Annotated in this window: 97 protein-coding genes and 4 pseudogenes; 41 read left to right on the top strand and 60 right to left on the bottom strand. The window is 37.3% G+C overall.

All coding sequences use genetic code 11. The features are described 5' to 3' along the window. Positions 1 to 95 precede the first annotated feature (95 nt). Positions 96 to 1,235 (top strand): helix-turn-helix domain-containing protein, encoded by a 1,140-nt coding sequence (locus tag HMPREF0014_RS11625; RefSeq protein ID WP_004887341.1) that lies wholly within the window; start codon positions 96 to 98, stop codon positions 1,233 to 1,235. Positions 1,236 to 1,282: 47 nt separating this feature from the next. Here HMPREF0014_RS11625 and HMPREF0014_RS11620 read toward each other — a convergent pair whose 3' ends face one another. Continuing rightward, positions 1,283 to 2,035 (bottom strand): iron-containing redox enzyme family protein, encoded by a 753-nt coding sequence (locus tag HMPREF0014_RS11620; protein ID WP_004887343.1) that lies wholly within the window; start codon positions 2,033 to 2,035, stop codon positions 1,283 to 1,285. A 320-nt stretch (positions 2,036 to 2,355) separates the two neighbouring features. Between HMPREF0014_RS11620 and HMPREF0014_RS11615 the strand changes: the two genes are divergently transcribed. After that, positions 2,356 to 3,585: a GGDEF domain-containing protein gene (locus HMPREF0014_RS11615; protein ID WP_004887345.1), complete on the top strand. Its 1,230-nt coding sequence runs from the start codon at positions 2,356 to 2,358 to the stop codon at positions 3,583 to 3,585. Positions 3,586 to 3,681: 96 nt separating this feature from the next. On the opposite strand, the gene aroC is transcribed toward HMPREF0014_RS11615, so the two are convergent. The 7 genes from aroC to HMPREF0014_RS11580 form a co-directional block, all read right to left on the bottom strand. Further along, positions 3,682 to 4,773, bottom strand: coding sequence for a chorismate synthase (gene aroC, locus HMPREF0014_RS11610; RefSeq protein ID WP_004887346.1), 1,092 nt, complete (start codon positions 4,771 to 4,773; stop codon positions 3,682 to 3,684). Positions 4,774 to 4,785: 12 nt separating this feature from the next. After that, the gene (gene prmB / locus HMPREF0014_RS11605; protein WP_004887348.1) at positions 4,786 to 5,790 is read right to left on the bottom strand and encodes a 50S ribosomal protein L3 N(5)-glutamine methyltransferase; all 1,005 of its coding nucleotides are present in this window, start codon (positions 5,788 to 5,790) and stop codon (positions 4,786 to 4,788) included. Between the two features lie 237 nt (positions 5,791 to 6,027). Next, positions 6,028 to 7,233, bottom strand: coding sequence for a tryptophan synthase subunit beta (gene trpB, locus HMPREF0014_RS11600; RefSeq protein WP_004887349.1), 1,206 nt, complete (start codon positions 7,231 to 7,233; stop codon positions 6,028 to 6,030). Between the two features lie 36 nt (positions 7,234 to 7,269). Next, positions 7,270 to 8,457, bottom strand: a complete 1,188-nt coding sequence (locus HMPREF0014_RS11595; protein WP_000498059.1) for a VWA domain-containing protein — start codon at positions 8,455 to 8,457, stop codon at positions 7,270 to 7,272. A gap of 15 nt (positions 8,458 to 8,472) precedes the next feature. Continuing rightward, positions 8,473 to 9,324 (bottom strand): MoxR family ATPase, encoded by an 852-nt coding sequence (locus HMPREF0014_RS11590; RefSeq protein ID WP_002049937.1) that lies wholly within the window; start codon positions 9,322 to 9,324, stop codon positions 8,473 to 8,475. Between the two features lie 29 nt (positions 9,325 to 9,353). Further along, complete coding sequence (locus tag HMPREF0014_RS11585; RefSeq protein WP_002050047.1) at positions 9,354 to 9,740, bottom strand: hypothetical protein; 387 nt, start codon at positions 9,738 to 9,740, stop codon at positions 9,354 to 9,356. After that, positions 9,733 to 10,038 carry a YcgL domain-containing protein gene (locus tag HMPREF0014_RS11580; RefSeq protein WP_002049830.1) on the bottom strand — a complete coding sequence of 102 codons (306 nt, stop codon included), beginning with the start codon at positions 10,036 to 10,038 and terminating at the stop codon, positions 9,733 to 9,735. Before HMPREF0014_RS11580 ends, HMPREF0014_RS11585 begins: the two co-directional genes overlap by 8 nt. 441 nt (positions 10,039 to 10,479) lie before the next feature. Here HMPREF0014_RS11580 and HMPREF0014_RS11575 point away from each other — a divergent pair, with 441 nt between their 5' ends. Then, positions 10,480 to 10,644 (top strand): hypothetical protein, encoded by a 165-nt coding sequence (locus HMPREF0014_RS11575; RefSeq protein WP_000086293.1) that lies wholly within the window; start codon positions 10,480 to 10,482, stop codon positions 10,642 to 10,644. A gap of 73 nt (positions 10,645 to 10,717) precedes the next feature. On the opposite strand, the gene HMPREF0014_RS11570 is transcribed toward HMPREF0014_RS11575, so the two are convergent. The 6 genes from HMPREF0014_RS11570 to HMPREF0014_RS11545 form a co-directional block, all read right to left on the bottom strand. After that, positions 10,718 to 11,059: a hypothetical protein gene (locus HMPREF0014_RS11570; RefSeq protein ID WP_004887353.1), complete on the bottom strand. Its 342-nt coding sequence runs from the start codon at positions 11,057 to 11,059 to the stop codon at positions 10,718 to 10,720. Positions 11,060 to 11,188: 129 nt separating this feature from the next. After that, positions 11,189 to 11,455, bottom strand: a complete 267-nt coding sequence (locus tag HMPREF0014_RS11565; protein WP_004887355.1) for a hypothetical protein — start codon at positions 11,453 to 11,455, stop codon at positions 11,189 to 11,191. A 496-nt stretch (positions 11,456 to 11,951) separates the two neighbouring features. Continuing rightward, complete coding sequence (locus HMPREF0014_RS11560; protein ID WP_004887357.1) at positions 11,952 to 13,076, bottom strand: HRDC domain-containing protein; 1,125 nt, start codon at positions 13,074 to 13,076, stop codon at positions 11,952 to 11,954. Between the two features lie 308 nt (positions 13,077 to 13,384). Next, the gene (gene recR / locus HMPREF0014_RS11555) at positions 13,385 to 13,981 is read right to left on the bottom strand and encodes a recombination mediator RecR (RefSeq protein ID WP_000490551.1); all 597 of its coding nucleotides are present in this window, start codon (positions 13,979 to 13,981) and stop codon (positions 13,385 to 13,387) included. A 9-nt stretch (positions 13,982 to 13,990) separates the two neighbouring features. Next, on the bottom strand, positions 13,991 to 14,320 hold the full coding sequence (locus HMPREF0014_RS11550) for a YbaB/EbfC family nucleoid-associated protein (protein ID WP_004887360.1): 330 nt from the start codon (positions 14,318 to 14,320) through the stop codon (positions 13,991 to 13,993). 256 nt (positions 14,321 to 14,576) lie between these two features. Beyond that, a complete protein-coding gene (locus HMPREF0014_RS11545) occupies positions 14,577 to 14,813 on the bottom strand; it encodes a hypothetical protein (protein WP_004887361.1) in 237 nt (78 codons plus the stop codon). 188 nt (positions 14,814 to 15,001) lie between these two features. On the opposite strand from HMPREF0014_RS11545, the gene HMPREF0014_RS11540 reads away from it, so the two are divergent. From HMPREF0014_RS11540 to HMPREF0014_RS11530, 3 genes are all read left to right on the top strand, one after another. Beyond that, positions 15,002 to 15,430 (top strand): transposase, encoded by a 429-nt coding sequence (locus HMPREF0014_RS11540; protein WP_000364662.1) that lies wholly within the window; start codon positions 15,002 to 15,004, stop codon positions 15,428 to 15,430. Continuing rightward, positions 15,427 to 15,762 (top strand): IS66 family insertion sequence element accessory protein TnpB, encoded by a 336-nt coding sequence (tnpB, locus tag HMPREF0014_RS11535; RefSeq protein WP_000618084.1) that lies wholly within the window; start codon positions 15,427 to 15,429, stop codon positions 15,760 to 15,762. The genes HMPREF0014_RS11540 and tnpB overlap by 4 nt, the downstream gene beginning before the upstream one ends. 74 nt (positions 15,763 to 15,836) lie before the next feature. After that, a complete protein-coding gene (locus HMPREF0014_RS11530) occupies positions 15,837 to 17,483 on the top strand; it encodes an IS66-like element ISAba17 family transposase (protein WP_001094416.1) in 1,647 nt (548 codons plus the stop codon). A gap of 109 nt (positions 17,484 to 17,592) precedes the next feature. Here HMPREF0014_RS11530 and HMPREF0014_RS11525 read toward each other — a convergent pair whose 3' ends face one another. Then, on the bottom strand, positions 17,593 to 18,780 hold the full coding sequence (locus tag HMPREF0014_RS11525; protein ID WP_004887364.1) for an O-succinylhomoserine sulfhydrylase: 1,188 nt from the start codon (positions 18,778 to 18,780) through the stop codon (positions 17,593 to 17,595). A 134-nt stretch (positions 18,781 to 18,914) separates the two neighbouring features. Here HMPREF0014_RS11525 and HMPREF0014_RS11520 point away from each other — a divergent pair, with 134 nt between their 5' ends. Beyond that, a complete protein-coding gene (locus tag HMPREF0014_RS11520; RefSeq protein ID WP_004887366.1) occupies positions 18,915 to 20,000 on the top strand; it encodes an alpha/beta fold hydrolase in 1,086 nt (361 codons plus the stop codon). A gap of 121 nt (positions 20,001 to 20,121) precedes the next feature. Here HMPREF0014_RS11520 and HMPREF0014_RS11515 read toward each other — a convergent pair whose 3' ends face one another. The 5 genes and pseudogenes from HMPREF0014_RS11515 to HMPREF0014_RS26460 form a co-directional block, all read right to left on the bottom strand. Next, positions 20,122 to 20,889: a class I SAM-dependent methyltransferase gene (locus tag HMPREF0014_RS11515; RefSeq protein ID WP_006581560.1), complete on the bottom strand. Its 768-nt coding sequence runs from the start codon at positions 20,887 to 20,889 to the stop codon at positions 20,122 to 20,124. A gap of 241 nt (positions 20,890 to 21,130) precedes the next feature. Further along, entirely contained in the window at positions 21,131 to 21,505 is a 375-nt protein-coding gene (locus tag HMPREF0014_RS11510) for a cell envelope integrity protein TolA (protein WP_004887370.1), read from the bottom strand. A gap of 176 nt (positions 21,506 to 21,681) precedes the next feature. Then, on the bottom strand, positions 21,682 to 21,906 hold the full coding sequence (locus tag HMPREF0014_RS11505; protein WP_004887371.1) for a hypothetical protein: 225 nt from the start codon (positions 21,904 to 21,906) through the stop codon (positions 21,682 to 21,684). Between the two features lie 501 nt (positions 21,907 to 22,407). Continuing rightward, positions 22,408 to 22,608 carry a hypothetical protein gene (locus tag HMPREF0014_RS11500; RefSeq protein ID WP_002049802.1) on the bottom strand — a complete coding sequence of 67 codons (201 nt, stop codon included), beginning with the start codon at positions 22,606 to 22,608 and terminating at the stop codon, positions 22,408 to 22,410. Between the two features lie 127 nt (positions 22,609 to 22,735). Continuing rightward, a pseudogene (locus HMPREF0014_RS26460) lies at positions 22,736 to 22,923 on the bottom strand (hypothetical protein). 317 nt (positions 22,924 to 23,240) lie between these two features. Between HMPREF0014_RS26460 and HMPREF0014_RS11495 the strand changes: the two are divergent. The 3 genes from HMPREF0014_RS11495 to HMPREF0014_RS11485 all read left to right on the top strand — a co-directional run bounded on the left by HMPREF0014_RS11495 (position 23,241) and on the right by HMPREF0014_RS11485 (position 25,258). Next, positions 23,241 to 23,510 carry a YARHG domain-containing protein gene (locus HMPREF0014_RS11495; RefSeq protein ID WP_004701840.1) on the top strand — a complete coding sequence of 90 codons (270 nt, stop codon included), beginning with the start codon at positions 23,241 to 23,243 and terminating at the stop codon, positions 23,508 to 23,510. A gap of 18 nt (positions 23,511 to 23,528) precedes the next feature. Beyond that, positions 23,529 to 23,942: an HIT family protein gene (locus HMPREF0014_RS11490; RefSeq protein WP_000312749.1), complete on the top strand. Its 414-nt coding sequence runs from the start codon at positions 23,529 to 23,531 to the stop codon at positions 23,940 to 23,942. 254 nt (positions 23,943 to 24,196) lie between these two features. After that, entirely contained in the window at positions 24,197 to 25,258 is a 1,062-nt protein-coding gene (locus HMPREF0014_RS11485) for a porin (RefSeq protein ID WP_004701846.1), read from the top strand. Between the two features lie 104 nt (positions 25,259 to 25,362). Here the strand turns inward: HMPREF0014_RS11485 and HMPREF0014_RS11480 are convergent, their stop codons facing one another. Continuing rightward, positions 25,363 to 25,953, bottom strand: coding sequence for a YidB family protein (locus HMPREF0014_RS11480; RefSeq protein WP_006581558.1), 591 nt, complete (start codon positions 25,951 to 25,953; stop codon positions 25,363 to 25,365). Between the two features lie 99 nt (positions 25,954 to 26,052). Then, the gene (locus tag HMPREF0014_RS11475; protein ID WP_002049924.1) at positions 26,053 to 26,514 is read right to left on the bottom strand and encodes a DUF6231 family protein; all 462 of its coding nucleotides are present in this window, start codon (positions 26,512 to 26,514) and stop codon (positions 26,053 to 26,055) included. A 39-nt stretch (positions 26,515 to 26,553) separates the two neighbouring features. On the opposite strand from HMPREF0014_RS11475, the gene HMPREF0014_RS11470 reads away from it, so the two are divergent. Next, complete coding sequence (locus HMPREF0014_RS11470) at positions 26,554 to 27,423, top strand: DUF2797 domain-containing protein (RefSeq protein ID WP_004887374.1); 870 nt, start codon at positions 26,554 to 26,556, stop codon at positions 27,421 to 27,423. A gap of 44 nt (positions 27,424 to 27,467) precedes the next feature. Here the strand turns inward: HMPREF0014_RS11470 and HMPREF0014_RS11465 are convergent, their stop codons facing one another. From HMPREF0014_RS11465 to HMPREF0014_RS11450, 4 genes are read right to left on the bottom strand one after another with little or no spacing between them, the layout of a single operon-like run. Then, on the bottom strand, positions 27,468 to 28,586 hold the full coding sequence (locus HMPREF0014_RS11465; protein WP_004887375.1) for an ABC transporter permease: 1,119 nt from the start codon (positions 28,584 to 28,586) through the stop codon (positions 27,468 to 27,470). Positions 28,587 to 28,590: 4 nt separating this feature from the next. After that, the gene (locus HMPREF0014_RS11460) at positions 28,591 to 29,715 is read right to left on the bottom strand and encodes an ABC transporter permease (RefSeq protein WP_004887376.1); all 1,125 of its coding nucleotides are present in this window, start codon (positions 29,713 to 29,715) and stop codon (positions 28,591 to 28,593) included. A 10-nt stretch (positions 29,716 to 29,725) separates the two neighbouring features. Continuing rightward, positions 29,726 to 31,489 carry an ATP-binding cassette domain-containing protein gene (locus HMPREF0014_RS11455; protein ID WP_004887377.1) on the bottom strand — a complete coding sequence of 588 codons (1,764 nt, stop codon included), beginning with the start codon at positions 31,487 to 31,489 and terminating at the stop codon, positions 29,726 to 29,728. Continuing rightward, positions 31,482 to 32,501, bottom strand: coding sequence for an HlyD family efflux transporter periplasmic adaptor subunit (locus HMPREF0014_RS11450; RefSeq protein WP_004887380.1), 1,020 nt, complete (start codon positions 32,499 to 32,501; stop codon positions 31,482 to 31,484). Before HMPREF0014_RS11450 ends, HMPREF0014_RS11455 begins: the two co-directional genes overlap by 8 nt. A 116-nt stretch (positions 32,502 to 32,617) precedes the next feature. Here HMPREF0014_RS11450 and HMPREF0014_RS11445 point away from each other — a divergent pair, with 116 nt between their 5' ends. Then, complete coding sequence (locus tag HMPREF0014_RS11445; protein ID WP_004887381.1) at positions 32,618 to 33,259, top strand: CerR family C-terminal domain-containing protein; 642 nt, start codon at positions 32,618 to 32,620, stop codon at positions 33,257 to 33,259. Between the two features lie 3 nt (positions 33,260 to 33,262). Here the strand turns inward: HMPREF0014_RS11445 and lpxB are convergent, their stop codons facing one another. Next, entirely contained in the window at positions 33,263 to 34,438 is a 1,176-nt protein-coding gene (gene lpxB / locus HMPREF0014_RS11440) for a lipid-A-disaccharide synthase (RefSeq protein WP_006581555.1), read from the bottom strand. Positions 34,439 to 34,658: 220 nt separating this feature from the next. Between lpxB and HMPREF0014_RS11435 the strand changes: the two genes are divergently transcribed. From HMPREF0014_RS11435 to HMPREF0014_RS11400, 8 genes are all read left to right on the top strand, one after another. Beyond that, the gene (locus HMPREF0014_RS11435; protein WP_006581554.1) at positions 34,659 to 36,794 is read left to right on the top strand and encodes a TonB-dependent siderophore receptor; all 2,136 of its coding nucleotides are present in this window, start codon (positions 34,659 to 34,661) and stop codon (positions 36,792 to 36,794) included. Between the two features lie 60 nt (positions 36,795 to 36,854). Beyond that, on the top strand, positions 36,855 to 37,154 hold the full coding sequence (locus HMPREF0014_RS11430; RefSeq protein ID WP_004709000.1) for a hypothetical protein: 300 nt from the start codon (positions 36,855 to 36,857) through the stop codon (positions 37,152 to 37,154). Beyond that, positions 37,147 to 38,703, top strand: coding sequence for a PepSY-associated TM helix domain-containing protein (locus HMPREF0014_RS11425; RefSeq protein ID WP_004887388.1), 1,557 nt, complete (start codon positions 37,147 to 37,149; stop codon positions 38,701 to 38,703). The genes HMPREF0014_RS11430 and HMPREF0014_RS11425 overlap by 8 nt, the downstream gene beginning before the upstream one ends. Then, the gene (locus HMPREF0014_RS11420) at positions 38,700 to 38,996 is read left to right on the top strand and encodes a hypothetical protein (RefSeq protein WP_004887390.1); all 297 of its coding nucleotides are present in this window, start codon (positions 38,700 to 38,702) and stop codon (positions 38,994 to 38,996) included. The genes HMPREF0014_RS11425 and HMPREF0014_RS11420 overlap by 4 nt, the downstream gene beginning before the upstream one ends. A 138-nt stretch (positions 38,997 to 39,134) precedes the next feature. Beyond that, complete coding sequence (locus tag HMPREF0014_RS11415) at positions 39,135 to 40,019, top strand: sulfite exporter TauE/SafE family protein (RefSeq protein WP_002049910.1); 885 nt, start codon at positions 39,135 to 39,137, stop codon at positions 40,017 to 40,019. A gap of 96 nt (positions 40,020 to 40,115) precedes the next feature. Then, positions 40,116 to 41,225 (top strand): 3-deoxy-7-phosphoheptulonate synthase, encoded by a 1,110-nt coding sequence (locus tag HMPREF0014_RS11410; RefSeq protein ID WP_009504867.1) that lies wholly within the window; start codon positions 40,116 to 40,118, stop codon positions 41,223 to 41,225. A gap of 138 nt (positions 41,226 to 41,363) precedes the next feature. Then, entirely contained in the window at positions 41,364 to 41,855 is a 492-nt protein-coding gene (locus tag HMPREF0014_RS11405) for a hypothetical protein (protein WP_004887396.1), read from the top strand. A 66-nt stretch (positions 41,856 to 41,921) separates the two neighbouring features. Further along, a complete protein-coding gene (locus HMPREF0014_RS11400; protein ID WP_004887398.1) occupies positions 41,922 to 44,042 on the top strand; it encodes a TonB-dependent receptor in 2,121 nt (706 codons plus the stop codon). A gap of 47 nt (positions 44,043 to 44,089) precedes the next feature. Here HMPREF0014_RS11400 and HMPREF0014_RS11395 read toward each other — a convergent pair whose 3' ends face one another. The 8 genes from HMPREF0014_RS11395 to ybaK form a co-directional block, all read right to left on the bottom strand. Next, complete coding sequence (locus HMPREF0014_RS11395) at positions 44,090 to 44,830, bottom strand: adenosylcobinamide-GDP ribazoletransferase (protein WP_004887400.1); 741 nt, start codon at positions 44,828 to 44,830, stop codon at positions 44,090 to 44,092. 108 nt (positions 44,831 to 44,938) lie between these two features. Continuing rightward, positions 44,939 to 46,507, bottom strand: coding sequence for a histidine-type phosphatase (locus HMPREF0014_RS11390; RefSeq protein WP_004887401.1), 1,569 nt, complete (start codon positions 46,505 to 46,507; stop codon positions 44,939 to 44,941). A gap of 127 nt (positions 46,508 to 46,634) precedes the next feature. After that, positions 46,635 to 47,234: a histidine phosphatase family protein gene (locus tag HMPREF0014_RS11385; protein ID WP_006581552.1), complete on the bottom strand. Its 600-nt coding sequence runs from the start codon at positions 47,232 to 47,234 to the stop codon at positions 46,635 to 46,637. Beyond that, complete coding sequence (cobT, locus tag HMPREF0014_RS11380; RefSeq protein ID WP_004709021.1) at positions 47,227 to 48,282, bottom strand: nicotinate-nucleotide--dimethylbenzimidazole phosphoribosyltransferase; 1,056 nt, start codon at positions 48,280 to 48,282, stop codon at positions 47,227 to 47,229. The genes HMPREF0014_RS11385 and cobT overlap by 8 nt, the downstream gene beginning before the upstream one ends. Before the next feature lie 2 nt (positions 48,283 to 48,284). Continuing rightward, positions 48,285 to 48,803 carry a bifunctional adenosylcobinamide kinase/adenosylcobinamide-phosphate guanylyltransferase gene (gene cobU / locus HMPREF0014_RS11375; RefSeq protein ID WP_004709022.1) on the bottom strand — a complete coding sequence of 173 codons (519 nt, stop codon included), beginning with the start codon at positions 48,801 to 48,803 and terminating at the stop codon, positions 48,285 to 48,287. Next, positions 48,791 to 49,414: a 2'-5' RNA ligase family protein gene (locus HMPREF0014_RS11370; protein ID WP_004887405.1), complete on the bottom strand. Its 624-nt coding sequence runs from the start codon at positions 49,412 to 49,414 to the stop codon at positions 48,791 to 48,793. The genes cobU and HMPREF0014_RS11370 overlap by 13 nt, the downstream gene beginning before the upstream one ends. Before the next feature lie 113 nt (positions 49,415 to 49,527). Further along, a complete protein-coding gene (locus HMPREF0014_RS11365; protein WP_004887408.1) occupies positions 49,528 to 51,666 on the bottom strand; it encodes an HAD family hydrolase in 2,139 nt (712 codons plus the stop codon). 426 nt (positions 51,667 to 52,092) lie between these two features. Beyond that, positions 52,093 to 52,557, bottom strand: a complete 465-nt coding sequence (gene ybaK, locus HMPREF0014_RS11360; RefSeq protein WP_004887410.1) for a Cys-tRNA(Pro) deacylase — start codon at positions 52,555 to 52,557, stop codon at positions 52,093 to 52,095. 190 nt (positions 52,558 to 52,747) lie between these two features. Here ybaK and HMPREF0014_RS11355 point away from each other — a divergent pair, with 190 nt between their 5' ends. From HMPREF0014_RS11355 to HMPREF0014_RS11340, 4 genes are all read left to right on the top strand, one after another. Next, complete coding sequence (locus tag HMPREF0014_RS11355; RefSeq protein ID WP_004709029.1) at positions 52,748 to 53,050, top strand: hypothetical protein; 303 nt, start codon at positions 52,748 to 52,750, stop codon at positions 53,048 to 53,050. Between the two features lie 237 nt (positions 53,051 to 53,287). Then, complete coding sequence (locus HMPREF0014_RS11350) at positions 53,288 to 54,661, top strand: AarF/ABC1/UbiB kinase family protein (RefSeq protein ID WP_004887411.1); 1,374 nt, start codon at positions 53,288 to 53,290, stop codon at positions 54,659 to 54,661. Positions 54,662 to 54,890: 229 nt separating this feature from the next. Beyond that, a complete protein-coding gene (locus HMPREF0014_RS11345) occupies positions 54,891 to 56,174 on the top strand; it encodes an acyl-CoA dehydrogenase family protein (RefSeq protein WP_171062028.1) in 1,284 nt (427 codons plus the stop codon). Between the two features lie 21 nt (positions 56,175 to 56,195). Continuing rightward, positions 56,196 to 57,401, top strand: coding sequence for an acyl-CoA dehydrogenase family protein (locus HMPREF0014_RS11340; protein ID WP_004887415.1), 1,206 nt, complete (start codon positions 56,196 to 56,198; stop codon positions 57,399 to 57,401). Between the two features lie 118 nt (positions 57,402 to 57,519). Here HMPREF0014_RS11340 and HMPREF0014_RS11335 read toward each other — a convergent pair whose 3' ends face one another. Continuing rightward, positions 57,520 to 58,743, bottom strand: coding sequence for an alkane 1-monooxygenase (locus HMPREF0014_RS11335; RefSeq protein ID WP_004887416.1), 1,224 nt, complete (start codon positions 58,741 to 58,743; stop codon positions 57,520 to 57,522). A gap of 171 nt (positions 58,744 to 58,914) precedes the next feature. Here HMPREF0014_RS11335 and HMPREF0014_RS11330 point away from each other — a divergent pair, with 171 nt between their 5' ends. Beyond that, a complete protein-coding gene (locus HMPREF0014_RS11330) occupies positions 58,915 to 59,877 on the top strand; it encodes an AraC family transcriptional regulator (RefSeq protein ID WP_079377018.1) in 963 nt (320 codons plus the stop codon). Positions 59,878 to 59,916: 39 nt separating this feature from the next. On the opposite strand, the gene HMPREF0014_RS11325 is transcribed toward HMPREF0014_RS11330, so the two are convergent. From HMPREF0014_RS11325 to HMPREF0014_RS11315, 3 genes are all read right to left on the bottom strand, one after another. Continuing rightward, on the bottom strand, positions 59,917 to 61,782 hold the full coding sequence (locus HMPREF0014_RS11325; protein ID WP_004887420.1) for a SurA N-terminal domain-containing protein: 1,866 nt from the start codon (positions 61,780 to 61,782) through the stop codon (positions 59,917 to 59,919). Between the two features lie 131 nt (positions 61,783 to 61,913). Further along, positions 61,914 to 62,186: an HU family DNA-binding protein gene (locus tag HMPREF0014_RS11320; RefSeq protein ID WP_001043034.1), complete on the bottom strand. Its 273-nt coding sequence runs from the start codon at positions 62,184 to 62,186 to the stop codon at positions 61,914 to 61,916. A 169-nt stretch (positions 62,187 to 62,355) separates the two neighbouring features. Next, the gene (locus HMPREF0014_RS11315; RefSeq protein WP_002049921.1) at positions 62,356 to 62,811 is read right to left on the bottom strand and encodes a phasin family protein; all 456 of its coding nucleotides are present in this window, start codon (positions 62,809 to 62,811) and stop codon (positions 62,356 to 62,358) included. Between the two features lie 210 nt (positions 62,812 to 63,021). On the opposite strand from HMPREF0014_RS11315, the gene HMPREF0014_RS11310 reads away from it, so the two are divergent. The 8 genes from HMPREF0014_RS11310 to fdx all read left to right on the top strand — a co-directional run bounded on the left by HMPREF0014_RS11310 (position 63,022) and on the right by fdx (position 69,135). Continuing rightward, positions 63,022 to 63,669 (top strand): hypothetical protein, encoded by a 648-nt coding sequence (locus tag HMPREF0014_RS11310; protein WP_002050024.1) that lies wholly within the window; start codon positions 63,022 to 63,024, stop codon positions 63,667 to 63,669. A gap of 110 nt (positions 63,670 to 63,779) precedes the next feature. Then, positions 63,780 to 64,253 (top strand): Rrf2 family transcriptional regulator, encoded by a 474-nt coding sequence (locus tag HMPREF0014_RS11305; RefSeq protein ID WP_002050146.1) that lies wholly within the window; start codon positions 63,780 to 63,782, stop codon positions 64,251 to 64,253. A gap of 1 nt (position 64,254) precedes the next feature. Then, a complete protein-coding gene (locus HMPREF0014_RS11300) occupies positions 64,255 to 65,472 on the top strand; it encodes an IscS subfamily cysteine desulfurase (RefSeq protein WP_006580800.1) in 1,218 nt (405 codons plus the stop codon). A 66-nt stretch (positions 65,473 to 65,538) separates the two neighbouring features. Beyond that, positions 65,539 to 65,925, top strand: a complete 387-nt coding sequence (gene iscU / locus HMPREF0014_RS11295; protein ID WP_002049835.1) for a Fe-S cluster assembly scaffold IscU — start codon at positions 65,539 to 65,541, stop codon at positions 65,923 to 65,925. 30 nt (positions 65,926 to 65,955) lie between these two features. Beyond that, entirely contained in the window at positions 65,956 to 66,276 is a 321-nt protein-coding gene (iscA, locus tag HMPREF0014_RS11290; protein ID WP_002050042.1) for an iron-sulfur cluster assembly protein IscA, read from the top strand. A gap of 85 nt (positions 66,277 to 66,361) precedes the next feature. Then, entirely contained in the window at positions 66,362 to 66,880 is a 519-nt protein-coding gene (gene hscB, locus HMPREF0014_RS11285; protein WP_004887424.1) for a Fe-S protein assembly co-chaperone HscB, read from the top strand. 38 nt (positions 66,881 to 66,918) lie between these two features. Beyond that, positions 66,919 to 68,778, top strand: coding sequence for a Fe-S protein assembly chaperone HscA (hscA, locus tag HMPREF0014_RS11280; protein ID WP_004709050.1), 1,860 nt, complete (start codon positions 66,919 to 66,921; stop codon positions 68,776 to 68,778). 18 nt (positions 68,779 to 68,796) lie between these two features. Beyond that, entirely contained in the window at positions 68,797 to 69,135 is a 339-nt protein-coding gene (gene fdx / locus HMPREF0014_RS11275) for an ISC system 2Fe-2S type ferredoxin (RefSeq protein ID WP_004887426.1), read from the top strand. Between the two features lie 48 nt (positions 69,136 to 69,183). On the opposite strand, the gene HMPREF0014_RS11270 is transcribed toward fdx, so the two are convergent. From HMPREF0014_RS11270 to HMPREF0014_RS11235, 8 genes and pseudogenes are all read right to left on the bottom strand, one after another. After that, positions 69,184 to 70,653: an adenylate/guanylate cyclase domain-containing protein gene (locus tag HMPREF0014_RS11270; protein WP_020992224.1), complete on the bottom strand. Its 1,470-nt coding sequence runs from the start codon at positions 70,651 to 70,653 to the stop codon at positions 69,184 to 69,186. Between the two features lie 52 nt (positions 70,654 to 70,705). Then, on the bottom strand, positions 70,706 to 71,140 hold the full coding sequence (locus HMPREF0014_RS11265) for an HIT domain-containing protein (RefSeq protein ID WP_000492048.1): 435 nt from the start codon (positions 71,138 to 71,140) through the stop codon (positions 70,706 to 70,708). 201 nt (positions 71,141 to 71,341) lie between these two features. Beyond that, positions 71,342 to 74,803 carry a transcription-repair coupling factor gene (mfd, locus tag HMPREF0014_RS11260; protein WP_004887428.1) on the bottom strand — a complete coding sequence of 1,154 codons (3,462 nt, stop codon included), beginning with the start codon at positions 74,801 to 74,803 and terminating at the stop codon, positions 71,342 to 71,344. Between the two features lie 134 nt (positions 74,804 to 74,937). Further along, positions 74,938 to 75,294 (bottom strand): hypothetical protein, encoded by a 357-nt coding sequence (locus HMPREF0014_RS11255; RefSeq protein WP_004887430.1) that lies wholly within the window; start codon positions 75,292 to 75,294, stop codon positions 74,938 to 74,940. Between the two features lie 80 nt (positions 75,295 to 75,374). After that, positions 75,375 to 76,307: a Dyp-type peroxidase gene (locus HMPREF0014_RS11250; RefSeq protein WP_009504897.1), complete on the bottom strand. Its 933-nt coding sequence runs from the start codon at positions 76,305 to 76,307 to the stop codon at positions 75,375 to 75,377. A gap of 145 nt (positions 76,308 to 76,452) precedes the next feature. Then, positions 76,453 to 77,231, bottom strand: a pseudogene (locus HMPREF0014_RS11245) (glutathione S-transferase N-terminal domain-containing protein). A gap of 24 nt (positions 77,232 to 77,255) precedes the next feature. After that, the gene (gene rraA / locus HMPREF0014_RS11240; protein WP_004887438.1) at positions 77,256 to 77,762 is read right to left on the bottom strand and encodes a ribonuclease E activity regulator RraA; all 507 of its coding nucleotides are present in this window, start codon (positions 77,760 to 77,762) and stop codon (positions 77,256 to 77,258) included. Positions 77,763 to 77,773: 11 nt separating this feature from the next. Next, the gene (locus HMPREF0014_RS11235; protein WP_004709063.1) at positions 77,774 to 78,439 is read right to left on the bottom strand and encodes an NAD(P)H-binding protein; all 666 of its coding nucleotides are present in this window, start codon (positions 78,437 to 78,439) and stop codon (positions 77,774 to 77,776) included. Between the two features lie 212 nt (positions 78,440 to 78,651). Between HMPREF0014_RS11235 and rpsT the strand changes: the two genes are divergently transcribed. Further along, positions 78,652 to 78,918: a 30S ribosomal protein S20 gene (gene rpsT, locus HMPREF0014_RS11230; RefSeq protein ID WP_000013652.1), complete on the top strand. Its 267-nt coding sequence runs from the start codon at positions 78,652 to 78,654 to the stop codon at positions 78,916 to 78,918. A 56-nt stretch (positions 78,919 to 78,974) separates the two neighbouring features. On the opposite strand, the gene HMPREF0014_RS11225 is transcribed toward rpsT, so the two are convergent. Together HMPREF0014_RS11225 and HMPREF0014_RS11220 are read right to left on the bottom strand one after the other, a co-directional pair. Further along, positions 78,975 to 79,709: a phosphoglycerate mutase family protein gene (locus HMPREF0014_RS11225; RefSeq protein WP_004709064.1), complete on the bottom strand. Its 735-nt coding sequence runs from the start codon at positions 79,707 to 79,709 to the stop codon at positions 78,975 to 78,977. Between the two features lie 57 nt (positions 79,710 to 79,766). Continuing rightward, positions 79,767 to 80,624, bottom strand: a complete 858-nt coding sequence (locus HMPREF0014_RS11220) for a 3'(2'),5'-bisphosphate nucleotidase CysQ (protein ID WP_004887439.1) — start codon at positions 80,622 to 80,624, stop codon at positions 79,767 to 79,769. Positions 80,625 to 80,933: 309 nt separating this feature from the next. On the opposite strand from HMPREF0014_RS11220, the gene HMPREF0014_RS11215 reads away from it, so the two are divergent. Further along, on the top strand, positions 80,934 to 81,302 hold the full coding sequence (locus HMPREF0014_RS11215) for a hypothetical protein (RefSeq protein WP_002049893.1): 369 nt from the start codon (positions 80,934 to 80,936) through the stop codon (positions 81,300 to 81,302). Between the two features lie 53 nt (positions 81,303 to 81,355). Here the strand turns inward: HMPREF0014_RS11215 and HMPREF0014_RS11210 are convergent, their stop codons facing one another. From HMPREF0014_RS11210 to HMPREF0014_RS11180, 7 genes are all read right to left on the bottom strand, one after another. Further along, positions 81,356 to 82,015, bottom strand: a complete 660-nt coding sequence (locus HMPREF0014_RS11210) for an SOS response-associated peptidase family protein (protein ID WP_031944263.1) — start codon at positions 82,013 to 82,015, stop codon at positions 81,356 to 81,358. Between the two features lie 107 nt (positions 82,016 to 82,122). Beyond that, the gene (locus tag HMPREF0014_RS11205; RefSeq protein WP_004887441.1) at positions 82,123 to 83,853 is read right to left on the bottom strand and encodes an ABC transporter ATP-binding protein; all 1,731 of its coding nucleotides are present in this window, start codon (positions 83,851 to 83,853) and stop codon (positions 82,123 to 82,125) included. A gap of 12 nt (positions 83,854 to 83,865) precedes the next feature. Continuing rightward, complete coding sequence (locus HMPREF0014_RS11200; RefSeq protein ID WP_004887442.1) at positions 83,866 to 85,008, bottom strand: ABC transporter permease; 1,143 nt, start codon at positions 85,006 to 85,008, stop codon at positions 83,866 to 83,868. 7 nt (positions 85,009 to 85,015) lie between these two features. Further along, the gene (locus HMPREF0014_RS11195; RefSeq protein WP_004709076.1) at positions 85,016 to 85,954 is read right to left on the bottom strand and encodes an ABC transporter permease; all 939 of its coding nucleotides are present in this window, start codon (positions 85,952 to 85,954) and stop codon (positions 85,016 to 85,018) included. Positions 85,955 to 85,966: 12 nt separating this feature from the next. After that, on the bottom strand, positions 85,967 to 88,000 hold the full coding sequence (locus HMPREF0014_RS11190) for a M3 family metallopeptidase (protein WP_006580797.1): 2,034 nt from the start codon (positions 87,998 to 88,000) through the stop codon (positions 85,967 to 85,969). Beyond that, on the bottom strand, positions 88,001 to 89,824 hold the full coding sequence (locus HMPREF0014_RS11185; RefSeq protein ID WP_079377017.1) for an ABC transporter substrate-binding protein: 1,824 nt from the start codon (positions 89,822 to 89,824) through the stop codon (positions 88,001 to 88,003). Between the two features lie 15 nt (positions 89,825 to 89,839). Further along, positions 89,840 to 91,630 (bottom strand): ABC transporter substrate-binding protein, encoded by a 1,791-nt coding sequence (locus HMPREF0014_RS11180; protein ID WP_006580795.1) that lies wholly within the window; start codon positions 91,628 to 91,630, stop codon positions 89,840 to 89,842. A gap of 142 nt (positions 91,631 to 91,772) precedes the next feature. Here HMPREF0014_RS11180 and HMPREF0014_RS25915 point away from each other — a divergent pair, with 142 nt between their 5' ends. The 6 genes from HMPREF0014_RS25915 (at position 91,773) to HMPREF0014_RS11155 (ending at position 97,699) form a co-directional block, all read left to right on the top strand. Next, entirely contained in the window at positions 91,773 to 91,886 is a 114-nt protein-coding gene (locus tag HMPREF0014_RS25915; RefSeq protein WP_102990548.1) for a hypothetical protein, read from the top strand. Between the two features lie 520 nt (positions 91,887 to 92,406). Further along, positions 92,407 to 95,079 (top strand): TonB-dependent receptor, encoded by a 2,673-nt coding sequence (locus HMPREF0014_RS11175; RefSeq protein ID WP_004887451.1) that lies wholly within the window; start codon positions 92,407 to 92,409, stop codon positions 95,077 to 95,079. A gap of 110 nt (positions 95,080 to 95,189) precedes the next feature. Next, entirely contained in the window at positions 95,190 to 95,906 is a 717-nt protein-coding gene (locus HMPREF0014_RS11170) for an energy transducer TonB (RefSeq protein ID WP_004887453.1), read from the top strand. A 43-nt stretch (positions 95,907 to 95,949) separates the two neighbouring features. Then, the gene (locus HMPREF0014_RS11165) at positions 95,950 to 96,828 is read left to right on the top strand and encodes a MotA/TolQ/ExbB proton channel family protein (RefSeq protein WP_004887455.1); all 879 of its coding nucleotides are present in this window, start codon (positions 95,950 to 95,952) and stop codon (positions 96,826 to 96,828) included. A 15-nt stretch (positions 96,829 to 96,843) separates the two neighbouring features. Then, positions 96,844 to 97,266 carry a biopolymer transporter ExbD gene (locus HMPREF0014_RS11160; RefSeq protein ID WP_002050154.1) on the top strand — a complete coding sequence of 141 codons (423 nt, stop codon included), beginning with the start codon at positions 96,844 to 96,846 and terminating at the stop codon, positions 97,264 to 97,266. A gap of 19 nt (positions 97,267 to 97,285) precedes the next feature. Further along, positions 97,286 to 97,699, top strand: a complete 414-nt coding sequence (locus HMPREF0014_RS11155) for a biopolymer transporter ExbD (protein WP_004709090.1) — start codon at positions 97,286 to 97,288, stop codon at positions 97,697 to 97,699. A 73-nt stretch (positions 97,700 to 97,772) separates the two neighbouring features. On the opposite strand, the pseudogene HMPREF0014_RS0206265 reads toward HMPREF0014_RS11155, so the two are convergent. The 4 genes and pseudogenes from HMPREF0014_RS0206265 to HMPREF0014_RS11140 form a co-directional block, all read right to left on the bottom strand. Next, positions 97,773 to 97,898: pseudogene (locus HMPREF0014_RS0206265) on the bottom strand (GNAT family N-acetyltransferase); the annotation flags it as partial. A gap of 103 nt (positions 97,899 to 98,001) precedes the next feature. Then, on the bottom strand, positions 98,002 to 100,167 hold the full coding sequence (locus tag HMPREF0014_RS11150; RefSeq protein ID WP_004887457.1) for a malate synthase G: 2,166 nt from the start codon (positions 100,165 to 100,167) through the stop codon (positions 98,002 to 98,004). Positions 100,168 to 100,537: 370 nt separating this feature from the next. After that, positions 100,538 to 101,680: a cell division protein ZapE gene (zapE, locus tag HMPREF0014_RS11145; RefSeq protein WP_002050256.1), complete on the bottom strand. Its 1,143-nt coding sequence runs from the start codon at positions 101,678 to 101,680 to the stop codon at positions 100,538 to 100,540. Between the two features lie 83 nt (positions 101,681 to 101,763). Further along, positions 101,764 to 102,219: pseudogene (locus HMPREF0014_RS11140) on the bottom strand (helix-turn-helix transcriptional regulator); the annotation flags it as partial. Between the last annotated feature and the right edge of the window lie 93 nt (positions 102,220 to 102,312).

Below are 102,312 nucleotides of genomic sequence, written 5' to 3'. Positions count from 1 at the left end.
AATTGGTTGTACGATAGATTTTAGGTGTAGGCTTCTTCATCTGGAAATTATATTACTGAAGAAGCCTTCAAGAATAGCTTTGTGCAACAAAGCCTATGGATATGTCAAAACAATTATTATTGCCTTCTACAGATAACCTTCCGTCTTTCTTTAGACCGGAAACAATCTCGGAAACACCTTGTTTAGGAAAAAAGCCGTCACTCGATCTAGATGCGGCTCCTATATTTGATCTAGATCAGGAATGGCAACATTCCTTATTTGGTCGTTCAATCCAAGAGTGCCATAGAAATTTGATGCATATTGCTGAAGATGCAGATATGGCAATTGGGGTGACTGACCCTCATGGTACTTTACTCTGGACATGGAGTAGTATACCTATGCGTTCATCTGCTGAACAAGTTCATTTTGTTGAAGGTGGACAATGGTCAACTCAAGCAGTTGGTCAAAATGCAATTGGTCTTGCCCTGAATACACATTCAGCAAGCTGTGTTTATTCACATGAAAACCAGATGAACAGCGTTAGAGATTGGGTATGTTATGCAGCGCCTATCACCGATGCAAACACAGGTCAGTTTTATGGCATTATGAACTTATCAACTAAATACCAAAAGCATAACTCACTTGGAATTTTAGCGGTTGAGCGCTGTGCAGATATTGTAAAACAAGCCATTCAACTTCATCAAAAGAACATTTTATATATTAAAGCGCTAGGCACACCTAAAGTTCAATACAATCAACATGGCTTAACACTCACGCAGCGCCAAATCGAAATTTTATGTCTTCTTGCTTTATGCCCGGAAGGCATAAACCTAGAAGAGCTTCACTATGCCTTATATGGCGATCGGCCAGTGAGTACCACTACACTAAAAGCCGAGCTTTCACAGCTTCGAAACCTGATTCCCGATGTGATCGAGTCACGACCATATAGACTTAACTGTGAAATTCAATGTGACTTTCTTATGGCTGAGCAAGCACTAAACTTAGGTTTTACTGCCACCACTTTGACACTGTATAGAGGTAGTTTTTTAGCCAAATCAGAAAGCCCATTTTTGTGTGCTTGGAGAGATTGCTTTGATGCCCGCTTGAGTCATGTTATCTATCAAATTGATGATGTAGACCAACTATTACGTGTGGTTAGCCGCGTTCCTGACCGTGTTGATGCCGTTGAACGCTTACTTGAGCTTCTGCCTGAAGAAACGCCTTATCGGGCAAAGCTCTTAAAATTGCTTGAATAAAATAAAAGGGAGAATATCTAACAATATTCTCCCTCTTTTAAATGAAATTAAGCGGAGGCTTGAAGCTGTACCCTATAGCAATCATCTAAAGCTAGTTCATAATAACGTAACCCTTCTTCAGCAGCATGAAATGCTTTTTGCTGCCAATCAGGTCGGTCATTCGACAACCGCTTAATCAACTCCATGGCTTCATAAGGATGTAAATCATCATAATGAGCATGAGCACGCAACCATGCTAAAGAGCGTTTATCAATAGTGACCTCAGGATGATCTGTATAAGCGTGGATACCTTTATAAACTTGAATAGACCAATCACCTGTCGCCCATTCAATTGCCAAATTGGTCGCAGCCAAACATTCAGCCAAGTTACCGCGATGACTCATATTCCATAAAAAGTGATTCACAGCATTCATTGCAGCTGGGGGGCGCACGCTATCAAGCTGTTCTACAGTTAATCCAAAACCTTTAGCCCAATCACGATACCACTGTAAATGGCGCTCTTCGACCTTAATATTTTGAATTAACCAGTCTCGTGTTTCTGTTACACCTGGTTCTGCAAAAGCAGTCGCCTTAGCTAATGCACCAGCCATATATGACGGGAAATGTGCAACCAGTGGATAGAAATTAAGTAAAGCATAACGGAAACTTTCTAGGCTCAATCCCCCATTGGCCATTTCAGTAAAAAACGGATGTTTACTCACCCGCTCCTTAACCGGTAAAAGATCATCCCAAAACCGCTGAGACCATTCATTATGCGCTGTAATTTCTAAACTCATTCCATATTGATTTAAAGCAGTCATTGCTAATTTTCCTATTTATATGACAGCAATCATCTGTACTTCACGGCTATAAGTCTATCCGAAAATGATAAAGATACAATCTTTAATCGACCATTAGTAATTTTTTCTCAAAGGTTTTGAATCTTTAGATAATTGTGACGCTAATCATTGAAATGTCGTGATTTTTATCACAATAAGGACCTATAAAAATCATTACTTTTTTAAAAAATCTGTATTATTATTTTGAATAAACCACACAATATATAACCAATATTTTTAGATGGAACTTTAATAAAACAAGTCGCATTTTATGCCAACTTCCAATATAGAGAGCATTAATTATGAAGTTGCAAGGTTCCAATATATTGGGACAGGAACAAATAGATTTATTAACCACACGCGGATTAAATTTCGTATGGTTTCCAAAGCAACTTGAAACGATCTATCGTTTTCAATATCAAAATGGTGCGGCCTATGAGTTTCGCTATAGAGCACCTATTATTTTAATATTATATTTATTTTTAAGCTTTGGTATATACCAAGTCTTACCAACCGACCAAGTTTTATCCTGGTTAAGCTATTATTCTTGGGTAGGTATAATTGTTTTAATTGCATGGATTTTATCGTTTATTAAAAAATTAAATCAGTGGTTTGATTATTATGTCGGAATTGGCTCTGCTTCCGCTGTCGCTATCACCTTTATTTTAATTAACGTTTTAGAAAATGGCCAAGATAATGTACTTTTTCATGCAGCAATGATGTATGCGATTGTGATTATCTACGGTGCGGTAGGTATGCGCTTTTATACTGCAATCATTGCAGGATGGGTCGGCGGTTTGGTTGGTATTTTAGTCAGTACTTATGTGAAAGGTGACATAGATTGGACCTTTTTGAACCGCACATATACGTTTAGTAGTTTCTTAGGAATGACACTTGCGTATGCTACAGACCGTCAGCACCGAGAAAACTATTTACAAAACTGTATGATTGAACTCAACCGTATTGAACTCATGCAACAAGCGCAGCAGTTGTCTTTACTTTCACAGCAAGATGCTTTAACTGGACTTGCTAACCGACGTTATCTCGATGAAACACTAGACAATGAATGGCGCCGTGCGCTGCGTCATGAAACACCACTTACTATTATGATGGTGGATATCGACTTCTTTAAACCCTATAACGATACCTTAGGACATCTTAAAGGCGATCAGTGCTTAAAAGATATTGCGACTGCAATTTCTTCAATTGCTGCTCGTAGTGGAGATTTAGTTGCCCGTTATGGTGGTGAAGAATTTTTACTTCTCTTCCCTATGACCAATGCACAACAAGCTCAAATTCAAGTCGAAAGATTAATGAACGCAATTAAAAAAATTGCCATTGTTCATCCATGTAGTAGCGTTTCACCATATGTAACCATTAGTGTGGGTGTGGCAACCACAATTCCACGTTTAAATGATTCAATTTCTGCCTTTGTTAGCCGCGCAGACCATGCACTATATCAAGCAAAAACAAATGGTCGTAATCAGTATCAAATTGCTGTAAATCAAGAACAAATTGTAGATTTAACTTAATTATTAATAGGTCTTTTAATTAAAAAAATTGCGCTCAATAACAATAAAAAAGCCACATACTTTGAGTTATGTGGCTTTTTTACATCAACCAAGTATCTATGATTCAATTGGCGCAAATGGCGGAACAACATCTGCATTTTGAGCACGATTTCGTAAGAAATGGTCCATTAAAACAATTGCTAACATTGCTTCAGCAATTGGAGTTGCTCGAACACCTACGCACGGGTCATGACGGCCTTTAGTTAATACATCAGTATCTTCACGATTTAAGTTAATCGTTTTACCTGGAGTAGTAATACTTGCTGTTGGTTTTAGTGCAATCGCCACACGAATGGTTTGACCACTTGAGATACCGCCCAAAATACCACCAGCATGATTTGCCAAGAAGCCATGACTCGTCAATTCATCACGTGTTTCATGACCAAACTGACCTGCTACAGCAAAACCATCACCGATTTCAACGCCTTTAACCGCATTAATACTCATCATGGCATGTGCAATATCAGCATCTAAACGGTCAAAAACAGGCTCGCCCCAACCAACAGGAACTTTCTCGGCTAAGATTTCTAGCTTAGCACCACAGCTTGTACCTTGTTCACGTAAAGACGTAACCAATGCTTCAAAACGAGGAACAGCATCTACATCGCCACAGAAAAACGGATTATTTGGAACTTCATTCCAATCTAGTTTTTCAGCAACTTCGTTACCAATTTGAGTGACATGACCACGAATCAAGACACCAAATTTTTCTGCTAAATATTTCTTCGCAATAGCACCAGCTGCAACACGCATAGCAGTTTCACGAGCACTTGAACGACCACCACCACGATAATCACGGAAACCATACTTTTGTGTATAAGTATAATCCGCGTGACCCGGTCTAAAGGTTTGCGCAATATTCCCGTAATCTTTCGATTTTTGGTCAGTATTACGAATGAGTAAACCAATTGGTGTACCTGTGGTTTTACCTTCAAATACCCCTGAAATGATTTCAACTTGATCAGGTTCTTTACGCTGGGTAGCAAATTTCGATGTACCAGGCTTACGGCGATCCAAATCTATTTGCAGATCTTCTTCAGTCAATGCAAGACCTGGTGGCACTCCATCAACAATTGCCATTAAACCAACACCATGCGATTCACCGCATGTGGTTACACGAAAGAGTTGTCCAATAGTGTTCCCTGCCATACGTACAACTCCTTAAGCTTGTTCTGCAAATAATTTTCTATAACGACGACATTGCTCAGCAGTTAAAGCAAAAATACCTGAACCACCTTTTTGGAAAGTAAGCCAGTTAAACTCAACAGTATTGAAGTTCTGACGCATAGCCCATTCAGAGTTACCGACTTCAATTACGATTAAACCATCTTCTGTTAAATAATCTGCTGCTTGAGCAAGCATTTTACGAACTAAATCTAAACCATCTTGTCCTGCTGCTAATGCAAGTTCAGGCTCATGCAAAAACTCTTCTGGTAAGTCAGCCATATCTTCGGCATCAACGTACGGCGGGTTACTTACGATTAAATCGTACTGATTTTCAGCTGGAATCTTGGCAAACAAGTCAGATTCAAGTAACGCAACTTGATATTGCTTATTGTGATGTTCAACATTAATCGAAGCTACTTCTAAAGCTTCTTTAGAAATGTCTGTTGCATCTACTTCTGCATCTGGATAAGCATAAGCTAAAGCTACTGCAATACAGCCAGAACCTGTACACATATCTAAAATACGTTGCGGTGTCTTAGGCTTGGTATTTTCTGGTAAGTTGTTAAGTGCTTCACGCATTTGACCATTTTCATCTAAGCAATATGGTGCAAAACGTTGCTCAATTAATTCTGCAATTGGTGAACGAGGAATAAGCACACGCTCATCCACATAAAATGGCTTATTGAAGAAGTAAGCTAAATTTAATAAATAAGAAGTTGGAATACGCTCATTAATACGACGCTCCAACAAGCTTAAGAATTCTGCTTTTTCACTTGGTAAAAGTTTAGCATCTAAAATCTCTGAGTCTGCTGACCATTCAAGAGATAAGGTTTGTAAAACTAATGCAGAGCTTTCTGCAAAATAATCTTCAGTGCCTTGTCCTAAATGTGCATCATGTTGACGTAATGCTGATACCCCAAAACGAATAAAATCTCGAATTGTTGATAAATTTTCAGCAGCTTCCTGTAAATGTTCAGGGCTAATCGTCGGTCGCTCCACTTAGGCGTCTCCAAAGGCAAATTTTGCAAAGTGACTATTCTACTGAGTGAGACAAAGCAACGCAACGCTTTGCCTTGTGAAGCAGTGTTTTACATATCAATCTATGACAATCACACGTTAAAATCAGAATACTTTGTTTTAATTAAGAAATAATGAACTTTATAAGTAACGCTAAAGATAGTCTTTGAAACAAAAAAGCGGCCTTTAAATACTGACCGCTTATTATCTCTAGTTGTCTTAAAGCTTAAGCTTTTCTGCAACATAGTCAGAATCTTTATCTCCACGACCCGACAGATTCACCACAATCATGGTTTCTTTCGGTAGCTTTGGTGCTTCGCGAATTGCCCAAGCCACAGCGTGTGAGCTTTCAAGCGCAGGAACAATCCCCTCAACACGCGATAATGTCATAAAAGCATTTAAACATTCTTGATCAGTTGCAGTGCTATATTCCACACGTCCTAAATCTTTTAAGAAACTATGCTGTGGACCAACACCTGGATAGTCCAATCCTGAAGCAATAGAATGTACAGGTAAAGGTTCACCAGCTTCATTTTCAAGTACATAACACGCCATGCCATGAATTTGGCTTGGTTTACCTAATGTTAGGGTTGCTGAGTGCATATTGGTATCTAACCCATGTCCAGCGGGTTCAACTCCAACAAGTTTTACATCTGGATCATTTAAAAATGCCGTAAAGGCACCAATCGCATTTGAACCACCACCAATACATGCCACCACATAATCTGGATTTTTTCCAAAGCGCTGGTGTGTTTGATCTTTAATTTCATTGCCAATAATTGATTGGAAATCTCGAACCATTTTCGGAAATGGATGTGGCCCAACCACAGAACCAATCGCATAAATAAAGTTTTTAGGGTCTTTTAAATATTCTTCAAACGCACTATCTACAGCATCCTTTAAGGTTGCTGTACCGCGAGTGACCGATACCAAATGAGCACCTAAAATTTTCATTTTGACGACATTTGGATGTTCTTTTTCAATATCAACTTGACCCATGTGAATTTCGCACGGAATACCCACTAAAGCACACGCTGTTGCCAAAGCAACGCCATGTTGACCCGCACCTGTTTCAGCAATGACTTTCTTTTTGCCCATATATTTAGCAAGTAAAGCTTCGCCTAAGCAGTGATTAATTTTATGAGCACCCGTATGGTTTAAGTCTTCACGCTTTAAATAAATTTGTGCACCACCTAACTGTTCTGAAAGGCGTTTTGCATGAAATAAAGGACTTGGACGACCTACATAATTTGCAAAGAGATCTGATAATTCATTTTGAAACTCTGGTGTATGGCGGATTTCTTCATAAGCAACATTAATTTCATCCATTGCTTCTTTTAAATGTGGAGGAATAAATTGCCCTCCATACTCACCAAAAAATCCTTGCTCATTTGGTAAAGCAATACCATTAATTTGATGTTGCATATCATCCCTCTTTTTAAATTATTAAAGTTATCAAGTTTATCGAGAAAGGTAACGCGTTAAATCTTCAATGCCTTTTAGAGTCATTGGGTACATGTGGTTTTCAAAAATCTCTTTAATCCAACCAATTGTTTGGGTGTAATGCCAATACCCTTCTGTTTCAGGGTTTAACCATGCTGTTTTATCAAAATGCTGACGCAGACGACGTAACCAAACTTCACCTGCTTCATCATTCATATACTCAACCGAGCCACCTACCGATTTCAGCTCATACGGTGCCATACTGGCATCACCTACTACAATTACACGATAGTCACGTCCATAGGTATGAAACAAGTCCCATGTGTTCATGCGAGTCGCTGTTCTTCGATAGTTATCTTTCCAAACATAGTCATAAAGACAGTTATGGAAATAAAAGTATTCAAGTGTTTTAAATTCAGTTTTAGCCGCGCTAAACAACTTTTCACATTGAGCAATATGAGCATCCATTGAACCGCCCACATCAAATAACATGAGTACTTTAATTCGATTACGACGCTCTGGCACCATTTGAACATCAAGAATACCTTGCTTGGCTGTTTCTCGAATAGTTCCGTCAACGTCTAGCTCTTCGGCAGCGCCTTGCCGGGCAAATTTGCGTAAACGCCGTAAAGCAATTTGCATTTGGCGGGTACCAAGAACTTGGTCATCATCTAGATTTTGGTATTTACGCTGTTCCCAAACTTTAACCGCCGAACGTTTACGGCCCGGCCCACCAATTCTGACGCCTTCCGGATGGTCACCAAAAGCACCAAAAGGTGAAGTTCCACCTGTGCCAACCATACGGTTACCACCTTGGTGTTTTTTATGCTGTTCACGTAAACGCTCTTCTAGCATTTTCATCAGTTCTTCTAAAGAACCTGCTTTTTGAAGCTCAGCTCTTTGCTCTGGTGTTAAATGCTTTTCTAAAAGCTCTAAATCGAACCAGTCTTTTGGTAGTTTATGGACTTGCTTGAGTAATTCATCGATATCGAAGGTTTCTATGCCATCAAAGTAATCTTTCATGGCACGATCGAACTTATCAAAAAAGCGTTCATCTTTAACTAAAATTGTTTTAGCAAGTTGATAGAACTCTTCTTGATCGGCAAAAACTAAACCTTCACTCACCGCACGATTTAAGTCAATCAATTCACGGGTCGTGACTGGAACACCATATTTTCGTAAGGTGTAAAATAACCGCACAAACATGGGTTATTCTCTCCTTTAACGTCGCGACATGAAAGCCAAACGTTCAAGCAGTTGCACATCTTGTTCGTTTTTAATGAGTGCGCCATACAAAGGTGGAATAGCTTTTGATGTATCTCGATTACGTAGTACATCTTCTGGCATATCATCTGCCATAAGCAGACTCAACCAATCGATCAGTTCAGATGTAGATGGGGGTTTCTTCAAGTTAGGAATTTCGCGGAGTTTGAAGAAAACTTGCAGAGCTTCATTTACCAAAGTCGCAGAGATATTTGGGAAATGTACCGAGATAATTTCACGCATCGTTGCTTCATCTGGAAACTCAATATAGTGGAAGAAGCAGCGACGCAAAAACGCATCTGGTAATTCTTTTTCGTTATTTGAAGTAATAATTACGATTGGACGTTGAGTAGCAGTAATCGTTTCGCCTGTTTCATAAACATAAAAAGACATCTTATCAAGTTCATGTAACAAGTCATTTGGAAACTCAATATCTGCCTTATCAATTTCATCAATTAAAAGCACACAGCGCTCTTCACTGGTGAAAGCTTCCCACAGTTTACCGGGCTTAATATAGTTCTTAATATCGTAAACACGATCATCACCCAGTTGACTATCACGCAAACGAGACACAGCATCGTATTCGTATAAGCCTTGCTGTGCCTTAGTTGTTGACTTGATATGCCAAGTAATGAGTTTTAAACCAAGGCTTTGTGCCACTTGCTCAGCAAGTAAAGTTTTACCTGTACCCGGCTCACCTTTAACCAATAAAGGCTTTTGCAAAGCGCGGGCTGCTTTTACAGCAAGTTTAAGACTATCAGTCGCGATATATTGATCTGTACCGGTAAAATGTTGGGTATCAGCAGACATGTAGAGACCTTATTTTTCTATTTCAATGGTTAGATGGAACGCATGCTTTTGTTTGTTGTATATTTTGACCAACAATAGCCAATAAGCAAACCTAGACCGATTACAAACAGAATTAAGGATAAATTTGACCAGATTAAAGGACTGTCTTTAGTTAACACACCAAACAATAGCCCAAAAATAGCTGGAGCTACAGATGCATTAGGACCTTCCGAAACGGTTGGTGTCACCAAAATGGCAAAAACAACTAACCAGCTTATTGCGCCAAAAGTAGCAGGTAGGCGGCGCATTAAACGCCACCAACACCACAAAGCAATAATAGCGCCAACGCCATAAGCTGTTAAAGCAATGATCTCCTCAGGAACTGCATCGAGAGAAGAAAGTAATTGATTTAGAACTCCAGCTTGATCTTCACGCACCACGTAAGCCCTCTGGTTCAACTGCATTTGGGTTAATTAACCCTTCTGGCGGCATCTGAATAAAGAAACCTTTTGTTTGTAATGAGTCTAGAACATGTAAAACATTTACACGCGCTAATTTACGTGTTGGAGCCAATTCTAAATGCATGACAAACGTTGCACGACCAAATGCTTGTAAAACAGCTTCTGGAACTTTTTCAAACGGATCAGCTTGCTCCGCATCATCAGGATAGTTTGGACGAGCAATATAAATGTACATTTCATCTTTTTTGCTCGATCTATAAATATCACAGTGCATTTCAAATCAACTCTTGAACTAAGGACAGCATACATGAAAAAAAACAACAGACACACGCAGGTTTGTTTACGCATCAGTCGTTTTTTCTTTTCTCGCGAAATATTAACCCACAACAATCATTAAGGTCGATAAATAACTTTTAATTTTCTAAAGTTTTAAATTATCCAACCTCTATTAACGTATTAATTTTACATAAAAAAGCTTTTTATCAACTTTTATAAAATGAAAAAATTACATTTTGAAAACAATAAACTTACTCTCAAATAAATTAAATTTATCTTAACACATTGAAAATAATAAATTTAATTTAAATAAAAGTTAAAATAAGAATTAAAGAAGATTCAACTTATGTATACAGGATAAGACATTATTTAACCGATTTTAAATTCGGATGTGTTTCAATAATAAAAGATCTTAAAAGAAAATATGGAGGTCTTTACTATGTCTCGTGGCGACAAATCATCTTACACAGCAAAACAAAAGCGTCAGGCTAAACATATTGTTGAGAGTGAAGTAGATAGAGGTCATTCTCAAGAAGAAGCTGAACGTATCGCATGGTCTACCGTCAATAAACAAGATGGTGGCGGCAAGAAAAAATCACATTAAAATTATTACCGGATACTTCTTTAGTTAAGTTAAGGACTAAAGAAGTATCTTATCAATAAGTTAATCAAAAGTTTTAAAAGACTCTTGAGCCCTGCATATAGTCATTACTCACCTGATTTAAGGCACTCAAAATTGTGCTGTGGTTTTCAGTAAGTAACGCTTCATTTAAATGATTCATGTAATTCATTAATGTTTCTTTAGAAGCTTGTGCAAACTCGGTAGTTACCGCTTCATCTTCATATAAAATGACATAACTACGAGCAAACCCATAAATAAGATAAGCTGCGGCTTTTTCATTGAAATTTGAAGATTGCTTAAGATACTGCTCACACGCATTTTTTAAGTTTTTAAATGCATCTGTACCAGTCGATTGATTTTTGAAAGATGAAAGTATTGTTTGGAAGTTCATATCCATATTCCACTCAAAAAGTAAAGCTACAGAAGAAGCATAAACCTGTCAAACAATATATTGATTTTTATAAATTTAGATTGTAAAAAATTATAAGAAACGCCCTAATCTATGGGCGTTTGAATAGATTAAAGCTTAGAAACTGACTTCAATATTGACGGTTGTACCAGACTGATCAATATTGGTTGAAACGTTGAAACCTCGTGTCTTTAGCTCTTCCTCTACTTGCGTAATATGTTCAGGGTGCAAAGCATCTATTGGAAATTGAAACACTGCTCGACGTTTACCTTCTTTCGAGATTTCCTCAGTTCCAGTTAAGATTTTTTCCAACAATATTGCTTGATCTATTTTGACATCTTTAGCATTTTTTCTTGCCTGTTCAGCATTAAAATTATTAGCCATGTTTATCTCTCTAGTTATTAGTAACTTTCATTTATAGCATAAAAAATTAATCTCAATATTAACTTATTATTGATTTTAAAAACTTTTTAAGAATTTATATATAAAATTAGAGGCCTCCTCTCCCCGAGAAGGCCTCTATATTTCTGCACCGAAACAAACTTATAGTTATATATTGTTTATTTTGAAATTGTTTTTCTTGTTGCTAAGAATATACAGACCTGTATATATACGCAATTGAATTTTTCTCATGCATAAAGTTAATTTAATTCAGCATAATCATATAAAATTAAGATGAACTCATATTTATAGTATTTAAAGTTCAAAACAACCTAAAGATATAAAGTATAACTAAACAAAAATTTAAGTTTATAAAGATAGCCTTATAAAAAGGCTTATTTTTAAAGCAAGATTAAATACAAGAAGTTGAATAAATATTAATCAAATAAAATATTTTCTAAATACAAAGCGTATTTAAACTAAAAACACCTATTTAAATTTAAAATAAGAGACTTGCTTTCTCTTCTGTAAATAGCTCAATAAGAGGTTTAGTGAGTAATTCATAGCGCCAACCTAACAAATAGTCAGGTAAGTCTTGTTCATCACCTTTAGAAAGTACATGTTGATGAATTGCATTTAACCATTTCTTACGAAGTAAAACTTCTTTCGGAATGGAAGTCTGCTCTATTGCGTTTGCAATTAATGCATCCATTTTATCTAAAGTTTCTTTTGATGTAATTTTAAAAGGTTTAGCAATTTTAGCTGGCCATTGCCCTTCTACTGGTAAATCCTTCAAAAGATCCAGAATAATTTTGCCATATTCACGAACAACATTCGGACGTATATCTCTTACCTGTGATAACTGGAAATTATTACGTGGATTTTTTTCAACCAAATCAATCATTGTAGAATTTCTAAGGATAAAACTACGTGGTTGATTGGTTGCTTTAACTATATGTTCACGCCATTCACTTAAATTTTGCAATTGCATTAATTGACGGCGTGAATGTCGATAGTTGCCTACATCTGTATAGAGTAATGACGTTGGTGTTTCACTAATAATTTCTTTGGTTAAACTGCGGCAGTCTTCAAGAACACACTCATAAAGACCTTTTTGCTTAAGCTGGTCCTTAATATGGTTAGCCAACTGCATAAGGTATAAAACATCATTTGCTGCGTAGCATAACTGTTGAGGAGACAAAGGTCTTGCTAACCAGTCAGATCGAGTTTGGTCTTTTTCAATGTCAATCTCTAAACAAAGCTTTAAAGCACCTTGATAGCTTACTTGTAAACCATGTCCTAAAAAGGAAAGTCCAACTTGGGTATCAAAAACATTTAATAGGTTTTGTTCATCAGCATAGTGATAGATTAAATCGATATCTTCACCACACGCGTGAAAAATATTTTGTTGAGCAACAAAGATTTTTTTCCAAAACTCACTTAAGTCTAGCGACACGCCATCCAGCAAATATACATTTCCGTTGACATTGACTTGACATACTCCAAGTTTAGGCCAAAGGGTATCAACCTTAATAAATTCTGTATCAAGTCCGTATGTTGAACATTGATCCATTTGTTGAAGGACATCAACCAATTCGGTTTGCTGTTGGATAAACTGAAACATGCTTTCTCAAGTAACTGCAAAGAGTGCTTTAAACTCTGGTATATATAACATAGCAATAGAAAAATGCTACTGAATCCATGATGAATAATCTATTTTTGAACAATTTTCCAAAAAAGAGATAATTTTTTGATCATTATTTTAAATCTTTCAATTTAAGATCCTTATAAAAATTTATTTTTTACAAACAGCTTTTTTAATTTATATATTCATTAAGTCATTTTTAAAAATATATTTTTGTCTTTTAAAAAGATTTTTTTAATAATAAAACTTATATTTTAAAAAAATCTTTGAAATAAGCACCGAAGTACTTATTTCATACGCATACGGTTATGCACCGCTTGACTTAATGTATGACTATCAACATATTCAAGCTCACCCCCTTGAGGTACACCTTGAGCAATACGTGTCATGTGAATAGGTAAATGTTTCGTCGCTTCAACCAAATAGTGCGCTGTCGCCTGACCTTCTACAGTGGCGTTAGTCGCCAAAATGACTTCTTCGATAGTGCCTTGGCTTAAGCGTTGAATTAGGTAAGGAATACCTATTTCCTCTGGCCCAATCCCATCTAATGGAGAAAGATGCCCACCCAATACATGGTATTTACCACGGAAACTACCACTTTGTTCAATTGCCATCACATCTGCCGGAGATTCAACCACACATAGCAGTTGATCATCTCTTTCTGTTGAAGCGCAAATATCACAAATTTCGTGCTCAGTTAAAGAGTGGCAAACACTACATTCATGAATATAACTTGATGCTTCATGTAGAGCATGCGCTAAAGCAAATGCACCTTCACGATTTTTCATCAAAAGATGTAAAGCCATACGTTGAGCCGACTTCGGTCCAACGCTAGGCAAAATACGTAAAGCTTGAACGAGTTGTTCAAATCTATCACTAAACACTGAATTTCCTTAGAACATGCCCGCTAAACCAGGAGGTAAACCCATACCAGAGTTAGCTTTTTGCATTTTTTCTTCAGAAACTACTTCGGCTTGACGCACAGCATCATTCACCGCAGCTGCGATTAAGTCTTCAATCATATCTGGTTCATCTTGAAGTAATTCTGGATTAATTTCGATACGTTTTACGATATAACGACCAGTCATGGTTACTTTAACCAAACCACCACCCGCTTCAGCGTTTACTTCAGTTTGAGCAAGCTCTTCTTTGGCCTTTTTTATATTTGATTCCATATCTTTTTGCATGCGCTGCGCTTGCTGCATGAGCATATTGATATTCATAAACCTAACTCCGTATCTCTATCAAATATAATTGATAGTCACATAACACTTCAGAACTTAAACTCTTTTAGTCACTCAACTCATCACAAAGATCATTGAGGTCATTACGTTTAAATCAAAATTAATCTGTAATTCTGACACAATAAATTAATGTTTTCTATTGCTATCTATGAAACTATTTTCGCTAACTCATGAGTTTAAAGCTTTCTGTGTAAAACTTTTTACGCTTAGAGCCAGTTCTAAAATTTAAGTGAAACTATTGTGAAGCTTGAAGGTTTTTATTGTCCGGTTTGTATTCATTTAAAGGCATTTTTTGAAAAGAGGCATTTGCCTTTTCTATGGAATGATCTGCATCTTCAACTGATTTGTTCGCATCGTTAATTAACAATACAGTTTCGCTAATCTGAGTCGGTTCGTCCTTTTGGGCAAATACTCTGTATCCAACCAAACCAATTGCCCCTATAGCGACTAATATAATTATAGGTTTAAGCATGGTTAAAAACTCACTTTGTTATTTTTATTAAATTTAGAACTTTTATACGTTGTGATTTTAGAGTCATTTATAACAAAATGTAGTCTTTTTATTTCATTCGTTGTATGGTAAGCGTCCGCTGAACCCCACTTTTTCTAACTCATTAATACCGCGATAGTGTCCACTTAAATTTAAGTGGACACCTATTTATGGATTTAAAGACAGTTATAGACAGTGCACCAACGCTAAAAAAGCCCCGTCGAACCTTCACAGCTGAATTTAAACATCAACTTATTCAGCAATGCCAGCAGCCAGATACATCAGTGGCCAAGGTAGCAATGCAACATCAGATCAATGCCAATCTGCTACATAAATGGATTCGTCAGTCCAGATCAATGCCCCCTGCATTAAAAACCCCATCCATTCCACAGACTGACTTTCTTCCGGTCATTCTTCACCCGACTCCAGTCAAACAAGAAGCACCTCTACCACCTGTGCCAGAGAAGAAAGCTGTCGCTCATATCAGGATTCCATTACATGAGGCACCAAGTTCCGCAAGGGATCAGATGATCGAGATCGACTGGCCGGTGGAGTCAGTAACTGAATTACTGTTGCTGATCCAGGGTTTGACTCAATGATTCGTATTGATGAGATCTGGTTGTCTCCCCAGCCGATGGACATGCGTGCAGGGATGGATACAGCCATGGCTCAGGTGCTGAGAGCCTTTGGCTACATCAAACCGCATTGCGCTTACCTGTTCTGTAATAAGCGTGGCCATCGTATGAAAGTGCTGGTGCATGATGGACTGGGTATCTGGCTGTGTGCCCGGCGGCTGGAACAGGGGAAATTCCACTGGGCTAAAGTTCACCAGGGTGAAAGTATGGCGATCAGCCCGGAGCAGTTACAGGCACTGATCCAGGGTTTGCCCTGGCAAAGAATCGGACTGCAGCAAGTGGTAACAATGCTCTAAACCAGGCTCATCCATTCTGCTATTCTCCAAACGTTCTATTTCCTCTGCATCATGACCTCAGGCATACTGCGGTCATGAATACGCTGCCTGATTTAAGCCAACTGACCCATGAACAACTGCTGGAATTTACCAGACAGTTGGCGATGCAGCATCAGTCTCTGGCACAATCTAAACAACAACTGGAACAATCAAATCAGCAATTAGATGCCAGAGTTCAACATCTTGAAGTCACCAATCAGCAATTAGATTCTAAAGTTCAACATCTTTCTATTCTCAATCAAAAATACGAGCATGAGCTTGCACTATTTAAACAGCATAAATTCGGCAGTAAAAATGAACATCTAACCGCAAAACAAATCCATCTCTGGGATGAAGCGGTTGAAGAAGATATTGCAGCGGTTGATCTGGAACTGGAACGACTGAATGCAGATAAAACCAATGCAGCTGCACAGAAAGCCCCAGTCAACAAACCTAAACGTCGGCTGTTGCCAGATCATCTACACACCCTCCGTATTGAGCATGAACCTGAATCAACACAATGCAGTTGTGGCTGTACCTTGCGTCGTATCGGTGAAGATGTCAGTGAAAAACTGAATTTCAGACCGGCACAGTTCTATAAGGAACAGCATGTGCGTGGTAAATGGGTCTGTGATCAGTGTGACACTCTGACTCAGCAAGCGATGCCAGCCTATGTGATTGATAAAGGCATTGCTTCACCTGAATTGCTTAGCCATGTGCTGGTGTCAAAGTATGCCGATCATTTGCCTTTGTACCGTCAACGTCAAATCTTTCTACGCGCAGGTGTTGATCTGTCTAGATCAACGTTATCTGACTGGATTGGCCGCTGTGGGGTGGAACTGGAACCTCTGGCCAATGCCTTAAAACAGGTGGTACTGCAACAGCAGGTGATCCATGCAGATGAAACACCGGTGACGGTCATGCAGATGGGTGAAAATGAGAAAAAGCCCAAAAAAGGTTATGTCTGGGCCTATGCCAGCACACAGTACAATCCAGTTCAGGCAGTGATCTATGACTTTCAAGATAGCCGTTCTGGCCAGCATGCTGAAGACTTCCTGAAAGGCTGGCAGGGTCATTTGGTCTGTGATGATTACAGTGGTTATAAAGCACGCTTTAGATCAGGTCAGGTCATTGAGGTGGGCTGCATGGCACATGCACGTCGTAAATTCCATGAACTACATGTGACCAAGAAAAGTCAGGTCGCTGAACAGGCATTAGTGCTGATTCAGAAATTATATGCGATAGAAGCAGAATTAAGAAAAAAGACGGATGGTACAGCGGAAGACCGCTGCGAATACCGACAACAGCATAGTCAACCGGTCATGCAACAACTATATGAATGGCTCAACCAACATCAACTGACGGTGCCATCGAGTTCTCCAACCGCCCGGGCGATCAATTACAGCCTAAAACGTTGGACTGCTTTAAGCCGCTATCTGGATGATGGCAATCTACCCATTGACAATAATTGGATAGAGAACCAAATGCGTCCCTGGGCCTTGGGGCGTAAGAACTGGCTATTTGCAGGTTCGCTGCGCAGTGGTCAACGAGCTGCCAATATCATGACTTTAATCCAGTCAGCAAAGCTGAATGGCTTGGATCCGTATGCCTATTTAAGTGATGTGCTGAAAAGGTTGCCAACACATAAAGTGCCTCAAATAGAAGAATTACTACCTCACCGCTGGAAACCTGAACCCCGTTAAAACTTGGCGATGGCGTTCAGCGGATGCTTACGTTGTATGTAAGTAACAACGCTATAAATAAAAAGCCACACTAAAATAAGTGTGGCTTAGTCTTAAATATATAAATTAATTAGATTAAATCTAATCCACGTGAGATATCACCAATAATATCGTTAATATCTTCTAAACCAACCGAAACACGGATTAGACCTTCTTGAATACCTGCTGCTTGTTTTGCTTCAGCAGAAAGTTTGCCGTGCGTTGTGGTCGCAGGATGGGTAATCGTTGATTTCACATCACCTAAATTACCGGTAATAGAAATAAATTTGGTGTTATCAATTACTTTCCAAGCACCTTCACGCTCACCTTTAACTACAAAAGAAACAATTCCTCCAAAACCTTTTTGCTGTTTTGCAGCAAGTTCATGTCCTTCATGAGCTGAAAGGCCTGCGTAGTAAACTTTTTCTATTTTTTCATGAGTAGATAACCATTCTGCAAGAATTTGAGCACTCTCACAGTGTGCTTTCATACGTAAGCGTAAAGTTTCTAGACCTTTTAAGAAAACCCATGCATTAAACGGGCTCATTGATGGCCCAAGTGTACGGACGACACCAAAAACTTCTTCTAACAACTGATGATTCCCGACAACAGCACCGCCTAATGCGCGCCCTTGCCCATCTAAATATTTAGTTGCCGAGTAAATTACAAGGTCTGCCCCAAATTTTAATGGTTGCTGTAAAACCGGCGTACAAAAACTATTATCAACTGCAAGTAAGGCACCATGCGCATGGGCAATATCTGCAAGTGCTTGAATATCCGCAATCTCAGCTAATGGATTCGATGGTGACTCAACAAATAAAAGTTTAGTTTCTGGACGTACTGCATTTTTCCATGCATCCAAATCACATAAATCAACAAATGTAATATCTACACCAAACTTGGCAATATATTTTTCAAACAAGGCAACGACTGAACCAAATACTGCTCTTGAGCAAATAACATGATCACCCGCTTTTAAATATGCCATTGCAACTGACAAAATTGCGCCCATTCCAGAACTTGTTGCAACCGCTCGCTCAGCCCCGTCTAAAGCTGCTAGGCGTTTTTCAAACATTGATACAGTCGGATTGGTAAAACGAGAATAGATATTTCCTTGAACTTGACCAGAAAATTTTGCAGCTGCTTCAGCAGCGTTTTCATATACAAAAGATGAAGTCAAAAAAATTGGTTCGCCATGCTCACCTTCAAAACTACGAGTATGTCCGGTACGAATGGCTAAAGTATCAAGTTGGTATTCTAAATCATCAGACTGGTTCATTAAATGTGCGCCTTTACTGGTCATGTACTAAAAAACTATAATCATTTTGAGTGTCTAAGGTATTTAAGGTCAAGGTAAACCTGAAAATTTTCGCTTAGACTTCAATCAATCTTTAGTATAGTTGGTAAAACAAGATGAAACGCTTAAAGTCCCTTGTCCCAGAACAAAGTCAAATCAAGCACCTCTCTACCCGACTATTTCGTCCTCAAACATTAGTATTGTCACAAAGCACTCCGTTTGAAGTAATTGGTGAATTCAATCAAACCCGTGTTCGTTACTATGCGGCTACCCAGAAGCGTTTTAAAGAACCATTAGTATTTGTTGCTCCGCTAGCAATTAATATGGCGATCTATGATTTATATCCTTATCGTTCGCTTGTAAAATATTTTCAAAATGCAGGTTTTGACGTATATCTAGTCGATTGGGGACGTTTGGGCTTTAAAGATAGACATCTTAACTTTTTATCATTTATAGAAGATTTTATTCCTAAAGCTATAGAACTTGTTCGCACCCATTCAGGCAGTGACCAAATTTCTCTACACGGATGGAGTATGGCAGGTATATTCGTTACTTTATATACAGCACATAATCAACCAAATTATGTCAAAAACCTTATAGTATTAGGTAGCCCAATTGATAGTTATGCTTCTGGTTATATTGGAAAACTCTACCGAACTATAAATAACACTATTGCTCGCAATAAGAAGCTACAGGAACGTATCTACTCAGGTTTACCGAAGCGTTTGATTCATACACCTGGTATTTTAAATTCTCTAGGATTTAAAATTCTTGACCCTAAAGGTTGGCTCGATGGCCATGTTCAATTACTGAAAAACCTTGATGACCTTCAGTTTGTACAAGAACATGCCACTTTAAGTAGTTTCTTAAATAATATGATTGATTATCCAGGAGGGATTAATCAGGACATGTTATTCAATGTTTGGCTACAAAATCCGTTGAAGCAAGGTTCTATTTTATTAAAAGATAAAAAAATTGAGTTAAAAAATATCGAGTGTTCTCTCTTGGTTGGTGCAGGTCGTAGCGATCAATTGGTTACGGCGGATGCAGCTCAACCATTAAGCCATTTAACCAGTAGCCAAGATGTTACATTTACTCTTATTCCAGGTGGTCATTTGGGACTAATTTCCAGTCAAGCAAGTTCTCAAGAGTTTTGGCCAAAGTTAGAAGCATGGCTAAGTGAACGTTCAACAAAAATTTGAGCTTTAAAAAGGAAAAAGCCCTTATATAAAGGGCTTTTTTATACTTAGTTTTAAAATATAAATAAGATTTTGATTAGTTTTGAAGATTTGTAATGTTTTAAACATTGACCCTAAAAGCAGACTAGAAAGATATTTTTTTAAATACGAAGTATCCTACTTTGCTTTCAAAACTCCCGTCTTTTTGAATATTAAAATATTTTTTGACCACATCTGATGCATTCTCTTGTAGATACTTAAGTGTTTTTATTTGGTCTTCAGGAGTTTTCATACGCTGCACCCAGCTATCAAAATCTAGCATGAGTGACTGTTTATCTAAGGTAGTTAACTCAAAACCAGCATCTTCTATAAAGTAAACCCATTCTTTAATACTATAGTTTCTTACATGACTTGGATCTCGAATAACCTCTATAGTCTGTAAAAACGTATCTAAAATGGGAAAACTTGAGCTGATAATATCAACAAAAATAACGGTACCATTAGGTTTTAAAACACGATTTATTTCTTTCATCGCCGTTGGTACATGTTGCCAGTGATGGGCAGAATAGCGGCTAATCACTACATCAAACTGTTCATCAGTAAACGGCATATCTTCGGCTATACCTTGTTGTACAAAAATATTTTTTATTTTTCGATCATTGGCAGCTTTTGAGACAGTATCAAGCATTTCATGAGATAAGTCGTAAGCAAAAACTAAATCGGCATGATTAGCAACGTTATAAGCCACATGGCCACCACCACAACCTAAATCTAAAACGACAGCATTTGAATATTTCTCAATCTCTTTAATAAACTTATCAAACTCAATCCCTTCAGAGTGAGCTGTGCTGTTCAAATAACTTAAAGATTTATTTTGATACTGTTTTAAATTTATCTCATGTTGATTCAACATGGCTCATTCCTCTTCTTTGATGAATTAACCATAAAAGAAAAAGTGGATAAAAAATAATGATTAGTTTTTAAATAATTAATAAAATAAAGTTATAAATTTATCTTTTAAAGAATATGAGGATACAGTAATTAAAGTGAGATTGGTTAATAGTTATCTTGTTTATAATTTTACATCCCAAATATAGAAAACCACCAATTAGTGGTTTTCTATAAATAAAAAGTCAAATTTGTGTTTTTAAAATTTACTTTGCCACAAACTTGATGTTGAACTTTCTTACCTGTTTTCTTACCTCAGGATTAGAAGGCAAAACAAATGGACTTGCACGCCATATTGCCTTTTCAATACTTGATTTGAACTTTGGATCTTCTTTATCTAGAAAAATAATTTGCTCAATCTCACCACTATCACTTAAAAACACTTTAACGCTAGCGCTCATACCTATAGAAGATGGTGGGACATCCCAAATTTTAAATATCTTTTTTTGATATTGTTGCTTATATTTTTCAGCCTCTACAATAGTTTTATCATCACCGCTTTTCACTGGCGATAATGATTTAGAGTTAATAGCACACCCAGTTAATAACAATATTGAAGTTAAAATAATGATATTTTTCATTTATAAAACCAATTTTTTCAATGATTAAAATTTAACATTTTATCTTTTTAAAAACTACCAAGCTGATAGTTTATATTGAATAGTCATTATTAAATACAATCTTAGTAAACTTTATATTTCAGCTAATTTACTCGATTGTTTAGCCTAACTATTCAATTTTATTTTTAAGTAGTGACTTAAAATGATATTTTGTAACGTGAATTGATATTTGAATGCTCAGGCATATCAGCAATATCCTGCTCAGTAAAAATTCCATGCTCAAGTACTTTTGTCCCATTAAATGCAGTATTAACCGGCGTAATGGGAGACTTGGTAATATAATTTTCATCAGCTTTTTCCGTCAGTGACGCACAACCTTCTAGCCCAAATCCAGCAATAAGGACAAATAAAAATTTCTTCATCTGGCTCACCTGTTATAATAAAAATCAAACAATCTAACAAATTATCTATCAATTGTCACATTTTCAAAACGATTAAGTCTCAATCAAAGCTTTAACAAAACTTAATGAAATGTAAACTAATTTGCATAAAATGTTAAATTGTGTAAAATACCTAAATAATTTAACGATATGTTTCAACTCATGATCTTTCTACTTTTTTTATTTTTATTATTTACGTTTGTGCTTCTTTTAAATGTTCATTACAAACAATAGGAGCATTGATTAGTCATTCATCAAAGATATCTAAATATTTTTTAAAATAATAAGCTTTTACAGCACCCATAGATCAAGTTTAGTCCTCTAAAATTTTATAAAAATAAAAAAGCCCGCTTTGTAAGCAGGCTTTACCCTTGTGATTTTTTGCGCTGATCATTCAGGACTTTTTTGCTGTTTGTGACAGCGCTCGGATATTACCCTTATACTTAAAGATTAAAAAGACTAATCTTTTTTAAACTGATGCACTTATTCATCAAGTTCTATCGGATCACCATCTTCTGGACGAATATGTCGTGTGCCATCATCAGCAGGATCAACACTAGATCCATCCTTAGTGATCGAGTTATACATTTCATCCTCTTTTTTATCATCTGTGAATTCTTCATCTTCAAAATCAAGAGGCTCGTCATCATCTTCAAAATTTAAAGGCTTTTCTTCATCTATCATGTGATTCATCCTTTTTAAGTTATATCACTTCATGCTTAATTAAATGACAGATATATTCAACAGTGAACACACAGCATTTATGTAAAGAACACTTAATAAGTATTAAAGATATAAAAACTAAAGGCTGTTATTCAAAGTATTTTAAGAACTCTTCAAGAACAGGTAAATGGACAAAACTTTCATGAGCGTTCGCTAACCTCCCCATTCATGTTTTGACTTTATACAAAAAGCTTTCTTCGACCAAAGTCCCGCATTCGCTCCCGTACCCGTTTGTTTTCGCCATAAACTGCAATGACAGTAATAAATAGTTTTCAATTAAGAAATATAGAAATTTTCTTGATTACATAAACAAGAACCGATGTTACTCATATAGCGTATTTAATTCATCACTATGAAATTTTAATAATCGTTTTAAATATTTATTATGTATATATTTTTATTATTTAATCTAAAATAAAATATAACCAATTGATTTAATTTAAATTTTAAAAAAGATATTGATATGTAAAGCTTTTTTGTATTATAAGATAAAACATGATTTTTAATAACACTTGAGTAATTAATAGTCATTGAAATATTGGGAATAAACCTTATATTGAGTACAGGTTCATACCTTAACTGAGGAAAAGCTCATGAATAAATTATTGGTTGCAGTATTCACTGGAATGGTATCTCTTGCCGGCTTCAGTGCTCAAGCTGCAACACCTGAGCAAGAATGTCAAAAATTGCAAGATGATTACAATTTGATTTATGCATCAAAAGGCTTTTGCTTTAAAGACCAAGATGCTAAAGAAAAATATGGTAATGAAAACTGTCATACGACTAAGCCAAAATTCTCTGATAAAGAGCAGCAACGTCTAGACGCAATTAAAGAACGTCAAAAAGAATTGAAGTGTAAATAGTACTTAAAGGAATAATTCATGGCATATGATGATCAAAATATCTTCGCAAAAATTTTACGTGGTGAACTTCCAGCGATAAAACTCTATGAAGATGATCAAGTTCTAGCTTTTATGGATATTATGCCCCAAGCCGATGGTCATGCATTAGTTATTCCAAAAACTCCTGCAGTAACTTTACTTGATTTACCCCCTGAGGCAGCAGCTTACACCATCCAGATTGTGCAAAAGATTGCGAAAGCAATGGAAACAGCACTAAACCTAGATGGTATTGTTCTCATGCAATTATCTGGGGCCGCTGCTGGACAAACTGTGCCTCACGTTCACTTTCACCTAATTCCAACAAATGTTCACCAGCTTGGTAAACATGCTGCGCAATTAGGAGATCAAGATAAAATCAAGGCCTTAGCCGAAAAAATTAAAGCAGCTCTTTGATTTAAAGAGTTAAAAGCGGAGCTTAGGCTCCGCTTTTTTTATTTAAAAAGTGTAATAAAATCAAAATAAAATAAAGTATTTCTAATTCTTATTTGTCATAAAACTGTCATTTCTTCTTCACTCCACTGTCACAAAGTTTACAGATACTTCTTAGCAAGTTGGTGAGCTTCTGTAACTTTTTGTACATAAGCCAACTACAAAATAAAAGTTAGCTAGGCATACGCCATTTAAAAATACCTTTTGGAGAAATCTCAATGAAGAAATTGCTTCTCGCTGCCGCAGTTGCAACTCTAAGCGTAAACGCGGTGCAAGCAGCGCCAACTTTGTACGGTAAACTCAATGTTACCATTGACCAAGTTGACAACAAAAATTTCGATGGTAAAAGTGACGTTACCGAAGTTAACTCTAACGCGTCTCGTATTGGGGTAAAAGGCGAAGAGAAATTGACTGATAACTTGTCAGCAGTTTATTTAGCCGAATGGCAAATTAATGCTGATGGTGATGGTACAGATCTTGGTCAACGTAACCGTTATATCGGTATCAAATCAAATAATGTTGGTACATTGAAAGTTGGTAAATTTGACTCTTACTTCAAAAATGCCGCTGGTAACTACCAAGACATCTATAACGACCACACTATTTTAGATATTACCAACACAATGTATGGTGAAGAACGTCTAAATAACGTTATTGGTTTTGAATCTGATCCTAAACTTCTTGCTGGTGTAACATTCAACGTAATGTTCCAACAAGGTGAAACGCCTGCTGATCCAACTCCAGGCGCATCTGGTAACGATGACAAACGTAATGGTTTTGGTGACTCAGTTTCAGGCTCTCTCGGCTACGAAAATAAAGACATTGGTTTAGCATTGGCTGCTGCTGCTAACTACAGCGTACAAGGTAAATACAATGCCTATGGCCTTAGCAATATTTTCTCTGATGCTTACCGTGTAACTGGCTCTTACGATTTTAGCAAGCTTGGTGCAACTGGTCTTGTGTTGGGTGGTTTATGGCAACATGCTGAACCAACTGATGAGTTGACTAAATATAAAGGCTTACAAGAAGATGCATGGGTTGGTGCTATAACTTACAAAATTGGTGAAACACCTTTTGTTGTAAAAGGACAATACCAATCCTCTAAAGCTTCTGTAGATGGTCAGCAAGATCGTAAAATTGATCAATACGGCGTAGGCTTAGACTACAAAATCAATAAACAAGCACGTTTCTACGGTATTGTTGCTCAACAAAAACGTGACTGGCTTGCTCAAGACGATAAACGTACTGTTGTAGGTGCTGGTATGGAATATAACTTCTAAGTTATTAACCATCTTGCATAAAATAAAAGGGCTTATGCCCTTTTATTTTATTGTACCAACAAAAAAGCCGATAATTTTTATATCGGCTTTTTTTAATCTCAATCTTATTTTAAGAAACTGCTCACAAGATTCATCACGTTTTGAATGTCTTGATTCGCTTCTTGATGATCTGTACTTTCACCCTGTGATGTTAAAGAATCAATAACCTGAGGTAACACAGACGCGATCGCCCCGTAAACTTGCTCTTTTGGCGCTTGAGTCTGTTGGGCAACTTGTTCAACATCTGCAGGGTTAAATAAGCTTTGCAGTTGCTGAGTTGGAACTTCACTATTACTTTGATTTGGATCAACCCAACTTTGAACTTGACTACCTAAACCTGCACCTTTTAACTTTTCTAAAGCAGCCTGTAAACCACCTTGTTGTTGAACCCAGCCTAAGATTAAAGGTACTACAGCAATTAATAAACTTTGTACACCGCCACCAGCTTGAGGTGTATTGTTATTTCCAGTCACTTGGCCTAATACCGAACCTAATACTCCACCTAGACCACCTTGAGTACCAGAAGAAGTATTACCACCCATTTGTCCCAATACAGAACCTAAAATTCCACCTAAACCACCTTGGTTTGATGCTTGCTGGTTCCCGCCTAAAGCTTGCTGAGCCAAAACTTCTACAATGTTGCTTAAATTTGTCATGAGTAACTCTTATGTATGGTTTATACAGGAGCATACGCGTTTTTTTGTTAAGACAGCAAAAGCGAAATTGTTAAATTTTGAAAGAGATTAAATAGCCTTTTACCAGCGGAATTTATTCCAATTTTCCGGGTTTGCCCAAAATTTTGAATTAAACCAGTCTGGAACATGTTTATAGGTCAAGATATTAAATTGCCATAAAGCGAAATCACTATCATGTGAAGTTTTATCGATGAGTTGCGTGAACCCCAAAGAACGTAATAGCTGTTCATCACTGCGTTTGCTTACCACAACAATTCGTTTTGCTAATAAATCTCTTAACTTCACTAATAATTGTGATTTATGTACATCGCTAACGCTTTGCATTTCATCTGTATCAAACAATACAAAACCTAAATCATAACGCTGAGTAAAAGGCAGACTTAAAAGCTCAGTTACGGTAAAATAGTGCCATTGAATTGCGTTATTCTGGTCAATTTTCTGGCCAATACAAAGTGCAGTATGAATGGGCTGTTCGTTTGATAAATCGTCTAGCATAGAAGTGATGACATTTTGTTCAGCCATAACTGCAACCCTTAATTGAAAGATGTGAGTTTAAACTTTATGGAACTACAAGGCATTTGCCATAAAATGCATGCAGGCCTAAAAGATGCTAGTGTAACTGATCAACAGACAACCAAGGCAAATGTTGAATACAAATTTGTATTAGACCGTTCAGAAATTGATCTTCCTTTTAATTTAGGACAAGAACTAGAAATCGAATGGACAGGTAATATTTATTGCACATCTTGTGGCGCCAAAACACCGAAGTCCTATTCTCAAGGTCACTGTTTTAAATGTTTTAAAACGAAAGCTGAGTGTGATCTTTGCATTATGAAACCTGAAACATGTCACTATCATTTAGGTACATGTCGTGAAGATGACTTTGCCCACAGTGTATGCTTCCAACCACATATTGTGTATTTGGCAAATTCAAGTGCTTTAAAAGTAGGAATTACCCGTGTTAGCCATATGCCAGGTCGCTGGCTAGATCAGGGAGCAACTCAGGCTTTACCTATTTTAAAAGTTGGATCACGTCGTTTATCTGGTCAACTTGAAACCATGTTTAGTTCCCTAATTGCTGATAAAACTGACTGGCGTAAACTTCTTAAGGGTGAAGCTGAACCTCTAAATATGGTTGAACAACGTGATCAATTAATTGAAGAGTTTGCACCTAAAATTCAAACTATACGTGAAGAGTTTAGCCAAAATCTTGAATTTAACGAGACAGTTGAATTACTAGAAAATGAGTTACCGCGTGAGTTTGTTTATCCTGTTGAACAATATCCTGAAAAAATTAAGTCTCTAAACTTAGATAAAACACCAAAAATTCGTGGTTTATTACAAGGTATCAAAGGCCAATATTTAATTTTTGATATTGGTGTTATCAACATTCGTAAATATACGGGTTACGAACTGATCGTACGTGCATAAGTAAATTTAAAAAGCCCCTAAAATGGGGCTTTTCATTAATACGATTAAGATAATCTATTCCTAAATAGCCAAGCTGCTAAAGGTAAAGTGATCAGTCCAAGTATAATCATTGGAATAAAATTAAATTGAACTTGTGTAAAGTTTGCTCCTTCCAAATACACCCGTTGTACCAAATTAATTCCAAACCTTAAAGGATTTGCGTAAGTTGCTATTTCAAGTGCTTTTGGCATATTTTCTACAGGTGTCAGTAAGCCTGAAAGCAACATCAAAGGCATAATTAGTAGAAACGTAAATAGCATGGCTTGTTGCATATTTAATGATAATGCAGAAATTGATAAGCCCACTCCAACTATAGCCACGTTAAAACTCAATAACCCAAAATAAAGCAGCCCAATAGAGCCATTCATGGGAATTTTAAACCAGAACAAAATAATCAATAAAATAATAGTTGACTGCATCAGTCCTACAAAAATTGGCGGCAAAGCTTTACCAATCATAATTTGTAATGGCGTATACGGTGTTACTAATAACTGATCAAATGTTCCCTGCTCACGTTCACGTGCGACTGACAAAGCAGATAAAAGTAGTGTCTGCATCATACTTAATGCCGCAATTAATGAAGGCATTAAGCTCCATCGAGACTCTTGATTTGGGTTATACCATGTTCTTGTTTCAAGGCTAATAGGTAAAGCTGAATTAAATTTTTGCTGATTAAACTGTCCAACTATTTTGTTTAGATATGAACCTGCTACGACTGCGGTTGATGAATTCCTGCCGTCAACAATCACCTGTATAGGAGAGTTTTGGTTATTATTTAATTTACTCTCGAAGTCTGACGGAATCGTGATTACAAGCAATACCTGACGGCTATCAATCACCTGTTTGATTTGTTCGGTATAATGAAGTGTTGCAACACGCTTAAAAATACCAGAGCCATCTAATTTTGAGATGAGTTCATGTGAGACTTGGCCATTGCTCTGATCTAGAATTGCATAATCCACACGGTTAACATCATAAGTTGCAGCGTAACCAAACAAAAGTGCTTGCATCAGTGCTGGTACAAATAGAATGACTCTATTTGCAGGGTCACTAAAAATAGTTAAGAATTCTTTTTTGACTAAAAAACTTAAATGCTTCAGCCACGTGATTAATTTTTGCCACATAACTTTATCTCAACCGTTTTTTTAGTGAAAAGTTCACGGCACATATCAAAACAATAATATATCCCAGTAAAAAACCGCATTCTTTAAGCCATAACTTCCAGTCATCACCTCCCATAAATAAGGTTTTAATTAAAATCATAAAATGTGTAGCTGGCAGTAACTGGCTAATAATTTGCACCACTAAAGGTAAGTTACGTGTATCGAAAACAAATCCTGAAAGCATCTGTGCGGGCATAAAACTTGCCAATAAAGCAATTTGACTTGCCTGAAACTGACTTTGAGCAAAACCCGATATGGTTAAACCAAGTAATAAAGAAACAACTAAATAGAGAAATGAAGCCGATAAAACTGAGAATAATGAACCGCGCATGGGTACTTCAAAAATAAAATAGGCAGCAATAATACAGATTACGATATCAATCATGCCGACAACAACATAAGGAATGAGCTTTGCTAATACAATTTCAAATGGTCTTACAGGTGTGACAAATAAGGCCTCTAGTGTTCCCCGCTCCCTTTCACGAGCAATAAGTAAACCAGTTAAAAATGCACCGATTAAAGTTAAAATTAATACCATTAAGCCAGGGACTAAAAACCAAGTACTATTAGCAGATTCGTTAAACCATATTCGTTGTTCAATATTAACGGCGCTTGACGTTGCTAATATTTGCCCACGGTCAACTTGTATAGACGGCGCGGTAGTCAAAGCCCCTGTAATATAGCCTTCCAAAGCTGTTGCTATGGTGGTGGATGTACCATTTAATAGTAGTTGAGCCTTTGCATTACCTTGTTGTGTCTGACTCGTAAAATCTGAAGGAAAGTGCAAAATGGCATCAATTTCTCCATCTCGAATGGCCTGTTCTGCTTTAGGTAAACTAGGAAACTCTTGACTTGCTAAATATCGCGAACCCTTTAAACCCGCTAAAATCTGATTAATCTGTGGTGAGGACTGATCAACTACGACACCAACTCGTGCCTGATTTAAGTCAAAGGAAAGTCCATAACCAAACAATAAAATTAAAATAACAGGCAAAACCAGACCAATCCCGAGGCTGCTTTTGTCACGAATGAGCTGCTTAGTTTCTTTCCTTACTAACGCTGTCAATCGATTCCAAAATCCAAAGCTCATTGTAGACCTCCTAAACAGCATGCCTTAAAGCACGGGCTTGCTCTACAATTGCTATAAAAGCCTCATTCATATCACCAATATACTTATCTCGACTGGCTAAATCGCGTACTTGTTGGGGTGAGCCTAAGGCCAATAATTTTCCAGCATCTTGTATGGCGATGCGGTCACAATATTCCGCCTCCTCCATAAAATGAGTCGTAATAATGATGGTAATTCCCTGATTTGCTAGCTCGCCAATGCTGTACCAAAATGAACGCCGTGTAAGAGGATCTATCCCGCTCGTAGGTTCATCTAAAAATAAAATTTCTGGTTCATGCAACAGTGCTGCAGCCATAGATAGTCGTTGTTTATAACCACCGGGTAAATCACCACTTTTAATATGAGGTTTTAAATCGTATTGCTCTAATGCATTATCAATTTGTTGATTTAGTTTTTTGCCTGTTAGACCATAGGCCCCACCAAAAAACTTCAAATTTTCTAAAACAGTTAAATTGCTATACAGTGCAAATTTCTGAGAGACATACCCCACTTTGCCCCGTGCCTCAGCACGAGCTGTGCGTAAGTTTTTACCAGCAACTTCTAGATAGCCACTACTTGCTGGTAACAATCCACATAACATCCGAAATGTTGTGGTTTTACCCGCACCATTTGGGCCAAGTAATCCAAATATTTCGCCTCGCTTTACATCAAATGATGTATTGGCAACGGCAGTAAAATCGCCAAAGTTTCTGACTAGATCTTTAACAACAATGACGGGTTGTTGTGATTTCAAATTATTGTTTTGTTCTAATTGAAAATTCTGCTCAGGAACAGATACTAGTTTTCGTTGCTTTTGAGTCTGCTGCAACAACATCATAAACGTATCTTCAAGTTCAGCTGATCGCCTATGAGCGACTAGCCCCTGAAGTAAAATATCTGTTGATAATTCTTTTTGGCGACTGATAAAGTTTACCTGTTCACCCTTTGGAACAGCATCAATAATGTCAACAGAATTTCCAAGCAATTGGGCTTGTAAAGTCCGTGCCTTAATTTGCTCTGAAAGTTTTACTTTCCATGTTTGTCCATGTGCTATTTCTTTTAATTGCTCAGGTGAGCCTTGCTTTAAAATTTTGCCCTCATACATGATATATACATAGTCACACTTTTCTGCTTCATCCATATAAGCAGTACTTATAATAACGCTTAAATTTTCTTCTTGAACAAGCTGTTCAATAATAGTCCATAAATCTCTTCTTGATAAAGGATCTACTCCAACACTAGGCTCATCAAGCAATAGTAATTCTGGGGAACGAACTAACGTACATGCCAGTCCTAGCTTTTGTTTCATTCCACCAGAAAGTTTCCCCGCTGGGCGTTGAATGAATTGAGTAAGATCCGTTATTTCTAATAACCGTTTAAATCTTTGACTGCGTACATCTTTGGGAACGCCATGTAAATCGGCATATAAATTTAAATTTTCTTGTACACTTAAGTCTTCATACAGACCGAAACGTTGTGGCATATAACTAATACGGTCTTGCACAGCTTGAGGATTTTTATCGATATCAAACCCAAGCACATTCAGAGAACCTGAAGTAGCTTTATATAGTCCAGCAACTAATCTTAATAAAGTTGTTTTTCCTGCGCCATCTGGGCCAACTAAAGCAGTAAGTTCTCCTTTATTGATTTGCATATCCAAATCATCAATTGCCTTAGTATCTGCTAACTTTTTATTTTCACCTTTAAAAATCATCGATAAATGATGGGCTTGAACCACTACATTATTATCAGTCATGAGCTTTCTCACCTGAAACAAGTGGTACTTTTACAGTCACTGGTTGACCCATTTTCAATTGATCATTCGGGTCATTTACGTAAACTCGAACTTCATAAACTAGAGTTGTTCTTATCTCATCAGTCTGTACAGTTTTAGGCGTGAACTCAGCCACAGAAGATATATAGCCAATTTTTCCATTGATAGGTTGATTCGGATCAGCATCTCGAATGACCTGTGCCGTACCACCCATATGAATGGAACTCAAATCTTTTTCATTTGCATATAAACGAACCCATTTTGGATCGGTCAAGGCCAATGTATAAACTGCCTTTTGCGCAGTGGTCATATCTCCAACTTCTTGTAGTCGCGCTCTCACCACTGCATTTACAGGAGACTTTAGTACAGCTTGAGTAAGGTTATAGTTGATTAGATCTAAATTCGCTTTGGTTGCGTCATATTGTGCTTTGGTTGCTTCTCGATCCTCTTGTCTAGCGCCTTTAATGACCAATTCTAAATTAGCTTGTCTTTCACGGACCGCTGCTTCAGCACTATGTTGATTACTTTTGGCATAGTCGAGTTCTTGTTGGCTAATTGCCCGACCATCCGTACTAATCACCAATATTTGTAACCTTTGCAAGTTTTTACTGGCTTTATCTAAATCAGCTTGAGCAGAAGCGAGTTGTGCTCTTGCTTGACTAATTTCTTCTGGCCGAGCTCCGACTTGTTGTTTAACGATAGCTTCTTGTTGAGCTTTGAGTTGTGCTTGGGCTTGCTTTGCCTGAATTTGTAATGCATTAGTATTCAGAGTTGCTAATACTTGACCGGCTTTAACTTTATCACCCTCTTGAACTAAGAGTTTTTCAATACGGCCCGGCTGTTCAAATGCAAGTGAAACTTGGCGGATATCCACGTTTCCATATAGAGTCAAATTACTATCTTCTTGATTTTTTGTCTTATATCCCCACACCCAAAAACCGATGACAACCAGAGCTATAATAACTAGGACTATGGCAATCACTTTTTTATTCATCTTATTATCCTTTATTAAATTCAAATTTTCTTAGTTTAAATTCAATTTAAATTTAAATTACTCCAATCTTTGAATAAAAGATATACTTTTATGGTGAATGAAAATTAGGTTTAAACATGTCCAGATCTAGACGAAGTGATGGTGACTTAACAAAGACTAAAATTATTGAGGCAGCAGGACCATTAATTGCCCAGTATGGTTTTGCAAAAACAGCGAACAAAACAATTGCTAACGCTGCTAATGTCGATTTAGCTGCAATTAACTATCACTTTGATGGTCGAGATGGTTTATATCAAGCAGTTTTGGTGGAAGCACATGCCCACTATCTAGATGAAAAATATTTATTAGAACTTGTCGAAAGCACTTACTCTCCTGAAGAAAAATTGAGTTTACTACTTGAAACTTTACTGCATAAATTGACAGAAAAAGATGTCTGGCATGGCAAAGTTTTTATTCGTGAACTGTTTTCACCTTCTGAGCATTTATTAAGTTTTATTGAACTTACAGGTATGAGAAAATTTTTTCTTATTCGTAAGTTAATTAGTCAAGTTGCAGGTTTAGAGGAAAATGATCCAGCGGTTTTACCATGTATTTTAAGCGTGATGACACCTTGTATGATGCTCATTATTGCTGGACCAAATACTCAAGCACCTGAGCCTCTTAAAAATATTGCTCAGATGCCATTGCATGATTTAATTGAACATTTCAAAAAATTTTCATTAGCAGGATTAAAAGCAATTAGCCAATCAAAATCCTAAAGGTTAGCTATTCAGACATTTCAAAATAGCCTGAACAGGATCTTCCGTATTTCCAGAAATAAGTTGTTTATGCATGGTTAAATGTTGCATTACTTGAATTTGCGCCGTTTCAACATTCATTAGTTTTTCTATTTCAGCTGCTAAATTTTCTGGCGTAGCATCTGCCTGAATCAGCTCTTCAATAACTTTTTTACCCGCAATAATATTCGGTAAAGAATAATAAGGAATTTTGACCAAAAGCTTAGCAATTATATAGGTCAGCCAATGCAATTTATAGAAAGTGACCATCGGTCTATGCATTAACATTGCTTCTAATGTCGCAGTCCCAGAAGCTAAAGCAATAATATCACTTGCATTCATGACCATACGGCCAATTTTCGATTCGCTATCTGTATTTTCTAAAATATTAATGCAAGCCTTTAAATGAGGTGCTAGTTGTTGAACACCCTGCTCAATCTGTTGCTTACGGGCATCATTAATGGCCGGAATCAAGAATTGGATATCTGGATATTTGGTATGCAAAATATTAGCAGCACCCAGTAACATAGGAAGAAGTCGCTCTACTTCACCTTTTCGGCTACCTGGTAATAAAGCAATATACTTCTGATTTTCATTAAGACCCAATTGCTGTTTAGCAATTTGAATTGGATTTTCGAGTGGTAATTGTTTTGCTAGCGGATGACCTACAAAGGCCGCTGGAACTTCATAGCGCTCATAAAAGACTTTTTCAAACGGAAATAAACAAAGTACTAAATCTATACTCTGTTTAATGCCATGTACACGCCCTTGGCGCCACGCCCAAACAGATGGACTCACGTATTGAACTGTTTTTATTGGAAGACTCTTTTCTTTAATACTTTTAGAAAGTCTGAGGTTAAAATCGGGTGCATCAATACCAATAAAAATATCAACCGGTTGCTGAGTCCATTGGTTAATTAAACCATCTCGCACGGCAAATAGTTTTTTTAAATCTTTTAATACCTCAACAATCCCCATTACAGATAAAGTTTCCATTGGATAATAACTGTTAAAACCCTCAGCAATCATTTGGGGTCCACCGATTCCTTCAAACTCAGCATCGATTCCTTGTTCACGGAAACTACGCATAAGTTTCACACCCAGTGTATCTCCAGAAACTTCCCCAACTACAATGCCTATTTTAAGTTTTCGATTTGCCAAGGCGATTTACCCAAAAATTTGAAATAATGCATTCTAGCATAGAGGCTTATTAATCTTGAACTTGGTAAATATATATGGCTAAAGCCAGCAGAAGCACACCACAATCTAAAATTACACTCATGCACTATCTTTTAATCAAAATTAACAATGCGATTTGAATTGTAGCTTACATTTACAAACAATAAAATAAATGAGAATTATTTACATTATCTTTACTATTATGACCATCCCACCTCGACCATTTAAACTTTCTGTAATCGCCTGCGCGATTTGTTATGCAAATCTCACTTATGCTCAAGATGCAGATATACAAGCTTTGCAGACGATTCAAGTTAAAGCTACAAGTACAGAGCAGTCTTCTGAACAAACCAAAGCCTATAATGTTAAGAACTCTAGCAGTGCAACTAAGCTTAACATTGAGGCTAAAGAAACGCCTCAAACTATTAATGTCGTTACTCGTCAACAAATTGAAGATTTTGGGCTTACTAGCACCCGAGATGTTCTAAACAATACACCTGGGGTCACAGTAACCAATCAGGAAACCGAGCGAACTACTTATATGGCTCGTGGTTTTGAAATTTCAAATATTTTAACTGACGGCGTAGGTTTTCCCCTCTCAGGTTATAACTATAACAATACTAATCCTGATACTTATTTTTATGATCGTGTAGAAGTCGTTAAAGGTGCTGACTCTTTAACGAATGCATTTGGTGACCCAAGTGCAACCATCAATAATATTCGAAAACGCCCAACCCAAGAATTTCAAGCAAGCGGCGGTATAAGTTACGGGTCTTGGGATACTCAGCGTTATGAGGCTGACGTATCTGGCTCAATTCTACCAAGTGGAAAAGTCCGTGGTCGCATTATGGGCTATGAGCAAACTGGTGACTCATACCTTGACCGATATTCTTCAGAAAAAAATGGTTTCGCTGGTATTGTTGAAGCTGATTTAACAGATACAACATTACTTACCCTAGGTTATAGCCAAGAAAAAAATAAACCGAATGCAAACAACTGGGGTGCTCTACCCTTGCTTGATGCCAACGGCAAACAAATTTCTTATGATCGCTCCTATAACCCAAACCCTGACTGGGCACATTGGGATAATGAAACACAGAATGCTTTTGTTGAATTAAAACAGAAAATTAATGATCAATGGGCAGCTAAGCTGACTTATAACTATCTTGATAGTAAGCATAACAGTCGCCTCCTTTACTATTATGGTTACCCAAAAGCTGATGGTTCAGGAGTGTCTTTGACACCATGGGGTGGCCAAGAGCATCAAGAACAACATGCTGTAGATTTTAATCTTGAGGGAACTTATAAACTCTTTAACCAAGAGCATGAAGCAACGTTAGGTTATAACTATGTACGTAGTCGTCAACATGATAAACAATCTACGGGAACAATTAACGATAGTAATGTTATCAATTCGACCACCACAAACTGGGCAAGTTGGACACCTCAATCTATAACGTGGTCAGATTTCTCTGAAGCAGCGAACTATACGCAAAATATAGATTCAATTTATGCTGCTACCCGCTTACATCTCAACGAAGATTTAAAACTGTTGCTTGGCGCAAACTATGTGAAAGCCGAGAGTAAAGGCGAAAGCTATGGTTCGCCTATGGAATATAGTGAAAGTAAAGTTTCACCGTATGCGGGCTTAACTTATAACTTTACACCTGAATATACAGGTTATATGAGCTATACCTCAATTTTCCGTCCACAAACTGGTATTGATCAAGATACCAATCAAGCTTTAAAACCAATTGAAGGTAAAAGCTATGAAATGGGTGTAAAAAGCTCATGGCTAGATGACCGTTTAACTGGGACGCTTTCAGTATTCAAAACCGAACAAAACAATTACCCACTACGTAACTCGGACGGAAATCCACTTAATCGAAAAGTGCCAACCAGTGATTTAGAATCACAAGGTGTCGAAGTCGGGTTATCTGGTCAAATCACTGATAACGTCAATCTTGCTTTTGGCTATGCTCAATTTAGTATTAAAGATATAAAAAATGGTGGCGAAGCGAGAACGTATAATCCAAACCAAACCCTTAATTTGCTGACTACCTATACACCATCAGTTTTACCTAAGCTGAAAGTTGGCGCAGGGCTACAATGGCAAGATGCCGTGAAGCTATACGACTCGACAGCAAACAGCACCATCAAGCAAGATGCTTATGCCTTAGTAAATTTAATGGCGAGCTATGAAGTGAATGACCACATTACGCTCCAAGCCAATGGAAATAATATTTTCGATAAGAAATATTTGTATAGTTTCCCTAATGGTCAAGGCTTTTATGGACCCTCAGCCAACTATACGGTTGCTGTAAAGTTTAAATATTAAACGCGTAGCCAACTCCACTTTAGGTGTTGGCTTTCTTTTATTTTTTATGTGCCAGTAAAGATGTCCAAAACATTAAATCTCCCTATGTCATATCGTATAAAAGTTTTCTATCGATTTTTAGTCGTTTTCGGTATGGGTTATGCCTGTATGGCTTATTTAAGTCTTGGGCTTACTGGTATCTTTCATTTGACTCTAGATAAACCTGAAGCCATTTATTTGGCAGCATTTATCTCTATTTTGTTTTATGTATTTTTTGTGATGGTAGGTTTTTGCATTCAATCGTTATGGAAAGTGACTGGGCTATCAATCGTGCTATTTACCCTTTTCTTTATTGTGACACGGATGGTGAGTTATGCATAAAGGTATACGCCAATCTATGGCATGGCTGCATTCATGGACTGGATTAATTTTTGGATGGCTCGTATTTACTATTTTTTTAATGGGGAGTTTGTCGTATTACCGCCATGAAATTAATTTGTGGATGCAACCAGCACTTGCACAGTACGAAATAAAACAAGATGTGGCAATTAAAACAGCATATCAGTACTTACAAAAAAACGCTCCCGATGCCAAATCTTGGTATTTAACTGTTGCTACCGCAGAAAGTCCTGCTAACACCATGTATTGGGAAAAACCAGACGGTGGTTATGGAAATGCAACACTTGATGCAAATACTGGTCAAGAACTAAAACTTTCAGCAACTGAAGGTGGTGACTTCTTCTATCGTTTCCACTATCAACTTTTTGGTATTCCGATATTAATTGGACGGCTCGTTGTATCTTTAGCAGCTTTTATTATGTTAATTGCCTTAATCTCAGGCATTATTACCCATAAAAAAATCTTTAGCGACTTTTTTACTTTACGGACCTTTAAGTCTCAGCGTTCATGGTTAGATTTTCATAATGTTTCATCTGTTATTGCACTGCCCTTCTTTTTGACTATTACTTTTACAGGCTTGGCTATTTTCTTCTATTTATATCTTCCTTGGGGAATGCAAAAACTCTATCCAGATAATCCATATCAATATTTTACCGAAATTCGCACAAAGACGGTCTCTGAGAACCAATCGATTCAACCTGCTCAAAACTTAGCTATTGAGAATTTATTGAGTCAAGTTCAGCAACGTTGGGGAAATCAAACTTTAGCAACTATGAGTGTTAAAAACCCAAATACGAATCAGGCTCAAATTACATTTATTCAGCAAGAAGACCGTTCTATTACCCGTAATCAAGCACAAATCACACTAGACGCATCAACTGGCAAAGTCTTGGGTGATACACGTAATCATAGTCCTATTGCTACACTTTATGCTGGAGTATATGGCTTACATATGGCAACTTTTGCTCAGCCTTTACTTCGCTTAGGGTTGTTTTTCTCTGGTATTTTAGGATGTGTAATGATTGCATCTGGCTTGTTACTTTGGAGCCTAAAACGCCAACTTCAAAAGAAAAATAGTAAGTTTCATTTTGGGCATTATTTAGTTGATCGTTTAAATGTTGCTACATTTATAGGTTTGCCTTGTGCAACACTTGCTTATTTATATGCAAATCGATTGTTTACAGTCACGACAACTACTATCAATTATGAAATTTATAGCTTCTTCTTGGTATGGCTAATAAGCTTGATTATTGCGCTCATCACTAGAAAACAATATTTGTGGCGAACTCAACTTGGCATCTTCATTTTGCTTTGTATAGCACTCCCTCTCTTAAATATAAGTTATTTGCTAAAAAATCATTATGTCCAAAACTTTAACGCTTATTGGGATTTTGCACGCATAGATATTTTTTTCTGGTTATTTGCAGCCTTAGCCCTTTTCATATTTTTTAAAATTAAACCGATTCAACATAAAGCCGTAGAAAAAATTCAAAAAAAGCTGAATAAGTTAAATATTGAGGTGAATTCATGATGTTCTTTGTGTTTATCCTGACTTTACTAGGCATGTATTTACTATTCATATCGGCTGAAAAGTATCGCTCATCGAAATCAACTGATCATTTCAAATCTTTAGCTCAAAAATATTATCCATTGTTAAGGATATTGGCCTTTTTACTATTTGCGTTGAGCGGGTTTATTCTCATCAAAAAATATGGTTTTTCAATTGGTTTTGTCAGCTGGTGGATCTTTGCAACACCCCTTACCTTTTTACTCATACTTTGGCTTAACCCCTTAAGAGCTTTGAAATCATCATCTAAGTCATGAATTTGAATAAAATTTCATCAAAATAGGCATATTTTTGATTGCTTAGCGTTTTTTTGCATAAGTAAATCATTATTCATGACAACTGTTTATCTCTAAAAGGAATAAGATATCTGCGTTTCGTGATAAGTGGCGATAAAGATGTCTGGTGCTTTTGAATTTATCTTAGCGGGTATGTTAGTTGGTTTCTGTGTAGGGATTACAGGAGTTGGTGGTGGGTCATTAATGACACCAATTTTAATTGGTCTTTTTAGAATTGAACCGCATATCGCAATTGGTACCGATTTACTTTATGCCGCAATTTCAAAGTTTTGTGGATCAATGGTTCACGCAAAAAAACTCAATATCGTGTGGCCTATTGTTTTATGGCTAGCAGTGGGTAGTATTCCTGCGTCTTTCGGTACTGCTTGGGTATTGGAACATTATTTAAGTCAGTCAACACACTATAAAGCTGTTTTAACAATGGTATTAGGCTTTATGCTGACCTTGACTGGTGTTTCTATTATTTTCCGTACTCGTATTGAAAAGTTCTTTAATAAATTCCGAAATAAAGAGAATACCCAAACTGAAAATGAGCAATTAGCTGTTCAAAATAAACGCACCTATATTGTGATTATGGGCATTATTCTAGGTGTATTCGTAACGTTATCATCTGTTGGTGCTGGTGCCTTTGGAATTATGGCACTCGTAATTATGTTTCCGAACTTACCAATGATTCGAATTATTGGGTCAGATGTCGTACATGCAGTATTACTAACCTTAGTTGCCGGTCTTGGACATATGAGTGCCGGTAACGTCGACTTTATGCTCCTTATGTGGTTGTTGGTAGGTTCTATTCCGGCAATTATTATTGGCACATTAATTAGCTCACGTATGCCGGAACGTTTAATCCGTAAAATTTTGGGTATTACATTATTTGCTCTTGGTGTTAACTTTATGGTCCACCCAGTCAAAGCCAAACCAAAAGCAGCTGTGGTACAACAAGCAGTAGTTGCTGAAAAAACAGGCAACTCGACTGAAAGATAGTAAAATCAATAGGATTTTTCCAAACTGAATTGCCATGAGATGTAGTATTTTCATAATTATTTCATGGTATATTCAGTACACAAAACAACCTTTAGTATGATCGAACCAGTGACAGCAATGACTACACATTCAAATTCCGTTTCAAAGCCAGATATCGACGACGTTAACATTAAAAGTATCCAAACTCTTGTAACACCAGCTGAGCTTAAATCAGAACTTCCATTATCTGATGTTGCTTCCCAAACTGTTCTAAAAGGCCGCGAAACTATTCGTAATATTTTAGATGGCTCAGATAAACGTTTATTTGTCGTTATTGGTCCTTGCTCTATCCATGATCCAAAAGCTGCTCACGAATATGCTGACCGCTTAAAAGCATTAAGCGAAAAGGTTAAAGATACTCTATATCTAGTTATGCGTGTTTATTTTGAAAAACCACGTACAACAATTGGCTGGAAAGGCTTAATTAACGATCCAGATATGAATGACTCATTTAACATTGAGAAAGGTCTACGTATTGGTCGTAAACTTTTGCTTGAGTTAAATGAAAAAGGTTTACCTTGTGCAACTGAAGCACTTGACCCTAACTCTCCACAGTACTACCAAGATTTAATTTCATGGTCTGCTATTGGTGCACGTACAACCGAGAGCCAAACTCACCGTGAAATGTCTTCTGGCTTATCATCACCAGTAGGTTTTAAAAATGGTACAGACGGCGGTTTAACTGTCGCAACCAATGCCATGCAGTCTGTTAAATATGGCCATAGTTTCTTAGGCTTAAATGAAGACGGTCAGGTTTCAATTATTAATACAAATGGTAATCCTTATGCACACGTAGTATTACGTGGCGGTAATGGTAAGCCAAACTACGATGCTGGCTCTGTTGCAGAAGCAGAAAATGCTTTAGCAAAAGCAAAAGTTAGCAACAAAATCATGATTGATGCGAGCCACGCAAACTCAAATAAAGACCCATACTTACAACCGCTTGTTCTTAAAAATATTACTGAACAAATTTTAGATGGTAATAAGTCTATCGTAGGTATTATGGTCGAAAGCCATTTAAAAGGCGGCCGCCAAGATATTCCTGAAAATCTTTGCGACCTTGAATACGGTAAGTCAGTAACTGATGGTTGTATTGACTGGGAAACTACTGAAAAGACATTGCTTGAAATGCATGAAGCTTTAAAAGAAGTTTTACCAAACCGTTAATTCATCTTTTAAAGATTGAAGATTAAACCCTCATTTTTTTGAGGGTTTTTTTTATTTTGTTTGGTCGGAATTCAGCTATGACAGCTATTCGTTTTTGATTATACTTCGACGAGTTTTTCCACTACGACCGCCTAAAATATGGTGCTGAGTTTCCGTCAACATTTGCTGAAGTGGCGCACGCTTTTAAGTGCTATCACTTTGCTGTGTTTACTATGGCACATTTTTTTGCCTACTCTTGTGCAAATTGGCATCGTACCTGAATTGTATACTATGCCTAGTCACTGCCAACCAGTTGTATTAGAGCATTCAGCCCACCAACAAAATTTTAATATGGAGCAGCATCACCTTTCACATGCTCATCACCATATGGAATCTATTCAGAATAAATTTCATACCAAGCATGCTCAAGAGGTTTTCGCGTTAGCTACTCAAATCATGAAGCATTGCCCGTTATGTACGCATGGCCTAGATGCAGCAATTTTAATTCCACTCATTGCTTTGATTTTTGTTTTAATTTTACGTTGGTTTAGCCGTGTACGATGTCTGTGCCATACGTGGACCATACAACTAGAACTTCCCGTTACTTTCTATATTTTACCGATTAAACACGCCCCACCAACTGCTCTATAAAACCATAACTTTTCTCATTCCTATTTTCAGGGATTCAAAATTTATTGCTTTTTATAGGGTCATTCTATGTCATCCCTCAAATTTCGCTTATCTGTTTTAAGCGCAGCATGCTTAACTGCTTCATCTAGCTCTCTAGTTTTTGCTGAAGACTTAACACCAGCAAACAATGACACAAAAACCTTAGCGACTATTGTGGTTACGGCAAGTCGCGAAGGTGAAATACTGAATAAAACTCCAGCTGCAATTAGCCAAATCAATAGTGAGCAAATAGAGAATAAACATGCCACTTTTATTGGACAACTTGTAAACCAAACACCAGGAGTCTTGATGAATGATCTTGGTAATGAACAGCACATGATGTCTATACGCCAGCCCATGACTACTGCTGCTGTTTATCAATATCTAGAAGATGGCCTTTCAATTCGACCTGTAGGTGTGTTTAACCATAATGCCCTGTATGAGATGAATATGGCGGGTGTAGACAATATTGAAATTTTACGTGGACCAGCAAGTAGTGTTTATGGAAGTAATGCAATTGGCGGAACCCTCAACTTTTTAACCAAGGCGCCGAGTGCCACACCAACAGCAGATATTGGTCTGAGCGCAAGTAGTGAAGGTTATCGCCGTGTTGACGTGGGAGCTTCTGATACCTTTGATACTCGTACTGGCGCCCATGGGTTAAGAGTTTCTGCCTATGCCAGTGATCGTGGTGATAGCTGGCAAGATCATGCCGAAGCAGATAAACAAAGCATTACAGTACGTCATGACTGGCAAATTTCTGATTCAACTAAACTGAAAAATATATTTACCTATAACCACTTATATGCAGATATGACAGGTAGCTTAAATACTGAAGATTATAGCCAACGGCCTGGCTATAGCTATCAGACATTTACTTACCGGGAAGTAGATGCAACACGTATATCCTCCCAACTAAGTCATGACTGGAATGATCAACAGCAAAGTCAAATCACTTTATATTATCGGGATAATACAACTGAGCAAAATCCAAGCTATAACATAAAAACTGACAAGAAAGATGGAGTTGCAACAGGAACTTACAGCGGGCAAACCACTTATAATAGTTTTCAGTCCTATGGAGTCAACCTACAACACTCAGCAACTTTAGGCCAATTCAAGTTAGTCGTGGGTAGTATGGCTGAGCACTCACCGACTCAGGGCAGAACTAATGATATTGAAGTTTTTCGAGATCCTGTTACACGTATTTATACGAGTTTTAAACAGCGAAAGCTTTTACGTGATTTTGATGTCGACGTTGATAATGAAGCGATCTATGCTCAAGTGAATTGGCAAGCTTTGCCTAACTTAAACTTAGTCGGCGGCACACGTTATGACTGGATTCGTTATGACTATCAAAATAATTTAACTCCTTCTAATGTTACTGGCGCTCCGGATGAAACAAGAAATTTTCATAAGGCTAGTCCAAAATTAGGAGCAATTTGGAATATTACTCCTCAAATCGACTTCTATACAAACTGGTCACAAGGCTTTGTTCCACCAGAGGTCAGTAGCCTTTACGGCGCAAATTTAGTTACGCCGAATTTAACTGAAGCAACTTTTACCAATATTGATGCAGGTATCCGTTTTAAAACATTCAATGACCGATTGGATGGTGAAATTACGCTTTATCGTTTAAATGGCGAAGATGAAGTAATTAGTTATACTAAACCCGATAATACCCGTGAACCACGTAATGCAGGTAAAACTCTTCATGAAGGTATTGAAGTCGGTGGAACTTGGCAAATTTCCGATCAGCTTGACCAAAAATTGAAAATTTCAGGTAGCTGGGCTCGTCATCATTATGAACAATTCCAGCCGTCAGCTACTATTGATTACAGTGGAAATGATATGCCGAGCGCACCAAAAACTTTTGGTACGCTTGAATATCAAATTAAGCCAATCCCCGAATTATTACTCTCAGCAGAAGGTGTATATGTAGGTTCATATTGGATTAATGACGCCAATACTCAAAAATATGATGGTCATACGGTACTCAACCTGCGTGCAAACTATCGTAAAAAGGCCTATGAAATATATGGTCAGATTTTAAATGTGGCAGATACACATTATGCTGAAAGCACTTCTTTTAGTAATAATGAAGTGAGCTATACACCGGCAGCTCCACGTACATATTTAATAGGTCTACGCTATCATTTTGGTAATTAAGTAAATTTAAGTTTGTGGTCACAGTTGGCCACAAACGATTAATTTAACTATAAATAAAAACAACTTAAGACAAAAGTAAAAAGCAGAACGGTTTCACTAATTTCAATTGTAGCGCCCACGGTATCTCCCGTAATGCCATCAATTCGTTTTATAAACAGATATCTTAAATAAATCAGGCTTATTAAAAAACCAATTACCGCTATCAGCCCTTGCCATTCCCAATACAAAGGTAACAGTAAAATTAATGCAGCTACTATCCATGAAACAGTTTTAGGCAAATGGTCTGTCAAAGAACGACCTAAGCCTTTTTCGCGAACATATGGTGTAGTTAAAAACAAAATAGATGGCACCACACGTCCAAGTGCAGGAACAAATACTAAGAATAGCGTTTGATGTTGATCAATCAATACAAAGACCAAAGCAAACTTGAGCAAACAAATGATAACTAAGCTCAGCACTCCAATTGGGCCGCAGCTCGGATCTTTCATGATTTGTAAAGTACGTTGTTTATCCCCAAAGCCACCTACCCAAGCGTCAGCTGTGTCGGCCAGTCCATCTAGATGCAATCCCCCAGTCAGCCAAATCCATAAAGTAAGTATAATTGCGGCAAGTAAAACAACGGGTAATTTGGCTAAAAGACAGGCAACAAGAAAAAGTATGCCACCAATAATCAGCCCAACCAGTGGATAAAACAAAATAGCCCGACCATTTTGTTGCGCCGTTGGTGTAGTCTTTAACTCAATAGGTAGAACAGTTAAAAATTGCAATGCAATCCAAAAAGGTGTCATATCCCACTCTCTAACTGATCTATATATAAAAACAAACTGAATTATGAGGAAATAAAAATGGGAATAGCAATCCCTATTCCCATTAAACACTTCAAAAACTGTGAAAAACTACTGTATTTGATAGCACTGCTTTAATTTGATGTAGTCGTAGTAAAAACTAGTTGGTGTGTAACGCGCATAGTTACACGCAGATTTAAATAAAGTCTCTTTTTCGTTATAAAGCATCTTCACTAAAGTCGAGCCTTGACTATTTTGATAAACATCCCACTGTATGTTGGCTGCCATAGGTGAAACTATTTCACCACGCCATGTACTTGTTGAATAGTTATAAGTCTGGCGTAGTGGTAAAGGCTGCATCATATTATGCAAATCCAAGCTAGTTGCCAGAGGAATAATAATTTCAGCATGGGCAAAACGTAAAACTGCTTTATATGGTTGAGCTTTATTTACAACAGCATCAACTTGTTGGAATAAATCTTGTTTGAGTCCTTGAGCAATTTCACTTGTAACTTGGTTCGACTCTGTGAAACTTGGACCTTTTTCATAAAAATCATTGGCATCATTAAATTCAGCATAAAATTTTGCGGCTTCCAAAGGCATATATTTATCAAAATCAACACCTTTTAACTCATCTTTCATACCACCAGAAATTGAATAAAGCTCATAAACATAAGCCGCAGCATCTACTGCACTAGCAATGGTATTTTTACCCTTACCTTTTTCTGTAATTTGCTCACCTTTTGGTGAAGTTACTGTAAAAGACCCATTATTGCTAAAACTATAACCTGTCGTACCAAGTTTTTTAATAAAGTCTGCTTTAAAAATCGGAGTGAGTACGGACTGGGCAATTTTTTCTGCTTGAGTATTCTTCGATAACTCACTCAACTTTTGGGCTAAATCTTTATTGTTTGCTTCGAAATCTTGATAGGCCTGACTAGCATCATAAATTTTTTGTTGGCTAGCACTAAGTGGTTGAGTTAAATCTTCAGTCGCATTTAGACTATGAAAATAAAGTTTAAAACGATCAACACCCCCGTCTACAAGACTAGGAACACTTGAACTCGATAAATTGGTATAAGACACAGGAACAATTTTATCTTTCAGCTGAGGCTGTTGTTTTATCAGTTCAGCAGTGAAGAATTTAGCACTATCCACCGCACGATCTACCCCAGAACTTTGTACCAATATAGATGCTTGAGAGTTTACAAGTGTTGGCAAGCGCTGTAATAGGCGATCGGCAATCCCGCGGTGTTCTAAAATACCGGTCATGGTTTCATTTCCATAACCGTATTGGCGAATACCTTCAACCCCATAGCCCAATAAAATATTGGCTTTCATCATGGCTTCCAAGTCAGCACCTAATTGCTCACCCAAAGGCGTTAAAGCATTTTCTGTTTTCGCCTGTTTCCATAAATTATAAAGTGCTAAATCATATTTAAGACTTGATAGTCCTCTCGAACCGTGTCGCGCAACCAATTCTGTAAAAACTGGCTGGAACCCATTTGGAGCTTGCTCATAATTTTTTAGATCTTGCTGTGGTTGATAAGGTGTTTTGGTTTGATAATATTTTGATGAATTTGTAGATGGTGGAGTTTGAACTTCTTGATCATCATTATTATTACAAGCCACGAGCAATAATGAGGCTGCAAGCACACTAGTTTTAAATAAAATATTCATAAGCCAAATAAGTAATTAATTAATAAATGCCAATAGCTTAATTTTTAGTAATGACAGTTCTATTACATAGTTTAAAATATCTTTATAAAAATAATAACTTACAAGTGTATAAAAATATAAAATTCATCTATCTCAACATAAAAGTTAATTGACCATCTGCTTCAGAAAATTCAAAAGAATATAATTTCCCAAGCTCTGCCGACATTTTAAGTAAGTCATCTAAAGGTTGCTGCTCGGCTAAACAAGCCAATAGCTTAATCACCCCCCCATGAGTAACAACTAACGCATGCTGTAAATTATGTTTTTGCATATGCGTAAGCAAATCCTGCAAGCCTTTCAGAATCCTTTTTTGAAACTGGTTTAATGTTTCAGCGCGAGGTGGACAATATTGACTTGGTTTTTGCCAAAAGTTTGCAAGTAATTCAGGTGAAGTTTCATAAATTTGCTGAGTTGAGATACCTTCCCACTCCCCAAAATACATTTCTTTTAAGTCATGATTTATAAGTAAAGGGAGTTCTGCTGTTTTGGAAAGTTCCTCAGCAAAACAAGCACATCGTTTTAATGAGGAACTTACAATAATATCCCATGACTGGTCTGTGACTTGCTCAATGGTTGACTGCATTTGCTGCCAACCTTTTGCTGTTAACTCATCATCTAAATGCCCACGTAAAGTATGGCTATACTGACTTTCACCATGTCTGAGCAAATCGATCCTAAATTTACCCAATTTTATCCCCGCTTACAGCAGCTTGAGCAAAGGTAGCCATTTGGTTATGTAAGACACATGCCATTTTAACTAATGCCAAGGCAGTACCAGCCCCACTACCTTCGCCTAAACGCAAGTTCATCTTCAAAATCGGGTCAGCATTAAGTTCTTGTAAAATACGTAGGTGTCCATACTCAGCCGATTGATGACCAAATAACATCCAGTCACGTACTTTAGGGTTCATTCGTACCGCACATAAAGCGGCTACAGAACTAATAAAACCATCCACAATCACAGGTAAACCCACTTGCGCACAGCGAATATAAGCACCTGTAATTGCCGCAATTTCCAAACCACCTACAGCACATAGTGTTTTAAAGACATCACCAATGACATGTTTATGGTGAAGTTCAATTGCCTTTTCAATTACTTCAATTTTATGTCTTAACTGATCGGCACCAATTCCTGTACCAACTCCCGTTAATTGCTCAGCCGTATCATTTAGTAAAAGACAGGCTAACGCAGAAGCTGAACAGGTATTTCCAATACCCATTTCACCCGCAATATAAATATCTGCGCCATTCGCTTTAGCAGTATCTACACTTTTTTTCCCTAACTCTAAGGCAGCACGGCATTCGTCAGTACTCATTGCAGCTTGTTTGGCAAAATTTGCTGTGCCGGCACGAATACAGTGACGTTCAACACCTGCATATTGGTATGGTTCACCTACTGTGCCACAGTCAATGACTTGTAAATGGGCTTGATGATATTTAGCAATAACACTAATTGCCGCACCACCAGTTGTGAAGTTTTGCAACATTTGACGGGTAACAGCTTGAGGGTATGCAGAGATATTTTCTTCAACTACACCATGATCACCTGCAAAAATTGTAATCCAGGGATGGTTAACTTGTGGATGTGCATTTGACTGTAAACTAGCAAGTGTAATTGCAATCTGCTCTAAATCACCTAAGGCACCTGTAGGTTTGGTAAGCTGGAGTTGATGTTGCTCCGCTTGTTGTTTTGCGTCCAGATTAGGTTTCTGTACAGATTCTAACCACCAGTTCATTTTTATTTCTCACCTTTTAAAATCATTGGAAAACCCGCCACACAAAACACAACCTTATCTGCAATTTGCCCTAAGGCTTGATGTAGCCTTCCTGCTTCGTCGACAAAACGGCGGCTTATCTCACCGAGTGGCACAACGCCTAAACCCGTTTCATTACTTACTAAAATAATTTCTGACTGGAGTATAGGTAAAACTTTTAACAGCTGTTCACACTCAAATTGTTGAACGTTTTTGTCTTCTAAAAGTAACAAATTGGTTAGCCAAAGTGTTAAACAATCCACCAGAATAATTTGGTTAGGTCTATCAATTTCTTGCAGAGTTTTTGCTAAAAATAATGGTTCTTCAACCAAAGACCAGTGAGCAGGACGATGATTTTGATGATGGGCAATCCGGCTTTGCATTTCTGGATCTAGCGCTTGCGCCGTCGCCACATAAGTGACAGCTAATTGCATAGATATGGCCGTTTGTTCAGCCAGTCGGCTTTTACCAGAACGAGCACCACCTAAAATCAATTGCAACATGGCTCACCTAAAAACAAATGCTGATACGGATACAGCTGCCCTTGTAAAATTTGAGCCTCATAATAACCAAAGGTTAAATGCTCAACTTTAAGATCAAATTCAGCCTGATCGTATTGTACAGGTAATTGAGAAATTTTTTGTAAAATCAAATCACTACTATAGTCTTTTTTATACAAACCCAATGTAATGTGCGGATAGTAATCTAAAGCGGCAATTTCATTAGAAATTGAGCCTAATTTTTGACGTATGAAAGATAAGATATTTTCTTTATCCTGAATTTCTACAAATAAAGCACTACTAAAGCTATCAACCGAACCAATTTTTAATTGAAATGGTGCAATATCTTCTTTTCTTAAAATTTCCCTTTGCTGCACAAACTCACTAAAACAAAAGTCATCATCAACTTTAGTTTCATGAGTCAAGAAACCGCATATAAACAGCGTGACATGATATTGACGGTGATTAGGCTCTATTAGAAATTCTGAAAAATGCGCACGCAATTGATCTAGATAATGAACTAATTTCTGATCATTAATTTCTAGATACCATAAAGCGTAATTTTGACGCCCAAGGTGCCATTCGGGATAATCCCGCATAGACGTCGGCACCATGAGTGTGGAGGGTTTTAACAGCACAGTTTTAATTCAAAATCATTCAAATTTCGTATTAAAACATGTTTGCCTTTCAATTGTTGAGGTTAATTCATTAAGCACATTTAAACATATTAAGTGAGTGTAGTTTTGGCATTGTTCAACTTAATGTCCAAAGGTTGTTTACCTTGTTCAGAAAATAAATATTGAATAAGTTGAACCAACTCAACTTCAAGCTGTCTTCTTTGATTTGTATTCAATTCTAAATTCTGAATTTGCTGTTGCAGATGTTCAACTGCTTTAGTCTCTTCAATTTCTAAAAATTGAATCGCATAGGCATAACCTAAAGCAGCACCTTTTAATAAATTTTTATAAGGTAAATCATGACGAATATTCACTGCAATTGATGCTATAACACGTTCATTGTGATTGAGTTTGCGTAGTGGATCTCTAGCTACGCGTTGACAAGGATCTTTAAATGCATATTCACATGAGTCTAGAAAACTTTGTGACATTCGATCCAGATCTTTTGCATAGTTAGGTAATACAATTGCAAGTCCCTGCTTCACTTCTGCAATTAAGTTTTCTGCAAATGCTTTAACTGAATGATCACCCATGGCAACACCAATAGATTCATAACCCATTAAAGATGCATACCAAGCAAGCATCGCATGTACACCATTCCATAAACGGTTTTTAATGAGTTGAATGTCAGTAATTTGGTCAACCAACACCACCTGACGCAACTTTTCAAGCAAAGGGCTGCCTTTTTCTACATAAATTGGCATATCTGTTTCACTATGGAACAAGATTAAATCCATGCTTTGTAAGATATGTCCCGGCTGAAAATTACGGCGCATATTATCAACATAGATAGAAGCCTGATTTTGCTGATCTTGAGTCAGTTTATTACAGTCTTCAATTTCGATTTGGTCTTCTTGTTCAACATCTTCTAAATGCTGTTCAAGAAAATTATGCTTAATACGAAGTTGACGATATAAATTCTGATTAGAAAGTTTTGAAACCATACGATTAACTACGGTATCGCAAAAATAATGCTCTTTTAAAATATGCTCGGTGACATCTTCATCGTTAGTTAACTCGAGTAGAGCTTCTTTAAGATGCTTCATCACCAAATATTTCGCACCCACCTTATTTAAAATAATTAGAAAGGTTAACGGTTCTATACATGTTTCAAGTTGTGAATTAAAACGTGCATATAACCCTTTTGCGATTATCTGTGCTTCAGTTTCAATTGCTTGCTCGGGCAAACATAATGCAATCAAACTTGAATGAGTGTACATCTCTAACATTTGTTGTTCATTATCAGAGTCAACAATGGTCATATTCTCAATACGTTCATCATAAGAAAATTGCCCATAGCGAATACTATAGGTACCAAACGCATTTACAGCTTCGCGGAAAAGACTATTTCGTGTTGACGCAATAATACGTTTTGGTTTCGTATAACCATCCCAATGCGACAAGATCTGTGCTATATAACCACCACCAATAGCACCGAAACCATGTATTCCAACAGTAAGCTGATTCAGACTTTGCGGAAAAGGTTCCTGTATCTCTGGCATATCCATAACAGGAATAAATTGGTCGAGATCAGTTAAAAAATCATACATCTGGTCATAATAAAAATGCGCTTTTTCCAGCATTTCATCATTAGGTTCTTTAATATCTTTTAATAAAATTGTTAAACCTTTTGAGGTGTGAGCCGAGGTTAAACCATTTTCTGAATCTTCAAACATTAAACATTGGTTGGCGTCTAAATGAAGTTGACTAGCCGCTTTGAGAAAAATTTCTGGATGTGGCTTCCCTTGTTCTACTTCATCTCCACAAGTAATGACATCAAAAAATTTATAAACATTCGCATTAATTAAATATTCTTCGGCAATTGCTCTACGGCTTGATGTAGCCACAGCCATTCTTAGACCCGATTTTCTTAAACGCTCTAGAACTTGAACCAGACCTTTTTTAATAGGCACACCGTGTTTTCGAATATGTTCTAGTTCCATCTCATCGGCACGTTTTCGAATTTCCTTATATGGAACATCTACTCCGTATAAACGTTGTGCAAGCTTTTCCGCCGTTGTCGCGCTTAACCCCAAACATTGCATTAAATATTCGTGTGAAAACTCCTGTCCAATGAGTTCTTGAGATGCCTGTTGCAATGTTTGAAACCGTAACCGTTCAGTATCAAACATTGTCCCATCCATATCAAAGATAGCTCCATGAACAGGTTTTCCATGAAAAATAAGCACGTTTTTACCTCTTTTTTTGATCATGTTTTATTCAGGGTATACAAAAAATTGCTTAAAAAGGCAGGATGATAATAAATGAAACATTAGTGGTTATTTTTTAATCATAAATATAAGAAATCTGTTACTGAGAAGAGTTAAATACTCAAAAAGGTTGAACAATATAGATAATTCTGAAACTGAGTTTAAGTACAAAGGTAGCAAGCCTTCCTCGCTTGCTACCTTTGCTTCTTCTTTTTATGCGCTGATCATGTTTGTTTTTCTTAGGTCCATTTACTGCTAACAAACCTGCATTTTTTATTATGTCTTGCAGGTCTACCAATACCAGAAACTCATATAATTTTTGTTATTTTCTGGCAGAACCAAACAATACATAATAATGATAATCATTTTCATTTAGTGTGTCAACTTGCTATGCCCTTTTTTTAATCAATCAAGTACATCTACAAATTGCGCCGTTAATATGTGTGCCAAGTCTTTAGGATTTAAACCAATATCTAATCCTCTTTTACCACCACTTACATAAATTTTGCTTAACTCTTGTGCAGAGGCATCAATCACTGTCTTTAAGCGTTTCTTTTGACCTAATGGACTAATTCCACCCACTAAGTACCCTGTCAAACGTTCGGCATCTTTGGGATTTGCCATCTGCAATTTTTTACACCCAAATGCTGTAGCTACCTTTTTCAAATTGAGTTGATAGTTAACTGGTATGACCGCAACAAAATAATTTTTCTCATCGGTAACAAGAAGTGTTTTAAATACCTCGTTTACATCAAGGTTTAACTTTTCTGCGGCTTCCAAACCAAAACTTTTAGCATTTGCGTCATGTTCGTACTCATGGATAGAAAATTCGATTTTGTTACTTTTTAACAATCTACATGCAGGAGTCATAGGATTTTAGATTTTAATGAAATGAGCTTGATTATATTTATTTTAAAAAAAGTTTAAAATTTACTTAGGCTATTTACATCCTTTACATGAAAAATCAAACGAACATCGAACAAAAAACAATCTAAACTTGATATTGGGTAGATGACTCCAATATATTTAGTTGAGATTTAAAGTCTGAACTGGCGAATTTATGAGTTACAAACACAATAATCTGATGGCAATGCGTCACCGTTTTTGGGATGAGGCTTCAGATCATGTATTAAATGAAAAGCAATTTTTACAGCAGACCTTAATCGAACAAGGCATTTTTAATAATGCGACTTTTGATGATGTTAAGTACTTTTTCTATACACTGCCTAGCATCGTTATTGTAAAGGCTCATGCACTTGGTTTTATGCATGATTCCGTCAAGCAAATGGTTATTCAGCATATTCAAGCTAATCGTATGCACTTAATGCAAAAGGCTGAATTGAAAATTCAGTTTAAAATGTAATTTGCCGGTTATTATCTGATACGGCGTTTTATAGTAGTTTATTTTTTCTGAATGGCGGATATTTTGATTTTCTTATTAATGCTTAGGCTATTTTTAGAAAATTAAAATCCCAAATGAGACTTTCAACTCACCATTCAGTCTGAGGGAACTATTTTAATACGTTCAAAACATGTAATATTCGTTACAATTTTAGATCACCAGCGTTTGGCTGCATGATGCGCATAGGATTCTATTTTCATGTCAAATCAGAACGATAAGCTTAAGAGTTTAAAAACTTCTTCCATGGATCGACGCTTATCAATCGCGAAAGCTTCTTTACTGGCAGGAACACGTTGGGCTACTGCAAGTGCCTCTTCCCTCTTTTCTAGTGAAGAAGAAAAAGAGAAGAAACGTAAAAAGGCAATGAGCGAACAAGCTAATTATCTTGTCTCTGAAATTGGCAAACTTAAAGGTTCTATTGTCAAGATTGGCCAAATGATGGCGCTTTATGGTGAACATTTTTTACCAGAAGAAATTACTCAAGCTTTAAATACCCTAAATAACCAGACCGTTGCTTTAGACTGGCCAGCAATTAAACCTCATTTACAAGAACAGCTAGGTTCCAAGTTAAATGATTTAACAATTGATCATGAGCCTATCGGTACGGCTTCTCTGGCACAAGTTCATCGCGCAACACGTAAATCAGACGGTTTAGAGTTAGTTTTAAAAATTCAATACCCTGGTGTTGCGAATGCAATTGACTCGGATATGAGCCTGTTTAAAAACATGCTTAAGCTTACACGTATGGTTCCTCAAACTCGTGAGTTTGATCAATGGTTTGATGAAGTACGTGAAATGATGCATCGTGAAGTCAATTATCACGTAGAGGCAGCCACAACACGTCGCTTTGCTGAGCGTTTAAAGGATGATGAGCGCTATATCGTCCCTACAATTGTAGATGAATACTGTACCGATCAAGTCTTATGCATGACCTTTGAACGTGGCGTGCCAATTAATAGTCCAGTCATGCTTTCCCTTCCTCAAGAACGACGTAATCAGCTCGGTGAAGCTTCACTAGAGATTGCAGTTCGTGAGATTTTTGAATGGGGTGAAATGCAAACTGATCCTAACTTTGGTAATTACCTTGTTCGTTTAGGTAATGGCCAAGATATTCAGGATAAAATTGTACTACTAGACTTTGGTGCGATCCGTCAGTTCGATGAACATTTACTCTCAGTTGCGCGTAATCTTATACAAGCGGGTTATCAGCATGATAAACATGCGATGGTCCAAGCAATGACTGGATATGAGTTTTTCGATGCAATGCCTGAAAGTATTAAACCCGGCATGGCCGATGTCTTTTTACTTGCGACAGAAGCATTCAGTACCCCTGCAAATAATCCAGATATGCCAGTGGGCCTAATGGATGAACATGAACGTTATGACTGGAAAAAGAGCCAGTTACATAGTCGTGTTATGCAGCAAGCAAGCAAATCAATGGCGTCTCGATATTTCTCGGTTCCTCCAAAAGAATTTATGTTTATTAGCCGTAAGTTTATTGGCGCATATACATTTATGACTGTGATTGATGCCAAAACCAATGTACGACGTATGATTCGTAATTTTGCTTAATATTATTAAGACTAGAATGATTCCGTGTCATTCTAGTCAATCCAAACAAAATAGTTCTTTTAAAAAAAATTTTTTCTTTTATAAAATCAATAAAATGTATTAAAACTTATTTTGCTTTTACCATTTATCTGCTCATTTTTTGAATGTCAGCAACGACATAGTTTTTTCTTATACAGCGTGTCAGCATAAAACAATAACAATGTGTTAGGACACCACAATCATGACAAATATGATCAATAAAGCCCAAGGGTTGGGTTTATCGCTGATCACGAAATTAGCTGGAAGCGATGTACTTGATCAACTCAAACTACGTAAATTTCTTGAAAAGTCTCTTTATCAAGGTTCAAAAGCTGGATTTAGAGCATTAAGTCAGACTCAGAAAGCATTTAAACCTAAGCAAATCCCCCAACAGCGTCTACCTCAACAGAAGAAAAACCTATTTGACTTAAGCCTCACTGAAGAACAACAAATGACTTCAGATGCAATGTCTCAATTTGCTCAAGAAGTTTTATTAGGATTAGCTCATGATGCTGATCAGGCAGGTCAATTTCCAGAAAGCCTTTGGCAATATGTAGAAGATTTAGGACTAAATTATTATGCTCTTCCAGAAGCACTAGGTGGTGTCGCCGCTGAACAAAATATTGTAAGTAACCTATTGATTGCTGAAAAACTAGCTGAAGGTGATTTTAGTCTTACAGCAGGACTTTTGAGTACGTTTAGCGTTATTAATGCTATTACACGTTGGGGTTCTACTGAAGTTCAGTCAATGTATTTACCTTGCTTTGCAGAAGACTCAGACATTACCGCCACTTTCGCTGTACAAGAAGCTACTCCGGCATTTAACCCATATATCTTAAAAACAAAAGCTTCTCTTGAAAATAATCAATATTTTATAGAAGGTGAAAAAACCTTAGTCATTTTAGGTGATTTAGCTGATGTGTTCTTGGTGAGTGCAGATTTTAATGGCAAGCCGGATGTGTTTGTAGTACAAGCGGGCGATACCATTTCCATTAAAAGTACCCCAGCTATGGGTCTCAAAGCAACAGAGACAGCTACTTTAAAATTCAGCCATACACCTGCTCTACGATTAGGCACAACAGATTTTGATTACACCGCCTTTCTAGATTTAGGCAATCTTATGTGGTGTGCAATGGCTGTAGGAACATGTGAAGCGGTAAAAGCCTATTGTATTAAATATGCCAATGAGCGAACTGCTTTCGGAGAACCAATTTCACATCGTCAAAGTGTCGCATTCATGATTGCAGATATGGCAATTGAAATTGATGCTATGCGCATGCTGATTCTAAATGCCGCAAGCCTTGCCGAAGCAGGTAAGCCATTCCACCGTGAAGCATATTTAGCTCGTATTCTTTGCGCAGAAAAATCAATGAAAATAGGAACAGATGGCGTACAAATTTTAGGTGGTCATGGTTTCACAAAAGAACACCCTGTTGAACGTTGGTATCGTGATTTACGTGCAACCGCAATTTTACATTCTGGCTTACATGCTTAAGATCAATCAGAGGATATTTTCATGAATTTACAAAATCCAAAAAAATTCAAAATGATGATTGATCAAGCACATGATGTTGCGATCAATGTATTACGCCCTATTTCCCGTAAATACGATAAAGCAGAACATGCTTATCCGAAAGAACTCGATATGCTCGCTTCACTCATTGATGGCATGAATGAAGGTGGTGAAGGAATTAATGCAGGTGCTGCCGGTGCAGGAAAACGTGGTGAATCTGATAATGAAGGTGTCCGTAACGGAACTAACATGTCAACAGCGTTAGGCATCATTGAAATGTGCTATGGCGATACTGGGCTATTACTCAGTATGCCACGTCAAGGTTTAGGAAACTCTGCAATTGCCGCGGTCGCAAATGATGAGCAACTAGAACGTTTTAAAGGAACATGGGCAGCTATGGCGATTACTGAACCAGGCTGTGGTTCTGACTCTGCTGCGATCCGTACTACGGCAACTAAAGATGGCAATGACTATATTTTAAATGGTGAAAAGATTTTCGTAACTTCTGGTGAACGTGCGGACTCGGTGGTCGTATGGGCTACACTTGACCGAAAACTTGGACGTGCAGCCATCAAATCATTTGTAGTGCCTAAAGGTACTCCCGGAATGAAAGTTGAACGACTTGAACATAAGTTAGGTATCAAAGCTTCTGATACAGCCGTTATTAGTTTTACTGACTGTCGTGTTCCGGCTGAAAACTTGCTTGGTAATCCTGAAATTGATGTTGCAAAAGGTTTTGCCGGTGTAATGGAAACTTTTGACAATACACGACCATTAGTTGCCGCAATGGCAATTGGCTGTGCCAAAGCTTCTTTAGAACGTATTAAAGAAATTTTTAAAGACCAATTAGATCCCAATTACTCGACTCCATATTTGCAAACTTCCAACCTTGCTGCGCAAATTTACCGAATGGAAGCCGAATGGGAAGCTGCACGGTTACTTATGTTGAAAGCCACATGGATGGCAGACAACAAAAAACCAAACTCCAAAGAAGCTTCCATCGCTAAAGCAAAAGCAGGTCGTGTAGGCAACGAAATCACTTTGAAGTGTGTCGAATTAGCAGCAAGTGTTGGCTATAACGAAGATGAACTACTTGAAAAGTGGGCACGTGATTCAAAAATTCTTGATATTTTTGAAGGTACTCAACAAATCCAGCAACTTATTATTGCTCGTCGTGAGCTTGGAAAATCTTCAAGTGAACTAAAATAAAGATATTGCAAGGGAGTTTTTTTACTTCCTTGCTTCTTAGCACTGTGACTTATTAGCAAAAATAAAACCCTCTAACCACATGACTAGAGGGTTTGGTATTTCAGGAATATATTTTTAATTATTCGGCTTGTGTTGTTTTTAATGACTTATCGACTACACCAAATTTTTTGAAGATTTTTGCACGACGTTTTGGTGAAATATTCGCTTTATTTAAATCACCTTTGTAGGGATCAAATACGCGCTTATCCATCATTTTAAACCATAATGAAGGAATTAATGCTGGTAGCAACATACTTGCATAACCACTTGGTAGCTCGGGTGCTTCATCAAAATGACGTAATGCTTGGAATGGACGAGTTGGATAAGCATGATGATCTGAGTGACGCTGTAACTGATATAAGAATAAGTTGGTCACTACATTGTTATTATTCCAGCTATGCTCTGGCATTGTACGTTCATATTGACCATTTTCTTTTTTCTGGCGCAATAAGCCATAATGTTCAATATAGTTAATAATTTCGAAGAGACTAATCCCGTAAAATGCTTGTGTTGCTAAATAAGGAATCGTACCTTTACCAAAAATTCCTACCATAGAAGCATGGAAAGCAGCACTCATACCCCAGCCTTGCAGTAATTCGTTATCGAGTGACCAAAACTCTTTACCTTTACGTTTTAAACGATTTTTCTCAATTTCAATTGCAGACTTAAAAGAACCAACAACTGTACGTGGCCAAAACTCATAGAATGTTTCACCCATACGTGAAGATGCCGGATCTTCAGGCGTAGCTGCACGCTTATGATGGCCATATGGATGCTCAATACGGAAATGGTTATAACCAGTAGGTACTAAAGCAAGATGAGATAAAATATGGTCGATACGATCATGTTTATGGCTTAGTTCATGGGCTGTATTAATTGCAATACCATTAATGGCACCCATCGAAATACCAAGCAAAATTTTGTCAATAAATGAAGTATCTTTACGGCTTGTTAAATAACATGCATAAATATTTGCCGCATATTGCAATGGAATAAAGCTTTTCACTAAACGCGAATAATATGGATCTTTCTCAAGAAGTTTAATTTCTTCATCAGTTGGATTACGCGCATCTTTACCAATAATTGTATCAATTGCAGGAATCACAACATGTAATAAAAGTGGACCACCTAAAGCAAATACTTTCTTTAATGGGCGTGGACCAAAATGGTATCCGGCTAAAATACCTAAACCAATTACAGGTAGAGCCGGACTAATCATCCATAAATAGCGCTTACGATCTATCTCACGCATAGACGCTGGCACTGGCATAAGTTCTTGCTGAACATTCACTGGTGCATTCATAGTCATATTTCCTTTTTCTATATATCTATATAGTTAAAGAAATACTATTTGCTTAACAGTTGTAACCGTCCAAAAAACCTATTTCAAAGTCTTTGGCATTTTCTTCCACTTTTTTGTCCTAAAAACACATGTTGATCTATTCTTATAGCTCACTATAATTTTATTAAAATAATGATTGATCATATAAACATGGATGCACTAAGTAAATTTTTTGATGATATCCACTTAAATAAGTCTGAATATATTTATATAAAAGCACAAGGTGAATGGGCTTTTAAAACACAAGATCAATCTGCTTTACTGGCTTACATCGTTTTAACGGGTTCTGTATATATTCAAATAAATAATGTCGAAAAAATAATTGCAAAAGCTGGAGATATTATTTTAATTCCTTCTGGAAAAGCTCATCAAGCTACAGATTCAAAAGCGACTGGAAGCAAACTGGTAGATTCTGTCGATATTACTCCCTTATTTAATGGGCATCGTCATGATCCAATTGAGTTAGGTTCATCAGCGCCTGAAAATACATTATTGCTCTGTCTACGCTGTCAAGTTGATACGTATATGGCGGGACCACTGATTAATGCATTACCATCTATTATGCTTATTCAACACGAAAACCAGACAACTCCTCCTGAATGGTTGCAAATAGGGCTTTATTTTTTAGCGGTCGAAACACAAAAAATTCAACCTGGTCATGACAAAATTATTGATCACTTAGTCAGTATTCTTTTAATTGAATGTATTCGTGATCATATTCAACAAATGTCAGATCAACAAAATTGGTTAGGTGCCCTCACACATCCAGAATTAAGTAATGCTTTATCCGCAATTCATAGTCAACCTGAAATAAGCTGGACTGTTGAATCATTAGCTGAACAATGCTGCATGTCACGATCTAAGTTTGCCAATCTCTTTAATAATATTATTGGTGAACCACCTCTTACTTATTTGCAGCATTATCGCTTTCGCTTAGCGAGCCAATATCTACGGACAAGTAATTTATCAGTTCAACAAATTTCAAATAAAGTCGGCTATTCATCAGAAACTGCATTTAGTCAGGCATTTAAGAGAGTATTTGATTTATCGCCTAAACAATATAGACAAAATTATATAGGTAGTAGAGATCAGTAATAAAAAAAGCGCCGAAGCGCTTTTTTTATTACATAAGTTTTATTTGATTTTAGCGTGTGACTTTAAGTATTCGCTGTAATCTTCGAGTATTTGCTGACCACGAGATTGGCGATAAAGCTGTTGTAATTGCTTTAACTGATCCGCTGGCATAGCATTTACCGCAGCTGAATTTACATTAGAAACGGCAACGACAACCAATTCATTAGGTAAGTTCGCTGTTGTAACAGACCACATACCAGGTTTCGGTGCAGGAACACTAAATGCTGCACGCTCAATTGCACGTTTTAAACCTTGTGAACGAGTAAACACACCTGCAGATTCAAAAGGTACTTTATTTTTCGCAACAACTTGTTCAGCCGGCTGAGTTTTGAATTCAGTCAACATGGTAGCAATTTTCGCTTGAGCTGCTTTGCGTGCTTTCTCATCAATTACTTTAGCTTTTGCTTCGTTCATTGCTTGAGCAAGTGGTTTAACGCCAGCAGCATGATAATCACGCACCTTAACCCAAACAGTATCACCATTCGCTAATTGAATATTTGATGAAGCGTTACGATCGCCATTTTTCACATCATCATTAAACAATTTAATTTTTACGTTTGGATCGCTTAGTTGTGGATTTTGAGTAGCTAAAGTTACACCATTTAATGATTCAATTTTTGTACCTTTAACTTGCTGTACAACTGCATCTAAAGAATCATTACCTACAATTGTTTCATTCAAACTATTTACTGTATCTGAATAAACAGTAGCAACCTTATTCTTTTCGACTTCGGCAGTTAAACGCGCCTTCTCAGCTTCAAACGAAGGAATTTGATTCGCTGGAGTCTCTGCTTCAATAATATGGTAACCATATTGTGTTTTTACTGGCTGCGAAACTTGACCATTTTTCAAACTTGAAACAGTTTTATCAAATGCATCAGAGAAAACACCAGGTGCATACGCCTCTACTAAACCGCCTTTCGTTTTTGAAGTTGGATCTTCTGAGAACTGAGCTGCTGCTTGAGCAAATGAAAGACCGCCTTGAATTTTTGCATATACCTCATTAGCAAGCTTTTGAGCTGCCGCATCATCACGAGCATCTGTCGTAATAAGAATATGCTTCACAACACGTTTAGCATTTTTTTGCTGAGTTTCTACAAATTTAGCATAGGCTTGTTTGAGTTCAGCATCTGTTGCTGGTGCAGGTTTCGCCATTAAGGACGGAGATAAAACAACATAATCTACATCAACAGAAGCAGGCTGTTTAAACTCGTTTTGATGTTTATTGTAGTAGTCAGTCGCTTCTTGATTAGATGCTGTTAAACCCGTTTTATAGGTATCTAACTTAATACTAGCTAAATGTAATGTACGCTGTTCAGTTTGCAAATTCGCAATTTGCATTACATCAACTTTACTCACTAAAGCATAATCAGAAAAAGTTGAAGTCAACATTTTCAAAGCGTGATCTTGACGCAAGCTCGCAATTAAGGCTTGGCTTGTCATACCAATTGAACGCAAATAATTTTCATATAATTTTTGTGAAAACTGACCATTTTCTTGCAAGCTTGGTTGCTGAGCTAACATTTGCTCGATTTGAGCATCGCTCAAAGAAATACCCAATTTTTCAGCTTGCTGAATGAGTAAATTACGAGATACCAATATATCGAGAGCTTTTGCTTGAATAACCGGTAAATTAAGTAAACTTTCATCACCTTTTACAGCAGCTAAATATTGTTCTTTATACCTTTGCGTTAAAGTTTCAAGGTCTTTTTTTGATATGTCCTGTCCATTTACAGTTTTTGCGACATCTGCCTTGTTTCCCCTATTAAAATATCCATTAATACCTACAAGCGCTAAAGGGGTCAAAAACAAAATTAAAAGGACTTTGCCGAGCCAACCCTTAATGACTGTACGAAACGATTCCATAAGTATTCCAATATTTTATTTCGAGGAGAATTTTAACTGAAAAACCACAATGAATGAATGAGCAATATTGGTCAATTCAGATTTTTAATAAAAAACGCGCCTATATCGGCGCGTTTAATCATCTTAAAAGATTAAGCAACTGAATCTTTAAGACCTTTACCAGCTTTAAAGCTAGGTACTTTTGTTGCTTTAATTTGAAGCTCTTCACCAGTTTTAGGGTTACGACCAGTACGTGCAGCACGCTCTTTAACACTGAAAGTACCAAAACCAACTAAAGTTACTGTGTCACCTTTTTTAAGTGCTTCAGTAATTGACGCAATTGTCGCATCGAGTGCCTTGCCTGCATCAGTCTTAGATACTCCCCCTTTTTCAGCAATTGCATCGATTAATTCTGATTTATTCATGAATAAAACATCCTCTTAATATCGTTTGTTTAAGGTCCAAGGCTATAGTTTAAAAGGCCATGACGCCTTTATAGCAATGCTTTGGGGGAAAACGCAATACTAGAGCAGAGCTTTTAGCAAAAATAAATGCTAAAAAACTGTTATATATTTGCTAAATCCCTACATTTTTTTACTTTTCATTCAATTTTGCCTTCAATTTTTGATTTTCTTCAATAAGAGCATCAACCTTTATATGCAATTGAACTAACAGTTGTTCAATGTGCTGTAAGTCCTTCGGAGTAACTAAACCAATTCGATTTAAAGAATGATTTACACTGGTATCTAAAATTTTTTCGACCTTGTCTTTTGTATCAGACACTGACTCTTTCGCCTTTTCGGTTACTTTGCCAACAGTTGTATCGGCTAAATCACCAGTTTTAGACTCAAGTTCTTCCCCTACTTTGACTAGTGAGTCAAATAGTTTATTGCCTTCTTCTTCTGCACGAGAGAAAGCACCTAAACCAGCTAACCATATTTGCTTGGTATACTTTCTAAAATCCAATGCAGACTTTCTAGAACTTTTTGATTTTAATTTGTTTTTATCTCCTTGCTCTTCTGATTGTGTTTCTATATTTGCATTATCCATTGACCTAAGCTCCTGATCGGATGAGACAGATGAAGTCTTATTTAACCACAAAATATTCTTATAATAACAAAGTCAAGACTTGATACATTTATGAAACTGTTCTACAAAACAATCATGTCATGTAAATATATTTAACAGGACAATGTGTTAAGTTTGAGATAGGATGTCTCATTCTCTTAATTAATCTCTAATATTTAAGGATAAACTTTTATGAGTGAAACGCAACAAAGACAAAAACACCCACGTCTGTTGCTGAACATTGTTCTAATTATTTTAGAAACTTTTTTCTCATTTATTCTCACCCACGATGGTGTTCTTCGCTTGCAGGCGAAAAAGTTTATCGCAAATAAAATCACAATCCGTATTAATAGCTACTTGCCATTTTTCAACTTCTATGTGCAATTTACGGAAAAAGGTTTGTTATTTGATATTCATTCTTATGATCGTCGTATTGACTTAGAAATTAATAGTACTCTCATCGACCTTATCAAAATTTTTGCTTTTTCAAATCAACGTAGTTTAAACAATATGCGAATTGATGGAGATGCAGAAACTAAAAAAGAACTCATCGATTTAATTTCACATCTCACTTTACCTAAGCTTCTAGCTGACTGGAAGCAATGGTTCAATACTCCAGATGATGAAGCCGAAGCACTTGCTTCACGTAAAAAAATTGCCCCCTTACTTGAAAAAATTGATCAACAGCGTTCAGAGATAAATTCTTTGAATGTCGAAATTAAGCAGTATCAAAATCGAATTTCACGTTTACAGCAGCGCCAACGCAACATTAACTTGTGCTTTGGTATAATTAGCCTAATATTTATTGCTTATTTCATATATAATTTGTGGGTAGCTTAACTTATTTTTTCTATCTTGATCCTGCACTTGAATTAAAAATAAAAAAACTTGACTATTTTAGTCGGGATTCATAAAATCCTATTATCTAGTCTTAACATGTGTATCGAATCATGCGCCTTACAACTCGCGGTCGCTACGCAGTGACTGCTCTACTTGATTTAGCTTTGCAGCCAACTGAACAAACGATCACGCTCGCCGAAATTGCCGCACGTCAATCTATTTCAGTTGCTTATTTAGAGCAGTTGTTCGCAAAACTTAAGCGTCATGGGTTAGTTTCTAGTGTTCGCGGTGCAAATGGTGGTTACCATTTGGCTCGAAACGCTGATGAAATTACTGTGTTAGAAATTATTGAAGCCGTAAATGAAACTGTTGATGCAACACGTTGTGACCATAAAGGTAACTGCCAAAATGGTGCAATGTGTCTTACTCACGATTTATGGCAAGAACTCTCTCATCATATTGCCGACTATTTAGCTAAAATCACTCTTGCCGACCTCATTAGCCGAGACAACGTTCAAACTGTTGCATTACGCCAAAATGTGACTGGCACAGATTCAGCTCTTTTATCGGGTACAGGTATTTGATATGAAACGTCCAATTTATCTTGATTACGCAGCAACCACTCCAGTAGATCCGCAAGTTGCAGAACGTATGATGGAGTGTTTAACTTTCGACGGTACCTTTGGTAATGCTGCATCTCGTTCCCATGCTTATGGCTGGCAGGCAGAAGAAAAAGTTGAATATGCACGTGAGCAAGTCGCAAATTTAATTAAAGCTGACCCACGTGAAATTGTTTGGACTTCTGGTGCAACTGAGTCAGATAACCTTGCTCTTAAAGGTGTTGCTCAATTCTATGCATCTAAAGGCAAACATATCATTACAAGTAAAATTGAACACAAAGCTGTTCTAGACCCTTGTCGTGAATTAGAAGAACAAGGTTTTGAAATTACTTACCTAGAGCCAGAGCCACAAACAGGTTTAATTACTTCTGAGATGGTTAAGGCTGCCCTTCGCCCAGATACTATTCTTGTTTCCCTTATGATGGTAAACAATGAAATTGGTACAGTTACAGATGTAGCGGCGATTGGTGAATTAACACGTGCCAACAAAACATTTTTCCATGTAGATGCAGCACAAGCAGCTGGTAAAGTTGATATCGACTTATCTACTATGAAAATTGATCTTATGAGTTTCTCTGCTCATAAAATTTATGGTCCAAAAGGTATCGGCGCATTATATGTACGTCGTAGCCCACGTGTTCGCTTAAAAGCACAAATTCATGGTGGTGGTCATGAGCGCGGTATGCGTTCTGGTACTTTGGCAACTCACCAAATCGTTGGTATGGGTGAAGCTTTTGAAATTGCAGGCAAAACAATGCATGCTGAACAAGAGCGTATTCGTAAACTTCGTGACAAACTTTGGAACGGTTTACAAGACCTTGAACAAGTGTTCTTAAACGGTCACCCGACTCAAAACGTTGCTAATTATTTAAATGTCAGCTTCAACTTTGTTGAAGGTGAGTCTTTAATGATGTCGCTTAAAGATGCTGCTGTATCAAGTGGTTCTGCTTGTACGTCTGCAACTTTAGAGCCTTCATATGTTCTTCGCGCATTAGGTTTATCTGATGAGCTAGCACACAGCTCAATTCGCTTTAGTTTTGGTAAATACACGACTGAAGAAGATATTGACCACGTGCTTACAATTACCAAAGCCGCTGTTGAGAAATTACGTGAACTTTCTCCGCTTTGGGATATGTACAAAGAAGGTATCGATCTTTCTACAGTTGAATGGGCAGAACACTAATTATTGAAATTAGTGTTTTAACCCTCATATTAATATTAGGCTGACCCCGAGGTTTGGAGAAGCAAAATGGCTTATAGCGAAAAGGTAATTGATCATTACGAAAATCCACGTAATGTTGGTGTTTTAGATAAAAACTCTGAAAATGTTGGTACAGGCATGGTGGGTGCACCTGCATGTGGCGACGTGATGCGTTTACAGATTCAAGTAAATGACAGTGGCGTAATCGAAGAAGCACGCTTTAAAACTTACGGTTGTGGTTCTGCAATTGCATCAAGTTCACTTGTAACTGAATGGTTAAAAGGTAAAACACTTGATGAAGCTCAAGCAATCAAAAATATTGATATTGCGACTGAGTTAGCTCTTCCGCCAGTAAAAGTTCACTGCTCTGTTTTAGCTGAAGACGCGATTAAAGCTGCGATTGAAGATTATCGTAGTAAAAAGTCAAAAGCTTAATTTGTTACCATTATAAACGTTGGAGTTTTCATGATTCATTTAACTGAAAATGCTGCGACTCATATTAGCAATTACCTTAAAAACCGAGGTAAGGGTGAAGGCATTCGCGTTGGTGTGAAAACTTCTGGTTGTTCTGGGTTGGCTTATGTTCTCGAATTTGTAGACGATATCGATGAACATGATCAAGTTTTCGAACAATTCGGTGTTAAGGTTTTTGTAGATCCTAAAAGCTTAGTTTACTTAGAAGGCTTAGAAATGGACTATGTTAAAAATGGCCTTAACGAAGGGTTCGAATTTAACAATCCTAATAAAAAGGGTGAATGTGGTTGTGGTGAGTCTTTCACTGTTTAATCCTCTCCTTTCCTTTTTCTCATTAAAACAGTGTCTTTCAACAGCACTGTTTTAATGTATTTAATTAACGTGGATCCCATTTCTAATGAATCATTTTGAGTTGTTCAATTTACCTGTGGCACTCGATATCGATTTGGCAAGCTTAAAATCAAATTTCTTGAGTTTGCAACAACAATATCATCCAGATAAAGCCGCAGATAAAGATCAAGCATTAATCAAATCAAGTGAAATCAATCAAGCTTTTAAAACACTATCACAAGTAGATAGTCGTGCTGCTTATCTTTTAGCTCTTAAGAAGCAAGATCATCATCTTGATCAATCTATTAGTGATTTTGAGTTTCTACAATCTGCTTTAGAACTTCGTGAACAACTTGACGAAGCGACAACAACTGAACATTTACGTACTTTAAAGCTAGAAGTACAACAATGGATTGATGGCCTGGTTCGTGAATTCAAAATTGATTACAGCGAAGAAGATTGGGCTGAAGCACGTGATACCGTACGTAAGTTACGTTTCTTTCAACGTGTTTTGAACGATATTGATAAAGCAGAAGATCAACTGTTAGATGAAGAAGACAGCTTTGATTTAGACGATGATTTTTAATTTTGCTTTTTCTACTTTATTTTCAAGGGATTTAACTCATGGCACTTTTGCAAATTGCTGAACCGGGTCAATCCAGTGCCCCACACCAACATCGCATTGCGATTGGTATTGACCTAGGAACAACACACTCACTAGTTGCGACAGTGTTATCAGGCAAACCTAAAGTACTCAATGATGTTCAAAATAGAAGATTACTTCCTTCTATCGTTCATTATGGGGACAATACAACTCATTATGGTGAAGAAGCTAAACCATTTATCATTGCAGATCCCAAAAATACGATTGTATCTGTTAAAAGATTTATGGGACGCTCAAAAGCAGACATTAAGTTTCAGCATCCTTATGAATTAGTAGGCTCAGAAAATGAAATGCCTGCTTTTGAAACACGTGCCGGGCGCAAAACACCAGTAGAAATTTCAGCCGAAATTTTAAAACAATTAAAAGATCGTGCTGAAGACAGCTTACAAAATCCTGTTAATGGTGCTGTGATTACAGTTCCTGCTTATTTTGACGAAGCTCAGCGTCAAGCAACTCGCGATGCAGCTCAACTTGCAGGCTTAAACGTATTACGTTTATTAAATGAACCTACAGCTGCCGCAGTAGCTTATGGATTAGATCAAGAAAGTAATTTAGAGACCGACCGTAATTATGTAATTTACGATTTGGGCGGTGGTACTTTTGATGTATCAATCTTACGTTTTTCACAAGGCGTATTTGAAGTTTTAGCGACCGGCGGCCATACCGCTTTAGGTGGTGATGACTTAGACCGCCTCATTGTGAAATGGGCAAAAAAGCAGCTTAATATTGATGTATTAAGTAATGAAGACTATGCAGTATTTATAGTTGCAGCACGTCAAGCTAAAGAGCAATTATCTACTCAAGATTCAGTTGAATTAAAACTGCTTGATAGAACTCTTACACTAGACCGACCTACATTTGAAAGTATCATTCAAGTTGCTTTAGATAAAACAATCAGTGTTTGTAAGCGTGTATTGCGTGATGCAAAGCTTGATTTGACTGACATTCAAAATGTAGTTTTAGTGGGTGGCTCTACCCGCTCTTATGCAGTTCAAAAAGCTGTACGTGAAGTTTTTGGTCAAGAACCTCTTTGCACAATTAACCCAGATGAAGTTGTAGCAATCGGTGCTTCAATTACAGCAAACCAGTTAATTGGTAATAGCCAAGATGGCTCACTTCTTCTAGATGTCACTCCTCTTTCTCTTGGTTTAGAAACAATGGGAGGACTAGTTGAACGTCTGATCTCTCGTAATACAGCTATTCCTGTTGCACGTCGTCAAGAGTTCACAACCTATCAAGATGGCCAAACTGCCATGTTAATTCATGTGGTTCAAGGTGAACGTGATTTAGTTGAACATTGCCGCTCATTAGGTAGATTTGTACTCCATGGCATTCCGCCAATGACTGCAGGTCAAGCCCGTATTGAAGTCACTTTCCAAGTTGATGCTGATGGCTTACTTACTGTTTCTGCTCGTGAAGCAACTTCTGGTGTACAAGCTCATATCGATATCAAACCATCGTATGGTTTATCTGAGGCAGATACAGAACGCTTATTAATTGAAGGTTTCCAACATGCCGAAGAAGACAAAAATCTTCGTCACTTAAAAGAAACCAAAGTTGAAGCAGAGCGTGAACTTGAAGCTCTAGAGCAAGCCTTAAAAGTAGATGCTGATTTACTTGATGAAAAGCAACTTGCAGAACTCAATTCTTCAAAAGAATCATTAAAAGTTCAGCTCGAAGGTAGTGATATTCAAGCGATTGAGCATGCAGTTCAACAGCTTAAAGTACATAGTGACGCTTTTGCAGCATTACGAATGAACCGACATATTGACCATGCCTTAAAAGGCACAAAGCTCGACGATTGGTCAAAATCAAACTAAAAGGTATAGGTGATCAATATGCCACGTATTAAAGTACTTCCTCATGCTCAGATTTGCCCTGAAGGTGCAGAATTTGAGGTTGAACAAAATGCAAATCTTTGCCAAAGTTTGCTCAATAAAGGTATCAAAATTGAACACGCTTGTGATATGTCTTGTGCATGTACAACTTGCCACGTGATTGTTCGCAAAGGTTTTGATAGCTTAGAAGAGATGAACGATGTTGAAGCCGATCTTTTAGACCGTGCTTGGGGTTTAGAACCAGACTCACGTCTTTCATGTCAGGTGAAAGTTGTAGATGAAGATCTTGAAATTGAGATTCCGAAATACACAATTAACCACGCTTCGGAAAATCACTAATAAATAATAAAAAAAGCTGCTTAGGCAGCTTTTTTTATTTATATAAATTTATACCTGATCTTGTTCTTCATCGATATTTATAGGCTTAACTTCATCCTCAAGTCTAAGCTGAGCAACACCTTGAGTATTAACCAAAGTTTGTTGAACTTTAATGCGCTGAACCATTTTTTCAAGCACTTCAACCAACTCAGGGTATTCGTAGTTTTGTACTTCTTCTAAATTTAAAACTAAATGGAAACCTTTATATTCATAATCAAACCATTGTTGATGGTCTGATTTATTTCCTGTGTATTTTTCCATGACTTGCCATGTTTTTACTGCCCCTTGAATACCCTTTAAATAAATTGGGGTCTTAGGCGCACATAGAAAATCACTTTTGATTAATTGATAAGTATCATCAGAAATGAGTATTTCATCAATTTCAGCAGCATACTGTAAACGTGCCGCTAAATTTACGTCGCGACCTACAATCGTATAAGCCATACGATGGGTTGCACCATAATTCCCTACGTGGCAATAACCTGTACTAATACCCATACGGATATGTAAGGCTGAATATCCCATTTTCTTCCATCGTTCGCGCAATAACTTCATTTGCTGTCGCATAGCAATTGCCATTTCTACACACGATTTGGCATCTTGCTCAACTCCTTGTGAATTCGGATCTCCAAAAAAGATGAGGATTGCATCTCCCATAAATTTATCGACAGTCGCCTCATATTGCTTCGCAATTTCAGTCATATGACTTAAATAGTCATTAAGCAAGAAGGCCAAGTCATCTGGAATTAAGGTTTCTGACAATTCAGTAAAACCTTGAATATCAGAAAAGAAGACGGTCATTTTTTTACGTTTATATTCGATTTTTGCTTCAGCTTCACCACGCATAATCGACTGCCATAATTGCAATGGAGCATAGCGGCTTAACTGATTAGCAAAAGCGATATAACGCGTCATTTGGTCATAATAATGCTGGCGTTGCTGACTAATTTTTTTTACCCAGCGATGTTGGTAGTAATTTCCAATAGTGATAAACATCACTAAACCAAGTAGGGTAATTACCGTTAATTCTTGGCTTGTGGCTTCAAAATATGGATGAAAACCAAATAGAAAAAAAGTACTTAAATAAAAAATAATCGCACCAAGCAGACTCGTTAAACAAATCACTGCAAACGAAATACGACTATTAATTGCTGAGTAAAATAATGCAAAAAGTGCAATAAATGTAGGAACAAGATTGAGGTGTACGCCTGCTAGAGTAACCGCCACCACAATTGCATCTATCGCAAAGAAAACACTTTTTTGGGTTTTCTTATCAAATTGGTACTGTAACCAGTGCTCTAATTTAGAACTAACAAAAAGTAAAAAAAGAAAGAAAGGAGGAATATAGATTTGATAATTAGTATTTGGTGAGGTAAAGGCATAGATCACTAAAATCAATGACAGAATGGAATACCCCATCAAACGATGAAAATATGCAAACTGCTTAGGTTCCCGATCTATAAACCTCTCTAATTGCACCCTATCCTCCACATTTCAATGTAGCCACACTCACATGTGGCATGACATTGATTTAATCCATGCGCCAATCAAAAGGCATATCACCCTGACCACGTAAAGCAAGCATAAGGGTCTGACGCATGTGAGCTAAAACATCACTTGTGTATGGTACAGCTGGTGTACCCCACACTGGTTTAGGCCAAGCTACGTCATTTTGATAGCGGACAACATGGTGGAAATGTAATTGAGGTACCATATTACCTAAAGCTGCAACATTCATTTTGTCAGCACGAAAAACGCGAGATAACTGGCTAGATAACCAGCTTGATTCACGTAAAAACTGTTCTTGGTCAGCTTGACTTAATTCGTATAATTCCGTGATTCCTGGTACACGAGGTACTAAAATCAACCAAGGAAATTGCATATCATTCATTAAACGACATGTTGAAAGCGGGAAATCGCCTACAAAAAAAGTATCTTGAGCAAGTTGTGGATGCAAACTAAACATATCTTTTATAAATGACAATAAACAATAATGGCTAATACTATCACATCAGTTTTGATGTGAATATTATTAGTAGTCCGTTTACTTACAAATAACAATGATTTTATGCACTTATTCATATCTCAAGGTATAAAAAAGTACATAAAATCCAATCACAACAAGACAAATGCCCTGATCAGTTATGGCTTATTCAAAAAACTGGACTCAGGCATGTAATTCACTCATCAATTTTTGTAGTAAATCATTGATAAATTGAATTCGTTTTTCATAGTCTTCAAGCTGCACCATCACTTTCAAGCGCTGTCCACCTTCCATACGATAATAGGTCGGGTTCTTTTGCATGAGTTGAATAATACTAATCGCCTGAACTGGAGTATCTGGTGAAAATTCAATGTTGCCGCCTTGAGTATTAATATCAATTTTTGTAATACCCAAATGCTCCGCTTTTAAGCGGATCTGATGCACGCTAAACAAGTGTTTAACTGATTGCGGTGGAACACCAAAACGGTCAATAAGCTCCATGCGAATATTATCCAGTTTTTCTTGAGTATCTGTATTACTAATACGTTTATAGAATAATAAACGTTGATGAACATCACCTAAGTAATCATCCGGAATAAGTGCGGGAATATGTAAGTTAATTTCTGCAGTTAACGACAATGGTGCATCGAAATTCGGTGTTTTACCCTGTTGAATTGCTTTAGTCGCTTTCTCAAGCATTTCCATATACAAGCTATATCCGATCGCCTGCATTGAACCGCTTTGTTGCTCACCCAACAATTCACCAGCACCACGAATTTCTAAATCTTCCGTAGCGAGCATAAAGCCTGCGCCTAATGTAGAAGCTCGTTGAATTGCATCAAGACGTTTTTCAGCATCACCTTTCAAGTGCTTGATTGAAGGCACCAATAAGTAAGCATAAGCTTGGTGATGTGAACGACCTACACGTCCACGCAACTGGTGCAATTGTGCTAAGCCAAGCTTATCTGCACGTTCAATTAAAATTGTATTGGCATTTGGAACATCAATACCCGTTTCAATAATGGTTGAACACACCAGCACATTATATTCTTTGTGGTAGAACTGCTGCATAACTTGCTCAAGTTCACGTTCACGCATTTGTCCATGTGCTACCGCCACGCGTGCTTCTGGCACAAGCATACGAATATTTTCAGCCGCTCGCTCAATGGTATCTACTTCATTATGCAAGAAGTAAACTTGTCCACCACGTAATAACTCACGCAAAATCGCCTCTTTGATTGAAGCATCTGTATGTTCTTGAACAAACGTTTTTACTGCTAAACGACGTGCTGGTGGAGTGGCAATGATCGATAAATCACGCATTCCCGAAAAAGCCATATTAAGCGTACGAGGAATTGGAGTTGCGGTAAGGGTCAACATATCAACATCAGCACGCAAAGCCTTAATTCGCTCTTTGTCACGTACGCCAAAGCGATGTTCCTCATCCACGACCATTAAGCCTAGATCTTTAAACTGAACATTCTCTTGTAATAACTTGTGTGTGCCTACCACAATATCGACTTTACCATCCGCCAAGTCTTCAATATTTTTTAAATGAGTTTTGTTTGAACCAAATCGTGATAACACTTCAATACGAACAGGCCAATCAGCAAAACGATCTTTAAAAGACTCATAATGCTGTTGGGCAAGTAACGTGGTAGGAACTAAAACTGCAACTTGTTTACCATTTTGTACTGCAACAAAAGCTGCACGCATGGCCACTTCGGTTTTACCAAAACCTACATCACCACACACCAATCTATCCATTGGTTTTGCTTGCTGCATATCATATAGTGTGGCTTCAATTGCATTGGCCTGATCAAGTGTTTCTTCATACGCAAAGCCACTTGCAAATTGCATATAAAGCGACTGATCCAATTCAAAAGCAAAACCAGGTTTTGACTGACGACGTGCCTGAATATGCAAAAGCTCGGCTGCAACATCATGAATTTGCTCTAATGCTTTACGTTTTGCTTTACTCCAAGCATCAGTACCAATTTTATGTAACGGTGCTAAATCTGGGTCGCCGCCACTATAACGGCTAATTAGATGTAAGTTGGTTACTGGAACATAAACTTTGGCATCTTCAGCATAATCTAGCTGTAAGAACTCATAGTCTTGACCTTCGATAGCAAGTGTAATTAAGCCAGCATAACGTCCCACACCATGATCAATATGTACGACAGGAGCACCAATACTTAGCTCAGTTAAGCTTCGAATTAGAAACTCTTCAGAAACTTCCTGTTGACGCTTACGACGACGCTGTACAACTCGGTGTTCATAAAGCTGATTTTCTGAAATAACTGTTAATTGATCAGTTATAAGTAAACCACGGTCTAAAGGTGCATTGGTAATCGCAATTGCAAATTGACTGGTTTTGAATTGCTCAAAATTCTCTACATTTGGAATTTCACCCAAACTTGAACGCAATGCATCTTTTAAACTTTCTCGGCGTCCTGCACTTTCTGCAACCAATAGAACAGGATGGTTTGCTTCATCAATATATTTTTTTACAGCTGCAAATGGTTTCTCTTTTTTTGGATCGACCGGTAATTTAGGGGGTTGCTCAGTTTTAAGGTTAAGTGCACCAGCTTTTTCTTCAATAGTTTCTGCACTTACAAGCATGCGCGGAAACTGATTTAAAGCACTCAGCAAATTATTTGGAGAAATAAATAACTCTTCAGGAGCAAGAATAGGTTGATCAATATTATGACGTCGATCTTCATAACGACGCATAACTTCTTTCCAGAAGTTAGTTAAATCGGTATCAACATCACTAGTTGTAATTACAATGCAATTCTTTGGCAAGTACGTTGTAAACATACTTTGCGATTGCATTTGTTCTTTATCAAAAAATAATGGTAAATAAAATTCAATTCCGGGAGATGCTATACCATCTAAAACATCTTGATAAATTGGATTTTTCTTAGGGTTTGCTGTCGGGAAAAACTCAGAATAACGATCTCTAAAAACTGACCGTGCTTCTTTTAATGGAAACTCTTTAGCGGGTAGAACAGTAAAACTTTTTAACGTTGTGGTTGTTCTCTGGGTTTCAGGGTCAAAGAATTTTAACGAATCAATTTCGTTATCAAATAGATCTATTCGGATAGGAGCTTCTTGCCCAGATGCAAAAATATCCATAATACTACCGCGTACCGCAAATTCTCCATGATCATAAACTGTATCTACCAAATGGTAGCCAGCCTGAACCAATCTTAGTTTTTGCTGTTCTAAATCAAATTTTTGCCCCACTCTTATATCAAAGTGCTTACCCAAAACCCATGAGTAAGGCGCAACCCGTTGAGCCAAAGTACTTGCTGAAATGAGTAATACGCCTTGCTGCGGCATATTCGATAAAATCGCAAGACGTTCCGAGACAATATCCTGATGCGGAGATAACCTATCGTAAGGCAAAATTTCCCAATCGGGAAAAATTGTCGGTTTTATTCCATAAAACTCAAGTTCACTTTCTAATTGAGCAACATGTTGGTTATTTCGAGCGACTAAAACTAATAAAGAAGAATGCTGATTTACAATTTCTTTAAGCAATAAAGCTGCTGATGAACCTAATAACGACCCCACCCAACGCTTTTCACCGGCCTTGAGCTGTTGCAAATTCAATTGAGAGATTTCTTGTTGAAACATGTATATGGCTTTTATGAGCTAAAAAGGTATGAGGTTAATAGTAGCATGATGTTTTTATTGAATTGAGTTATTTTTCTGAAATCAAGCTACTACTTTAAGATACTTTTTTATAGTTCTTAAACAAATGTTTGAACTTATTTATCACGTAGAAACATCACATAATATTGGTTCAATATTTGTATGATTGCTTTAAGTTCAAGCAACTTTTCTTGAGTATTACCTAACCTTTCGATATAGCGTTGATTTGCAATTTCTAAATCAATTTTTTCATTAATTTGTGGTGTGATTTGGAATAACTTACGTAAATCATCAAAGTTCTGTAATTTACGATTTGAAAAATATTCAAGGTGCTCTGACCACTTTTCATTAATCACGACATCTTTAATAACCGGACCACGCTCTGAATCAAAACTGAGCTGATTCTCCTGTAAATATAATTGCTCTGGTGACTCTTTCGAGTCTTGAAAAAGCTGGCTTAACTTTTTGAACATTTCATCACATCTTATTAGTTTCAATTTATATAGTAGAGGTAATCTACTCACCTCTACCATCTAAGTTTATTTTTTAATGCCTACTCGCCACCCAAGTCATCTAGAAAATCTACTGTCGGGACGAAAAATAAAGTACCTGTTTGGGCAGTGCTAAAGTCAAGTAAGCGGTCAAGATGACCTTGCTCATTTCCTAAGAACATATTTTCAAGCATTTGACGGGTTGTACTAAATTTACGCGAGTATCCAATAAAGAAAGTCCCATATTCATTTTTTGAAGGGTTAGAAAAAGGCATATTGGCACGCATAATTTTTAGCTCATTACCTTCTGCATCATGCGCTTTACTTACCACATTATGAGCTGTTAAAGGCTTTTCATCATCACCGAGTTCAATATCATTAAACTTCTTACGACCAATTACTTTTTCTTGTTCTTCATCACTTAAAGCACGCCATTTTTCCATATCATGGGTATATTTTTGAATAAATGCATAACTTCCCCCAATGAATTCGGGATCTTCGCTGCCCACTAGAGCCCACTGCGCTGCAATTACAGGTTCAGGATTTTCTGTTCCATCTACAAAGCCGATAATTGCACGACCATCGAAATAACGGAAACCATGTACTTCATCAATTGGATAAGTCACTTTACCCAACTGTTCATTGATAATACTTCCCAATTCATAGCAGAGAGCTTGTCGATCAGCACGAATATGAAAGAATAAATCACCTGGTGTTGAAACGGCTGTGTACTTTGGGCCTTTGATTTCTTGGAATGTTTCTAATTCTTGAGGCTTTGATTGTTCTGGAAATAAGATATCCCACGCATTTGAGCTAAAACCGAACGTGGCATTAAATTTACTTTCTGGATAACGATTAGACAAACTTCTGGTTAACGCTGAAAAATTAGCTGCAAAATCTTTTACTTTTTCTACAACAGAATCACCTTGAGCTAATCCTAATACAATAAATAATGCATTTTCTCCAGGATGACTCGTTACAGGTTGAATTCTCATACATTCCATAAAACAGGCCTTATTTTGGTAATTTACGGTAGTAATTTAGCATATTCATGTTTTTATCGTACGATTTCTTATGGTTCTTAGCTATTAAAAAAGAGATTGAACGATCCCAATCTCTTGTAATTTTTCTAAGTTATATTTAGCCACCATATTGTTGTTTTAAGTATTTTACAATTTGGGCAGATTCAAACATTTTAACGCCTGTATTTGGATCAACTAAATAAGGCACCTGCATTTTTCCTTGCATAATCTGCAACGATTTTTCTCGTTTACCACCCTTTAAGGGCACATATTTTCCCGGTTTTAAGCGAAGAATAGCAGGCCCCATATCTTGCCACCTTTCTTTAGCCACATTATGCAAAATATAAGGAATTTCAAGTTCGCATAGTACATTTCTTACTCTCTTGAATATGGGCTTGCTTCAAAACTCCATAATTCAAGTTTATGTTCAGGTGCGGTCCGATTTACTATTTTTTTATCAATCCAGACTCCACGAGCACCATTTAATAAGGTTCCAGCAAATGCAACATATGGTTTTTCAGGATAATTTGAAAATTTCTGAGGCGTTTGCCCTGTCTTACCATAATGTTTAAATAAATGATGAATAATATCTTGTGATTCGTATAGTTTATCGCCTGTATTTTCATCAATTAAAAATGGAAACTGCAATTTACCGCCTATTTCTTTTACAACTGAACGATATCTTGTTCCCCCTTTGGGACATGGGTAAATTTCCACATCCAAATTTAAAAGTGTAATCACTTCACGAACACGCCGACAAAATGGTGAACCTTCAAACTCATAAAGTTTTAGAGCTTTAACAGGCTGATTAGGAAATGCTGTACCTGTAACCCCTCTACCACCTTGAGCAATTGCAGATGCTACTGCTTGCAGCACTTTAATTTGATGATTCACCATTACACGTTCCTTTATATTGTGGAGCTAAACTAATTTTTCCTTAGCAATCACAATTCCATTGTTATCTGCATAAATAAAATCGCCAGATTGAATTGTGACTCCACCAAAATACAAAGGAATATCTACTTCACCAATGCCCTTACGATTACTTTTTTGTGGAATTGCAGCCAATGCATGTACCCCTAAATCCAGAGTCGCAAGTGCATCAACATCACGTACACAGCCATAAATAACCACACCATTCCAGTTATTTTTAACTGCTGATTCAGCAATCATATCTCCCATAAGTGCGCAGCGCATTGAAGCACCACCATCTACAACTAATACCCTCCCTGTACCATCTGTAGCCAATAATTCTTTTACACGCGAGTTATCTTCAAAACACTTTACAGTCACAACTTGTCCACCAAAAGTTTGACGTGCACCGTAACTTTTAAAGAACTTACCGTCCATTGAGGGCGTGACCACTTGTAAATCTTTTTCCGGGTTATCATCCAATAAATCACATGTCACAAATGGTACTGTTGACACTTTTATTCTCCTTATCGAGTTTGTTGTATGCTGAGATTATCATATCGTTTAAATGCTTCAATTTGCGTTAGCGCCGCTACAACCATGGTATGAGCCAATTGCTCTGCTGTAACAGGTTTATATTTGAATGGTTTATTCCATTTACTTTCAATGAATTTAAAAAGACTTTGTCCTAAATCTTCCATAAAACGCACATCGCTACGTTTACCAATTAATAAAGATGGCCTGAAAATAGATAATTTTTCGATGCCTAAACTCTGAATATAGTCTTCTAATTGTCCTTTAACCTTATTGTAGAAAATTGGTGAATTAGCATTTGCCCCAAGTGCACTTACAATTAAAAAATGGATATGTTTATCTTGGATCAAGTCTGCAAAATGAGCATTTATCTCATAATCCACCGCATAAAAGCCTTGTTTTGAACCTGCTATTTTTAAAGTTGTACCTAAACAGCTAAATGCGTGAGTATGATCATTTACGTCTTCATCGTTGAGCAATAAAAAATCTTCAATTACTAACTGAGTAACTTTTTTATATGTATTAAGTAGTTGTGATTCTTTTCTAACAACAACTGTAATCGCTTCAAATTCCGGTGTTTGTTCAAGCTCTTCAACTAGAGCTAATCCAACGAGTCCTGTAGCACCTACTACAATTGCTTTTTTCGTGCTTATAGTCATTTTTTATCCAACCTTCTTTAAGTTTGTATCAAATTTAACCTTTTCTTACGGTTTTAGCAGCCCCTAAAACGGCTTAAAATGCTCTCAAGGCTTGACTTCACGGTATTGATTCATCACAATATGGCACTTGTTTACGGGCTGGTGATGGTTACACCAGTTTACTGGATTGACCACAGCCCGCCCAGACCAACTTATTTTCAAGGAGTGCAAGAGTGGCAAACTCTGCTCAAGCTAAAAAACGTGCGCGCCAAAACGTTAAAGCGCGTAAACACAACGCAAGCTTGCGTTCTATGGTTCGTACTTACATCAAACGTACTTTAAGTGCAATCGCTGGTGGTGATTATGCTGTTGCTACAGAAGCTTACAAAAAAGCTGTTCCTGTAATCGACCGCATGGCTGATAAAGGCATCATCCACAAAAATAAAGCTGCTCGTCATAAGAGCCGTTTAAATGCTCAAGTTAAAGCTTTAGCTAACTAATTGAAGCATGTAAAAAAAGCCCAACAGGGCTTTTTTTATTACCTATAATTTTATAATTACTCTACTTTATGAAATTTAGAGACATCTAACTCGTAAGCTTCGCCTCGCCAAATCCATTTCAATTTACAATTTGGAAATTCATCCCCTTCAAACCACACAAACAGGCCTTCCATCATTTCTGGCCAATCTGCTTTTTGTATTTGATTGTTGCCTGAAATTACAGCAACTATGGCAGCAATAATTGTGTCATGACTAACAGCTAAACTCAGCCCACTTTTTGTTTTAGGATGAGTCTGATAAATAAGTTCCAACACATCTAAAACCCCAGTAATGGGATGTTTCATACCAGGTAATGCATTGTTCACAAAACTATTAATAAAGCCTAAAGCACCTTGTTTACGAAAATATGGTGCAGCCTGTTGAATATCGAGTACAAAGCTCCCCGGTTCTACCAGTAAGCCTTGTTCAACAATTTCAATTGTATGTGTATTCGGTTCAGGGCTTACCCCATCTGCACCTTCAATCATAAGTGCAGCAGTATCTACACAACGTTGAATTGGACTAGAAATACAGTGTTGAATTACACGATCCGTATTTTTGATTAAATAGCTACCCCATTCCTGTGCAAGCTCACGTCCTTGAGGTGTAAGTTGAAGGTCATATCCTGCCAAGCCTTGCCCATCTACCAGCTCTCTTAAGGAGTGACGTGTAAAAAGGGTTACAGGAGTTGAAGCATCAGGCAATAAATCAATTGCTTCAAACATGCTTTTAGGCAATAAATCGAGTGCCATTTTTATCGTGTCATCTTTTCTCAATATTTTGCCACTATAGCATGTCTGCAATAACTCTCAATCCAAAACACCCGATTGAGCCAAAGCTTCAAATGCTATTTTTTTGCTTTCCTGATCACGAAATGCGATAAAGCCCCCGTTTAATACAGTATCACGTTGGTTATATTCAAATGGTTTACCTTTTAGTGTGAGCAAACCTCCACCTATACTTTCTAATAATCCCTGACCTGAGCTAGTATCCCATTCAGATGTAGGGTGAAATCTAGGGTAAATATCAATCTCGCCTTCTAACATCATGCAAAATTTATAAGCACTTCCCGCTTCACGTCGAATTACGGTACGGCTCTTTTCAATTGGCTCAATAAACTTCTGATACTTCGGGTTTTTACTACTATGACTTAAGCCAATTTGTACAGGCGCTTGTGTCGAATAAGATTCTTTTTGATATTGGTACCATTGTTGTTGGCTAAAGTTATATTTAAAAGGCAAATCACTTAAATAACCTAAATAAACAACTTGTTCACACGGTACAACAATTACAGAAAATACAGTTTCACGCCCCTCAATCAAACTCAAATTTATCGTGAACTCATCTCGTTCATGTATAAACTCTTTCGTACCATCAAGAGGATCTAGCATCCAACAAGAAGACCAATCGTGGCGAGCGCTATAGTCGCTTTCTTCGGATAAAACTGGTAACTCTGGTGTGATTTCTGCAAGATGTTTCAATAAAAATTGATTTACTTTTAAATCTGCTTGGGTCACAGGTGAATCATCATGTTTTTCTTGAATATTAAACTCATATCCAGCTGAATAATTCTGATATTCTTGTAATAAGATCTGACTAGCCTCTTCCAATATTGGTAGTAGCTGTTCAATTAAGACATCATTGGGGCGAGTTGTTGTTATAAACATAAATAAGCTCTATTTACTTTCCTTTTCATTATAAGTGAATTGTGACAAATTCAGTATTCACCAACAGTCTAGTATTCTTACAAAAAGCTCTTATCTTTAACTAAGAAGTCTTCTATTACCTTAAAAGCTGATTCTTTATATTTTTACTTATTAAACCACTTATTACTCAAGAGAAAGTAACGTTAAATTTTGTATAAAAAACATATTATAACTTATGAAAAATAAACAACTTAATGTAAAACCAACCATTTCCTTTTCACACATTTCTTGCTATGTTCAATAGCACAATAACAAAATGGAAGACTAAATATGACGCTATATGGATATCACTTTTCAACAATTGAAAATAACTGGGAAGACTTAACCCCATTAAATGAGTTTTTACAAACATTTGCTGATGATGATGGTGATGTCTCCCAAAGAGACAAAGAATCACTGAAAGAAATTATTGCTAAATCCGATACAGCTTTGGCTTTAGCTAAAGAAATGGGTTGGGACGGTAGCTATACGGGTTGCCCTTATTTATTCTGGTTACCAAGTAAGAATACACAATCATTTGAATATGGATTTGTTTTTAAACAAACCTCAGATAATTCGACTTTTGTGATTTCACCAATTGAATTGGCTTATCTGGCCCAAGATGAGCAGGTAGAAACTTTAAGTAAAAATATTGACTAAATAACAAAGGTTATTGACTTAAAAATTAAGCCAATAACCTGACTCTACTGTTGTTATTCAAACATACTTAATTGAGGCGTGGGCTTTATAATCTTCTCTTTGGGAACGTGTAAACATTCAAATTCCTCAACAGGAAAACCTTCAATAAAGCTTGAAATATCTGGTGTTTCTAAACTTAACCATTCTTCTAGACGGTCATGCGGAATCACAATGACTGATCGTTTGACATCGCCCGGTTCATGAAAATCTTTCATCATGGGATGATCTATCGCATCCATAGTTAACATACTTGCAGAACGGATAATGGTTTCATTCATTTTGCAAATTTCATAAATTGCGGCAATGAAAAAAGCCTGTCCATCTTTACGGCGGACGCCCCATCGCTCAGGTTTATCATTTATATATTTACTCTCATAAAACTCCGTCACGGGTATTACACCAAACTTACATTTAAGAGCGGCTTCTTGAAAACTCGGTTTTTGGAAAATCGTTTCATGACGGGCGTTATAAGTATGTTTTGCTATATTTGTATCTTCGGCCCATTTAGGAACCAAACCGAACATGACTTCACGCCACTCAAAACCTTGCGGTGATTTGAATAATAGCGGCATTGTCCCACCCGGATAAACCTCATCGGCATAGCTAAAGCCGACCACAGGCAACTGAAGTTGCTGCAATTGGGCAAGAGTTAAAGGTTTAAAGTTGGCACACATAGCAAGAATAAAATACTGTACTTTTACATCTCTTATTTTATAAGTATTTATTCTATAAACCAAATAAAAAGGCACTCGAAAGTGCCTTTAACGACATAACTTTACGCTTAGGAAATGTGCTGAATTCCTTGCGGAATGGCCTGTAATAGTCGTTTAGTGTAGTCATGTTGCGGATGCGCATAGAGCTCATCTGAGTTAGCGATTTCAACAACTTCACCATGATTCATGACCATGACCTGATCAGAAATATATTTCACAACCGATAAGTCATGTGAAATAAAAATATAACTAAGGCCAAACTCATCTTGTAAGTCTTGTAATAAGTTAAGTACTTGTGCCTGAACCGACACATCTAGTGCCGAAACAGATTCATCACAAATTAGAATTTCAGGCTTTAGCGTTAAACAACGTGCAATCGCAATACGTTGGCGTTGACCACCCGAGAACTCATGCGGATATCGATAATAAGCTTGTTCAGGTAAATTCACTCGCTCAAGTAAACCAAGTGCAATTTGCTTACGTTCCGCATCATCTTTACCAATGCCATGAATTTGCATAGGTTCTAATAAAATCTGCCCAATGGTAAAGCGTGGATTTAGCGAAGCATATGGATTTTGGAAAATGATTTGGATCTTCCTTTGATATTTGGCAAACTCTTTTTCAGTTAAAGACAGAATATCTTTACCTTCAATTAAAGCCTGCCCCCCAGATGCTTCATGTAAACGCATAAGCAACAAGCCCACAGTGGTTTTACCTGAGCCAGACTCTCCCACTAAACCAAGCGTTTTACCTTTAGCAAGTTTAAAAGAAACGCCTTTTACCGCCTGAAATTCTTCTTTGCCAAATAACCCCTTACGGCTATAAAAGCTTTTTTTCAAATCTTTTACTTCTAAAATAATTTGCTCATCGCCATTTAAACCACGTTTACGCTGTGGAATTTCTGAAACATCAAAACTTTGCTCTACCAATATATTGTCTTCTTGACGCATAAAATCGCTGGTCACAGGCAAACGATAAGGTCGCTGTGATATTTGAGGACGACAATAGAGCAATGCTCGGGTATATACATCTTTAGGTTGCTCTAGAACTTGTTCTGCAAGTCCCTGCTCTCTAATTTCACCATGACGCATCACAATGACTTGATCTGCAATTTCACCCACTAAAGCCAAATCATGCGTAATAAAAAGCATCGACATTTGACGGCGCTGGCGCAACGATTCGAGTAAATCAATAATTTGTTTTTGAATGGTGACATCAAGTGCCGTAGTCGGTTCATCGGCTATCAGTAGCTTAGGTTCACAAGCAATCGCCATTGCAATCATGACACGTTGCTGTTGACCACCAGACAGTTGGTTAGGATAAGCATCAATCTTAGTTTCCGGTGAAGGTATCCCGACCTCTTTGAGTAACTCTAAAACACGTTGACGGGCGTGTTTACGACTCATACCCATGTGTAAACACAACACTTCTGCGATTTGATTACCTACCGTAAAAACGGGATTTAATGATGACATCGGTTCTTGAAAAATCATGGCAATATCTTTACCACAGATTTTTCGCATATCTTTACGGGATAAGCTGAGTAAATCTTGACCTTCAAAAACAATCTTACTTTTTTCATCAATTTTACTTTGGCCTACAGGTAGTAAACCCATGATTGCCAAAGAAGTAACCGATTTACCACTACCTGACTCACCAACTAAAGCAACAGTCGTATTTGCTGGAATATCAAAGGAGATTCCTTTAACAGTTTCGATATACTGCTTGTCTTCACCTTTAAAACTTACACGTAAGTTTTCAATGTGAAGTAATGGGACATTTTTTTGTTGTTCTGACATTAGCGTTTCCTCTTATTTTAGTTTTGGATCTAATGCATCACGCAGTGCATCAGTAAACATTGAAAATGCCGTAACCAAAACAGCCATTGCTACCGAGGCTGCAACAAGCTGCCACCATTTTCCTAAAAGAAGTTCACTTTGAGCTTCATTTAACATACTGCCCCAAGACACTACCCCTACAGGAACACCGAAGCCCAAGAAACTTAAAATAACTTCCGATTTAATAAAGGAAACCACCAAAATCGACATTTGAACCAAAGCGATATGGCTGACATTAGGAAAAATATGAATAAACATACGGCGAAAATGGCCAACACCAATTGCCTTGGCCGCCAGAACATATTCACGTGAGGTATGTTTCATATACTCCGCACGAATTAAACGGTAAACACCAGTCCAACCCGTTAAACCTAAAATCAAAACAATAGATAAAATGCCCTTTTGTTGCAGTACGGCAGCTATCGCAAGAACTAATAATAAATATGGAATGGAAGTAAAAATGTTATAAAACCAGTTAAGGATGTCATCTACCCAACCACCAAAGTAGCCTGAAATTGCCCCTAATAATGTGCCTAAGGTCACTGCGAGTAATGCAGAAACTAGCCCTACAATAATTGAAGTTTCAGCACCTTTAATGGTTTTTTTAAGAACATCTTGTCCCCATTTGTCGGCCCCAAATATAAGAGTACTTTTTAGTTCACTTTGCTGATCGAGTAAGTGTCCACCTAGTTGCTGATCAATTGCTTTCATATCATCAGCTAGCGGGTCAACTACACCATAATAATCAATTGCACTTCCAGAGGTCTTTTCTTGTTTAATTTCAGCCTTGAGTTGGTGAATGACATCTTTTAAAGGATCGACTGGATTTTCCGGTAACTCTTCATCTACAGCAGCTGTCTTTTGCAAAGCTTCATTTGTTTTATCTGCACCAATAAATGTAGGAGGTGCATAACTGACAGCAACTTCTTTATTCCAGTCTGATGCAATCACGCCAGTAAATGATAGTAGCAATACGACCAGATAGAACAGCACAACAATGAGCGATGCAATTGCAATTTTGTCAGCCCGAAGACGGCGCATTGCAAGGCGCCATAAACCCGCTGAAGCTGGAGCTGTCTGGGTTTGTAATTTTCTTTTTGTTAGAACACTTAGCATAACCCACCTACTTCAACTGTACACGTGGATCAACCACTTTGTAGACCAAATCGGCAATCAAGTTAAATATCATGGTTGCAGCTGCGATATACACTGTAATTGCTTTAATCACAGGAAAATCACTTCGCTCAACCGCGATAATTACTTCTCGACCAATACCGGGAATACCAAAAAAACGTTCAATTAAAAATGCACCTATGAGCAATGCAGGCAAAGTCGCCATCACATCGGTAATAATAGGAATTGAGGCATTACGTAAAACATGCACACCTAAAATTCGGCTTTCCCCTACACCTTTAGCCCGTGCCGTTCTAACATAATCTTGGTTAATCTCATCAAGCACAAAACTACGGTATAAACGTAAAGTAGGTGCAATACTCACCACCAACATAATTAAAATTGGAAGCAAGGCAAACTTAAATAAATTATCGGTAAAGTTATCGCTCCAGCCCTGCACTGGAAACCAACTTAACTGATAAGCCAAAACATATTGAAAAACAATAATATAAACCAAGATACTGATCGACATACCAATAGTACATAACATCATGACCATACGATCTGTTAAAGAACCACGTACTGCCGATACAGCTAGAGCCAAGCCAATTGAAATAACGGTTTGTAAAATAGTGAGTGGAATTAGGAGCGTTAATGAAGGCCCCAAGCGAGTTAAAATAATTTGTGAAACTGGCTCGCCAGTACTCCAACTTGCGCCATAGTCAAAAGTAAGAATCTGCTTAATAAAAATCCAGAGCTGAACGTAATAAGGCTGATCGACACCTAGTTGCTTACGAATGTTTTCAATCTGCTCAGGATTAGACATCTTACCTGCCAGAATATAGGCCGGATCTCCACCGACCCAGTTAAAAAGAATAAAGATAAACAGTACTACTCCCAACATGGTTGGAATCATCTGCCATAACCGCCGAATAACATATGCCAGCATAGTGATAATTCCTTATTTAACCCGTTGTCCGGTAATTTCGTTAAAGAATGCTTTATTGTCAGGATCACGACCAAGGAAATCTTTAACCAATTCAGCTGCCGGTTTTTGGCTACCTTGCGATAAAATAGTCTGGCGATAACGTTGTCCTACTTGTGGGTTATTTAAGTTGTCACCATAAGCAGAAAGCATGTCTAAAGCTAAAACCTCAGACCACATATAACCGTAGTAACCTGCTTGATAACCACCCATCAAGTGTCCAAACTGACCAGGAAACTCTGTTGTTGGGACATATCCCAAAGCTGTAGCTGCTTCCATTTTTTGCCAAGTTTCTAAAGGTTTTACTTTTAAGGCATCAGCCGTATGAAGCGCCATATCGTACTGTGCATAAAGCGTTTGACGTGCGTAACGTAAACCGCGCCCATAGTTATGTACTGCTTTTAAACGGGCAATTAATTCATCATCAACTCGTGGGCATGCCGGGTCACAATAATCGGCCACTTTAGATAAGGTTTCTTTACGGCGTGCCCACTCTTCATACATTTGAGATGGTGCTTCTACAAAGTCACGCTCTACAGATGTTCCAGACTGGCTTGCATAACGGGTATTAGATAAAATGCCATGTAAGGCATGACCAAATTCATGCACAAAAGTTTCGAGCTCATCACTATTTAAACCTTTACGGTTAAAGTTTGTGACTAATGCTGAAACCGGTAAGCGGTTGGTTAAAGTGCTGCCACCATATACTCCCCAAACGGCAGCATGACCATATTTCCCTTCGCGAGGGAATTTATCCATATATAGGCCGCCTAGAAGTTTTCCTGTCTTTTTATCGACTACATCGTAATATTCAACTTCGCTCTGCCATGCTTTCACTTTGACAGGTTTAAAATCAATACCATAAAGATCAGATGAAATAGCAAATAACCATTTTTGTGCTGCTAAAGTCGGGAAATAATCACGAAGCTTTTCCTGATCAATTTGATATTTGCTCTTACGAAGTTTTTCACTCCAGTAAGCTTCACTCCAACGTGTTATCTCGGTTTTATCTAATGGTGTTTTTAAAGTTTGTGCTTTAAATGCACGGAGCTCTTCTACTTCTTTGCGCTCAAGTGGTGCTACCGTTTTTTGTACTTCTGCTAAGAATTGATTTACAGTTTCTGGCGTTTTTGCCATACGGTCTTTTAACGCCCAATCAGCATAACTTGCTTTGCCAAATAATTGCGCCAATTCATAACGCAAATCTATTGCCTGCTTGAGTAATTTTAAGTTTTGTTCAGTACCGCGTCGTGTAAATGCAATCTGGTATCTTTTTCTGGCATCATCATTATCTGCCAGTTCCATAAATGGACGATATTCCGGATACTCAAAACCTAATAAATAGTTTCCTTTGGCATTTTTCTTTAACCCTGAAATATAACTCTCTGGCAGACCTTTCATCTCTTCAGGTGTAAATTCAAGTTTTTCAGGGTTATCACGAATATTGCGGTTATATTCTTGCTCGAGTTTAGTCAATTCATCAAGAATCGCTTTCATTCTTGCGCGTTTTGCTGGTTCTAGCTGAACACCTGTGTCTTCAAACTGATCCAGAATATCCTGACGGTATTTCTGATCTATCGGATCAGTTGCTTTTGTATTTTTAATTACGTTATACAGTTTTGGGTTTTGGAATATATCAGTATGAAATTGATTAATTTTGATCTCACAATCTTCTGCTGCTTTACGTAATTTCGCATCTGGATCTACATTACTATATAAACCTATGGGTCCTGAAAAATCTTCAAGATGAGCAAAAATTTTATCCCACTTTGCTAATATTGGAGCTGCGGCAGCATCAGTTTTAACAGGTGTTTTTTCAAAGTTTGAAATCTCTTGCTGGATTTTTTTTAAATTAGAATCGCACCATGCTGGGAGTTGTTCTGCCTTAAGTAATGGTAAGGTTGCACGTGTGGTCTCTGCCGATGCAAACTGACTTATACCTATCGTCAACATACATAAACTAGTCATTTTCAGTGTGTTATTTTTCATCGTATCTCCAATTTTTTTCATTTAATGATTAGATTTCGTATTTGTATCAATATCGAAGTACATCCATTCAGCATGTAAAATCGGATGCTTCTTATATCCAATGATTCGTGGTTGAGCCAACATATTTCTATAACGTGCATACAAGACTTGCACTGGCATATAAACTTCTAATAAACGTGTCATTTTTCGATAAATCATGTCTCGTTCTGGGCCTGGCTTAACCTGTTGAGACTGACGGTATAATTGATCAAACTCCGGTATTGAACCGCAAGACCAGTTGGTCATATGGGTATTCGGACCATAAAAATTCTGCATAAAATTATCCCCATCCGGATAATCGGCTATCCATGCAGAGGAACCGAACATTCCGTCACACTGTTTTTGTGCCCGAATGAGGTCTGAAAAGAGCATTGGCTTGTACACCATCCGGATATTCAAACTGTCAAAGTTCTTTTTCCAAAGCTCAGCGCTTTGCTGACCAATACTGTCATTACGCGCCATATATTCAATGACCAGAGGCTTACCATTTGGTTGTGTACGCCATCCTGATGCATCTTTTTTGTAGTTATATTTATCTAATAATAAATTTGCTGCTTTAACCGAATATGGGATACTGCTTCTATATTGAGGTTCGGCCCCTACTACACCTGGTGGAACTGGGAAATGTAGACGCTCTGCATCACCGTTACGCACTAACTTAATTTCTTGATCTATTGAACGGGACATTGCAATTGCACGGCGTAAAGCGATTTTTTCTTTACTCATTCCACCAACTACAGGATTTTTAAGATTCCAATAGTTATAACTAATTTCTGGATCGACGATACGTGATAATTGCACACCCTCTTTTACAAGCTCGGGTCTTAATTTACCGTCTTTAATGGCTTTCGAGACTAATTGCCCTTCGAGCTGAATGATATCAACTTCACCACGCTGAAATGCTAACCATCTTGACTGGTTTTCCTCCATCACCTGAATATCAATTGTACCAATTTGAGGCATTTGTTTTCCCTTAAGATGCTTCACAATAGCTTGATCTTCAGGGGTACTGGCGACAAAATTCCAAGTAAAGCCACGATAATCAGGATTCGCTTTTAAAACTATGCGTGAAGCAGGCACCCATTTACTGAGCATATAAGGTCCTGTTCCTACTGGATGCCCCATAACAAAGCCAGCTTTATCTTTATATTTTTCGATAACTTCACGTGCTACAGCCCCTGTAGGGTCATGTGCCAGTAATAAAGGAAAGTTATAATCAGGTTTTATTAATCGAATAACCAAGGTGTACTTATCAGGGGTCTGCAAACCACTCACACTTTGATCATAATTAAATTTTCCTGTTTTATTAGCTGATTGTACTAACGCATCCATACCTTCAATTTTGTTTTCCAGCAACCAGCTATTTGGTGAACGTAAAGTTGGGTCCAATAACCGCTTAAAAGAGTATGCATAATCATAAGCCGTTAACTCTCTAGGTTTGCCTTTAAAAACAGGGTCTGGCGTAAAATAAATACCTTTTTTAATGTGAATAGTATAAGTCAGACCATCTGCACTCACTTCAGGCATAGCAGTTGCGATTTGAGGAATAAGCTTTGCTGGCCTTGCTAAATAGTCATAGGTATATAAAGTTTCAAATATCGAAGTAGTTACATGCGCCGAATATAAATCATGGATATACGCTGGGTCGAAACCTGTTTCAGCTGTCGGGAACGTATAATGTAAAATTTTATTCGGATCGGCTGGACTTTTGGCAAAAATAGTCGTGTTCCCCGTTAATGCCATTCCGGCAAATAATAGGCCTACACTACAGTGCTTGAGCTTTAGTCTTAAATTTTCAGTCATGATGATCTTTATCTAAAATTATTTTTTAACGGGGGTAATATCAAGATATTGCCAGCTTGTATTTATCATCGGGTGAGGTTTAAAACCCTGAACTTGTGGCCGTATCAACCAATTGCGAATTCGAGTTACATGAATGATCCAAGGATTGTCTGCTTCAATCTGGCGATTAAGCTTTTCATAATATGGTAGACGTTGTTGCGGTGGTAAATGAATGGCCTGAGTATAAAGAGCATCATATGTTTTAGACTGATAACAGGCATGGTTTCCCTGCCCAGCATTTGGTCCATATAGTAATTGTGCAAAATTATCTCCTTCGGGATAGTCAGCAATCCATGCCCCACTCCAGATCATATATTTACATTGTGTCGCGGCTTTTAAGTTATCTGCAAAATTACTTACTTTAAAGTCAGCACGAATGCCAATCGCATCTAAATTTTTTTTCCAGAGTTCGGAAAGAATAACTGCAGCTGAGCTATTTTCATTATTAATTTTTAAAACTAAAGGCTTGCCATTTGGTAAGGTCCGATAGCCATCAGCTCCTTTTTTATAACCATAATAATCAAGTAGTTTATTTGCTAACCGAGGATTATATCCTACGCTACTTTTATACTTTGGGTTATACCCGTTTACACCTTCAGGTATAAACATTTCTGCTCTAACTGCCTGACCTTTATATGCCTGTTTTATGCTTTCTTTTTGGTCATAGGCCAAAGTAATTGCGCGACGAAGTGCAATTTTTTCTGGACTAAAACCACCAATAACCGGATCACGCATATTCATCATGGTATAGGTCATTTCAGGTTCTTTATATGGAAAGTGTTTAATTCCTTTTTTTTGAAAAGAAGCTTTAAGTTGATTGCCATCTAACGCTTGAGGAACGGCATCTGCCGTAAGTTTGTCAAAATCTAATTGACCCGATTGAAAGGCTAACCATCTTGATTGTTGTTCTTCTATAATGCTCACTACAACTTTGCCAATTTGTGGCATTTTCTTTCCAGACATTTCTTTAACAAGCTGGTTATCCCACGGTGTTCCTGTTGACTTAAAATTCCAGACAAAACCACGATAATCAGGATTGGCAACCAACTCGACCTTACTTCTTGGAACATATTTACTTAACATATACGGTCCGGTACCCACTGGATGCATACCAATACGATCACCGTAATAGTCAACAACCTCTTTAGCAACGGCCCCAAAAGCAATATAAGCAAGAATATAAGGAAAATTATAGTCTTGGCGAGTTAACGTAAATTGGAGAGTATATCGATCAGTCGCTTTAAGCCCTGCAATTGGGGCGGCATAATCAAACTTTCCAGTTTTCTTTGCTTGAGCTACCACTGCATCGGCACCCAGCAATTTTCCATCCAGAAAAGAAACAGAAGGTGCTCGATTTTTAGGGTCTAAAATACGCTTAATTGAATAAATATAATCTTCGGCCACTAACTCACGGCGTTTGCCTTTAAAGGCAGGATCATCTGTAAAATAAATCCCTGGCTTAATTTTAAATATATAAACTTTACCGTCTTGCTCAACCTTAGGCATGCTTTCAGCCGTATAAGGAACTAATTGTAATGGACGAGCTAAATAATCATATTTGAGTAGTGGTTCAAAAATAGCTTCAGCAATACTAGCACTATAGAAATTGGTGGTTTTAACCATGTCAAAACCGTCATCTGGTGCTTCATAGGCAACATGCAAAATCTTGTTTGGTTGTGCTGGCGTAATTGCATAAGCACATGGAATTGAAGTAATAGCCAAACTTAAAATGGCGAGCTTAAAAAATTTTAATTTCAAGTTCATATCCACATAACTAATTTTTTTAAAAGATATTAACCTTTTGAGTAACATCTAAATCCGCATAAGAAAAGTTCTTTTTTCAGCAGATAGGCCTATTTGGGATTTGGAATTCACTTTCCTTTATCATCTTTTTATTTGATCAAATGGAAAAATAAATTCAAGTACCCAGAGTTTTGTAACTACTGAATATAAAGCGAATTTCATGCCATCTATTGGTATTCATAATAAAATATTTAAGATTATTCGAAATTCATATTTTTATTAGGTACTTAAATCCGTTTGAACTATATAAATAAAAGTTACTTTTTGCCAAATATTATATTTGTATATGTTAATCATTTAACATCTTAAATGCACAAAAAAAATACATTGATGATTTATTATGCATCATATTAATTCATTTATACCAAATAAAAAATATAAATTTAATTATTTGATATTTAAATAAAATTATGTGAAAAAATCTTACAGAAAATAGTATAACATTACATATAGTAAAGTTCTAAAACGATACATTTTTATTTATTAAGTATGTGAAGTGTCCATTAATGTATATTTTTTATACAAATAAATTTGAAACTTTTAGCCAATATAAAAAAATTTGCCAAACGGAAAATTTATTTTTCATCAAAACAAATAAAGACTCTGTCTTCAAACATAATAAAATCAATATTTATCAGTATTTTGCATAAACTAAAAAAAGAAAAATATATAGTTGGCACTTGCTTTGCTTAAAAGCATTACAGCAATATCGCTAACTACAACAAAAAGGGATCAAGTCCACGATGAAAAAAAAATACAATGTTCGATCTCAGGTAACCCCCAAGATCGGCAAGACAATACTTAAATTAAGTACCCTTAGTTTAAGCATGATGTGTCTTACCATGGCACAAGCAGCAGAAACTGAACAAACAAGTAATGATGACAAACCAGCAAAAGTTGTAAAAGTTGCCGTTACAGGCTCTTCAATCAAAGGGGTTGCTGCACAAAGTGCTTCACCAATTACCGTTGTAAAAGTTGATGAAATTTTAAAACAAGGGGTAACTTCAACTGAAGAAGCATTAGCTAAAATTAGTGCAAACCAATCAAACTTCGTAACTGCTAGCAACGTGGGCGCTAGTAAAACTGTGGGGTCAGCAGCAAACCTAAGAGCTTTAGGGGCAAACAAAACTCTTATTTTACTGAATGGTCGTAGATTAGCTGCCAATGCATACGATAGCGGAGTAACCAATTTAAATATTATTCCACTCGCTATGTTAGACCGTATTGAAGTTTTACGTGATGGTGCTTCTTCCATTTATGGAACAGATGCAATCGGTGGGGTTATCAACTTCATTACTAAAAAGCAGTTTACGGGTCTTAACTTAACTGCTGGGTATCAAAAACCAGAAGAAAAAGGTGGAGATCAACAAGACTACAGCATTTTCGGCGGTTTTGGTGACTTAGAGGAAAATGGCTATAACGTTTTTGGAGTTGTCGATTACCGAAAAGGCGATGATGTCATGGCCCAAGACCGTAAAGTCAGTCGACGTGGAGGCATATTACCTGAATTAGGTGTAAATAAAACCAGTAGTGGTTCATTCCCAGCCAATGTTCCAGGTTTAGGCAATCCTTATGCATCTATAGGTTGTAGCAATGACCCTCTAGTCAGCAGTCCTGATGGCAAAACTTGTAGATATAACAGCCAGGCTGTTATTGGAATTGTTCCAAAAACAGAAGATATTTCTGTAATGGGCCGTGCTACTTTTAAACTCAGCGATAATTTTAATGCAATTGCTGAATATTTATATGCAAGAAATGAGGTTACCACTTCAGTAGCACCAGATGTATTCTTTGATTTAACACTAGATCCTAGTAGTAAATATTATCCAGGAAATGGCATAACTCCTGCTCTTGCTGGTGCAACGGGCCCTATTGATCTTTATTTACGTTCACAAGCTGGTAATCGTATCAGTAATAGTATTAATCAGTCACATCGAATATTTGCCGGTATTGAAGGTGAAACTCATGGCTGGGATATCAATTCAGGTGTGACTTATGCGCATAGTAGTGCCTCTGATGCTATCTTGAGTGGCTATTTAAACTATGACAAAACTCAAGAAGCTTTAAACAATGGCACCTTAAATCCGTTCGGACCGCAAAATTCTGAAGATGCTGGTGTATGGGATCAACTAGGTGTGAAAGGCAAATATCTAAAAGCCAACTTAGATACTACAACTGTCGATTTCACTGCAAGTCGACCTATTTTCAAACTACCAGCAGGTGATGTCGGATTCGCCGTTGGGGCAAGCTATCGTTATGAAGATTGGACTTCAAAGGTAGTTGCAGATGTTGCTCGACTAGCTCCTAGTACAGGTACTGATCCAGACGAACCAGAAAACAAGGGCGATCGTAATATCAAATCGGTATTTACCGAATTTCACATTCCACTGCACAAAACTTTAGAAGCTCAAATTGCTGCTCGTTATGATGACTACAATGACTTTGGTGATACGTTCAATCCAAAATTTGCACTTCGTTGGGAGCCAATTAAACAGTTAATGTTCCGTACCACTTATAGTACTGGTTTCAGAGCTCCTACACTTTGGGAAGTTAATGGCCCGAACTCAGTAACGAATACAGGTGCGACATATGATGACCCAGCACTTTGTCCTGGAGGAGTTGTACAACCTGGTGGTAAACAAGAGCGCGACTGTAATATGCAGTTCAAACGCCAAAATGGTGGGAATAAGAGTTTAAATCCAGAAGAGTCTAAATCTTTTACAGCGGGCTTAGTATTTGAACCTGTGAAAAATTTAGCCTTCACTCTTGATTACTTTAATATAGAAGTGGATAAGCAAATTGCTACTCTATCCGAAGCGGCTATATTTGCAGATCCTGTGAAATATGCAGACAAATTTGTACGTAATGCTGACGGCTCACTAAATTATATTATTACTACACAACAAAATTTAGGCGGCATTAAAACATCTGGTTTTGATGTGGGCTTAAGTTGGGTTTCACCAATGACAGCCACAGGCCGATTTGGTTTCAATATTGATGGTACATATATCACTGACTACAAATATCAAGCAGAACCAGATGGTGACTGGAAAGGTGTTGCAGGGTCATATAGCGGTTTAGATTATCAATCGATTATTTTGCGCTGGAAACATACCGCAAACCTGAACTGGAACTACGAAAACTGGGCTTTAAACCTACAACAAAACTTCTCTCGTGGTTATCAAGATCAAAATGCAAATGATCAAAACCATAGAGTAAGTGACTATACAACCTACAATATTTCAGGAACTTACAAAGGATTTAAAAATCTAGAGTTAACAGCAGGTATTAAAAATATATTTGATGAAGATCCACCTGCTTCTAACGTAATTGATAACTTCCAAATGGGTTATGACCCACGTTACGCAGATCCTTTAGGACGTACTTACTTTGTACGAGGTACATATAAGTTCTAAATGGTTGTTCTGCAAATATAACTGTCAAAAGTTAGTTTGCAGAACAAATACTCATTCTTAGCCAAACAGTCATTTTAAAAAATTGTTTGTCTACAGTTTCAGGAGTAACTATGGGCATGACTTTTACAGACATAGAAAATAAATCTGCCAAACGCCTTATTGGTATTGCCGCAGTACTTTTTCTGCATCTTCTTGTTGCCTATATTCTGATGTCAGGTTTAGCAAACAATATTCAAAAACCAGCAGAAAAACCTGTGGAATTACAAATTATTCAGGATATTAAACCGCCTCCTCCACCAAAACCAGAGGAGCCAAAACCTAAGGAAAAACCACCGGAGCCGCCAAAAATGGTCGAAAAGGTTGCCAAGGTTCCTGAGCCGCCTAAACAGGTAGAAAAAGTAACGACACCGGTACAAAAAACTACTCCGGTAGCTCAACCGACTAAAGTCGCTACTCCGGCTCCTGCTGCACCTAATACTCCTTCTCCGAGCCCTGTTGCTGCACCCGCTCCAGTGGCGGCTGCTGCACCAGCACCTAAACCAACTGGCGTGACTCGTGGCGTTTCAGAAGGTTCCGCAGGTTGTGAAAAACCGGAATATCCTCGCGAAGCACTGATGAATGAAGAACAAGGTACGGTGCGTATACGTGTTTTAGTTGATACATCCGGCAAAGTTATTGATGCCAAAGTGAAAAAATCGAGTGGCAGTAAAACCTTAGACAAAGCGGCAACTAAAGCTTACAGCTTATGTACATTCAAACCAGCAATGAAAGATGGCGTGCCTCAGCAGGACTGGTATGAAATTGAATATCCATTCGTAATTGAATAAACAATTGAATTAGTAAGAAATTAAAAATATTGGAGATAACACGATGAAAAAATCAACTCAACCACTAGTACGTTTCGCTTCTGCAAGTTTAATCGCAGCATGCTCACTGCTCCCATTAAGTACAGTTTTTGCAGAAGAAACCAGTAATACTCCTGTTGCAACAGCAACTACTGAAGCGACTTCAAACGCAAGTACTCCTACTCCGCCTCCAAAGCCGGCAACGAGTGAAACTGTTAAGAACCCTTATGGTCTAGAAGCTCTTTGGCGTGAAGGTGATTTAGTTGCTAAATCTACCCTATTCATACTCGTACTTATGTCTATTGGTACGTGGTACATCATTGTCTCTAAATTCTTACAACAAGCAAAAGTAAAACGTCAAGGTAAAGAAGCAGAAAAAAGTTTTTGGGAAGCCACTTCTCTTGATAATGCCACTGATGGTTTGGAACAAAGTAGCGCATATCGTTTTATTGCGGAAAAAGGTATTAACTCAACTAAATCACACGGCGGTTCATTACTTGAACGCATTGACTTTAATACTTGGGTCAGCATTTCAATACAACGTGCGATTGAAAAAGTACAAAACCATTTAGGTGGAGGTTTAGCCTTTCTAGCAACTGTTGGATCTACTGCACCTTTCGTGGGTCTATTCGGAACAGTATGGGGAATCTATCACGCGTTAACTGCTATCGGGATTTCAGGTCAAGCATCGATTGATAAAGTAGCAGGACCAGTTGGTGAAGCACTTATTATGACTGCTATTGGTCTTGCAGTTGCAGTACCGGCTGTACTTGGTTACAACTGGTTGACTCGACGCAATAAAGCAGTAATGGAAAACGTCCGTTCATTTGGTTCAGATTTACATGCAGTTTTATTAAGCGGTGAAATTAATACTAATAATTCAGTTAACCGCAGCATTAAATAATAAGGAGCAAACATTATGGGTATGAGTGTTGGTTCTGAAGATGATGACGAAATGATTGGAACAATTAACACGACACCTTTGGTGGACGTCATGTTAGTTCTACTTATTATTTTTCTTATTACTATTCCGGTAGTTACTCATACAGTTCCGGTGAAACTACCAGAAGAAAAGAATACGCCGTATGCAACCACCCCTGAAAATATTCAACTCTCAGTCAATAAGAAAGGAGATATTTTCTGGAATGAAAGTTATGTACCAAATAAAGAAATTTTATTAGCGAAATTACAGGCTGTGGCGCAAAAAAGACCGCAGCCAGAGGTACATATTCGAGGAGATCAGCTTACCCATTTTGAAGCGATAGATCAGGTCATTAGTACGACCAAACAAGCTGGTATTGGCAAAATTGCCTTTGTTACTACACCTCCAGCCACCCCGTAATGATTTTAAGGAGAATTTTATGGGTATGAATGTCGGTTCAAATAATGATGACGATGTGATGTTGGAAGTCAACATGACACCGCTTATTGATGTCATGTTGGTACTCATTATTATGTTTATTATTACCATACCTGCACCAAACAACGCGATTAATATTAATTTGCCAAATGGCACACCGCCACCAACAAATGAAAAGCCACCTGAAGTGATTGATGTAAGAATTGATGCAACAGGCAAAGTATTTTGGAATAACCAAGCGGTTTCGGACCGAAAGGCACTAGAGACTTTATTTCAAGGTGTTGTTGCAAAAAAAGATCAAGACCAGATCAAACTCAAACCAGACCAGATGGCTGAATATAAAAATGTAGCGATGGTTATGGCTACAGCACAGCGTTTAGGTGTTACTAAAATTGGAATTGTAAGTAGCAACTAGTATTTCTTTTAATTTATATAGCTCCATTATCTCCAACGCTAACTTGAATTTTCAGTTAGCGTTTTTTTGAAGTATCCTCCACTTTAGACTCAGCAATAGAATATACATTTGGTGCAACATAGTCCTTTTGAGAATCATCTAATGATAATTTTGCGCATAGAAGCCAATTCTCACGATCGAGATTTTTTAAGTTAATCAAACTTGAAATCCTTTATTTATAAATTCACACCTTATCTGTAAGCACAAAATATACCGAAAATAAAAAAAGCCTCCGAAGAGGCTTTTTTTATAACAGGTTTAAATTAGTCACCTGTATAACCTTTTAATTTTAAGCGAGCAGCGTGTAGTAACGGTTCAGTATAACCTGAAGGCTGTTCACAACCTTTAAAGATAAGGTCTGAAGCTGCTTGGAAAGCAATATTCGTTTCAAAGTTAGCTGCCATTGGTTTATACAATGGGTCATTCGCATTTTGCTCATCAACAATTTTTGCCATGCGTTTAAGCACTTCTTCAACTTGTTCACGAGTCACAATACCGTGACGTAACCAGTTCGCAACGTGTTGAGAAGAAATACGTAATGTTGCACGGTCTTCCATTAAACCCACGTTGTTAATATCAGGAACTTTTGAACAACCTACACCTAAGTCAACCCAACGAACAACATAACCTAAAATACCTTGGCAGTTATTTTCAAGCTCATTATTGATCTCTTCTGCTGACCAGTTTGTATCAGGTGCAAATGGAGGTGTTAACAAGTCGTCTAATGACAACATTTCTTCAGCTTTTAGCTGATCTTGACGTGCTTTTACATTTACTTGATGGTAATGCATCGCATGAAGTACAGCACCAGTTGGTGATGGAACCCAAGCACATGAAGCACCAGCATTTGGATGAGCAGCTTTAGTTGCCAACATATCTTTCATGCTGTCTGGTTTTGGCCACATACCTTTACCAATTTGAGCTTTACCTTGTAAACCACATTTCAAGCCAATTGCAACGTTACGGTTTTCGTAAGCAGCAATCCATTTTTGTGTTTTAACAGCTTCTTTACGAACAACTGGTGCAGCTTCCATAGAAGTATGGATTTCATCACCTGTACGGTCCATGAAACCAGTATTGATAAAGATAGTGCGATCTTTAGCAGCAGCAATACAGTTTTTCAAGTTTACAGATGTACGGCGTTCTTCATCCATAATACCGATTTTTAGAGACTTCGCTGGTAAACCTAGTGCTTGCTCAGCACGTTCAAATAACTCTACAGCAAATGCAACTTCTTCAGGACCATGCATTTTTGGTTTAACAATATACATAGACCCTTTACGAGAGTTTTTATTTTCGTTCGTACTACGGATATCAGCAACTGATAACAATGGAGTTACCAATGCATCCATAATACCTTCGTAAATTTCTTCACCATCTACTAAAATCGCTGGATTCGTCATTAAGTGACCTACGTTACGAAGTAACATAAGTGAACGACCATGAAGTTTTGTTGTTCCACCAATTAAGTTTTTAATCTCGCGGTCTTTGCTTAACGCACGAACAATTGTTTTACCATTCTTTTCGATAGATTCTTGAAGTGTACCCTTCATTAAACCTAACCAGTTACGGTAACCTTCAACTTTTTCTTCTGCATCTACAGCTGCAACTGAGTCTTCAAGATCTTGAATTGTTGTAACCGCCGCTTCGAGTGTTAAATCTTTAACACCTGCTAAATCAGTTTGACCAATTGGGCTATTCGCATCAATTTCAATAATGACATGCAAACCATTACTTAAAAGTACTACTTCTGAAGGATTTGCTTCTTCACCATTGAAACCAACGAACTGGGCTTCATGAGCTAAACCTGTTTTAGTACCATCTTTTAAAGTCACAACAAGTTTGTTTTGCTCAATTGCATATTTAGTTGCATCAGCATGTGAACCTTCTGCAAGTGGGAAAATTTCATTTAAGAAATTTTTAGCAAACTCAATCACTTTAGCGCCGCGCACAGGGTTATATCCTTTCCCTTTTTCAGCACCACCTTCTTCTGAAATTACGTCAAAGCCGTAAAGTGCATCATATAAAGAACCCCAACGTGCATTTGCTGCATTTAAGCAATAACGTGCATTACGTACAGGCACTACTAACTGTGGGCCTGCTAATAATGCAATCTCTTCGTCTACGTTTTCGGTTGTAATCTGGAAATCTTCAACTTCTGGTAATAAATATCCAATTTCAGTTAAAAACGCTTTATAAGCACCTAATTCAAATTTGTTATTACGGTGCCACTCATCAATTTTTGCTTGTAATTCATCACGCTTAGCCAATAATGCTTTATTTTTTGGGCTAAGATCGACAACAACTTGCTCAAAGTTCTTCCAGTAAGTTTCACTATCTAAACCAGAACCTGGTAAAGCTTCATTTTCGATAAAATCGTAAAGTTCTTTAGCAATCGCTAACTTGCCTTTTTGAATACGTGCAGTCATTGTCTTTCCTGAAGTTGCTACTTTTTATACCAAGAGAAACCTAGTATACCGATTTAAATTAAGCTGAATACTAATATCACATTCCTAAATAGTAAGCATTTTCTCTTGCAAAACTATTGACAAAGATAAATTTTTCTATATAGGAAAATATTAAAATTCTAACTAGGTTTCTCAACAATTTATTCAATATTGAAAGATACTGAAACTAGACTTTTTGTTAACAGACAAAAAATTTCACTATCTTATTTTTTCTAAAGCGTATTTAGTTATATCAAACTTTGCACAATGAAAAAGTATTATTTAGCTAAATTTATCTATTTTTGTTGTAAAAAAAAGCGCTCAATTTAGAGCACTTTTCCTATCTAATGCCTTAAGAAGTTTTAGTCGCATCAATATGACGATGCTCAGAATGCAAATACTCATCTGATTGCATTTCTAATAAACGGGAACGTGTACGCTCAATCTCAAAAGCCAATTTCTCACCTTGATAAATATCAATAATACTGTCTTGAGAAGTTAAGAGTAATTTCACACCACGATCATAAAACTCATCGACTAGATAAATAAAACGACGGGTACCTTCTGACAAGAAGTCAGTTAAGTGCGGCACATTGCTCACCAGAACTGTATTATAGATATTGGCAATTTCAATAAAGTCTGCAGGACTACGCGGCTTTAAACAAAGCTCAGAGAACTCACACCATAAAACATCTTCTGTGTGACCTAGTGTTTCAACAACACGGTTATTAATCACAATTGGTTCATGAGAATTTGTTTGCGTTTGAGTTAAAGCACTATAACGCTCTGCGATCCAGTTTTGAGCTTCATTGCCCAGTGGTGATTTAAACAATTGAGCTTGTTTTAAAACACGTAAACGGTAATCCACACCCGCGTCTACATTTAAAACGACACAGTTCTTTTTGACCATTTCAATTGTGGGAATAAAACGATCACGGTGAATCCCGTTTTTATATAAACCGTCTGGTGCAATATTTGAAGTTGCAATGAGTGTTACACCGCGAACAAATAACTTCTGGAATAAATCACTCAAAATCATTGCATCTGTTACGTTTGACACGAAAAACTCATCGAAACAAATAACAACAGCATCTTTATAAATTTGATCAGCCACGATATCAAGTGGATTACGTTGACCAGAAAGTTTATTTAATTCTTTATGTACATGTTGCATAAAGTGATGGAAATGCATACGTGTTTTACGGCGAAATGGCACAGACTCATAAAATTGGTCCATAAGCCAAGTTTTACCACGTCCTACACCACCCCACATATATACACCTTTTGGAGAGGTTTGACGGCGAAAACGACGAAAAGCTTTTTTAGAAGCTTTATAACGATTTAAAAGTTCTTTCCATACACGATCTAATTCTTGCACTGCCTGTGCTTGTGCTTCATCTGCCATGAACTGGCCTGAAGCCAATGCCTCAGCATAGCGCTCTGCTGGGGAAGAAGGAGTAAATGCAGTACTATGAGAAGATTTTAAATTTAACATATCATTTTATTTCAATTTTAACTTAAGAGAGTATAGCGAACATTTTGTCCGACCACATTAGCTTTTAGCATCAAGAGTTATGCTCAGTAAAACTCTTTTCCATATTGCCGAGGGCTCTGTCCAAACCATCTTTTAAACGCATGATTAAAAGCGGCAGGTTCAGAATAACCAAGTGCTTCTGCAATAACTTCAATTGAATACTCTTTATATTCCATAAGCTTAAGCGCCTTATTCTTGATAATCTGTTCACGAATTTGTTTATAACTCGTATTAAGCTGCTGCAATTGATGCCTTAATGTCCTTTCAGGCATTTTTAAAGCAAAAGCGGTTTCCGCCATGCTCGGGATAATTCCTTGTTGTAGCTCTAAATAATCTTGCACATATTGAATAATAGGTGGTATTAGATGATCTTGTTCATTTAATCGTTTAATTTCTTTAATACATTTAGCTTCATAGATACGATGAGTAATAATATCTGCTGAAGGAATTTTTATATCAAGTACATTCCTACTTAGGCTAAATGCTGCATGTGTAGAATGGCTTTGTTGCATAAACATTCAAAAGCTGAGTTCTCCCCAATCCATTCAAATTTAAGACACAACTTGGGTGCGAGGTCTACCTAATTCCGTAAA

It is taken from the genome of Acinetobacter sp. RUH 2624 (assembly GCF_000162375.2).
Classification (GTDB): domain Bacteria; phylum Pseudomonadota; class Gammaproteobacteria; order Pseudomonadales; family Moraxellaceae; genus Acinetobacter; species Acinetobacter nosocomialis.
Note: the sequence above shows the minus strand (reverse complement) of the source record. Positions and strands in the feature narration are given on the sequence as shown.

Excerpts from the sequence above, each read along its gene's own strand:
- HMPREF0014_RS11255 (WP_004887430.1), bottom strand. The coding sequence starts at position 75,294 with ATGTTCAAAAAGTTAAGCCAGCTTTTTCAAGACTCGAAAGAGTCACCA.
- HMPREF0014_RS11210 (WP_031944263.1), bottom strand. The coding sequence starts at position 82,015 with ATGTGTGCCAACTTTAAACCTTTAACTCTTGCCCAATTGCAGCAACTT.
- HMPREF0014_RS11350 (WP_004887411.1), top strand. The coding sequence starts at position 53,288 with ATGTCAAATCAGAACGATAAGCTTAAGAGTTTAAAAACTTCTTCCATG.
- HMPREF0014_RS11370 (WP_004887405.1), bottom strand. The coding sequence starts at position 49,414 with ATGGTGCCGACGTCTATGCGGGATTATCCCGAATGGCACCTTGGGCGT.
- HMPREF0014_RS11420 (WP_004887390.1), top strand. The coding sequence starts at position 38,700 with ATGATGTTCTTTGTGTTTATCCTGACTTTACTAGGCATGTATTTACTA.
- HMPREF0014_RS11620 (WP_004887343.1), bottom strand. The coding sequence starts at position 2,035 with ATGACTGCTTTAAATCAATATGGAATGAGTTTAGAAATTACAGCGCAT.
- HMPREF0014_RS11625 (WP_004887341.1), top strand. The coding sequence starts at position 96 with ATGGATATGTCAAAACAATTATTATTGCCTTCTACAGATAACCTTCCG.
- HMPREF0014_RS11545 (WP_004887361.1), bottom strand. The coding sequence starts at position 14,813 with ATGCTTAAACCTATAATTATATTAGTCGCTATAGGGGCAATTGGTTTG.
- HMPREF0014_RS11175 (WP_004887451.1), top strand. The coding sequence starts at position 92,407 with ATGAAAAAAAAATACAATGTTCGATCTCAGGTAACCCCCAAGATCGGC.
- HMPREF0014_RS11150 (WP_004887457.1), bottom strand. The coding sequence starts at position 100,167 with ATGACTGCACGTATTCAAAAAGGCAAGTTAGCGATTGCTAAAGAACTT.
- HMPREF0014_RS11615 (WP_004887345.1), top strand. The coding sequence starts at position 2,356 with ATGAAGTTGCAAGGTTCCAATATATTGGGACAGGAACAAATAGATTTA.
- HMPREF0014_RS11205 (WP_004887441.1), bottom strand. The coding sequence starts at position 83,853 with ATGTCAGAACAACAAAAAAATGTCCCATTACTTCACATTGAAAACTTA.
- HMPREF0014_RS11530 (WP_001094416.1), top strand. The coding sequence starts at position 15,837 with ATGAATACGCTGCCTGATTTAAGCCAACTGACCCATGAACAACTGCTG.
- HMPREF0014_RS11515 (WP_006581560.1), bottom strand. The coding sequence starts at position 20,889 with ATGTTGAATCAACATGAGATAAATTTAAAACAGTATCAAAATAAATCT.
- HMPREF0014_RS11525 (WP_004887364.1), bottom strand. The coding sequence starts at position 18,780 with ATGAACCAGTCTGATGATTTAGAATACCAACTTGATACTTTAGCCATT.
- HMPREF0014_RS11565 (WP_004887355.1), bottom strand. The coding sequence starts at position 11,455 with ATGGCTAATAATTTTAATGCTGAACAGGCAAGAAAAAATGCTAAAGAT.
- HMPREF0014_RS11435 (WP_006581554.1), top strand. The coding sequence starts at position 34,659 with ATGACCATCCCACCTCGACCATTTAAACTTTCTGTAATCGCCTGCGCG.
- HMPREF0014_RS11200 (WP_004887442.1), bottom strand. The coding sequence starts at position 85,008 with ATGCTAAGTGTTCTAACAAAAAGAAAATTACAAACCCAGACAGCTCCA.
- HMPREF0014_RS11590 (WP_002049937.1), bottom strand. The coding sequence starts at position 9,324 with ATGTCTGCTGATACCCAACATTTTACCGGTACAGATCAATATATCGCG.
- HMPREF0014_RS11490 (WP_000312749.1), top strand. The coding sequence starts at position 23,529 with ATGGCATATGATGATCAAAATATCTTCGCAAAAATTTTACGTGGTGAA.
- aroC (WP_004887346.1), bottom strand. The coding sequence starts at position 4,773 with ATGGCAGGGAACACTATTGGACAACTCTTTCGTGTAACCACATGCGGT.
- HMPREF0014_RS11305 (WP_002050146.1), top strand. The coding sequence starts at position 63,780 with ATGCGCCTTACAACTCGCGGTCGCTACGCAGTGACTGCTCTACTTGAT.
- HMPREF0014_RS11495 (WP_004701840.1), top strand. The coding sequence starts at position 23,241 with ATGAATAAATTATTGGTTGCAGTATTCACTGGAATGGTATCTCTTGCC.
- HMPREF0014_RS11345 (WP_171062028.1), top strand. The coding sequence starts at position 54,891 with ATGATCAATAAAGCCCAAGGGTTGGGTTTATCGCTGATCACGAAATTA.
- HMPREF0014_RS11410 (WP_009504867.1), top strand. The coding sequence starts at position 40,116 with ATGATCGAACCAGTGACAGCAATGACTACACATTCAAATTCCGTTTCA.
- HMPREF0014_RS11405 (WP_004887396.1), top strand. The coding sequence starts at position 41,364 with ATGGTGCTGAGTTTCCGTCAACATTTGCTGAAGTGGCGCACGCTTTTA.
- HMPREF0014_RS11225 (WP_004709064.1), bottom strand. The coding sequence starts at position 79,709 with ATGGCACTCGATTTATTGCCTAAAAGCATGTTTGAAGCAATTGATTTA.
- trpB (WP_004887349.1), bottom strand. The coding sequence starts at position 7,233 with ATGCAACATCAAATTAATGGTATTGCTTTACCAAATGAGCAAGGATTT.
- HMPREF0014_RS11485 (WP_004701846.1), top strand. The coding sequence starts at position 24,197 with ATGAAGAAATTGCTTCTCGCTGCCGCAGTTGCAACTCTAAGCGTAAAC.
- HMPREF0014_RS11170 (WP_004887453.1), top strand. The coding sequence starts at position 95,190 with ATGGGCATGACTTTTACAGACATAGAAAATAAATCTGCCAAACGCCTT.
- HMPREF0014_RS11560 (WP_004887357.1), bottom strand. The coding sequence starts at position 13,076 with ATGTTTCAGTTTATCCAACAGCAAACCGAATTGGTTGATGTCCTTCAA.
- zapE (WP_002050256.1), bottom strand. The coding sequence starts at position 101,680 with ATGTTAAATTTAAAATCTTCTCATAGTACTGCATTTACTCCTTCTTCC.
- HMPREF0014_RS11330 (WP_079377018.1), top strand. The coding sequence starts at position 58,915 with ATGATTGATCATATAAACATGGATGCACTAAGTAAATTTTTTGATGAT.
- hscA (WP_004709050.1), top strand. The coding sequence starts at position 66,919 with ATGGCACTTTTGCAAATTGCTGAACCGGGTCAATCCAGTGCCCCACAC.
- HMPREF0014_RS11465 (WP_004887375.1), bottom strand. The coding sequence starts at position 28,586 with ATGTGGCAAAAATTAATCACGTGGCTGAAGCATTTAAGTTTTTTAGTC.
- HMPREF0014_RS11310 (WP_002050024.1), top strand. The coding sequence starts at position 63,022 with ATGAGTGAAACGCAACAAAGACAAAAACACCCACGTCTGTTGCTGAAC.
- iscU (WP_002049835.1), top strand. The coding sequence starts at position 65,539 with ATGGCTTATAGCGAAAAGGTAATTGATCATTACGAAAATCCACGTAAT.
- mfd (WP_004887428.1), bottom strand. The coding sequence starts at position 74,803 with ATGTTTCAACAAGAAATCTCTCAATTGAATTTGCAACAGCTCAAGGCC.
- HMPREF0014_RS11575 (WP_000086293.1), top strand. The coding sequence starts at position 10,480 with ATGTCTCGTGGCGACAAATCATCTTACACAGCAAAACAAAAGCGTCAG.
- HMPREF0014_RS11570 (WP_004887353.1), bottom strand. The coding sequence starts at position 11,059 with ATGGATATGAACTTCCAAACAATACTTTCATCTTTCAAAAATCAATCG.
- HMPREF0014_RS11505 (WP_004887371.1), bottom strand. The coding sequence starts at position 21,906 with ATGAAGAAATTTTTATTTGTCCTTATTGCTGGATTTGGGCTAGAAGGT.
- HMPREF0014_RS11520 (WP_004887366.1), top strand. The coding sequence starts at position 18,915 with ATGAAACGCTTAAAGTCCCTTGTCCCAGAACAAAGTCAAATCAAGCAC.
- HMPREF0014_RS11300 (WP_006580800.1), top strand. The coding sequence starts at position 64,255 with ATGAAACGTCCAATTTATCTTGATTACGCAGCAACCACTCCAGTAGAT.
- ybaK (WP_004887410.1), bottom strand. The coding sequence starts at position 52,557 with ATGACTCCTGCATGTAGATTGTTAAAAAGTAACAAAATCGAATTTTCT.
- HMPREF0014_RS11355 (WP_004709029.1), top strand. The coding sequence starts at position 52,748 with ATGAGTTACAAACACAATAATCTGATGGCAATGCGTCACCGTTTTTGG.
- HMPREF0014_RS11500 (WP_002049802.1), bottom strand. The coding sequence starts at position 22,608 with ATGATAGATGAAGAAAAGCCTTTAAATTTTGAAGATGATGACGAGCCT.
- tnpB (WP_000618084.1), top strand. The coding sequence starts at position 15,427 with ATGATTCGTATTGATGAGATCTGGTTGTCTCCCCAGCCGATGGACATG.
- hscB (WP_004887424.1), top strand. The coding sequence starts at position 66,362 with ATGAATCATTTTGAGTTGTTCAATTTACCTGTGGCACTCGATATCGAT.
- HMPREF0014_RS11480 (WP_006581558.1), bottom strand. The coding sequence starts at position 25,953 with ATGACAAATTTAAGCAACATTGTAGAAGTTTTGGCTCAGCAAGCTTTA.
- HMPREF0014_RS11460 (WP_004887376.1), bottom strand. The coding sequence starts at position 29,715 with ATGAGCTTTGGATTTTGGAATCGATTGACAGCGTTAGTAAGGAAAGAA.
- HMPREF0014_RS11425 (WP_004887388.1), top strand. The coding sequence starts at position 37,147 with ATGCATAAAGGTATACGCCAATCTATGGCATGGCTGCATTCATGGACT.
- HMPREF0014_RS11540 (WP_000364662.1), top strand. The coding sequence starts at position 15,002 with ATGGATTTAAAGACAGTTATAGACAGTGCACCAACGCTAAAAAAGCCC.
- HMPREF0014_RS11320 (WP_001043034.1), bottom strand. The coding sequence starts at position 62,186 with ATGAATAAATCAGAATTAATCGATGCAATTGCTGAAAAAGGGGGAGTA.
- HMPREF0014_RS11450 (WP_004887380.1), bottom strand. The coding sequence starts at position 32,501 with ATGAATAAAAAAGTGATTGCCATAGTCCTAGTTATTATAGCTCTGGTT.
- HMPREF0014_RS11430 (WP_004709000.1), top strand. The coding sequence starts at position 36,855 with ATGTCCAAAACATTAAATCTCCCTATGTCATATCGTATAAAAGTTTTC.
- HMPREF0014_RS11445 (WP_004887381.1), top strand. The coding sequence starts at position 32,618 with ATGTCCAGATCTAGACGAAGTGATGGTGACTTAACAAAGACTAAAATT.
- HMPREF0014_RS11265 (WP_000492048.1), bottom strand. The coding sequence starts at position 71,140 with ATGTTTAGTTTGCATCCACAACTTGCTCAAGATACTTTTTTTGTAGGC.
- HMPREF0014_RS11195 (WP_004709076.1), bottom strand. The coding sequence starts at position 85,954 with ATGCTGGCATATGTTATTCGGCGGTTATGGCAGATGATTCCAACCATG.
- HMPREF0014_RS11455 (WP_004887377.1), bottom strand. The coding sequence starts at position 31,489 with ATGACTGATAATAATGTAGTGGTTCAAGCCCATCATTTATCGATGATT.
- HMPREF0014_RS11580 (WP_002049830.1), bottom strand. The coding sequence starts at position 10,038 with ATGCACTGTGATATTTATAGATCGAGCAAAAAAGATGAAATGTACATT.
- HMPREF0014_RS11160 (WP_002050154.1), top strand. The coding sequence starts at position 96,844 with ATGGGTATGAGTGTTGGTTCTGAAGATGATGACGAAATGATTGGAACA.
- iscA (WP_002050042.1), top strand. The coding sequence starts at position 65,956 with ATGATTCATTTAACTGAAAATGCTGCGACTCATATTAGCAATTACCTT.
- cobT (WP_004709021.1), bottom strand. The coding sequence starts at position 48,282 with ATGAACTGGTGGTTAGAATCTGTACAGAAACCTAATCTGGACGCAAAA.
- HMPREF0014_RS11155 (WP_004709090.1), top strand. The coding sequence starts at position 97,286 with ATGGGTATGAATGTCGGTTCAAATAATGATGACGATGTGATGTTGGAA.
- HMPREF0014_RS11220 (WP_004887439.1), bottom strand. The coding sequence starts at position 80,624 with ATGTTTATAACAACAACTCGCCCCAATGATGTCTTAATTGAACAGCTA.
- cobU (WP_004709022.1), bottom strand. The coding sequence starts at position 48,803 with ATGTTGCAATTGATTTTAGGTGGTGCTCGTTCTGGTAAAAGCCGACTG.
- HMPREF0014_RS11400 (WP_004887398.1), top strand. The coding sequence starts at position 41,922 with ATGTCATCCCTCAAATTTCGCTTATCTGTTTTAAGCGCAGCATGCTTA.
- HMPREF0014_RS11235 (WP_004709063.1), bottom strand. The coding sequence starts at position 78,439 with ATGACTATAAGCACGAAAAAAGCAATTGTAGTAGGTGCTACAGGACTC.
- HMPREF0014_RS11395 (WP_004887400.1), bottom strand. The coding sequence starts at position 44,830 with ATGACACCTTTTTGGATTGCATTGCAATTTTTAACTGTTCTACCTATT.
- HMPREF0014_RS11340 (WP_004887415.1), top strand. The coding sequence starts at position 56,196 with ATGAATTTACAAAATCCAAAAAAATTCAAAATGATGATTGATCAAGCA.
- HMPREF0014_RS11415 (WP_002049910.1), top strand. The coding sequence starts at position 39,135 with ATGTCTGGTGCTTTTGAATTTATCTTAGCGGGTATGTTAGTTGGTTTC.
- HMPREF0014_RS11325 (WP_004887420.1), bottom strand. The coding sequence starts at position 61,782 with ATGGAATCGTTTCGTACAGTCATTAAGGGTTGGCTCGGCAAAGTCCTT.
- HMPREF0014_RS11190 (WP_006580797.1), bottom strand. The coding sequence starts at position 88,000 with ATGAAAAAAATTGGAGATACGATGAAAAATAACACACTGAAAATGACT.
- HMPREF0014_RS11390 (WP_004887401.1), bottom strand. The coding sequence starts at position 46,507 with ATGAATATTTTATTTAAAACTAGTGTGCTTGCAGCCTCATTATTGCTC.
- HMPREF0014_RS11475 (WP_002049924.1), bottom strand. The coding sequence starts at position 26,514 with ATGGCTGAACAAAATGTCATCACTTCTATGCTAGACGATTTATCAAAC.
- HMPREF0014_RS11335 (WP_004887416.1), bottom strand. The coding sequence starts at position 58,743 with ATGAATGCACCAGTGAATGTTCAGCAAGAACTTATGCCAGTGCCAGCG.
- HMPREF0014_RS11165 (WP_004887455.1), top strand. The coding sequence starts at position 95,950 with ATGAAAAAATCAACTCAACCACTAGTACGTTTCGCTTCTGCAAGTTTA.
- HMPREF0014_RS11470 (WP_004887374.1), top strand. The coding sequence starts at position 26,554 with ATGGAACTACAAGGCATTTGCCATAAAATGCATGCAGGCCTAAAAGAT.
- HMPREF0014_RS11250 (WP_009504897.1), bottom strand. The coding sequence starts at position 76,307 with ATGAGAATTCAACCTGTAACGAGTCATCCTGGAGAAAATGCATTATTT.
- HMPREF0014_RS11315 (WP_002049921.1), bottom strand. The coding sequence starts at position 62,811 with ATGGATAATGCAAATATAGAAACACAATCAGAAGAGCAAGGAGATAAA.
- HMPREF0014_RS11550 (WP_004887360.1), bottom strand. The coding sequence starts at position 14,320 with ATGAATATCAATATGCTCATGCAGCAAGCGCAGCGCATGCAAAAAGAT.
- HMPREF0014_RS11215 (WP_002049893.1), top strand. The coding sequence starts at position 80,934 with ATGACGCTATATGGATATCACTTTTCAACAATTGAAAATAACTGGGAA.
- HMPREF0014_RS11595 (WP_000498059.1), bottom strand. The coding sequence starts at position 8,457 with ATGTTTGTGCGGTTATTTTACACCTTACGAAAATATGGTGTTCCAGTC.
- HMPREF0014_RS11510 (WP_004887370.1), bottom strand. The coding sequence starts at position 21,505 with ATGAAAAATATCATTATTTTAACTTCAATATTGTTATTAACTGGGTGT.
- fdx (WP_004887426.1), top strand. The coding sequence starts at position 68,797 with ATGCCACGTATTAAAGTACTTCCTCATGCTCAGATTTGCCCTGAAGGT.